The sequence below is a fragment of the Coleofasciculus sp. E1-EBD-02 genome (assembly GCF_040218245.1).
In the GTDB taxonomy this organism is placed as follows: domain Bacteria; phylum Cyanobacteriota; class Cyanobacteriia; order Cyanobacteriales; family Coleofasciculaceae; genus Coleofasciculus.
Genome location: NZ_JAVJQN010000007.1, coordinates 1 through 86,749 on the forward strand (window position 1 = coordinate 1; position 86,749 = coordinate 86,749).

Sequence of the window (86,749 nt, forward strand, 5' to 3'; positions counted from 1 at the left end):
GATAGGTGGTATCAGCCTGATGCTGGGGTTTTGAGCCTGGGCGCACTCGCCGATATGACTTAATTCCCTTTCCCAACTTACTTTTGCACGGCTCGTACACCCAGGCTGATTGATGAGCTAAACACAGACCTGAATTCTTACACTATATCCACTACAATCCGGTGAAACATAATTATGTTGAATCTCCCTATGATTGGGACACAAGTAGTGTTCACTGGTATTTGCAGGAAAGGGGGCGAGAGTGGTTGAGACAGTGTTGGGTTGGATTTCCTGTTCAAGATTATGGGAAAGAGTGGGATAAGTTTAGTTTGTAGTTTGTAGTAAGGGCTTTAGCCTATCAGCGCGTCAACGTAGGAACTAACAGTTGTATAATTTAACTGTGCAAGGTTAGAGTTGGTAGTAAGGGATGCGAGCCTATAAGCGCGTCCACGTAGGAACTAACCTCAACGTTATACCGGCGCTAAAGCGCAACTACAAGCGAAATGTAAACTTTATGTTAAAAAAGTAACGAAAACTACACGTTATTGGCAATTTAATCAAATCTCGTGAAATAATCGTAGTAAGGACAAATCGCACCGACTTTAATCTTTTCTAGAGCAAGGAGAGATTAAGCCGTTGTTTTGTTCATCGACAAGCGCGATCGCGCCTATATATAAGTTTTGCTTAATTTGAACCCAAAATTACTCAACTGGCGCTGGAGTCTGGACATTAGGGACTTGAATCGCCAAGCAAGCTGTGCTGGTGATTGGGTTTCCTGGTTCAATCCCAATCCCAGGGGGCGATTTGTCTTGCGATCAAATTCTCTCTAATTTTAGTTCAATCCCTTATCTTTATGAGGAACAATGGAATGTCTGATTCATTATTAGCTGATGCTGGCACCCGATTGCAAGCGGCGATGAAACATGTCTCGATTTCCGAAGATGCGATCGCACGCTTAAAGCATCCTAAAATGAGCCTGAGTGTGTCCATCCCGGTTCGCATGGATGATGGCTCATTAACCATGCTACAAGGATATCGAGTTCGATATGATGACACCAGGGGACCCGGAAAAGGCGGTGTACGCTATCATCCCAACGTTACTCTGGATGAAGTTCAATCCCTCGCCTTTTGGATGACATTTAAATGTGCGGTACTAAATTTACCGTTTGGTGGTGCGAAGGGGGGAGTCACGGTTAATCCCAAAGGCTTATCCAAACTGGAACTCGAACGCCTCAGTCGCGGCTACATTGACGCGATCGCCGATTTTATTGGACCGGATGTGGATATTCTCGCCCCTGATGTTTACACCAATGCCATGATTATGGGGTGGATGATGGATCAATATAGTATCATCCGGCGTCAAATTAGTCCCGCTGTCGTTACGGGTAAACCTATCACCATGGGTGGAAGCGTGGGGCGCGATGGCGCAACCGCTACGGGGGCTTACTTTGTGATTGAATCCATGGCACCTAAACTGGATTTGATTCCCCAATACACGACAATCGCGATTCAGGGATTTGGTAAAGCCGGGGCGGTATTGGCAGAATTGCTGGCGAAAGCGGGCTATAAAGTTGTTGCCATCAGTGATTCTCAAGGCGGAATTTATGCCAAAAAAGGCTTAGATATTCCCAGTATTCGCCAGTATAAAATGTCAAGTCAAAGTCTGCAAGCGGTTTACTGTCAAGACACGGTTTGTAATATTGTTGAACATGAACGGTTAACCAATGCCGAACTCTTAGCCTTAGATGTAGACATTCTGATTCCGGCGGCGTTGGAGAATCAAATTACCCATGAGAATGTTAACGATGTCCGCGCCCGCTATATTTTTGAAGTCGCCAATGGTCCGATTACTTCAGAGGCGGATAAGGTTTTAGACAGCAAAGGAATTCTTGTCTTTCCCGATATTCTGGTTAATGCCGGTGGGGTGACAGTGAGCTATTTTGAATGGGTACAAAACCGCAGTGGACTCTATTGGAAAATGGCAAAAGTGAATGAAAACCTGAAGCAGAAAATGGTGGAAGAAAGCCAATATATTTGGTCAATTGCCAAAGAGTTAGCGGTTTCCCTGCGAACCGCCGCTTATGTTCATGCGTTGAATCGCTTAGGGGAAGCCCTTAATGCTAAAGGAACCCGAGACTACTATGTCAATGGTCGCATTCCTGGCATGAATTCCCGGTAATTTATTCACGCGATCGCGAAGGCAGGGGTAGGGGCGGGTTTTACCAATAACGTTGTTAAACCTGAGGTACACAGACAGATACCCGACTTCTTGAAGAAGTCGGGTATCTTGCTTAGAGACTGTACCTCAGTTAATTTTGCATCAAGTTTAAGTTTTGCTCATCGTGGTCGTTTTGGTCTTTGCCAAGCTGCTGGGTTACTTCCTCCTCCAGATGAAGATGATGAAGAACCCGGATAATTTTCTTCTTGATCGTCCTTGATTACTTGTAAAGGCGTTGGTAACACTGGGCGCTCTTTATATTCATTTGTTCCCTTGCTATTGTTTCCTAACTTACCAATACAAGGTTGCTGCTTGCGCTCAATTTCCATATATCGACTTGAGTTTTCTGAAACACCAGTCCAGCGCAGCATTGCCAACAGAGTTTTAATTCGCGGTACATCCTGTAAACGCTCAAATTCTGGAGCGATGTGTTGACAAATGTAATGCTCAAAATTTCGCAAACATTGTTGTTTAGCCGCTTGAATATAATCAGCTTTGTAAGCGGCACTCGCCCATTTACCGTTGTGAAAAAGTTGATTATATTGCTTTTGATAGTTAGTTATTGAAAAGCAATTAATGTTAATTTTTATAGCTCCCATACCTAGAGGTTTACCCATACCTAATGACAGACGGTATTCATCATCATTGGCAAGATTGAGAAGCCAGAGTAAAGCGCCTAATTCAACGTCACTGAGATTTTCAAACCAAATAGTAAAGTCAAAAGATACATTTTCTTTAATCGGCTTAATATCAGTATACTGAGAAGGTGCTTTTTCAATTTCCTTTGTGTCCCCCTCTTCTATCTGGCTTTGTTTGACATTTCCTTGATGCCAATACAGCTTGTGACCGCGAATTGCAGTTTCGTTAGGTGAGCTGTCATAATGTTTTAGCTCTTCAGGTTTGTCACTAGTCTGTACTAAGTAGTGCTGAAACGTAGTAGGTTTTGGACTCGCTAAAATTTTTGGAGTAATTGCTTTGGTAGCATTAGTCGTTAGCCAGATATTTTGATCGGCAGTTTTTTTGCACTTGGCATCACTAACAAATGTTCGTCCGGCTTTAGTTTGTTCTTCTTTTTGTTTTTTGTCCTTAGCAAAGCCAAAGATGGCGTCAGTTATATCTAGCAAGGGTGAATTGTACGAGTAGTCAGACAAAGTTTTATACTCACAACTAGGAATAAATTCTTGAATTGACTTATGATAGGGTAAACGGAACATCATGGTATGTCCAAAAAATACTAATTTATCATCTTCCATCAAATAAAACACCGGATGCATATTTTTTAAAACACCCTCTTTATTTTCTAGAATTTCCTCTTTTTGTTTTTTAGTTATTTGCTCTTTGTAATCTTGAAGCATTGAGTCAGGAATTGGCATTGATTTTACCGAGTCATCAGGTAAGCCAATTACACACTCCATCTTTTTTTTAGGCATATCACCTGTTTTCACTAATACTCCCGATGACTTATCACGATGTCCCCAAGGTGGAGTTGCCTTGGCATAATACAGTTCTATAAAATCTCCTCTGTGAAGATGCCAGTTTATTGGATCAACATGAACAGTTACTTGACGCGCATTATGGATGTCATGCCAGCGTCGTTGTACTAACTGCTTAATTTGAGATTTTTCAATTCTTGCAAAAGATGCACCTTGTACCAGTTTTTTAGCTGGTTGAATAGCCCAGCCAGAACCCGCTGATACAATATAGCCAGCTTGCATTAAAAAAGAGTATCTTTTATCTCCTTCTTCTCGCAGGAGACGGTTGCGATAAGCTTCTTGTAATGAAGGATGAATAAAATCTCTGTAAATTAGTTTTTTATCGGCGACTTTATCAATTTTGCTGTAACTGATAATTTCAATTATTGTCCGAAGCATTCCTCGAATACTGCTACCGGGAATAGTCGGCAATAAATTTGCCGGATTTTCAAAGAACGAAGAAAGTCGATTACGCTTTTCTTCTTTTTCGGCATCCGTCAACTCATCGTCAGGTTTGCTGCCGAATTTAGCAAAATCAGTTGGTGTCATGCCACAGCGTATGTATAGTGGCGAAGATGTCGTGATTGTACAATCTATTTGACCCGTATGACGTTGAATTTTAATGGTATTTTCTTGACTAATTTTATGTTCCGAATAGTCGTGATAGCAATTTTTGTCAGGCAAAGGTTCTGCTGGAACGATTGTGTCAGGTAATTCCACAAAGTTATAAGGAGCAACAGCACGACGTTCATCTTGTACTTGGTCTATATGCTTAGGATTCATAGTTCAGTTTTCTTATGATTCAGTGAATTAACTTAATCTCTATTTATCCTCTAACTCTTGGTCAAAGCTAACACCTTCATACAGCAGGTCGATCGCACACTCAAACTCAATACTTTCTAAGGCGATCGCTTCCCCGGCTTCATCCTCATAATAAAGCCACATCTTACCTTCTCCTCTACGATAAACCTCAACTACTATTTCTTCTGAATCCACTAAGACGTATTCTTGCAAACTCTGAATCTGGCGATAATAATTGAGTTTTTTCGTGCGATCGTAATTGGCTGTACCTGGAGAAAGAACCTCAACAATAACTGTAGGCTGTTGAATAAAATCGCGAGATTTCAAATCATTAGGATCGCAACTGACAACTAAATCGGGATAGAAATAGCGACTATTTTTACGAGCCTGAACTTTCGCATCTGACACATTAACTCGACAGTCCCTCTGACGTATATGAGGATATAAAGTCCTGTAGAAGTTAAGGGCAATGTCATTATGAGGAAGAGTTCCCCCTGTCATAGCAAGAATTTCACCGTCAATATATTCATGGCGAAATTCTTGCTTGGCTTCCCATTCTAAGTATTCTTCAGCCGTCATTTTTTGATAGTGTTCACGAGTGGTAATCATGATTTGCTCCTTAATGCAATCTATTCTTATTTTAATGTGAGTTCAATGCCATTGAGACAAATACCCAAAATCTCAGTATTGCTATCAAACTATAAATCAACCAGACGACTCAGATAAATTCTTGCTACACCACTTTCGTCATAATCAATATAATGACGTACTTTTAAACGTAAGGGTCGAGAATCTTTACCTTTAAAACTCCCACTTAAAGGTACAGCGTGTTTTAAACCTTGAGAGCCATCTGACACTAAAGTAAATCCATTGGATTCCTTCTCGGCTTTAGTTCCCCAAAGAATTTGGTCTTCAGGTATATAGTCCTCTTCTGACAGATATTTATCCTCAATGGAACGTGCTTTCCAGTCGTATTGACCCACTTTCCAGAGCATCACTTCAGTATTTTTGCCAAAGATACGGCATTGTTGGAGGGTGCAAAGACGCAACTTAGTAAGCTGGGGAAACACGTCATCATCTCCAGATGTTACTAGCTGATAGTTTTGTTCCCTAAAGTGTCCCCAAATCACACCGTCTTCAGCATGAGCTAATAAGTATTGCAATTCATACTGCTTTGCCTTAGCTTGTAACCAATTGTACAAAGAGGGCGTATCGATAATATCTTGAGCATCCTCAATGAGTTTACAATCCGGTTTATTCATTAGCTTTCACCACCTCAGTTGGATAATTGACTAAATGTTGAACAAATTCTTCTAATCTGTCAGAGTCACTCACTTCAAGAGGTTGGTTTTCACCGACTTGAACAATTGTCCATTCCTCTTTCTGCTGTAATTTCTTTTCCTTATCCCATTTGTGCCAAGTCAATGTTGCGTCTTTTCCCTGTAATCTTCCTCGTCCAATACTACTTTCACCCCCAACAGGTAAATCACTTGTCCACAAATCTTTGAGTAATAGCAGAAGTAAGCCTATTTCATAATCTTTTGGGTTACGCAACTCTAGTTCAACAGTGACAATGGTTTTGTCACTACCAAATATTGGCTGTTCGCTGAACAAAGCACCGTGATAAGCACCACCTGTAAAACGGTCAATGGCAATGCGGTTTTGCACCAAGTCATCTTTATTTTCGATAACGCGTTCATGTACCACTAGGCGGCTGGCTTTTGCTTGTTTACTGTTTTCCTCGACAAAGCCGAATACATCATTGACAATTTTCTCAGACTTGTCCAAGGTATTAACAATACGCTCAGCACGATGGCGCAAAATGCCTGCTAGACTGGTTCCAGATAGCACAGGTTTGAGTTCACCGTCTCGATGCGATCGCAAATGCACCACATCAGGCGCACAACCCGTGGAGTCTTGACCTGAGCGAATTAGCAAGGGACTGGCGAGTTTAAAGGTAGCTTCGAGGAAGAAGCGATCACGCCTATCCGGTTGTGCGGGAGTGACTCCCAGTGCGGCTGCGATCGATTGGCTGGTGGTGGGTGGCTTGGCGTAAGGTTTTGACCAAGAACGATCAAGAGTCAACCAGGCGACGCGATCGCGATATTGTCTTAAATCAAATTCCCAAACTTGCCATTCGTCTACATGACAGCGACCAAAACCCCGCCGCTTTTTCATCCCGATGCTGATTTCATGATTTTCTAGACCTTGCAATGCCAAAGTAAAAGCATCAAGAAGGAGAAGTTTATTTGTATCTTGTTCAATTAGCAACTCAAAACACAGCGGAAATTCTGTTCCAGCAGCGAGAAATTCTAGATCGTATTTAGCTCCGTCATCGGCTGTACCCGTTTCACTTTTAATTTTGACTCCATCGCGCCGCTCAACCGTGGGAACTTCGTTACTAATTGAATCATAGACAATTAAAGGACTTTGATTGCCATTTTCATCTTGACGTTCCGCCCCAAATAAGTAACTTATTAAATTCGTTTGATTATTTGACAGTTCTTGTTTCTTTTCCTTGTATTCATCGCTGTTTGGGTATCCATATTGATACTCATGAATATAATTTCGCAATGCACCCGCAATCGATGCGCCAGTTAGGAGAGCTTTAGAGGTAATGCTATCTCGCAGGAGCATTAAGTCAGTCACTCCCTCAGTATCCCCATTCCCTAAACAAGTGGGTGTATCTAGCACCAGAGTCCCACGAACAATGATGCGTTCAATGAGATGGCGCTGATTCCGATTTAAACGCTCATTGCTCATTGGCTTTCTCCTTAATAGCATTTTTCGCGATCGCTATAATTAGTCGTAGAGTATATTCTATGGCTAGCCGCTGACTTAAACGTTTAGTCACTTCAGCAACATCGACTCGCAAATTGTGCGGACTACTCATCCATGATGTTGGTTTTCTTAACCATTCGTAAATTTTCTCGTCAAGGGGATCACCAGAGATTCTTGTTTGTTTGAACTTAGTTCGAGTGTTGGACGGTAGGTTACATAGTAACCTTAAAACAGGTAAGCGACTCCCTACCCTTAACCCTTCTATGGCTACAATTTCCAGTCTAGAAAGTTGGCTATTACTGATATCGCCTTTTGGAGTAAGAGGACTAACTTTTTTCTGAACTTGTTGCTCTAATTTTTGTCTTAATAGTCTCTCCGCCATGAGTGCCGCTATAGAACGGGAATCCTCCGACTTTAAGTAAAATTTAGTCGGTATTTGTTGAGCTGGTAAGTGAACGTTAAAAGATACCTCTTTATCCCAAGTAACAGTCCAATTAATAGCAATTCTCCCGAAACCATCGAGCCGTCGTTCTCCAATTCCTTGTTCCTCTAAACGTTGAATCTCACTAGCACTGATTTCGACATTTGCAAAAACAAAAACACTTCCAGCCGCTAAAGCAGGAACTTGAGGTAAGGGTAATCCCCATTTTCGGTTAAAGCCTCCAATTAAAGTGCTACTAGCATAAACTGGAATAGGGCAAGGTAGTTTTCTGGTGAGAATATGTTCAATTTCTTGCTTAACTAAATTGGCATCAGCGATAACTTGACCACATTTTTCATCTCTTAGAATTGTTTCACTCAGAAGTGTAATAATTAAATTATCTCCCTCACGTTTTTGAGATGAGGTGGCGATTTCATTCCAATCTGTAGGTACTTCATTAGCCAGAGTTTGGATATCGATAATCTTGGTGTGTCCGTATCCTGCACTCTGAGAACCTCCTAGCCATAAGTCTGGTTTTTCTTTCTCTTCAGCCTGTAACTTATCACTTCCTAGTAATTTCTCAAAAATTGCCCTATCCTTATCTTCCTGATACAGAATAACAGATTGAAAACGTTGTCCAGTATCTAATGCTTCATAACGAAATATCTCTCCTTCATCTGGAGTGCCTTTTCCTTTTTTACGGTTTCGCAGATTATGAACGTTAATCCGTCGCTTTTCTTTGTAAAGCGTTATCCTTCCATCTTCAGTTGTCCAAAAACAATCACCGACTGGTTGAGGACTCTCTGGAGAATTATCTTCATTTTTCCTAAGACTAAAGTCATAAACGGTAATTTTCCTGGTTTGATCATTAAGTTCATCATCTTTATTTTTAAACCAAGAACGAGGTACTGGTAGAGTTCGCTTACCGTCTTGACTTAACAGATAAGCATTCAAGTAGCGCGTACTAGCGTCATTAAAAAATAACCGCTTAACTTCAGAATTACTCAAATCAAGTTCTGAGAGGTGGTATTGCCTCATGTAACGACCTATTAATGCCCCCCGGATCATGCTTCCTGGAATATAGGAATAGGATACATCGCTGTTAGGATCACCTTGGAAAGAAGTTGCCAGAATGGGTTGTTGAGTTTTTAGGGTAATTTTCAGGGCTTTCATACCGCCTCCTTAGTTGTGCCGAAGTCACCTAAGTAACGTTCAGTAAGGTCATTTCCTTGAGCATCGCATAGAGTACATTGTATATAGCCTCGTCCTCGATTTCGACCACTTCCTAAGTGTCGAAGTGCCAGTGCGCCAACCGCTAAAAGTGATAACATCTCTTCTAACGGAATCAAAATTCCATCAACTTTTACTTGGTTAGTCTCAAAATATAACTTAGCCGTGAAATGTAGCTGACGTATGACCACTCGGAACGAACGTAAACTCCCTGGCTCAGGTGTTCCATTGGGATTCATTGCTGTCTGACGACGAATTGTAGTTAGAGACTCCAGCACTTCTGTTTTAGTTAGAATTCCATCCTGCACCTGATAAGCAACAGCTTCTCTAAGGTCATCTGGTAAGCAAGCATCTCCCAGATGAACTGCACCCATCGTTCCGAGGTGACTTCCAGGCGTTCCAAACACAGCACAAGCGACTTTTTGCCAATAGCACTGAGTATTATTATCACTTAAAACGGCGATCAAGTTGTCGCATTCTTCACTCAGTAACCCTTTGAGGGTACGCCCTCGCAAAAAAGGAAACCCATAGGCGTTGTGTTCTACTTCTTGGTCTACTAAACCCGCTACTCCATCTCCTCGTCCAAACGTTGTATCACTCAGTAATTGTATTTTCAGTTGATACCGATACATCTTTTTCTAATGACAAGTAAAATTCCATTGCTTCAATTGCATCGAAATAGCCACAAACTCGATTCAACCAACCCTCCCTTGCTAACCCACGACTTGGACGACTCGATTCTGGAAGGAAACGCGGCAACTGTGCGAGTCTGTAATTGATTATAAATTGCTTTGTCGCATCAATTCCTTCCCGTAAAACTTCCCGCAAGGCTAAAACTTTATTTTTGCTATCTTTCCAATCTTTGTCGCTGACAAAATCATTGATAACCTTAGTAAAACCTTCCCAGTTTTGCCATTCATCGCTGTATAGTTTTAGGCGAATAGGTCGCATACATAACTCACCATAAGCAACTTGATACTCCCGCTTGCGAATTTCCGAAACTGAACCACTTAAACCGCTACTTGCGATATGCCAGTCCAGAGCAGAAAATCCTTCGGGTTCGTATTGCTTCTGTGCTTTTACTAACCGCTTTGCTTCTCTGCATAAAGCTTCGCTGAGTTCATAAGCTCTAGCAAAAGGATAATGGGTTTTAACAATGCTAATTCCGGCACAGGCTTTAATAGACAGACCATCTGGCATTTGAGGTTTCTCTAACTCATTGAGATAAATAGATGCTAGTTCTAAACCCAAACGCCCATCGCAAACAAAGGTAACATCATCACCTCCATAGACTAGAGGGCGGAAGGGTAAATAGTTACCTTCAATTGCAAACTGACCTAGCTGACCTACTACTTTTTTAACGGTGTGGTTATTTTCAGTTAACTCTTGAATTGAATCAACTAATACCTCGATTACTTTGTTCAATGCTTGCTTACCTGCCTGATCGATACTTTCGGACAAGTGACCCATTGCTTCAACATAAGCACGATTAGCACGACTGGGATCTTCGGGATACTCTTCTGATTGCTTTTCCCCATATTTTCGGAATCGTTCTCCCATGCTATTACCATCTATATGAACTACAGCAGCATAGCTGTTTTCTTCTCTAGAACGTCCCATTTGGTCTGTTCTTAAGGGCAGTTCATATTTTTTAAATTTATCTAAACTATGACTTTCTTTATTCTCCAGCATTTTTTCAATCATTTCTTTTAGTTCATCATTGGCTCGATGAACAGCTTTGAGCTTTGCCGCAATTTCTGGTGAAATTAAATAAGGTTTGCTATCCTTCGGCATATCATAAATTGGATTGTCGCTAGTATCTACGGCTACTAACTGAGTTGAATGACAAACGGCTGTCACACCTAAACCCAGCAGTGGAGCAGAAGGAATACGTTTATATTTATGCTGTTCTAGCGCATTCTTCATCAAATCGTCAACGACTTCGTGGAGTTTATCTTTCTCCCAATTAAATCTTTGATGAGCAACGACTAGATTAATCCCTGGAGCCTCTTTCAAAACTCTCCTACTCAATTTTTTGGTAAACTCAATAGCATTATCATGGGATTTAAACAACACTATCATATTACCGCCACCCGCATAAACAATTTCAGCAATCCAGTTACTTTGTTCGATTGGATCTTGTTGATGCGCTTCGGGAACACCTAAATCTGGCTCTGCTAAAGTTTTTCTAACCCACTCATCAGTAGCTTGCTTGACTAGGTATGAAGCTCCTATATTTTCTCGAAGTTTGTTACTGCCAAAAATATAGGATTGAATTTTGGTTGTATTGAGTACAGTCACAGTATATTCTTTCATCGTGTCTCCCGATCTACTTGTTCAATCCATTTTTTAATTTGGGCTGAAATCCCTATAAGGTCTTCTCGTCCGAAAATTTCGATTTTATGGTCTTTTGTTGGGTCATCAGGTTTTGGATTTAAAACGTTGACAATCTCTGTCTTCAGTTTATTGACATGATTTTTATTAAGACAGCAAATTAAAGCAACTCTCGCTTCTGAACCTCCAAGTTGCTGCGCTCTGATGTACGCTTCAAAAAGCTTGGACTTGCACAATGTCAAAGTCCTATCTGTAGTGCAAGAGATGGCAAAAAGCTGATAACCTTTTATGAAGGCAACGTCAAATTGAAATTTTTGCTCCTTTGATTCATCAGGAGACATCCAAAAAGAAGTCGCGCTTTGCATTTTATCCTTATCCTTATCCTTATCCTTATCCTGACTTAACTTATCTGGAAGAATCTCCTGAACTTGCTGGAGTACGTAATGTTCTAACCATTCGCCATCTAGCCATTCACAAACGTGCTTTAGTTTTTTAAGTCCTTGTTCTTTAATTTTGTAAAGATTGAGTTGTCGTCCGGTTATTCCTAAATCGTTCAAAGCATTTTTTATTTGAGGACAAGAATCGAATCTTTCTAAACTTAAATTATAAACTTGTTTAAGGTCTTGCTCACCTTTCCAATTTTTTCCATCTTTTGTATCTGAGCGTAACACTTGATCACACCATTCTCGCCATTTAGCTGCTGCATCTTCTGACTGCTGATGAAATTCAGCAAATGCTTGAGCAGCTTTAGATAATTGGGGTTTATCAGTAGGAGAAGAAACCCATTTCCAACCATGTAACTCGAAAACTATTTTTAAATCAACTTGAAGTAACTCCGGTGTAACCTTGATGGCATCGCGTTCTCCTTCCTCATTATCAATACACATTTGTAGACGGCGTGCATCTAGATAACTAAACACAACATTTTTTCGCTTTGTATTTGTATATTGTTGTTGACTTTGATCACGCTGATCGTAAAATAAGGCTCTGTACGAGTGAACTGACATTGCCTTTGTCCCACCTGTATAGTTTAAACCTATACTGCCGTTAGAAATATAATCTAACTCTTCACGAATTTTCTCTTTAATCCTATAGGCGTCTGCTTCATCGTCGTTGATAGAGAGAAGTTGAATTTCTGAGTCACATAGATTAGGAGAGTCACTTTCAGATTGCAGAATATTTTTGAGACGTTTAGCTGCTTTTTCTGTCCAAGTTGTGTGAACGAGATATAAAGTTCTTTCATGATTTGAAGATTGTTTGTCGTTTAACAAGAGTCTGGCTGCTACATAATTAGGCAAGGGATTTTCTCCAATGAGCAAGAACAGATGATCGACTTTGTACTTATCCAACTCAGATGTGTTCATAGTGGCTAACCTGTGTATGACGTTGCTGCTGGGGTGAGATAAGCGATCGCTCTTCCTTAACACTCTAATCCAACTTATCTCCATGGGATTGAGAGGGGGAGGAGTCGAGGGCGCGATCGCCTCTGTACCCAAAATTATGCCATCCCTTCGGAAGCACCCCCTTCCGATACTTGATAGGCTATAAGCCACACTCGACAAAACCAAAACTGATGTCTGATCTATTCTTTCGCCATCCCCCCCAACCTCAACTCCTGCAACAGTTAGCCAAAGGACTTTTGCGACAAAATCACCATCTCACCCGGGCGGTGAGATTATGGGTTTGGCTGCGCTGGCTTTATGGGGATAAAGGATACGCAGCTTTACCCGACGGCTTTACCTACGCGGATTGGCGTCAAGCCTTCTTCAGCCCAACGCACCAGGATGAGAAACAAAACGATATTCTCCAGCACCATGAACCCAACTGCGCCTGCACGAAAACCACCAGAGAATGGCTCAAAGAACTGAATATAGCCATTGATGAATGGCAAGAATCCTTACAACAACACCTCTCAATTTCCGATTCTGACCTGAAAAAATTGCTCCAAGAACGGCTATTTGCTCAAGTTCGTAAATCCCTTCAGAGTGACTTAGACTTACTGGTTGATCTCAACTGGCTGCAACGAGTTCCTCACTCAACCGGGAGAAGCAAGAACTACCGCCGTGTCCAAGTCTTGCCCATTTCTCAGCAATCAGAAAACCGAATCTCCAACAGTAACCTGACACCTCAAGAGCAGATTTATTTGGCGGAAACCTTGGAAATGGTGAGTTTTCTCGACCCCACTATCCCGTTCTTAACCGAGCAAATCTCTCCCCATCCCCAGGAAGACACTCATCGCGTCTTTTTGTACGTTGATTACTTAGTCCCGGAATCCACCCAAAAACAAGACCAGGTGGATCAACTTCAGGGACAATTGCAGGAAATTTGGGACTCTGGACAAATCTCTCCCCTACTCATGACTTATCACAGCGCTCATTTGGGTTTAATCAAAGAATGCGTTGTCTATCCGGTTTGCATCTATTATATGGAACGGGCAAAATACTTATGTGCCTATGGCACCACTCCCAAAAGCGAAATCAATTGGCACAATTATCGCCTCGACCGAATTTGCTCAGAGCGGCTGATGCCATTGGATTGGACTGATCCCCGCGTCCCCCAGTTGTTGCAGGAGAAATATGAGAAGAACCAACTGCCAACACCCATAACGGTTCACACAAAACTCAAACAAGCGTGGGGGTTTGATTTCTATAAACCATCAGCCTTGATGGTACTACGGTTCAACCAAAAGTTTCACGATCACTATATCCGAGGTACGTTCCTGCATCACACCTTTGCTCCGATTAACTATCAGCAAGCCACCCGTTTCATCAAACAACATACGCCCAATCCCGAACACAGAACTACTCTGCTAGACATTCTTCAACATCGCTCTCCTGATGATGGCTACTACCAAGCCCAATACCGCGTTAATGATTATCACGTCATCCGCCGCTTACGGGCTTTGGGTGCAGAGGTAGAAATCCTACTACCTTGGGAATTGCGGGAACGAATCGCTCTCGATCTCCAAGAGACTGGGAACCACTATCGGCACAAAACTTTAACGCTGTAATCCTCAACTACCTCGTAAAATTACTGCTGGTTTTGCTGAAATCAGACGCCGGATGTTTCACCTCGTAAGCATTCAACTTATTATTCAGTTCTCGAATGCGGCGGGAGAGTAGGCGAATAATATTAATCGCAATTCCTGGCGTCTCATCAATAGCGTCATACAATTGCAGTTGAGTCAGCATCAGACATTCGCAGGTTTCCAGGGTTGTCACCGAAGCCGAACGCGGTTCAGCATCAAAAAGTGACATCTCGCCAAAACAAGCACCTTGCTTCAGATAAGCCAAATCGCGATCGCCAATGTGAACCCGCACGGAACCGGACACCACAATATACAGCGATCGCCCTTCTTCCCCTTGGGTAACAATCGTATGATCACTCGGAAATGATAGCTCATCCATAACCGAAGCAACGCGCACCAGAAAATCGTCCCGTAATTCCTGAAAAATAGGGACGCCCCTGACAAAAAGTAAACGCTCAACGCTGGTTAACATGGGGTTAGCGGGTAGCTGCTGGGGATTGGTGCTAAGTATAGCCGAACAAAGGTCTAGTTTACTTTATCCCACTTTGACTGATAATAGAGGAATTGGGGAACCATAAACACACCAATTTGCTTGATATCCCTGAAAATTAAGCCAATAAACCCTTTTCTGTCTGCTCCATCAGCTCACCAGACCAAATTCGTTACTCATCTGTTGAGCTACCGCCGCCACCAACCGATCGGAATCATGCTTGAGCATCGGTAGTAATTCGATACAAGAACGGGGCGATGCGGCTTTCAAATAGGTTAAAACCGCTTCTCGGACAAAACCCGTGGGATGACGCAGACAGACTAACGTTGCTGCTGGTGTCAAACTGATATGAGCCGCCCGTGCTAAATGGAAACAACAAGCCAGCGTCCAATCCGAGAGAAAATGACGAAACTCAATCAATCGTCGCAGGCGATCGCTGGGATTCATCGGTTGATAAGACACCAGTTCTTGCAAACATTCCAGCTTTTCGCCAAAGGAACGGCGATCAAACAGCGTTAAAAAGGCTTGCTTTTGGGGAATATCTATGGTATTGTCCAATATTTCCAGTCCCATCGCAATATTGGAGCGAGACTCAGATTCCAGATTAAAGGATGCCGCTTGAATTGCACCAACCGGATAAAGAAACTTCATCAGCAAAAAACAATTCTCCAGCAAATCCTTTTGCTGATCATTTAACGCCCGTCGCAGCAAATCTGCCTCCTGTCCACTGATCAGTTCTGGCTTCAAATCCACCAGAGCGGCATAAATCTGACCCAAAAACAGCAGTTCTTGCTCAATTAACGTCTCAATCCCACTCCGTCCCAACTGATCTAGCACCACATCGATTCCTTGCTCATTGGGAATTTTCAATAAGCTGCGGAGAATATTACGACGGCTGATCCCCCAACTCGTCATTAACTGTTGCACCAGATAGTTCAGGGTTTCGGGTGTGCCAATCTCCGCCAACGCCGTCCAAGCTTGTACCCGAACTAAATCCGGTTTATGGATATCTTCTGCCAACTCCAGCAGCAACGGAATGGCTTCATTCCCCAGACGCACCAACGCCATGCGAGCCGCTTCACGAGTCGATTTGTAATAAAGTCCTCGTACTAGCGATGGATAAGACTCTTCCAAATGAGTTGCCGCAATCACCTCTAATAAAGCGCAACGAACACGCAACGATTCATCTTTTAACAGATGAGGAATATAAACTCTCAAGGCTTGCAAATACTCTGCCTCTCCTAAGGCTCGTGTCCCCATAACTCGTTCTCGTTCCCGTTTTGAGTTCACCATTCGCCGCAGGATCTCTGTCGCTTCCGCCTTCTCTTGCGGGGTTCCCCGACGCAAGATAATCGCGGCGGCTGTGGCTCGCACCATCGGATCAACGGTTCCATGGAGATAAGGTTTAATCGTGTCAATGTCCAATTCCGGTTGAGTCAGCCAAACATAACGCAGCGCCAACGCCAACACTTCTGGCGGCGGTTTCTGCTCAATCAAGACTTGCACGTCCCGACAATAGGCGGGGTTGGGATACTCCAACATCGCCTCTAGACTCTGACACTGAAGCGCAATAGAAAGGCGAGGCAAAAGGGGAGCCAGTACCTCACCCACATTCGTGGGGTCAATCTGGGATAACAGTTGAATACAAGAGCGTTTATCCGCTTCCGTACCCGGTTGCTCTAAGGTTTCTATCACCGTTCGCTTGAACGCCTTTAAGTCAACATCAGAAAACCCTAAGCGCCCTTGTTCAGCGCTATCAACCAGCAAGGTAACGTAAGTCGAGCGCATCGACCAAGCACTCAGCAACCAGATTAGGGAGAAAAACACAATGGCAAGAATAAACATACCACTCTGCCATTGTTGAATTTGGGATTCCGGCTGTCCTGGAAATAGGTGATGCAACAGCCAAATCCCAGCGAGCATACTTATGCCCGTAACACCCGTGGTTATGGGTTCTGCAATTCCCTGTACTCGGGTTTGCAAGGCATTACGAATTCCTTCGGGTATCGGTTGAAACAAGAACGGTTCAATGCCAGCAATTAAGGTATAGCGCAGGAGTTCGTCAATAAACCGCAGAAAAATTAGACCGACGAATAATCCGGTCACGAATCCGGGAATGGTAATGACTGCACCCAATAGCTTAATCACCACATCCAGTAAACCACTCAATGTGATTAAGCCCATAATCGCTAAGGACGCAGGTAGCATCATCGCCGCGACAAAGACGCCCAGACGTTCCACAGCGCGACTGGATAGGAACCACTGAGAGGTGAGTTCAAATATGCCGACAATCCCACTGAATAACCCCAAAAACCCAGCAATATCTGAGGCTTCTAAATTTGCCTCTAATTGACCCAGATATTGGAACTCTACCAGCAGATACAGGGCTTCACCGAGAATAAAAAAGGCAAATAACGGCACAATATAGCGTTGTAGATGTCCGGTCGTGCGGCGAACCACAAATTTCTGGTCATCGTCTTCCCAATCCCTTGTGGGTAAGTTAGGAAAGGCTTGCTGGTAGCGTTGGGTTAAATAAAACAAAGTACCAGCGCCAACCATCATCATCAACGCCGCCACCACGAGAACGTTTTGAATTGTGCCGACAACCAACAGCAGCAGGGGTAAAGAAAAGCCGGAGATCACATCAGCCACTAAGAGTCCTGATGACACAATCGGATAGGTGCGCTTAATTTCCCGAATATTGAATAATTGATTCGCGGCAACTTGAGAGTTGAGATCATTGAGAACTTCGACCGCATCCATCCACAATCGCAACAGAAAAACGGTACCCAAGGCGATTAACCCGTTTAAATAGCTAAAGCCTAGGGTCAACCGTAAGATCAACAAGGGTACGCCCGTTAGGAAAGCGACTGTGACCAAGACACCCCTCATCGGTACCCGTTCTTGTAGCCAAGAGTATAAGACACCTAGTCCAGACACCATCAGGGAGCTGGCGATATAAATGACGGGTAACCACCTCGCACCATATTCGTCCAAGAACAGTGCTGTCGCACTATACTCAAACCAAAGCAGCCCAACTGAAGTAGCGGTGTAGAAGGCGAACATCAAAAAGGTGCGCTCGCCTTCTTCTGGACGAAGATTGACCCATTCTAGGATTCGCCGTACCCATTCATTTTGAATGCGAGTACGAGTTTGTAGTTTCATTTAGCAGTTTTTCCTTAGTCGTTAGTCCTGAGTCATTAGCTATAGTCCATAGCGGCTAACCCATGACTAATGACTAATGACCAATGAACCCAAGTCTTATTTTTTGGAAGAGAGTAGCATCATCATATTACGACCTTCCCGTTTGGGGGCTTGCTGCACTTCAGCAACGTCCTGTAAATCCGTTGCCATGCGCTTGAGCAAGTCTTCGGCTAAGTTGGCGTGCTGAATTTCTCGCCCCCGAAAGGTAATCGTGGCTTTAACTTTATCTCCTGATTTCAGAAAGCGCCTAGCGGCGTTGACACGCACCTGGTAGTCATGATCATCAATCTTATAGCGCATCTTGACTTCTTTAACGTCCGCCGTGTGTTGCTTCTTCCGGGCTTCGCGAGCTTTCTTCTCCTGTTCAAATTTGTATTTGCCGTAGTCCATGATGCGGCACACGGGCGGATCTGCCTTATCGCTAACCAAAACAAGATCCAATTCTTTTTCCTCAGCGATGCGTAAAGCCTCTTGAGGAGCAATGATTCCTAGCTGTGTGCCATCGGTATCAATCGCACGAATCTTAGGATAGCGGATTCTTTCGTTGATTTGGGGTAGATCGCGTTGGCGTCTTCTATCACTCACGGGTGTCTGCTTGAATTTCTAGTTGTTAAGGGTTGGATAAAAGTAAGCGGATTTTACTTGCCATTTTACTGACTCTGAGCCAGTTTCTGTCTATCTTTTTAAGGTAACTTCCAAATTGCCGGGGGATGGCAGAGAAACCCTCGCGAGAAAGGGAATATTTGAAGCGTTTGTTAGTCCTGATTTTTCCTGGGTTATCGGGCATCTGCTGTAGAGAGTACCCTGAAGAAACCACTACAATAATAGGTAAGGATTTGTAAACGTTTTTGAAGTTGAGGCATGGTGTGAATCCATCGGTATCGTGGCAGCAACGAGTCGGCAATCAACGAGACTGGGTTTGGCAAGGTTGGCAGACTCGTTATACTTATATTCGTCCACCGCAGTCTCACTCAACATTGACTCCTCCCGTTCTGCTGCTGCATGGATTTGGTACTTCTATCGGACATTGGCGTCATAACCTACCTGTACTGGGTCAGAACTACCCGGTTTATGCGCTAGATCTGTTGGGGTTTGGCAGTTCGCGTAAAGCTGGGACAACGTATACGATTGAGTTGTGGGTCAATCAAGTTTATGAATTCTGGCGAACCTTGATCCAACACCCCGTAGTCTTAGTGGGTAACTCAATCGGTTCACTGGTGGCTCTGAGCGCAGCCGCCACTCACCCGGAGATGGTTAAGGGACTTGCCTTGGTTAATTTGCCAGATTTTTCCCTGCGAGACGAGGCACTTCCGACTTGGCTGCGACCTGTGGTATCAACAGTTGAGGGTCTAGTCGCGTCTCCTGTGCTTCTCCAAAGTCTTTTTTATCTGCTGCGACGCCCATCAATTGTCCAGAAATGGGCAGGTCTAGCTTATGCTAACCCCAGGGCTATTGATGCAGAATTAGTAGATATTTTGACACAACCAGCTCGCGATCGCGGGGCGGCGGCTACATTTAGTGCGCTGTTTAAAGCGATGACCTCATCTAAATTTGGTCCTCCGGTCAAATCGGTTTTGCCAACATTGGATAGTCCTATACTGTTAATTTGGGGGCGTCAAGACCGGATGATTCCTTCCCAGTTAGCCCAGCAGTTTGCCGCTCTCAACCCGAATATCAAGTTGATCGAGTTGGATAATGCGGGTCATTGTCCTCATGATGAATGCCCAGAACAGTTTAATCAGATGTTACTCGATTGGTTAGCTGGGATTTAGTTAAGTAGATAGGCACAATAAAAGTTAATGGCTCTGATCGTCATTTGTCATTTGTCATTCGTCATTTGTTGATTGTTCATGGTTCATCGGTACTCCTCTTCCCCAGCTTCCCCAGCGCCCCCCGCTTCCCCAGCTCCCCCTGCTCCCTCTGCTCCCTCAGCTCCCCCAGCTCCCCCCGCTTCCCCAGCTCCCCCAGCTTCACCAGCTCCCCCAGCTCCCTCTGCTCCCCCCGCTCCCCCCGCTCCCCGCCTCCTGCACCTCTGGGTTAAGATCAAAGCGGAATGAGAAAAGTCTCCCGCTTGCATTGAACTATGAACAGCGCTAATTATACAGATACCTTAGACTGGACACCTGAAGCTAAGGCGAAACTCAAAAAAATACCGTATTTTGTGCGTACTCAAGCTCGACAACGGATTGAGCATTTAGCTCGTGAGGCTGATTTGGATGTCGTTACCGTAGATATTGTTGAGCAAGCTAGGATTGAGTTTGGTCAATAGGAACTAACGTTTACAAGCGGACGCAAGGAGAGCCGGTCATTCCCACAAGTTCATGACTTGTTGACAGGCGCGACACGTTAGAGTTGTCGCCGTAAAGGTTAGGACAGACTTATTACTTGTTAGAGTCCGCTAACTGTGGTTATTGCACCGATGCTCTAGAAAATCCCTAGATGTCTCAACTATTATATAGGCTTGTATTGCAGTTATTCTCATGCCATTGATAATCCTGGTTGTAGATGACAACCTAGGTACTCGTCTTTCTGTGAGCGATTACCTGGAAATGTCAGGCTATTCAGTTGTAACGGCAGAAGATGGTCAAGAGGCTCTGTCTCTGATTGACAAGTATCATCCTCACCTAATCGTCACCGATATCAATATGCCGAAATTGAATGGCTATGAACTTGTGCAACAAGTTCGGAAACGACCAGCTTTCCGCTTGTTACCTGTGGTTTTTTTAACGGAGCGCAGTAGTACTGAGGAGCGGATTAAGGGCTACCAGTTAGGATGTGACTTGTATTTGCCCAAACCCTTTGAAATGAAGGAATTGAGTGCTGTAATTCGGAATCTGCTGGAACGGTCTCAGATGATGCAAGCCGAATTGCGATTCTCTTCCACTGATACAGGACAATCACGCCCATCGCCGGAGACTCCGGATACTCTGCCAAAATCCGAATCAACTCCTCGTGCGATCGCCTCCCCCACCTCCCCATCCAATGTACTGCATCTGACTCAACGGGAACAACAGGTTTTAGACTTACTGACCACAGGGTTATCCAATAGCGAAATTGGGAACAAGCTACACCTGAGTCCTCGGACGATTGAAAAATACGTCAGCAGTCTCCTGAGAAAAACAGAAACCAGCAACCGTGCCGAAATTGTGCGTTTTGCCCTGGAAAATCATTTAGTGGATTGACTAATTTGCTTTGCTATGATATGTATTTTCGTTGGCTAATTCATGATGGAAATCGCAGTATGAGCGGAGTCGTTCATTTCTGTCAATCAGTTGACCGAAAAATAGGGGGAGGCAAGAGGGGGTGGAACGCAAGCCCCTATCATTTGAAAGCGGTTAAAAAGTACATCCAGGCTCAAAAAAACAAATAACAATGCTAGTCGCTTATACCTACAAGCTATCTCCTTCTCGCCAACAGGTGTTGGTCATGGACAATCACTTGGAGATGTTGCGACTCCAGTACAATTTCAGAATCAGAGAACGTACCGAGGCTTACGAGCAGGTATCTGCTCCAGTTCTGGGAAACTACTGCAATTTGAGAACCCAAGCAGAATGCTGTCCACTCACTTGCAGTGTCAGCAAGAATGCCTTGTATGGCGACCCTTGGACTCCTAAAGGGAAAAAGAGGGGTGCATTAGCTCAACAGGATGCAGACCTACCCAATCTGAAGCGGGAACGCCCTTGGTACAAGTCAATCCAGCACCACGTTCTCCAGCAGATGCTGAGGAGAGTTGAGAACGCTTTCCAGCGGTTCTTTAAGGGAGAAGGAGGATATCCAAAACCCAAGCGTAGAAGCAAGTATCGCTCATTCAGTTATCCACCGGGAGATGTGCGGTTTCAAGGGAATAAGGTGAGACTGCCAGGAATCGGCTGGTGCAGATTCTTTCAGTCTCGTTCGTTCCCAGATGGGTTTGCGACTCGGACGGTTACTCTCAGGAAGAAGGCGGACGGCTGGTACATCTGTGTCCAGCTAAGTGATCAAACAGTTCCTGAAACTCCAACACCTGATACTGCTCATACAGCAATCGGTGTGGATTTGGGGATTAAGAAACTCGCATCAGTTAGCACTGGAGACTTAATTGCCAATCCCCAGTTTGGGAAGAAGGGACAGCGCCGCCGTCAACTCCTATCTCGCAGGGCATCCCGGAAAAAGAAAGGTTCTGCCCGCCGTGGTAAAGCCTATTCAGCTCTAGCTCGACTAGAGCAACGAGTAGAACGACAACGAACAGACTACCACTGGAAGGTTGCCCACCAGTTAGTAGGTTCTGCCGACTGCATCATCTTTGAAGATCTCAATATCAAAGGAATGATGGCACGGTGCCAACCTAAACTAGACCCGGAAACCGGGAAGTACCTGAAAAACTTTCAGGCACAAAAGCGGGGATTAAACCGAGCTATAGCGGATGCAGCTTGGGGCGAATTGAAACAGAAGGTCAAAGTTGTGGCTGCCAAGTCAGGCGTTCTGGTTCATCAAATCAACCCCAAGCATACATCCCAGGAGTGTAGTTGCTGTGGTTATGTCAGTCCAGCCAATAGGGATAAGGAGAAATTCCTCTGCGAATCCTGTGGCTGGATAGCTGATGCGGACGTAGATGCAGCCGCTGTAATTAGACAACGAGGATTGTCGGAACTTGGAATCAATATTCCACTACCCGTAGTCCACGGGAAAGTTACGCTCAAGGAGCCTGTAAAAGACAGGGTACATCAGTTGGGTTGCTAACTGAGCCTGAGAACCCTCGAATGGAATGGGAACAACTCAGTCTATTTGAGTGGAGGGAGGAGTGAGTAATTACTCTTCAGAATCCCCCGCATTCCATGCGCGGGGAGTCTTCAACACATTGTCAACTGATCTAAGGCACAATAGTAGTAAGGGCTAGCTGGAGTTGCTAGGGATCAATTTGAAAGAATTGACAATTAGTAACTCTAACGCTAAAATACCGAATTCACACTGCTTTAGACCATGCTTCAAGACACTCGAACCATACGCTACTATCAGCAACTTACAGATGCTCTAGTTTTTATGTGGAACCGGGGATATCGCTTTGACGAACTGCGTTTGTACATTGATGGCTATCTTGATGCTCTTCGACATAGTAACGCTATAGAAGTTTATTTGATTCATCGCTTGGAGGAAGATGCTGTTCGTTATCTACGCGATCCCTCCAACTTTGAAGCCGTACCCTTACCAGAACCCGAAACTGACTACTATTAAACCTGGATGAGGTACTTCGGTGTGGGCGCTCTCCCTTCACCTGTGTCAACTTAAGCCACAATCCTTGCTAATCTCCGGTAGCTCCCAGACGCGCCGTGGCACGTCTCTACATTGTTCTTAGGGCTATATTAGCTTAAGTTTACGCTAATATACGGCTTGCGCTCCTACATTTGGACGTACACTCAACACGGAAAAACTACATAGATTGAAAAAGCCTGCTTAAGCAGGCTTTTTGGTTGATTTTGCGCTCTATAGCTTAGAACGGGAAAGATGTCAAGATGCCAATGCCACTTCGACCATCTCCTGTAATTCGCCGTTCTGATAAAGCTCGATCATCACATCTGAGCCACCAATGAACTCGCCATTCACGTAAACTTGGGGAATCGTGGGCCAATTGGAATATTCCTTAATGCCTTGACGCACTTCCGGATCATCGAGAACATTCACGGTTGCGTAGGAAACACCCAAGGTATTCAGGATTTGGGCGACATTGTTGGAAAAACCACATTGGGGCATCAGTTTGGTGCCTTTCATAAACACCACAATTTTGTCCTGGTTGATGAGCTGGTCAATCCGTTCTTTAACTGCTGGTGTCATAGCTTTGCTGAAATGTTTTGTGTAGTTTTGTATGGGTCTAGTGTAGCGAGAGTTTATACAGCCTGACGGGTAGCTTGCCAAGATTCAGGGGTATAGGTTTTCAGCGCTAGGGCGTGAATGGCTTCGCTCGCCATTGCTTGCTGGAGAGCGCCGTAGACAAGCTGGTGCTGTTTTACCAAGCTTTTGCCTTCAAACTGGGAGGACACAACGATCGCTTGCAGATGATCACCACCGCCGGTTAAGTCTTGCACCTGTACCTGAGCATCAGGAAGTTCTGCTTTGATCATTGTCTCAACTTGCTCTGGACTAATCATACCCACTCCATTTTTATTCAACGTTCTACATATTAATTTAACGTTCTGGAGTCACGGATGAAGTCGGTTCGCTATTGCCAGAGGGGGGGAAGGGAGAACCGACGAATCCCAATTCAAAAAGCTGCTGGTAAGCTTTTTTGCCCAAATCACGGGTGGGATTCTGAGAACGAATGATCTGAATCAGTAAGGGAACCGCTAATTCCGGTTGATCTTGGGCGCGATGTACCAACGCCAACTGATAGGTGGCTTCATCCCGCATTTCTGCTGTCTTGAGTGCGTTTTGCCGATGCTCATTGAAAATCCGGTTATCAATTCCCGAAAAACTTTCAGCCAACTGCTGATAGAAATTAGACAATTGGTTGAAAACTTGACGCGCCTGCTGAAGTTTTTGAGAGGCTAACGTATAGTCTTGAGCTTCAATGGCTTGATTTGCCTCTACCATTAACCGCTGTCCCCCCTGTAAACTCAGCAGGCTATCGTCCTGAGTTAAGGGGCGTAGCTCAGTAGAATCATCTGGCTCAGGCTGCATTTGGCTGACCTCTTCTGGAAGCGCAGCCGCTTGAGTTTGAGCGTGGGCGGGAGATAAGAGCGCCACACTCGTTGTGAAGGGAAAGGCAACAAGGCAGGTAAAGCCAAGGCTATGAATCGTTCCAGAAGAGATCATGTAAAAAATAGGGATAGTATTTTAACAAACACAGAAACCTTTGGGTATCTTACCATCGCCAGATGCGGCAAGGGGAGTCAGATGATTATCGCTAGACTTGGGGGCAAGGAATTTGCCGTCCATCACTAACCATCAGCGATGACCCGATTACCAGGCAGTGGGGCTGTCTAAACCAGCTAGACTGAAACAATACCCGGAAGGTTTCATAGAAATCCGGAGTAATAGGATCAAGAAAAATAGTCATCGAAACTCCTTTGGGTCCCAAACCCTGTCTTTATCAGACAGCTTTACAATTAAATGCTGGTTTTTAAATGGAGATAATCCCAGGAACCAGCTCGTCCTGTAATAAGTCCCTTCGCCTACCCAGTCCAAGATGTCTTGGCATTACCCAACGCCTAACCAATTAGGCTTAGAGATAGTCCGAACTAGGGAAGTATTCGGAAGTCTGTGCCAGAACTAGGCTCACTTAGGCTATTCACCGCTTACGTTGTCCAAACTGGCTTGATCAATCCTTGTCCCTTTTAGGGCAAGGTTGGTGAAAATTAATGATCTTGTACGATTGACGAGTAATCTATTCTAAACCATGATCCCGCATCCTGATTCTCTGCCAGACGATTCTCCTCAAACCACGCCGATTCCCGAAGAAAGCATCGGTCTGCTCCTGCAACGGGGCGGTGAAGAACTAGGATTACTCAAGGTGCGCGATCGCTTCACCCTTTGCTCCCCTGAAATCCCCGTCGAGCAGCTCGAACAAGCCCTGAGTATCCACCACCAGCGCCAAATTCCCCGCACTCAGCTAGCCGAATTTACGGTTGACGCCGAACACCGGGATGAGACAATGCAAACGGTACGCGATCGCGAAGATGTTGTCTTTGCTAGTCATGTTTACCAACTCAAGGACGATCCAGCGACCTTCATTTACCTGGGCGATCAACTGACGATTCAATTTCACCCCGACACCGATGACGCCACAATCTCCGCCATTGAGACCGAATTTGGCTTAAAATCCGTGCGATCGCTCATTGGTATTCCCAACACCTTTATCTTTCAACTCACCCCGAATTCCCCAGAGAATCCGCTAAAAATAGCCAATCGACTGATCACACGCCCCGAAGTCTTAACCGCAGAACCCCAGATCATTGTTCCCAAACAGCCGAGCTACCATCCCCAAGACCCCTTATACCCTCAACAGTGGTATCTAAATCACAATGGTGGTTCAAATTTAGCCCCACGTTCTCATATTGACGTAGAAAAAGCCTGGGATATTACCCGGGGAAATCGCTCCATTGTCGTGGCAGTAGCCGATGATGCCATTGATGTCAACCACCCCGATTTTCAAGGCACCGGAAAAATTGTTGCGCCCAAAGACTTTAAAGACAAAGACTTTATTCCGCTACCCAGTGGTTCTGGTGAAAGTCATGGCACCGCTTGTGCAGGGATTGCGGTGGCTGAAGAAAATGGTCAGGGTATTGTCGGTGTCGCACCCGGATGTGCGCTGATGCCCATTCGCACCAGTGGGTATCTGGATGACACGAGTATTGAAGAATTATTTGACTGGGCAATTGAAAATGACGCCAGCGTCGTTTCTTGTAGCTGGGGTGCGGCAACCGTTTACTTCCCCCTCTCCCTACGGCAACGGGCTGCCCTAACCCGTGCGGCGACTGAGGGGCGCGGCGGGAAAGGTTGTGTGATCGTCTTTGCCGCCGGAAATGCCAATCGCCCCATCCATGGCACCATCTTTGAGCGCGGTTGGACAAATGAGTTACTGCGTGGACCAACCAACTGGCTCAGTGGTTTCGCCGTACATCCAGATGTGATTGCAGTTTCGGCTTGCACCAGCCTGAGCAAAAAAGCGGCATACAGTAACTGGGGGACGAATGTCGCCGTTTGCGCCCCCAGCAACAATGCTCCGCCAGGAATGTGGTTTGAAAAAACAGGTTTTATTAGCACGGCTCCCCAAGTGAATGCCCCCACGCCGGGTAATGGTGTCTTTACCACCGACTTACTCGGCGTGGCTGGATATGAAGTCGGTGATTTTGTCAGAAGTTTTGGTGGCACATCGAGCGCCTGTCCCGTTGTCGCGGGTGTTGCGGCGCTGGTTCTCTCAGCGAATCCTGATCTGACGGCGGAACAAGTCAAACGCATCCTACAAGATACAGCCGACAAAATTGTAGACCGTGATGCGGATTCCCAGCTCGGTATGCGATTGGGCACTTATGATACGAATGGGTATTCCCAGTGGTTTGGTTATGGTAAGGTTAATGCTTTTAAAGCGGTACAAGCAGCCCAAAAGCAACGAGTTCAAACGGCTAAGGTTGCCCAAGTCTTAAAACGACGCAATGATCACAACCTAGCTATTCCTGATAATAATTCCCGTGGTGTGACTAGCACACTTCAAATTACTGAATCTGGTTTAGTGCAAGATATCCAGGTGACGGTGGACATTGAACATGACTTTTTGGGAGATTTAGAAGTGGAGTTGAGATCACCCAAGGATCAAACTGTACTGTTACAAAGTCGTACATTGGGTGTCAATACTCAACTCCAATACACCTATTCGGTAAACAATACCCCTGCGCTCAAGTCGTTGCTGAACCAGGATAGTTTTGGTCATTGGCAGTTGAGGGTCATCGATTCTGTGCCGACGGATACAGGGAGACTTAAAAGCTGGGAATTAGTTATCGGAATTTGAATTTGTCATTTGTCATTTGTCATTCGTCCTTTGTCATTTGTCATTCGTCCTTTGTCCTTTGTCCTTTGTCATTTATTAATCAGTAATCAGTTATCCAAGGAAAGATGATGTAGCTTGCACTACCGCATTTCCAGCAGTTTATGACATAAGATACAATAACTGAATCGATATATTGAGCTTCAGGGAATAGTAGGCATCTACGTGAATGGGGTTATTTTTGCTACGGTAATGTGGCTACTCAGCCGAATGGTTATCGCGATCGCTATGTTGGTGATTGCGCCCTTATTGCCTGCGCCACCTGGGGGCATTCAACCGACAGTTAGTTGGGATGTCTTTTTGGCGTGGGATAGTTATTTTTATGAGGCGATAACGATCTCAGGGTATGACTATGTTAATGATGGTCAGGGACATAATGTGGCGTTCTTTCCCTTGTTTCCCTTATTGGTTCGGGCGGTAATGAGTGGGGGATTGCCCTTTAACGTAGGGGGGACTGTTGTCAATAATCTGGCATTTTGGGGAGCGCTCATTGTTCTCTATGCTTGGGTGCAAGAGAGTCATGGACAGAAGGTTGCCCGCTGGACAACAGCGGTTTTAGCTTGGTGTCCTTTTTCTCTATTTGGCACGGTAATTTATACGGAGGGGTTATTTCTGTTGTTGAGTACAGCCGCTTTGCGATCCTTTGACCGGAAACACTACGGTTGGTCAGCGTTATGGGGAGGATTAGCCAGTGCGACACGATTACCAGGAATCGCTCTATCTCCAGCATTTTGGCTGGTGGCTTGGCGAGAGAAAAGACCTGCGATCGCGTATCTTCCTAGTTTAGCCACCGCCGGGGGAGTGGGACTCTATAGCCTCTACTGCGGGATTCGTTTTGGGGACATGCTTGCCTTTTTAAGAGTGCAACAGGCATGGCAACCTGAACAAGCGTTTTACGGACAGGGCTGGTTGAAGATGCTGGTGCAAATTTCCGCCGGGACAGCCAACTGGAATCGGGGTTGGCTTCATGATCCGTGGCATCCCTTGATTTTTGTCACGATTTGTGCATTAGGTTATTTATTATGGCGATCGCGTAGTCCTGGGGAGAATTCACAGAGTCGTGCCGAAGACTGTATTCCGCACTACACCCCACACCCGACACCCCCCATCCGACACCCTGTCTTACACACTCTTCAACCCTCCTGGCGATCGCACCTGAAACGGCTGTGTGTGGATAAAGGGTATGGCTTTTACCTTCTGGGAATTCTCCTGTGGCTTTTAGCCGGAGATCCGCTAATTAATATGATCATGGTTTGGGGGGGTGGCTATTTACTCGTGCGACAGCGAACAAAGCTTAGACCTGTTACCGTCATCTATGGCTTGTGCAGCTTAGCCGTGATTTTAAGCCCAGGTCGCACCATTTCGGCTGAACGCCATGCGTATGGTATTGTATCCATTGCGATCGCCTTAGGTCTGTTGCTGGCTCGTTATCCCCGATGGGGATGGGCAACACTCCTATTTTTCACTCTAGTATTGCTCAGCTTCGCCGTTCGATTTTCCCAGCACCTTTGGGTGGCTTAGATTTTAGATTGGAAGAATGTCAGCCGGGTCGTGTATAAATGGTGTTATTATAATCAGCGAGGTTTATATTCGGCTGTATCGTTTGTTTTTATTTACGGACAGGCATGTCTCCGAATCATAAGTCTCTACATTCATTGATTTTGGAGATACTCTATGTCGATTTACATTGGTAACCTGTCCTATGATGCTACGGAAGAAGACATCACCAGTATTTTTGCTGAATACGGGACAGTGAAGCGGGTTCAGTTACCCACGGATCGGGAAACAGGTCGGATGCGCGGCTTCGGTTTTGTGGAAATGGACTCAGAAGCTGAAGAATCTGCCGCTATTGATGCTCTAGACGGTGCTGAATGGATGGGTCGGGATTTGAAAGTGAATAAAGCTAAACCTCGTGAGCCTCGGGGTCAAGGAGGCGGTGGTCGTCGCGGCGGCGGCAACCGGGATGGATTCTCTCGACGTTACTAAACCAGAATAATGCGGGTGCAATCAGCTAATTCATGGTGGTGTTTCTCAATGTCTCCTAGATGCTGGACTATCGAGTCAACAACCCGTCGCTAAGTCTAAGGGTTGTAGCGAGGGCTTAGAAAAGTCTGTGTTGACCCGGCTAGGTTTTGCTAGCAGCCTTTATCGAGAAGTAGAGACGCGCCACGGCGCGTCTGTACGTACCTGGGAATGCGCTGGAATTGACCAGTTGAGAGGTAGTTCCAATCGGCGGAAACTGAACAGTTAAACTAAACAGGTAAAGAGCAGGTTAAGAAGAATGATATTGGGCAAGTAGCGCTCGATAACAACTTCAAGGCTCACTTTCACCGGAATAATTCGACTTTAAGTTTAGGCGCAAGCCAACCCATAAGCGTACAGGCTAAAAGCACGAGTCTGCAACTGCACCGATGAAAGGCGAAGACAATATGTCTTCCCGTCGTTAACAAGTCTAAGGCAGTAGGGATTTTCCAATTTTCTTTGGCTCAATAGAAGCAATCGGTTTTGTCTTGCGTTCCTCTTCTACGTTCATATTTTAAATTCTACGTTCATAGTCAATGACTGCCGCTTACGAGAGTTGAAGCGGCAGCTTGGAAGAATCAGATTCAAACTTGAAGATTGGAGGAGGAGTTTAGGCATTTCTGCTAGATGTTGTCAGGTATTGAGCAATTCACTCAAGCTAAGGAGGAAATAAAATGGCACAGGTGACTGTCGGTGAACATGAAGGGATCGAGTCAGCCCTCCGCCGATTTAAACAAGCTGTCTCCAAGGCGGGAATTTTTCCCGATATGAAGAAACATCGCCACTTTGAAACGCCGATTCAAAAACGTAAACGTAAAGCCATTGCTAGGCATAAGCAACTGCGGCGGCTTTCTCGTTATCGCAAAAAACGGTTTTAACATAAATTCGCGGAAATCTCCATCCGTCTATACGGTGGGTATGGATAGCGAGTAAAAATACGGGTTCGATACCCTCTATTTTGACATTTGTTATTAGTAGACACCTGTATTTTCTAGGTGTTATACTAATAGCAACTCTCCTAGGTTCACATGGTAAGGCATGGGAGTCAAGATGGTTGAGCCAGGTGTTATAGAGATGTAGTCCTTGCGCGTGAACTTTCCTCGACCACCGTTTGCTTTTATAGCATTCTCCAAAAGAATAGCGCAAGATGTCTAACGACATTATTCGGTTAGTACAGACGTAGCATGCTACGTCTCTACAACCATAAACCGCGAAAACCAAGCGGACTAACAAAATACTACTGCCTGTGGAAGACGGGCAGTTGCCTGTTGACGCTGAGTAAGACCATTACCAGATTGACCCTTCGACTACCCTCAGGGTCAACACCGAGCGTAGTCGAGGTGTTGAGTTCTGGACTTTCTACTTTTAGAAATTAGAAAGTACCCAACGTGGCATCGGCGGATGAAGCGGGAAATCCCAAAGACGAATAAGACCGTCCTTGTTTGCTAGTTGGAAGCCCCAAATAAGAGCGAAGCAAGTTGGGGTACTTCATGTGTTCACTCTTATGCAGTAATCATGACTCCAGAAGCTATACGCACAGTTTCTCAGCTAAGGCAAGAGTTCTACGATCGATTTGCCGCAAAGATGAACGTGCCAGTGAAGATTACAACCCGCAATTCATCAACGGGTAATCTGCCAATGGCATCTTGGATCGATGATCGGCAACGCATGAATTATTTGTGTATTTATGTTCACACAGCCCCTGATGAATTACTCCCGGAACGACCCTTTATTTTGCGTGTGTCTATTAATAAAGGAGCAGGTATCATTCAATCGAGGCTGTGGGGACGAGATTGCCGGGGAATTAATCAAAGCTGGCACTTTGACCTAACGCTATTACCTGAGGAAATTTTAGACTTTTGTACTTGGATCGTTAGGTTAATTAAATTTCATCGGCAAGGTGGTGTTCTGGATGTCCCTGAACCTCCTCATCCATTTGATTTTAAAATGTCTACTGGCAATTTGCTAGTTAATGAGGCTTGGACTCAGAAAGCGCGGCAGGAAATTAGAGTGGGTCATTAAAGGGAACGGGGAACGGGCAACAGGGAACAGTGCAAGTAGGGCTTTGGGTTTTAATTTGTGGATAAAAATAAGTTAAAAATAAAGTGATGCAGGAGAGGATAAGTTGGACAAGGAGCATCTATCCGCTGAAGCAAAGGCGATACGCGATCGCTTGTTTGGATGGGATAGTCCCACTCAAGCGCAACTCGAAGAAATTGCCACCGTTGAATACCTGTGGGGACGGCTGCTAGATACTATATTGGAAAGTTGTCCAGATAACCGAGAACGTGATCAGGTAATTGTCCACCTAGAGAGTGTGCGGGAATGGATGCGAAAGTCAATTATTCGGGGAGAGGACAGGAAGTAGATAAACTACCCAGACCTGCTAAGAGCTGAGGTCTGGGTTTTCAGTAGCCCTGAAGTCATTAAACAAGCTAAGCTGGACATACTCAACAGTTCGGCTTAACTTGCACGATAACCCCGTGCCTCCAGGCTGGTTTATAGACAGCCCCACAAGTGCAATATTATTAGCTCCATTAAAGTCAGCATCCCCATGCCAACCACAATGCCCACACTTAAAAGTCTTGCCACTACGGTAGGACTTTCCCTTTACTGGGTGAATGTGCAGACACTTGTTGCATATTTGAGAAGTATAGGCAGGGGGGACTGGGATAACTTGAACGCCAACAGAAGCTGCCTTATACTCAATAAACATTCGTAACTGATAAAATGCCCACGAGTTTGAACGTCTACGCTCTGTCTTGCTTCTGGGTTGCTCGTTGGTTCTTTCCCTTATGCCTGTTAAGTCTTCTATAGCAATTGAGGCACTTAACTCAACTGCCTGTTTGACCACTGACTTAGAAATATTATGGTTGAGCCATTGTTGGTAGCGTCTCTCCCTCCCCGACAGCCGTTTCAAAACAACTCGACACCTACGTCGAGTTGTTCTCGTACCTTTCGAGGCTTTTTTCTGGAGAGATGCTCTAACCCTGGAAAACTTATCTCGCACCGACTGAATCTGTTTGCCGTCCCACCTTTGAGCCTCTGATGTAACAGCAATGTCGCGACGCCCCAAATCGACACCAATCACCTGATCAGTATTTTTTGGGTCTGGAGGAGTGTCCTTAATCTGAACATGGAGATAGAACTGACCGTCGCGGTGTTTACATAGTTGAGCTGAAGTTGGCTTCCTCCCTTTGAGCTTTCCTCTCTGGTAGTTACCGGGCTTCAACTCAACTCGCTCTCTACCCTGAACAGTAGCAAGGCTTACCGTCCAGTCGTGTTCACGAAATCGAAACAAATCCTGATCACAATCCATACTGCTTGGCATAAAGCCTTTAACCGGCTTGCCTTTTTGCTTAGCTACCTTTCGGTTAGCCGCTACTCTTGCACAAGCTCTGACCGCCATATTCGCTACCAAATTGAATTGGCTTTTAATGGTTTGATAGGTCAAAGATTGGATGGCTATCTTGTTGGTCAGCTTTGGATCGGTATGTTCGTTCACGTAGTTGCAAGCATCCGCTTTCCGCCTGAAGGGTTGCCTCCAATTTGGCCACCTGTTCAGGTGAGGATTGAAGTTTTACAACTATCGTGAGAACTTGTTTCATGACTACTACCATACCACCGAGCGGTAAATATTGGAAATACTTCGGGTGTTTAACCCTCGTATTTCCCGCTCTCCCCCTATGGCTTACCTCCACTTCGTTCCGGTTGAAGCAAGATTCCCCTCGCGATTACGGTGGAGAAATTCAAGTTAATGGCGAGGAGCGTCATACTTAAGGGAGCTTGATCTGAGGGTATTCGAAGCGGTATTCATGGATGAAGCAACGCTGATAGGATAAAAAAGTTACCAAACTGCAACGATGTAGCCATTGGCGTTTATCGAGTCAACACACGTTATCTTCTATGCCAACAACGACTGACTTTCTCACCTATACCCAATGGATAGGCATTCTCACCCTAGTTTGCGGAGTTCTTAGCCTCTTAGGTTTTATCTTTAAATGGGGCATCCGATTTCGGCTGGTGGGAATTACGGGCTTTATGGGAGTGCTAACAGGCGGCTTATTTGCGCTAAGTATCGTCCCGTTTAGCCGTACAGTGATTCCTGGTGCAGCCCGCTTTACCTTAGTCTACGACAACGGAGGCAACCAAGCCGTTATCGCTTTGCCCACAACAATCAACGAATCTCAACTGGAAGCTAGTCTGCGCCAAGCCGCCAGCGACTTGTTTTCTTATGGGCGTTTGGGTGGAGCAAATAATCAACTGACGATTCGCGCCCGCACTGTGATCCACCCAGAACCCGGTGTATCTAAACCCCTAATTGTAGGTAAAATCAGCCGATCGCTGGCTGAACGTGATGATGAACAGATGACTATCAATATTTACAAAGAACGCTTGGCACAATTACCAGATACCTCCACCTGACTTTTCAGGGGAAGTCTTGAAACCAAGTGGGTAGGGGAGATAGGAGAGATAAGGTAAGATAAAAATTCAATTGGCTGAAACCTCTGCTAAAAACTGATGACTAACCTTGCTCCTCCCTCATTGCTGTCGCTCACAGTTGCCCCAGCGCAGGTGTTGCGCGGTGTCCAAGCATTAGCGCAATCTGGAGAGGCGATCGCGTCTTTGGGTCATCGTCCGTTAATTGTCGGCGGGAATCATACCTTGGCGACGTTATCACCGCAGCTAGAACCGATCTTGAAACAGTCGGTGTTAACTTGTGCTACGGCATCTTATAGTCCCGATTGCAGTGAAGTCTCCCTCGCATCCCTCAAAGAAGCAGCAACCTGCCATCAAGCCGACTTAATTATTGGTGTGGGAGGTGGCAAAGCCTTAGACACCGCTAAACTCCTAGCTCATCAATGTCACCTTCCGGTTGTGACAATTCCCACCTCTGCCGCTACCTGTGCCGCTTGGACAGCACTTTCTAATATTTACTCAAGTGAAGGGGCTTTCCTGTATGATGTGAGTCTGAATCGCTGCCCAGATTTACTCATCCTGGATTACAGCGTAATTGAAACAGCCCCCCAACGTACCTTAATCGCCGGAATTGGAGACGCCTTAGCGAAATGGTATGAGGCATCTGTGAGTAGTGGTGATTCGGCTCAAACCTTAATGATTGCGGCGGTGCAACAGGCGAGGGTGTTACGGGATATCCTGTTTCAACAGTCAGCAGACGCCCTAAAAACGCCAGGAAGTGAGGTTTGGCGAGAGGTAGTTGATGCTTCAGTCTTGTTAGCGGGTGTGATTGGCGGTTTAGGTGGGGCGCAGTGTCGTACTGTGGCGGCTCATGCGGTGCATAATGGTTTAACCCATCTTCCCGGTTCTCACAGCGCTTTACATGGGGAGAAAGTCGCTTATGGAATTCTGGTGCAATTGCGCTTAGAAGAAATGGTACAGGGGAATCAACTTGCCGCATCTGCACGACAACAGTTATTGAAGTTTTATCGCGAAATCGGTTTACCCCAAACTCTTGATGATTTGGGGTTAGGGAATATCACGTTGGCACAGTTGCGCCAGGGGGCAGATATTGCTTGTCAGCCGCAGTCGGATATCCACAGATTACCGTTTGATGTGACACCTGAACAGCTTATGGCGGCGATGGTTTCGACAACAACACCTGTGGAAAAAAATTGCAGTCCCGTTTTATCGGCGGCGATGAATGAAAAATACGACTAAATCGATCCAGTTTTTCAAGAACTGATCGGCTTAGGATTGCACAACATACAGGGTGACACTGTCTATAACTAAGTCTGTAGATGCTGTTATAGCTTTACAGTCAAGACGTATTGTTGAAGAAACATGGCTTACTATTGGGTATTTGTGGGAATTTTTCTGCTCATTGGGGTGGGTGGAGGTTATGCGATCGCGTGCCAGAGACTTGCTCAGGATGTGCGATTGCCAAAATTGCGCCCGATCATTCCCTTCTTTTTGATTGGGGTGGTAATCCCTGGGGCAAGTTCTTCTCTGATTCCTTTTTTAAGAACGTCCTATACTCTTTTAAGCCTCAGTATTCTCTTAGCTGTCTTTACTGCTATCTATCTACTAAGTTGGCGCTGGCGTAAAAAAAAGGCAGGTTGTCTGGTATTAGATTTAGGACAAACCTTAAGCAATAAGTTGTCCTTTGGTTTAGGTTTACTTGAAGTCCTAGGTGCTAGTTATTTTACATTCTCCTTGATCCGGCAAGTTTCACAAGAAAATTACCACTTAAGTACCGATGAAGTTTACGGATTAGGCGTCGCCATCTTTTTGTGGATGTTGGCAATTTTATTAATCTCCTGGGGAGTGAGCCGACTACAACTTCGGGAAAATGCTTTTTGCTATCAATATCAGATCCTGAATTGGCATAAAATTATTTCCTATGCTTGGAAAAAATCAAAACCCAATACGTTAACGATGCGCTTGAAATCAAAGGTTTCATTCTTGCCCAAAATTGTCAGCTTTCCTATTCCTCCAGATAAACGGAATCAGGTTGAGTACATCTTGGCTAACTATGTATCGGGGAAGACACCAGCCGGAATGAGTGTTGATAATTTGGACGTAAAAAGCATACCCTTGAGCGAAGGGAAGGGTCATTTGTAGGGGCGGGTTTAGCCGTTTAATTTGGATACTTAGGGCTAATCTATCAACAAAACCCGCCCTGATCCAATGCGAGAATGAATTTTTGGACAAATGACGTAGCTTGCTTCTCAAGGGAGCGAGTATGACAAATAACAAATGATGCTCCCCATCGCCCAACTTTAATTTTTCCCACCAACTTCAGCGATTTTTCTGGAATACCGATATAATTTTCTAGTTTAGGAACGCTGCATTTTTGAATGAACTTAGATTGGATTACCCCAGCAAAGCGCCTGAGTGCTTTACCCCCTTATGTGTTTGCTCGTTTGGATGAACTCAAAGCCCGTGCCCGTGAGCAAGGGTTAGATTTAATTGATTTAGGCATGGGGAATCCTGACGGTTCAGCACCTGCACCCGTGATTGAAGCCGCTATCACCGCCCTGAATCATCCGATTAACCACGGCTATCCCCCCTTTGAAGGAACGGCTAATTTTCGCCACGCCATTACCAGTTGGTATCACCGTCGCTATGAAGTTACTCTCGATCCCGATAGCGAAGCCCTACCCCTGTTGGGTTCTAAGGAAGGATTGACTCACCTTGCCTTAGCTTATGTCAATCCTGGGGATTTGGTCTTAGTACCGAGTCCGGCTTATCCTGCTCATTTCCGAGGTCCCTTGATTGCTGGGGCTGAAATTCACAGCATGATCCTTAAGCCGGAAAATGATTGGCTGATTGATTTAGCCGCTATTCCTGAGGATGTGGCGCAACGGGCAAAGATTCTCTACTTTAACTATCCGAATAATCCAACAACAGCGACGGCTCCCCGTGAGTTTTTTGAGGAAATTGTGGCTTTTGCCCGTCGTTACTCAATTCTGTTGGTACATGATTTATGTTACGCCGAACTCGCATTTGATGGCTATCAACCCACGAGTTTACTAGAAATTCCGGGCGCGAAGGAGATTGGCGTAGAATTTCATACCTTATCAAAAACCTATAATATGGCAGGTTGGCGGGTTGGATTTGTTGTCGGAAATCGCCATATTATTCAAGGATTGCGGACGTTAAAAACAAATTTAGATTACGGAATTTTTGCCGTATTACAAACCGCCGCAGAAACGGCATTAGACTTACCTGATAGTTATGTGCATCAGGTGCAAGAACGTTACTGTCGCCGCCGAGATTTTTTGATTCAAGGGTTAGCGGAATTGGGATGGGAGATTCCTAAATCAAAGGCGACAATGTATTTATGGGTTCCTTGTCCACCGGGTCAAAATTCAACGGATTTCGCCCTGGATATTCTACAGCAAACGGGTGTGGTGGTGACGCCCGGAAATGCCTTTGGTGTCGGCGGTGAAGGCTATGTGCGGGTAAGTTTGATTGCGGAGTGCGATCGCTTGGCTGAGGTGTTACGGCGTCTTAAGCAAGCGGGGATTCGCTATCAACCCGAAGCTGTAGCCTCTGGATCACAGAAAGATGGATGACATGAACGAGGAGTAGAAGTGCGGGGAGATGGGAGGTAAGGGATGAGGAGAGCAAATGACAAATGACAAATGACAAATAATCCAATCAGGTGATATCAATCCATCCTGTTGATGGATGCTGCCAATTGTTCTGCCCTGCCAGAATAAAGATAGGACATTCGTCAGGGGGAGGATTGCTACTCATGAAATTAACCCGCCTTTTCATCGCCACAACATTGGTATTTGGGATTGGGCTATGGCATCAACCGGAAAAAGCGGTAGCCGATCAAAAATCTTTAAATTCTGAGCAATTTTCCCAATTTATCCGCGCTTTAACCACTTATCCTGACTTTTTTCAAGAGGGACGAGAACAGTTTGAACGAGAAATTCAGCGGCTCTATCAACGGCAAAATGCTGAACATGAAATGCTGCTGAAAATTAATCTAGACCTAGAGGCACAACGAGAAAGCCTTCAGCAAATCCAGCCCAGCAATTTTCCTAGCCCTCCTCAAAATAATCATATCTAGGGGCTGCTGAATAAGTCTTGTGGTGGGGTAGGGAGCTGGGGGAGCTGGGGAAGCTGGGGAAGCTGGGGAAGCATCAAAGCCCTGATAGCTAAGGGTTTGGGAGTTGTGCAGCAAGCCTTATCGAAAAGCTTTGCTCATTTCAGCCTACATTGATGCATTAACCTTTTAGGACGTAAGGCTTGCGCCCTTTGGTATTGGTGTCAACTCAAGCTCAAAAAGAAAGCCATACTTTGAGAAAGACCCCTCCCTAACCCTCCCCTTGTCAAGGGGAGGGAACTGGAATGAATGACTTTGGTTTCTAACTCGAAGATTTTTTGGCGCGATAAAAGGGTTTTTTGACGATAACGGCGGGATAAGTCTTACCGCGAATTTCCACCTCTAACGGTTGACCTATCTTAGTTAAGGATGTGGGACAATAGGCAAGCGCGATCGCTTTTCCTAGTGTTGGTGAATAGGTACCACTCGTTACCTCTCCCACGACTTGTCCCTCAGATAGCACCGAGTAACCGTGACGGGCTATATGTCGCCCCTGCATTTCAATCCCCACTAACCGACGTTCCACACCATTGGCTTTTTGGGCTTCTAGTACAGAACGCCCGATAAAATCGCCTTTACGGTCTAAATGTACCAGCCAACTTAAACCAGCTTCTAGGGGAGTCGTCGTATCATCAATATCTTGTCCATAAAGTGCCAACCCTGCTTCTAGTCGCAACGTATCCCTTGCCCCCAAACCACAGGGAGTCACTCCCGCCTGGAACAGACGCCGCCACAGTTCTACCCCAATCTCCGGTTTAACCATCACCTCAAACCCATCTTCGCCAGTGTACCCGGTCCTGGCGATAAATCCGGCTTGATCTAGAATCGTGGCATTGAGATGTCCAAAGGATTTCAGCGCGGTTAAGTCTTCCTGGACAAACGGCTGTAAGTAAGTCTCGGCTTGATGTCCTTGTAGGGCTATCAAGATGTTTTCCTGGGAAAGGTCTTGTAACTTTACCCCCGTGTTGTCCAGTTGCGCTAACAACCACTCTTTATCCTTCTGACAGGTTGCCGCATTAACAATCATCATCGCCTGCGGTTCGCCTGTTTCATCCTCCCCTTGGTGGTAAACAATTACATCATCAATGATGCCCCCTTGAGGATTCAACAATACCGTGTATTGGGCTTGACCCGGTTGTAATCGACTCAAATCTGATGGGACTAATCGCTGTAACGCTTGCCATAGCTGCTTCCCGGTAAAGGCAAATTTTCCCATGTGGGAGATATCGAACATTCCCGCATCGGTGCGTACTGCTTCGTGTTCTTGTCCAATACTGCTGTATTGGACTGGCATTTCCCAACCCGAAAAGCCAGTGAAGCGGGCATTTTGTTCAACGGCGAGGTCAAACAGAGGAGTTCTTGCAAGAGAAGGTTTTGGCTTAGCCACAGATAGTCTTGAGTCACAATGTCTTTCATATTCTACCGAGTTGTCTGACATTAACCCCTGATCTGGTAAATTGCGATCGCGCCAAGGCATCGATAAGGAGTCAGACTTTGATTAAAATTGACGGTTAAGATTGGCGAACAGTAAGAATTTGATATCCGTACCCAAATTGGCAAGCCTGTGCTAGCTTAATCATTGAGAATGTGTTCGGTTTCAGTGTTTGTGTTTAGTACAGATTGGCTTTTTTCCTTTCGACTTGACAGACTTGTCTCCGATACCCTCATCTTTATACAACTTTGAGTTTGGAGACAATCATGTCAATTTACGTAGGCAACCTATCCTACGACGTTACTGCAGAAGACCTGAGTGCTGTCTTTGCAGACTATGGTGCTGTCAAGCGGGTGCAGTTACCCACTGATCGTGAAACCGGACGTCCTCGGGGTTTTGGTTTTGTCGAGATGGAAACAGATGATGAAGAAACAGCCGCTATTGAGGCACTCGATGGGGCTGAATGGATGGGGCGCAATATGAAGGTGAATAAAGCCAGACCACGCGAAAACAGAGGGGGTAACCGCAAAAACGGTAACTTTTCGCGTCGTTAATAATTCTAATTCACTCAATTAGAATTAGAAAAGAGCCGGGAAATAAATTTCCGGCTCAAAGCTTAAGTAAGCTAAAGCTTACTAAATTTATTCAATTTAACTTCGATGGCACTGAAATCAGCATTTTAGGATTGCCGAAACTTGATAGACCGTAGGGTGGGCATTGCCCACCGGGAGGATGTCAGTGAATCGCTGCGGCTGGTGGCAGGACGAGTTTGGGTGCAGGCTTGGCGCTAGAACCATTAGAAGGCTTTTCCCCTTGACTTTGAGTCTCCTGAAGTAAAACTTCCCGAATTAATCGTGCCATCACCCGTTGGGCTAAACCGCCAGCAATTTTTTGTCCCATTTGCTGAGTTTCTGGCTTCATCAAAAATTGAGGAACAAGGGGGGCAAGTTGGAAGGGATCGAAACCGGGCGTATCTTGCAGAATTTGCCAAATTCGTTTGATATGCTCTGCACTTTGCGGTAGTTCTACGGCTTTGCTAGTGGATTCTGTTTTTTGCTGTAATCCCACTCGTTGGCGCAGAGACTCAGTTACATTATCAAAGGTTTGACGTCCAAACATATCGACGGCTTTGACAATTTCCTCGATCAATTGGTCTCGAATCAAAACACCACGTTCTGAGAATAAAAATTCTAACGTTTGATTTAAAACCTTATTCAAATCGTAATCTTGAGAATTGGCGGCATTCCGCAATAAATTTTCCAGACGATTCCAGCGGAAATTGCCCTCTTTGACGAGTAAGTCTTTTAGAGAAGCGCGTAATTGGGGGGAAGAATCTGTTAACAAACGCTTTGCCACATAAGGATAAGCTTTACTGAGAACCTTGAAGTTCGGATCAACATTAATCGCAATCCCTTCCAATGTGACCAAGGAACGAATAATTAGGGCATAGTAGGCGGGAACTCGAAATGGATATTCATACATCACTTCCGAGAGTTGGTCAGTGATACTTTTGAAATTGAGTTCGGCAACACTAGCGCCTAAGGCATTGTTAAAAACATTAGCAAGCGCTGGAATAATTGGGGTTAAATCCGTATCTTCCGACAGAAACTCTAAGTTCACATAGTCATGAGCTAAACCCGCGAAGTCCCGGTTAACTAAATGAACAACCGCCTCAATCAACCCATAACGCTGATAGGGTTTCACTTCGCTCATCATCCCGAAATCCAGATAAGCCAGCTTGCCTTCCGGCGTGGCTAGTAAATTTCCGGGATGGGGATCAGCATGGAAAAATCCATGTTCCAATAGTTGACGTAGTGAACATTGCACGCCAACTTCGATTAAATACTTGGCGTCAATGTCTTGAGCTTTAATTGCTTCCAGATTAGTCAGTTTAGTACCACTGACCCATTCCATTGTCAAGACACGCCGTCCTGTATATTGCCAGTAAATTTTGGGTACATATATATCCTGAAGGTGACCGTAAAGGTTGGCAAAGCGTTCAGCATTACACCCTTCTTGGGTATAATCCATCTCTTCAAAGATGCGGGTGCCAAACTCATCCATAATGGCAACCAAGTCACTCCGCACCTGCTTAACATTGTTTTGTACCCACTGAGCGAGGCGGCGTAATATATAAACGTCTAAGGCAATGCGCCGTGCTAAACCTGGTCGCTGAACTTTGACGGCGACGGTTTCCCCTGTTTTAAGTTTCCCTTTGTACACTTGTCCCAGGGAGGCGGCGGCTACAGGTGATGAGGTCAGTTCGGCATAAATTTGTTCGGGGCGATCGCCTAGTTCTTCTTCGATGAATCGAAAAGCGACTTCATTGGGGAAGGGAGGGAGTTGATCTTGTAGCAACGCCAACTCTTCTAAGTACAGGGGTGGCACTAAGTCAGGTCGCGTCGAAAGTGCTTGCCCGACTTTAATGTACGCTGGTCCAAGTTGGGTTAAGAGTTCCCGCAACTGAATCGCTCGTCGCCGTTCTTTGATCTGTCGGCGACCCCGTATCCGATCCCACCATAGCCCTAAGGCAAAGGCAGCTGTGGGTAAAGTAATCCTGAGTAGCCGTCCTAAGACTTGTAGCGGTGCGCGTCCATATTGAGCTTCAATCGCTACTGGATCATAGCGCAGCGTTTCGGTTCGGTTTTCCGAACACTCCTGTGGTAGCGCTGATCCTGGGGACGGCGTCTGTTCATACTCAACCACAATTGACTCAGGGGGTAAGGGTTCCACGGAGGGATTGAGTTCGGCGATTGAATCTGGCTGGGGAGAGGCAGGAGAAATTGTTTTAAGATTCATATTTATTGCAGGATTCACCAACAGGAGCGGCTCTGTAAAGAATTGTAACAAAAAAATGATTGAGATACCACGCCATTCAGTTTATCCTGATCAGGACTCATGATTCAGCGACAAGGTTGGCTTGATCGGCACGGTAGTATCCACTTATAACTTATGACTTATTTCGTCTTTTAACCGCTTTCTCTAACTATTGGATGAAAATGTTATGTTGCTATCGTTACGGATTCAAAATTTTGCCTTAATTGACCAACTGGAATTGGAATTTGCGGCGGGTCTGAATGTTTTGACGGGCGAAACGGGTGCTGGCAAGTCAATCATTCTGGATGCCATTGATGTCGCGTTGGGAGGAAAAGTCACCCATCGCTTGATTCGCACCGGGGAAAAACGGGCGCTGGTTGAGGCGACGTTTCGCATCGATGGGACGTTGATGGCTTGGTTGAGTGAACAGGAAATTGATTTACTTGATGAAGCGGATTTGGTCTGTAGTCGAGAGATTACGGCTAAACAGAACTCCCTGCGATCGCGATCGCGAATTAATGGGATTTTGGTGAATCGTCGCTTGATGGAACAATTACGCGATCGCTTGGTGGAAATTACCGCCCAAGGTCAAACAGTACAGCTTTTTGCCTCAACTCGCCAGCGGCGACTCCTTGACTTTTACGGCGGTTTCCCGATCAAACAACACCTTGATCAAGTGACTACGGCTTATCTGGCATCTCAGGACGCTTGGCAAGCCCTGCAAAAACGGCGTCAGTCGGAACAGCAGCGCCTACAACGTCTCGATTGGCTAGAGTATCAAACTCAGGAACTGAGCGCCGCTGATCTTGCTGATCCTGATGAACTCACCGAACTCGAACAAGAGAGTCAACGGTTAACTCATGTCGTAGAACTTCAACAGCACAGTTATCAGGTTTATCAGTCACTTTACCAAAATGACAGCGGTGCATTTGCCTGCGCCGATTTATTAGGGGAAGCCGAAACCACGTTGAGTGATATGGCGCAATATGACACCCAGTTACAACCGATCCTAGAATTGGTCAGTGGTGCTTTAGCCCAGGTGGTAGAAGCCAGTCATCAAATTAATGCGTATGGGGATGGACTGGAAACTGATCCCGAACGTTTAGAAGAGGTGGAAGAACGCATCCGCGCCCTGAAACAAATTTGCCGGAAATATGGACCCACGTTAGCCGATGCGATCGCTCATTACGAAAAACTGACCTCAGAATTGGCTGAACTTCGGGGTAATGGTCAATCCTTGGATGAGTTGGAAAAAAGTTATCGTCAATGTCAGGAAATCTTAACAGAATATTGTAATCAGCTCACCCAGTTACGTCGAGTCGCAGCCGAGGAACTGGAACAGCGTCTGGTGGAGCAACTGAAGCCTCTAGCCATGGAAAAGGTACAATTTCAGGTGGCGATCACGCCCATCGCGCCGACAGTGACTGGTGCGGATCAAGTCACGTTTTATTTATCTCCCAACCCAGGGGAACCTTTACAACCGTTAGCAGCAACGGCATCGGGGGGGGAAATGAGCCGTTTTTTACTGGCATTGAAAGCCTGTTTGTCCAATAGTGGCGACCAAGGGGTGACCTTAATTTTTGATGAAATTGACGCTGGGGTATCGGGGCGGGTAGCCAGTGCGATCGCGGAACGACTTCATCACCTGAGCCAGCAAAATCAAGTGTTGTGTGTGACTCATCAACCTATCATCGCCGCCATGGCAGATCGGCATTTCCGCGTCGATAAACAGGTGATCGATCAAACCCTCTTACCCGAAACTAACCAGACAAACACGCTCGTTGATCAGGGAATTTCTGAGATTGACCTGCGTACCGTCATTCGCGTCAGTCGCCTCGATCATCATTCTCACCGCCAGGAAGAAATTGCCCAGCTAGCTGGTGGACAATCGGGTCAAGAAGCCATGACGTTTGCCAATTCACTCCTGACCCAAGCCCGTCATTGGCGTCAGAATTAATGGAGATGGTCATTTGTCATTTGTCATTTGTTGATTGGTAATCCTCTTCCCTAGCTCCCTCAGCTCCCCCAGCTTCCCTAGCTCCCTCAGCTTCCCCAGCTCCCTCATCTTGCCAATAAAATAAACCTGAGTGGTAAAACTTTAACTGATAGAGTAATCTTATTCGTATGCCAGGAATGTTCTCTGACCCTAACGAGAAATATGACAGCTGCATTTTCACCCAGGTCTGCGGATCACAATGGAGATACCGTTGATATAACGCCAATCTATACTGACGACCAAAGAGCGCATGAACATCAACCTGCCTCTGCTGGTGCCCTAGCGACCACTAATGGAACATTTACGGCGTTTCTTGCCCCCCTGACTCAAGACAGTTTCAAAGAAGTTGTTACGGGGGTGGAAAAGAAGCTCGAAGTTGTTCATCAAACCCTGTCCATGCTCCTCGACAGCCAAGGGTTTGAGACAATTCTGCAGGAGATGCTCAATGCCATCACCTTGAAGACAGCAGAGCTTTTGGGTGCAGACCGGACAACGATATTTTTACTGGATGACAATAAGAATGAATTATTTTCGATCGTCGCCGAGGGTGAGAATGAAAAAACTATAGAACTGCGGATTCCGGCTGATCAGGGCATTGCTGGGGAAGTGGCAACGTTTAAAAAAGTTGTCAATAATCCCTACGATTTCTTCGATGATCCGCGATCGGAAGGGTCTAAAAAGCTCTATAAGACAACCGGATACCGGACGTATACGATGTTGACGCTTCCCTTACTCAATGAGAAGGGAGACTTGGTGGCGGTGGTTCAACTACTGAATAAGCTGAAGCCGGATCATGAGCCTGAGGATGATTTACCCTTAGAAGAAAAAATAGATAAACAAGGGTTTAGCGAAACCGATCAGAAACTTTTTGAAGAATTTGCCCCCTCCATCCGCCTGATTCTGGAATCGTCCAAGTCATTTTACCTGGCAACTCAGCAACAGCGAGCGGCGAATGCTCTGATGAAGGCGACTGAATCCCTGAGTAAGAGCAGTTTGGACTTGGAAGAAACGCTCAAGCGGGTGATGGATGAAGCCAAGGAGTTGATGAATGCCGATCGCTCGACTTTGTGGTTGATTGATCACGAACGCAATGATTTGTGGACAAAGATTCCTCAGTCTGGGGGTTCGATGAAAGAACTGCGGGTTCCTGTGGGAGCGGGTTTTGCGGGTCGAGTCGGGCTGACGGGTGAAATTCTGAATATCCCATTTGACCTGTACAATCATCCCGATTCCGAGAAAGCCAGGGAAACCGATCGCAATACCGGCTATCGCACCTGTAGCTTGATGTGTATGCCAGTCTATAACGCCGATGGCGAGTTAATTGGCGTCACTCAATTAGTGAATAAGAAAAAGAAGGGAGAGTTTCCTCCTTACCAGCCCGATCCAGATAAAGAGGAACAAGATGCACCCGAATGCTGGAAGGCGAGTTTCGATCAAAGCGATGTCGCTTTTATGGAAGCCTTTAATATCCAAGCGGGTGTGGCGCTGCAAAATGCGAAGCTGTTTGCCACAGTTAAACAGCAGGAGCAAATGCAGCGGGATATCCTGCGGAGTCTAACCAATGGTGTAATTTCTACAGACAAAGCCGGTAAAGTTATCGCGGCAAATGAAAGTGCCAAGCAACTGTTGGGCTTTAGTAAGGGAGATACTATCGAAGGGCGATCAGTTTCCGAATTGATCAAAATTAAAGAGAAAGAGGGTAGCCTTGCTAGCTTTGCTCAATTACTACAGAATGGCTTAGACGCCAAAAGTGAGAAAGACCGCAATCAGTACTACCCGGATCAGACGTTGCTAACGCCGAGCAATGAAGAGCATAGCGTGCATTTGTCGATTAATTCCATTGCCGATACTAGCGATCTGACCAATGTGTATGGGGCGTTGGTGGTGATGGACGACATCAGTGATGAGAAGCGCCTCAAGAGTACAATGTATCGGTACATGACTCAGGAATTGGCAGAAGAACTGCTGAAACTGGGTGATGCCAAAATGGGAGGCGATCGCAAAGAAGTTTCAGTGCTGTTTTCCGATATTCGTAGCTACACCACTTTGACCGAAAAACTCCAAGCCGAAGAAGTGGTGGGAATGCTGAATGAGTATTTTGAATCGATGGTTGAGGCGATTTTCAAGCACAAAGGGACTCTCGATAAATATATCGGCGATGCAATTATGGCGGTATTTGGTTCGCCCTTACCCCTACCCGATCACGCCTGGAGAGCAGTACAAACGGCTGTGGACATGCGCCACCGATTGGCAGATTTTAATGCTAATCGTTTAGCCCAGAAAAAAGAAGAAATCCGAATTGGGATTGGGATTAACTCGGACAGCGTAATTAGTGGCAATATTGGTTCGAGTAAGCGGATGGAGTTCACCGCCATTGGCGATGGTGTCAACTTAGGCTCCCGCCTAGAAGGTGCCAGTAAGCAATATGGCTGTGACATTATCATTAGCGAATATACCTTTGCTCCCTGCCAGGATAGGATTTGGTATCGGGAACTCGATTGCATTCGTGTCAAAGGCAAGAATAAGCCCGTCAGAATTTACGAACTGGTGGGACTGCGTTCTGATCCCCTTTCTGCCGAAAAAGAGGAAATTATTGAACATTACCACAAAGGACGGGAGCATTATCTCAACCGGAAGTTTACCCGGGCGATGGGTGAATTTGGCATTATCATGGAAGAATTTGACAAAAATGATAAAGCCGCTGCATTACACCTGAAGCGGTGTCAACATTTTCTCCAAGAACCACCACCGGATGACTGGGATGGGGCTTACACGATGACTGAAAAGTAATTCAAGCAACTAGCCCCCCAAGCACGAGGACTTTTGCGTAGGGTGGGCAATGCCCACCTTATTTATATCTTGCGTAGGATGGGCATTGCTCACCCTACTTATTTATCGTTCTTAAGAGAATTATTATTCAACCGACCTTGAGTCATAATAGAGACCAGTGTCTACTGAATTCTATGTTGATGTTGGCTACAATTCAGGGAAATTCTTGCTAGCGTTAAGGTGTTAGTTGTGAGTAATCAGATACGTGAAGGAAACTAGTGGGGAGTTATCTCAAAACCAGGTTCCCTACGAGCGAAGCGAAGGGTCAAAGCTCTCTGCCTTGTGGTCGCGTCTTAAACGCATTGGTAGTTTGACCTGGAAAAATCAAGCCTTGCTAACCAGTTTGGCGGTTACAGGTGTGTTGCTGGGGACTCGCCAGTTAGCGCTTTTGGAGCCATTGGAGCTTTATGCTTATGATCGGTTGATGCAGTTGCGACCGAGTTTACCCCCTGACCCACGCCTGTTGGTGGTTGAGGTGACGGAGCAGGATATTGAATCCCTAGAGCAGTGGCCCATGACTGATGCGGTGATGACGCAGCTACTGCAAAAGCTACAGCAGCATCAACCGACGGTGGTTGGTTTGGATATGTATCGGGATATTCCCATACCTCCGGGTAACGCTGAATTAACCCAACTCTTTAACAACAGCGATAATCTCATCCCTATTTGTCGGCTAGGGAACGAAACCAAGCGAGGGACTCCCCCACCGAAAGCTGTGCCTCAGGAGCGGGTTGGCTTTGCGGATTTAGCCATTGATGAAGGGGGTGTTGTGCGTCGGGCGTTGTTGTTTCACAATGCCGAAATTCCTGAAGGTTGTAGCACCCGCCTTTCCTTTAGCTTTCAGTTAGCCCGGTACTACCTCGAACAAAAAGGAATTGAACCACAAACGATTACCCAAGACGAACAAGAGTATCTCAAATGGGGAGATGTGGTTTTCAAACCCCTAAAGCCCAAGTCAGGAGGGTATCAAAAGGCGGATGCGGGTGGCTATCAACTTTTATTGAATTACCGCTCTGAGGACAAACTCGCCGATAGTGTGACCCTGACAGACGTTCTCGAAGATCGTCTTGATCCGAGCTTAGTCAAAGACCGCATCGTCCTGATTGGGATTTCTGATCCGGCAGAAAATGATCTGTTCTACACACCCTACAGTTCCGAAGGGGAAGTTCTGCAAAAAATGCCGGGAGTAGTTGTTCATGGTCAAATTGTCAGTCAACTGCTCAGTACCGTTCTCAATGGACGCAAGCTGTTTTGGTTTATACCTGAGTGGGGAGAAGTGGTCTGGATCGGGGTTTGGTCATTGACGGGCGCTATCCTGATATCCATCACTCACAATATCCGGCAACTGCTGCTGGCTGAGACAGTAGCGCTTGGTCTTTTGGGCGGCGTATCCTTTATGGTGTTTCTGGAGGCAGGTTGGATACCCGTAATGATACCAGCCTTGGGACTGGTGATGTCATCTACAGGGGTCTTGGCTTATAGCGCCTACCAAAATCAGCAAGAACGCGCCCATTTTGCCCGTCTACTCCAAGAACAGGAAAATAATCTCATTGCCCTTCAGGGTTTATTACAAGATAGAACCAGCTTTGCTCCAACCACTCAGGAGGCTGAAGATGACGATCAGACTCTGATTGCAGAACAGCAAGAGGTAACCCTAAGCGAAGAAACGGCTATTGCCCCATCGCAGCAGGATGGGGATGGAGAAACGGCAATTTGGACACCTGATGCAGTTCAGAGCAAACCCGCGCCAACGGTTAAACCATCTGACAATCCCAACCTTTTAGCCGGACGCTATAAGATTAATCGGGTTCTCGGTTCTGGGGGGTTTGGTCTCACCTATTTAGCTGAAGATAGCCACAGACCGGGCAAACCCAAATGTGTGGTCAAGCATTTAAAACCCGCCCGTCGCGATGAACGATTTCTCGCCATTGCCAGACGCCTCTTCCAGACAGAAGCAGAAATCTTAGAAAAGTTGGGCAGACATTCTCACATTCCCCAGTTGCTGGCATATTTTGAAGAAAGTCGGGAATTCTATCTTGTCGAAGAATACATTAAAGGAGATTCACTCAGCGACGAGTTACCTGTAGATAAGCGAATGCCAGAAGAGCAAGTGGTCAAGCTAATCAAAGGTCTCTTAGAGATTCTGGTGTTTATCCATGAACATAATGTTATTCACCGGGATATCAAACCCAGTAACATTATTCGTCGCCAAACTGATAGTCAATTGGTGTTAATTGATTTTGGGGCAGTCAAACAGATTCAACCCCAACAAAAGCTTGATCAGGAACATGATACCCAGGAACATAATACGGTGGCTGTTGGTACTCGTGGTTATGCACCGTCAGAACAATACGCTGGACACCCGACTCTGAGCAGCGATATTTATGCTGTCGGGGTGATTGGTATTCAAGCTCTGACAGGCATTCCTCCTCACCAGTTAGTACTGGATTCAGAGACAGGGGAAATTAGCTGGCGTCATTTGGCAAACGTGAGTGACGAATTCGGTGAAATATTAGAAAAAATGGTGCGCTACTACTTTATGGATCGATATCAGTCTGTGACAAAAGTGTTAGAGGATTTAAGTACCTTGCCAACTCAATCTTAGAGCGAATGCCACTAACTGGTATGCTGGTGGGTTTCGACTTCGCAAGAGCCCACGATGGCGGCGTAGCACACCTTAATTGGTGGATTAGCATTGTAAAATTGTAGGGTGCGTTAGCGTAGCGTAACGCACCTGAAGGGGTGACAAGCAGCTCGTCGATTCTTTATCTGCTCGCCTCAGCCATTCCTGCCTCAATCTCAATCAATTGCAACAGGATTTAGCCACAGCCTTATCGATTTCCCACCACTACGAAACGAACTTAGGCTACCTACAAGAAAAAGCCACCACCATTGAAGTTAACGCCAAAAATTACCAGCATTGTGTACAAGCGATCGCGCAACTCGACCCCAACGGCGACCTCACCTTCCTAGAACGATTTGGCGAGTTTGCCACAGAGAGGTATCTCAGCCACGTACAAACCGACTACCAAGCCCTCAGCGCCGGATTAAAACCCCTAGTGCAGCTCTGCAAAAATACTTGAGCAGCTTCGTAGATACGATGAAGCAGGGGGAGCTGAGGGAGCTGGGGAAGCTGGGGGAGATATTAGCTGTTCAGTTATTTCTGCCTTCTTGCACTAGAAAATTTTATCAAAACTATCGCTGGAATCATCGAAATTGAGAAAACCAAGAACGAACGCACCCTCAACCAAACCGTCGCGATCGCGAGTGTGGGAATTAGCACTGCATCACTGGCTGCATCTGCCCTGACTGAACAAGCAGAAGGGATTGTCAAGAGTATTTTACCAGTACCTGCCAATCAACCGACACCCGCCCTAAACCATTGGACAAATTTCAGTTTAACCTTTGGCTTGAGCGTATTGATTGGCATCGTCAGTGCTGTAATTACTGGGATAGTTTTAGATATCGGAAGGAAGAGATAATTTTGTTGGGTTTTAACCTGAAGTTCTCCTCGTACAGCAACAGCAGAGAGAACTGGTTGACTTTTTACGGTATCTGACGCCTCTGTAGGGGCGGGTTTAACTACTATCTTTTCGGTTGCACCCATAAGTGACTAAACCCGCCCCGACCATCCATGTCAACTTAAGCCATAACCCTTACCCATTCTAATTTTCAGCTATTGGAGAAGGGCGGGTTTAGTCAAGTTATCAGTTGGGTGCAAAATGTTATCTGTAAAACCCGCCCCTACATCCCTACACCTGTCAGCCGACTCCCCCCATCTCCAATACTAAGAAGCCCAGAGAACTAAGCCGGGTTCATAGAGACTAGAAAGATGTTTGTGTTTGGGGAAAACCCGGAGAGACAAACCTTGTAAGCCACTGGCATCATAACTGATATCTGCCGTGTAGATACTGATATTGTGTTCGTCAGTTCCCTGGTAATCCATCACCACAGGTACGCCATTCACAATTTGCCCATCGGCATTAACTGAACCTTGGTAGAGTTCTACCTGTACATCATTATCCGTTAGTCCCGCTAGATTGATGCGGCTTTTCACGGCAACCGATTGATTGACCATGAGATCGCTGGGAGCAGCAATGTCAATGTCTTCAACTTTAATGCTGTACCACTGTTCAAATAAGTGTTGCTTCCACTGAGCGAGTGCTTTGACAGGTTGATAACCCTCGCTCGTCATCGCCTTGTACCGTTCGCTAGCGGGGAAATACCCACGCATCGCATAGTCTCGCAGCATACGAGCGGTATTAAAGGTAGGACAATTGAGCCGGATGGCATCTTTCATCTTGGCAATCCACCCACGCGGTAATCCTTCATCGTCGCGATCATAGAACAGGGGGACTATTTCCTGTTCTAGTAGGTCATAAAGGGCGTTGGCTTCTACCTCATCCTGGTACTCAGGATTATCATATTCTTCCCCATGACCGATGGGCCAACCGGTTCGCACGTAATCGGCTTCGCCCCACCATCCATCAAGGATACTGACATTCATCAGACCATTCATGGAACCTTTCATCCCAGAGGTTCCCGATGCCTCACGCGGACGACGGGGGGTGTTTAACCAGATATCACATCCTGATACCATCAGTCGGGCGATGTGAATGTCATAGTTGGGAACAAAGACGACAGAGTTATCCAATCCCGCTTCGCGAATCGTATGAATAATCTTGCGGATGAAATCTTTCCCTGGCATGTCTTTGGGATGGGCTTTACCCGAAATGACAAACTGAACTTTTCGTTTTCGTTCTTTATCACCTTGGATAATTTTTTTAATTCGATCCAGATCTCGGAGGAATAAGTTTGCCCGCTTATAAGTGGCAAACCGACGGGCAAAGCCAATGGTCAAAATGCTGGGATCTAAAACCTCACGCGCCCGATCAATTTCGGCAGGGGTAGCGCCGCGATCGCGTAAATGGTATTGTAAACGCTCCCGTACAGACATGACCATTTGAGACCGACAGGCTTGGTGATTGCGCCACAATTCCTCATCTGGAATAGAAGCCACCCGATCCCACAGCGGATCGTCTGCCTTGCGGCTAGACCAGTTTGGACCCAGGTAGCGATCATACAGTTCCTGGTTTGCCTTTGCCACGACGCTGCGAGCATGGACACCATTGGTAATCGAGGTAATCGGGACTTCATCGAGAGGTAGATCAGACCACAGTCCATGGAACATCTTCCGCGACACGTCCCCATGCAATCGACTGACACCATTAACAAAGCTAGAGGTTTTAATGGCTAACGCTGCCATGCTAAAGGGGGATTCCAAATTCCCGGTATCTTCGCGTCCCAACCCCAGAAATTCTTCCCGCGATAAACCGAAGATATTCGCATAATGACCCACATAGTACATTGCCTTATCGGGAGGAAATAGGTCAAATCCCGCCGAGACAGGCGTATGGGTGGTGAATAGTTGGGTTGACTGAGCCAATTGTTTGGCTTCAGTAAAGCTTAACCCTTCTTCCTCGATATATCGACGGATGCGTTCCAGAATTAAAAAGGCGGAGTGACCTTCGTTGAGGTGATAAACGTTGACCTTGTATCCCAAGGCTTTTAAGGCTCTAATCCCACCAATCCCTAACATCATCTCTTGGTGAATCCGCATATCCAGATCACCCCCATAAAGTCTGTCGGTGATATCTTGGTCGTAGGGATTATTTGGTTCAATGTTAGTATCGAGCAGATACAAGGAAACCGTTCCCACTTGCACGCGCCAGACGCGAGCATAAACAGTACGACCTGGATATTCGACGGCAATCTGCACTTCTGAACCATCAGCATTCCGCTCTAAGTGCAGCGGCATATTGTAAAAGTCATTAATGGGATAGCGCTCTTGTTGCCAACCATCTGCATTCAGGTATTGGGCGCAGTATCCTTCTTGATAAAGTAAACCGACTGCCACTAACGGCAAACCAAGGTCAGAGGCAGATTTAAGATGATCCCCTGCCAGAACACCCAAACCACCGGAATATATGGGCAGGCAATCGACTAACCCATACTCGGCACAGAAGTAGGCATAGCATTCCTTTTCATCGCTGTTGCCACGATGTTTACGATACCATGTCCGTTCCTTGAGGTAGTCATCTAACTGTCGAGATGCTCGTTCCATTTGTGCCAGAAACCCATCATCTTCCGCCACTTCTTCCAGACGGGCTTGGCTAATCATCCCCAATGTCAAAACGGGGTTATGGCGAGTGGATTCCCAGAGTTTACGGTCTAGGCGTCGGAACAAGTCTTTTGTTTCCACGTTCCAGTCCCAATGCAAGTTGTATGCCAGCTTGCGTAAGGGTTCCAGAACTTCTGGCAACGCGGGAGAAACGTTAAAAGTGCGAATAGGCTGCATAGAGCGACAAAATTCTAAGTCTTACACGGATAACATTGTGTACATACTTTTACACAAAGGATGAGACTTTTAATACTGTTTTCGTAACAGACTTGGGTTTATCGATGTCAGCTTCAGGCTAAAATCCCATCAGTAAGAGGTTCAGGCTCATTTTTGGGATGATTGAACAAAGGCAGATGGCAAAAGGAATTTATCATGGGTCTTAGGTCATGGAACTTACTCTTGACTAAAAAAGTCGGATGTGCATAAGGATGTAAGGATAATGATCCTAGGCTGATTTAGAGAAAGTGTCCTGAAAATACCGATCAAACATCCTGAGCGCCAGTAGACTTTGCCTATCAACAAGGGAACCACTATTGGGTATGATTAGAAAAGTTGTTGCAAAACGCAACATAATCGCCAATTCAATGATTCATACCTCTGGGAGATATTCAAGATGCTGACACTCAAGATTGTGGTCTATATCGTTGTTAGTATTTTCGTTGCCTTATTCGTGTTTGGCTTCCTGTCAAACGATCCGGCTCGTAACCCCAAGCGACGGGATTTGGAGTAAATTATACTTTGCTTCATCCCTGAGTTTTTCAAAGGGGCGAGGCGTATCTCGCCCCGCTGTGATTAGGCGCGGTAAGGCGGTACGCTTCGGATTTGTTCCTTCGACCGTTATTGTTGAAAAATGCCCCAACCCGTTCAGCCGCCTGAAACTCCTGCCATTATTCAATCGTTAACGACTGAGGACGCTGTTGCTCCCCTTTCGTCCTCACCTGTCAGTTCAGTACCGACTCGCCTTCCTCACCCAACTCCAAAGGGACTGGCGACACCAACCCCACCTGAAACGTTACCGCCAGAGTTTTCATCAGACATAACATCTTCACAGGCTGCTCTGCTAGGACGGTCGATTTCTGCCCGTTATTCGCCTACAGAGAACCAAGGAACCGAGGTGTCACAGAGCAGAGATGCCAAGACGAGTGTAGCGGGTCATGATTTGCCGTCAAACCGCACCGGAGACTCCCGCGATCGCACGCCGCCACCCCCGATATCCAGTCCGGTGGAATCCTTACCCTTGAGTGGAAACAATGCAGAAGTTCCCAGTCAAAGGCTTCACGGAAATGAGATAAAAGGACGTGAGGACTTTTTAGACGCACAGGATAAGATACCTGCTCACCGTTCAATGAATGCGGCTAATTCACCTCAGCAAAAGTTTGTAACCACCTGCGGACAAGCCGATGAGCAGAGGAGTAATGTAGAGACGTGCCATGGCACGTCTGGGAGCAAGCTAGCAGAAGAGATGGGAACAGCGGCAGATTTGCAGCCCTGTTGCACAAGTCAATCGGCAAATGCCCAGTCTGACCCGATCTCAACTACGCTAACAGACCAAAAAAAGGTAGAAGGGATTGATTCTGATGCTTTCAGCACGAACTTAACCTCTGAGACAACGAATGCGAGTTCGGTAGGTTTCTCCGCCGTAACCTTGGAACTCTCAAATGTCGAACGTATCATCACTCAAGAGCGGGGAGGTGAGATCAGAGAGTTTGAATTTACACCTCCCCCATCCGATCGCCTAGTATTACCGAACCCAGCGATAGTTCCTGCACCGGATCTTCATCAGCGACAGCCGCGATCGCAAACCTCCGAACCAACCCCTGAGCCGTCAACCTCAGAAGATACTGAACCTGCGGCTCCCGGTCCGATCACAGGGGTGCTGGAACTGACCGCTGATCAACAGGAATATGATCAACAACGACAGGTAATTACCGCCCAAGGCGATGTCCTATTGCGGTTTCGCGGCGCTTTGCTGGAAGCGGATCGCGTCCAAGTTAACCTACCGAATCGGATTTTGGTGGCTGAGGATAATGTGGTGTTGACGCGAGGGAATCAGGTATTACGAGGCGAACGCTTTGAGTATTCCTTTGTTCAGGATAGCGGCGTAATTTTTGATGCCAGTGGGGAATTGTATGTACCGACATCCGGTACTGATTTGACAATCTTACCCTCTCCTGCTGATCCAAATGCTCCCGAAGAACAACGACCAATTAGCGATCGCGTTCTCAGCAATCAACCTCTTCAAGACATAACCAATCCAGGCTTTTACTCCTTCTTTCTCGGCGGAAGCTTCGGCACAACCACTACGGGAAATTTCTCGAATGTCGTTTCGGGTGCGCCACAGGCTGCAGGAACAATCAACCGATTCCGCTATGAAGCCGATCGCATTGATTTTGAAGGATCAGAAGCGATCGCTCAAAATGTGCGGATCACCAATGACCCCTTTTCCCCACCCGAACTAGAATTACGAGCAGAAACGGCTCGATTTCGCCGGATTTCGCCCTTAGTAGATGAAATCGTTGCCACTCGCCCACGACTGGTATTCGATCAAGGGTTATCCGTACCCACATTTCGGAATCGGGTGGTCATTGATCGTCGGGAACGGGAACCGGGTTTACTTCAGTTTGGCTTCGATGATGATGATCGCGGCGGTTTATTTATTGAGCGATCGTTTAATATTGTCAGTACTCCAGGGGTACGATTTAAAGTCACCCCCCAATACTTTCTCCAGAGAGCCGTCCTTGGTGAACAAAACCCCAATACCCCAGACAAAGATGATAATGGTCTTTTAGACCCCTCCTCCTTCGGTCTCAAAGCTCAACTAGATGCCACCTTTACCCCCCGAACCACCCTAAGGGCTTCAGCCACCTTCACCAACCTTGATCCCGATGAATTGGACGAAGAACTCAGAGCCAGTGTGCGACTCCAACAGGTTATTGGTACAGGTTTACCCCATAACTTGAATCTGGAATATAGTTTTCGCGATCGCCTGTTTAATGGTTCCTTGGGCTTTCAAACCGTGCAGCAGAGTCTGGGAGCGGTAATCACATCCCCAGTAATTCGCTTAGGGGACACAGGGATCAATCTCACCTATCAAGCAGGGATTCAGGCAATTAACGCTAGGACAGATCGACAAGACTTGCTACCTCCCCCTCCACGAGAGAATAACCGCATCGACTTAACACGCTATCAAGCCAGTGCTACGTTGAGCCGAAGTTTCACACTCTGGCGAGGTGAGGCTTTGCCCTTAACCCCCACCGAAGGATTACGATATACACCTAGACCTGTGGTTCCTTTTTTGGCAGTGCGGGGAGTAGTCACCGGGGTTGCTAGCGCCTATAGTAGTGGCGATACCCAGGAATCTCTCAGTGGTACAGTTGGGCTTGTCGGTCAGCTCGGGCATTTTTCCCAACCCTATCTCGACTACACTCGATTTAACCTCAGCTACACTCAGGTTGCACGGGGTAACTTATCCCCATTTCGGTTTGACCGAGCGGCTGATAGAATTGTGCTTTCTGCTGGCATCACCCAACAAATCTACGGTCCATTTCTGGCTGGTTTTCAGACCTCTTTCAATTTAGACACGGGTGAGGAAATCAGTACGGATTTATTTTTGGAGTACAGCCGTCGCACATACAGTATTCTCCTACGCTACAATCCAGTTCAGGAGTTAGGTTCAATTAGCTTACGAATTAATGATTTTAATTGGAATGGCAACCCAGGACTGTTTGATGGTTCTGCCATTCGTCCAGTCGTACAGGGAGTAACTCGCTAAAGGTCATTGGTCATTCGTCATTGGTCATTGGTCATTCGTCATTGGTCATTTGTCATTTGTCATTGGTCAGGCAATAGGCAATAGGTAAGGTAGAGTTTTGAGTTATAGCAGTACGCTCTCGCGTCGTTACAGTACAAATGTTCTAATGCACTCCTGATAAAGCCTCCATTTCTAATGTGTAAATACACGCCTAGCGTAGCGCTATAACTTCCCCAGCTCCCCCAGCTTCCCCAGCTCCCCCAGCTTCCCCAGCTCCCCCAACTTCCCCAGCATCCCGACTCTTGGACGGGAAAGTATAATCTGAGTAGCAACCCCATTGCCCCAGAAGAAGGTTAAGCTAGGGAAAAAAGGCAATCTCAATAGCTGGCTCGGTGCAGAACCCAGGCTCTTGGTAAAATAAACGGCTGATTTATTCCCCTGAAAAAATAGATATGGTATGATGATAAATTTTATTAGCAAAAATAAATTCATCAATATGGGAATTTGCCATATACCAAAAGAAAAAAGGATAATTTTCAGCTATCCTCAGCTAGCTTTGAGGTCAAAAGACGAACAAAATTTAACCCCCTTCACTTATTGTTTCTAACTCAAGCAGAAACCGGAGTACACAGAATGAGTCAGGCAGATAAACTCAAATTATTGATAGTGGACGATGAGCCTGACAATTTAGATTTATTATATAGAACCTTCCGACGAGAGTTTCGGGTTTATAAAGCGGATGGGGCGATGAGCGCTCTGAGCGTTTTGGATGAACAGGGAGAAATGGCGATCATTATCTCTGATCAACGGATGCCCGTGATGAATGGTACAGAATTATTGGGGAAAACAGTTGATCGCTTCCCGGATACAATTCGGATTCTGTTAACGGGCTATACCGATGTTGAAGATTTAGTCGAAGCCATTAACTCCGGCAAAGTTTTTAAGTATATTACCAAACCCTGGAATCCGGAAAGTCTGAAAGTCATCGTTCAACAAGCAGCCGATACGTACCGAGTTCTCAAACAAAGAACCAATGAACTGAGTCGCGCTTTACGCCGCGAAGAACTCTTTAATGTCGTCACAACAGCCATTCGTGAGTCGCTAGACTATGGCAGTATGTTGCAAACCGTTGTCACCACAATTGGTCAAACCTTCGAGGCGACGAGTTGTATCCTGCAACCTGTCGATGGTAATCACCTGATTTCAGACTCATTTTCTTACCAAGCTAAGTCAACAAAAGATTCTGAATCGTTACCTGATGTTGAACCGATTGTGCAAAATGTGCTGGAAAACTGGAAAACCCAGCTTATTCAACAGCTCAGTGATGGTAATCATTCGGTGCATCTAGTTGTTCCTCTGATCTGGCAACAACAGCTATTGGGCGTGTTATCCCTTTATAAACAACAGTGTGATCAGCCTTGGATGTCAGAGGATATTAAACTCATTGAAGCTGTCGCTGAACAGGCAGCGTTAGCCATTTCTCAGGCAAAACTCTACCAACGCACCCAATTACAAGCCGAACAGATGCGGGCTGAATTGGAGGTAGCTCGCCAAATTCAAAATAACTTGTTGCGCCAAAGTTTACCTGAGGTGGAAGGGGTTAAAGTTCAAGCCCACTGTTATCCCGCACGAGAAGTTGGCGGTGATTTTTTTGAAGTCTACGTGCATCCTCAAGGCGATGTTTGGCTGGCGGTTGGTGATGTGTCAGGAAAGGGAGTGCCTGCGGCTTTATTTATGGCAAGTGCGATTTCTATCTTGCGCCGAGAATTGGCTCAAGAAATCTCTCCAGAACCGGAGGTAGTGATGCGAAACCTGAACAGTATTATGTCAGATGATCTGTTCAGTACGAACTGTTTTATCACGATGGTATTAGCGCGGTATACGCCAACCTCGCGACAGCTTGTCTATGCGAATGCAGGTCACATTTATCCGTTGGTTTGGGCGCATCATTTAGTTGCCCAACAGCAATCTGCACCGGAATCCTCTGTAACCGTAGAACCGGATTACCTACAAACTCGGGGGATTCCCCTGGGTATTCTTCCGGAGTGGAAAGCCAAAGCCGGAACGTTGACGTTACATTCGGGGGATGTTGTGCTGCTGATCAGTGATGGGATTACAGAAGCAACGGTTAAGGACGTAAAACACGACACCCATTCTCAAAACTCTAAAAATAGTAAATCCTTGACGAATTCAATGTTGGGGACATCGGGTCTTTGGCAACTTCTGCTTCATGAGCCAGCTCCCTTTAATTTACCCCATTTATTAGTTCGCATCCGCGAGGAGACGAATAATGTTCAGGAAGATGACCAAACAATTCTCTCGATGGAGGTTTTATAGTTGATGAAAACGGAGCTGCATGTACCAAGTGACTTGAAGTTTTTGACGATTGTTGAAAGCTGGTTACTGGGAAGTTTGGAAGTAGCGTTAGGAGATTCAGTGGATTGGCAACATCAATCGAGTCGGTTAAGACTGGCGTTAGTTGAAGCCTATTCCAATGTGGTGCGTCATGCTCATCGCGATCAACCCAATTTACCGATTTTGATTCGCTTGGAACTCAAAGAGCGGGACATTGCTTTGGAAATTTGGGATCACGGCAAAGGGTATGACATCACCAACTATAGTCAACCCTCTCCAGAGGCTAAACAGGAAAGCGGATATGGTTGGCTGATTATGCAAAAGCTGATGGATCGAGTCGAGTATCGCTTGCAGATCAATGGTCGTAATTGTCTGAAGATGGAGACGAGCTTACCTAAGGCTGACGAATGATTAGATAATTGTATCCCATTTCCGGAACGTCTGTAGTATAATATCTGAGATTGCGGAGATTGTTACGAGATATTACAAAAACAACCATAATCCTAATTAAATCTATAAGCTTTGTTAAATTTACTTGATATAGATGTCTGAATCTATAGGATTTTAAATTAAGTCAAGCCGAAAGAGCGACTTGACTGTCTGTCTGTTAAGGATGCCCTTGTTTCGAGGACTGGTGAGCCTCTGAAACCAAGAGTTAGCTGTTAAGTTTAGTGCAACCCATCATTCCTGTCAGGAACCCCATAGAAGACAGCTAGGGGCTTGATTCAAGCCCAAACCTGACCAGCCTAAGACCTACGCGGTCTACGTTATGCCTAAGCGTTAAAGCTCCTACCTTGGGGTGCGTGCCAGCCCCAAGCTCTAGAACTCCAGCATTAAACAAGCTTACAGGGTTAAACCAGTGTGTTGGAGATAGTACCGAGGCATAACTTAGGCGAGGCAAACTTCACCCTGGAAACAGGAGATAACCAACTCATGTTTGTATTCGTTGTAGACAAAAACAGAAATGCTCTTAATCCATGTCATCCTGCACGGGCTAGGAAGTTTCTCAAGTCTGGGAGGGCAGTTGTGCTGCGGCGCTATCCATTTACCATCATGCTCAAAGATGTTGGGGAAAAACCGAATAGTGATAAGCAAAAGTACCAACTTAAATTAGACCCTGGTAGCAAAACTAGCGGTATCGCCATCCTGAAAGAGGACAGAATAATTTGGGCAGCCGAGTTAAATCATCGCGGTCACTCAATTAAAAAATCCTTAGATTCTTGCCGTGCATTGAGGAGAGGAAGACGAAATCGGCATACTCGTTACCGTCAACCTCGATTCAACAATCGTAAACGTCCCGATGGTTGGTTGGCTCCTAGTCTCCAACATCGAGTAGATACTACGATTACCTGGGTCAATCGACTCATACGTTTTTGCCCAATTGGTTCTATCTCAATGGAGCTGGTTCGCTTTGACACCCAACTAATGCAAAGCCCGGAACTATCTGGCGTAGAGTATCAACAGGGTGAACTTGCTGGGTACGAGGTAAGGCAATATCTCCTGAACAAATGGGGGCGGCAATGTGTTTACTGCGGCAAAAAAGGTGTCCCCCTGGAGGTGGAACATATTCATCCCAAATCTAAGGGAGGTAGTAATCGAGTCAGCAACCTTACTCTGTCTTGTGTTAAATGTAATCAGAAAAAAGGAAATAAGCCTATTGAACAATTTCTATCTCGTAAACCCGACTTACTTAAAAGGATTTTGTCGGTTGCCAAGCGACCTTTAAAGGACGCGGCGGCTGTCAATTCAACCCGATGGTCGCTGTATCGGGCTTTATCTGAAACGGGTCTACCCGCAGAAACAGGAACTGGTGGTAGGACAAAGTTCAACCGAACCCGTCAAGGATTATCTAAAACTCATTGGCTAGATGCTGCCTGTGTTGGCAAATCAACTCCAGACAAATTACAGGTGTTGATAGATAAGCCGCTGATTATCAAGGCTACAGGTCATGGTACTCGGAAGGTGTGTCGCACTGATCGATACGGGTTCCCTGTCCGTTATGTTCCTAGGAACAAATTTGTAAAAAGCTTTCAGACTGGCGATATCGTCAAGGCGATTGTCACCAAAGGCAAAAAGATAGGGACTTACATAGGTCGCGTAGCTGTGCGAACTACAGGTAGTTTCAATATCTTGACAGCCAATGGTTTAGTCCAAGGTATTAACTACAAATATTGCAGTCACGTACACGGGAAAGATGGATACCAATATAGCTTCTAAAGAAGTCCTGTCGGACTGCTATTTATGTAAGGGGACGAATTCCTCCCCATACATAAATGACAGAGGTTTCCATTCGTCCCCTTACCAACCCTAATTTTCGATGAAACAGCCGTTTATCTTGTCTCCCCGCTACCGATTGGATGATGATTCTCCATGGTTAGAAGGAATTGATCCATCACGCCACTATTGGATTACCGTCAATGGTGATCCGGATATCCAGGTCGCAATTCCAGGATTAACGGTGTCATCACTCAAGGAATGGAAGCAAATATTATGGCGGTTCCGAAGTCTTCAAGCGGGCGATCGCATGGAACTGCGGCGAATTGCCAACACCTCAACCATTCAGTGTATCAGCGCCAATTGCTACGCGATCGCAACCACGATTGACGGCGCGGCTGTCTGGCATTTGTTTGACCAAGAAGCATTAGAGAGTTTGTTAATGACAGCTCATCCCGATTGGCTTTGTGCGCCTAGAGATATTGAGTTGGGGCGTCAAGTACTCGCTCGTTCCTGGGAGCAAGTGGCGGCTTAGTTGTCATTGGTCATTTGTCATTCGTCATTTGTCATTCGTCATTTGTCATTCGTCATACTCGCTCCCTTGAGAAGCAAGCTACGTCATTTGTCATCGTCTTAAGCTGAGGAGTTCTTGAGGCGACGCTAACAGCTTAATTCTGACGAAACTAATCTGTTGTTCGGGATTGAGAATAAATATCCAACCTACATTGACACTAAATAGTGGTGTTTGTACTCTGCCCTTGACTTGAATTTGAGTATCCTCGTTTTCATGAGGTTCAACGATTCCGGTTTTGGGCGATAGTTGCATGTCAATGGCTTCAGCCTTTAGGTAGGTTGCGATCGCCTCTTGCCCTTGGATGGGTTCCTCAAACGGTGGCTGCATCACACCGTTATCCGTAAACAATGCGGCGGTTGCGTCATAATCCCCAGCATTCATCGTTTCAAAGTAACGCAAAATCACGGACTGGGTAATGCCCTCTATAGTCATTTCAGGGTTGTTAGTAACGGTATTGCCTTCATACTTCCTTCATACATAATAGAGAAACTGGTCAAAGTATGTGCTAATGACCAAGGGCAAATGACAAATGACAAATGACAAATGACAAATGACCAAAGTAATCAAATTAAGCAAAAAGCGCGATCGCTAGGATTTCATCACTGTGGTATTGCAGCTATAGAAGGGAATGCTGACGAGGAAGCCGCTCAACATCTGAAAACGTGGTTGGCTCAGGGCTATCATGCTGACATGGATTGGATGCAGAATCCTCGCCGTCTAGATATCCATACCTGTATGCCAGGGGTTAAATCCGTTATTTCCGTTGCCCTCAACTACTACACCCCTCACCAACGTCCTCAGGGAGACGAGTACGCGAAGATATCTCGTTATGCTTGGGGACGAGATTATCATAAGGTGATGCACAAAAAACTCAAAGCCTTGACCCACTGGCTACAAGCCCAAGGAGAAGGAATCCAAGCTCGTTACTACGTAGATACCGGTCCAGTGCAGGATAAAGTGTGGGCAGAACGTGCTGGAATTGGTTGGATTGCAAAAAATGGTAATCTAATTACGCGAGAGTATGGCAGTTGGGTGTTTTTAGGGGAAATTTTAACCAACTTATCTCTGACACCCGATACTCCCCATACCCAGCATTGCGGAACCTGTACCCGTTGCCTGGAGGCTTGTCCGACCGGAGCAATTGTTAAACCCTTTGTCGTAGATGCCAATCGTTGTATTGCTTATCATACAATTGAAAACCGAGCCGAGGAACTACCCTCATCCATCACCCCCCATTTAGAGGGTTGGGTGGCGGGGTGTGATATCTGCCAGGATGTTTGTCCTTGGAACCAACGCTTTGCTCAACCAACAGATGTAGCCGACTTTGAACCCTATCCTGGGAATGTCGCTCCCACCTTAGCGGAACTGGCGACACTTTCAGATCACCAATGGCATCAACGATTTCCGGCATCCGCGTTGCGACGCATCAAACCCCAGATGTGGCGACGCAATGCCAAAGCCAATCAACAGAAGTAAACCCACAATATCGCCATTGGACTTAAACTTGTACAGAATTTTCATAAAAAAATGAGAATTTTTTCTCAGATCGGTAATTTGATTGCTAATCTAAGCGATAGGAAATGCTTTAGAGCATCTTAATATAGAGAATTCTATAGCCATCAGAGCGAGCCATTATGTCTCAGGATATCAATACTCACGACAAGGCAAACAAGCCATCAACCACCTCCACGGCGATCCAGTCTTGGTCAGCCGAAGCCGATGCAGATAAGTTAATGGATGATTTATTTGCAGATCTTGACCGCATCTTGGAAGGGAGTAGCAAATTACCAACTGAACCGACTAAGCCAGACTATGTATCTTTAAAGTCGATTGTAATTCCCCCCATCACCGCACCACCTGCTGTGATACCTGCTCAAGATTTGGTGGAACAGCCATCTGAGACGAACAAGGAATCCTCGGAAACCCAGTCTTCAGAAACGAAAGGAACAAAGAGTAGTGATTCCCATGCCAAAAAATCAGGTTGGTCTGTGGATAAATTTTTATGGGTAATGGCTCTAATTTCAGTGGGTCTAACCGCACTGTTGCTACTGCTTACTCAAAAACAACGGTTTGCACCCTGGTTACCCAACTTTATCGCCTCACCGTCTGCTGAAACCCAACCCCCCTCAGAAGCCGATTACGAGTTTGGAGAGTATGCGTTGGAGGCGCTAGAAGCCATTGACCGTAAAGCTGAAGCCAGACAACAAGCTGGAATGGCAGGTGGTGGAACAGGTAATCCTAATCTACCTCCAGGTGCAACCAACTCTTCCGGTGCTATCAATCGTGCCATGGGTGCTAATCCACCGGGTACAATTTTGGAACGAATCTACTATCCAGTTTATCCACCCCAGAGTTCCTGGATACCCCCTGTACCCCCGGCTAACTCCTCAGTCGCCCCGCCGCCAGCCCCAGCGCCTTCACCTGCTGCCAATCCACCTGCACCTACAGCACCCCCTCCTCAAGTCACGGCTCAAACACCACCAGCCTCACCCCCAACCGTTGCTCCGACTTCACCTACAGCATCAGCATCGCCAACGCCACCAGCACCGCCACCCCCGCCTCCTGTCAACCATACTCTGGTGGGAGTGCTAGAGTCAGACGAACTTTCTGCTGCCTTATTTGAAATTGATGGGATTACTCAGCGGATTAATATTGGTGAAGCCATTGGCACAAGTGGCTGGATGTTAGTTGAAGTGAACAACGGAGAAGCGATTATTCGACGGAATGGAGAAGTTCGCTCTGTTTACACAGGGCAGACATTCTAAATTAGACACTCGGCAAAAAAGTGCCAACGTTCAAGTGCCAAACCCTAAGCGAGTACCCACATGGCAGCTTATACAGTTGCCTAGAAAATGATGCCACAAAAACGCGATCGCGGCGGTTCCGGTACAGTGATTTGCCCCTAACAACTGAACCTCATAGTTCACAAAGGTTTCCACCGTTGCTTGCACGCGATCGCGACTCGCCCGGTTCAGGTGCATTCCCCCAATTACGGCGTAAAATTTATCGATACCTGTGATTTGGGCAATATAATCGAGGGTATTAATCACACCCGCATGAGCGCAGCCTAAAATCACCACCATTCCTGCGGGTGTATCCAGAAACAAGGCTTGGTCATCGACAATCAAATCTACTTGATTTTGCTGGGAATCCTGCCAAAAATCACCCCCTGTATCTTCCAGGGGATGACGCCGGGGAATTGAACCCGTCAGGTACATACCAGGGATAACTTCTGTAGGTTTATCTGTCCAAACTAACTGATCAATCCTCTGTTTGAGCCTATCTACATCTTGAATCGGAGATCCAATATTCCCTCTGGGACTAAACTTGGGTTGTAGCGCCGCCGGATGCAGAAAGAGTTTAGCAATATTACAGTCTTCTAAGATGCTCATTAAACCACCTGTATGATCATAATGACCATGACTAAGCGCAACTGCATCTAAATTTTGTAGTGAAATTCCCAACTGTTGAGCATTGTGGCGCAATGTTAACCCCTGTCCTGTATCAAATAAAATGCGCTGGGAATCGGTTTCGATCAGATAAGACAGCCCATGTTCTCCTAAAAGTCCCCGCCCATAAGCTGTATTCTCAACTAAAACGGTAAGCTGACAGGCGTTTTTTTGAATCTGCATAGGTTATTCTATAAATTAGGATTGTTTCTGCGATCGCGGAAGTTTCACCACAAACTCAGTGCCTTTTCCTGGTTGGGAACAATAGTCGAGAGTACCGCCATGTTTCTCCACAATTTTATAACTAATTGATAATCCTAATCCCGTTCCCTTGCCAACAGGTTTAGTGGTAAAAAACGGCTCAAACACTCGTGATTTGAGTTCTGCTGGTATACCAAAACCATTATCCCGAACCCGAATCGCCACCATTTCATCGTCTAATTGTTGAGTCAAAATCTCAATCCTTGGCTGCTTCACAAAAGCGGATTCTAAAGCATCAATCGCATTAATTAGCAGATTCATAAACACTTGATTGATTTCTCCAGCATAGCACTCGACTAAGGGCAAGTCACCATAGTCTTTAACTACCTGAATAGCCGGACGGTTGGGATTGGCTTGCCAGCGATTTTCGAGAATTAATAGAGTATTATCAATTCCTTCATGCAAATCAACCGTTTTCATCTCCGCTTCATCGAGTCGCGAAAAATTCCGCAATGATTGCACGATTTTGCGAATCCGATCGGCTCCGATTTTGATCGAGTCCAGTAATTTAGGAAAGTCTCGCTGAATAAACTCCCAATCCAGTTGCTGTAATTTGGCTTGAATCAGGGGAGTGGAATTGGGATAGGATTGCTGATAAAGCTGTACCAGTTCCAAAACATCATCGATATAATCTTTAGCCGGATTAATATTGCCGTAAATAAAGCTAACTGGGTTATTAATTTCATGAGCCACTCCCGCCACCAGTTGTCCCAAACTAGACATTTTTTCTTGTTGGATGAGTTGAGCTTGCGTCTGTCGCAATTGTTGCAAAGCCGCTGTCAGTTCTATAGCTTTCTGGGCTTCCGATTCAGCAATTGAGCGGGTTTGGGCGTAGAGTTCCGCTTGCGTAAGCGCGATCGCCAGTTTATCGGCTACCCGTTCTAACAAGTCTACTTCGCTATCACTCCAATGTCGCGTTTTCCCACTATGACTGCAACAGATAGCGCCAATTTTCCCCGATTGAGTGTGAACGGGGACAAAAACCACCGCACGATAGTTTAATGTCTCCAGAAAAAATTGGCGTTCGACGGGATCTTGCAACGTCAGGGTATCTTCAATACGAGTCACTTCTTTGCGGGTGATTTTGGCAATTAAGGGGGTAATGTCGGCTACGGGAACCCGACTTCCGTTTAAGGAAGGTAACTCAGGGTGTTTGACTTCAGCGATAACTTCTGCTACGGGAGGAATAGCGTCTGGTACATATAATCGGAAGACGCAGCGTTCCAATTCTAACAAGTGATAAAGTTTATCTACGGCTGTTTCTACCACTGTATTAAAATCAAGAGAAGCACGAATTTGACTAGCAATACAATTAAGCAGTGATTCTCGCTGCGCTAGTTGTCGATAGCGGGTTTCCGATTCTTGCAACGCTTGTTCAAATTGCTTACGTTGTGTGATATTGGTACAGGTTCCCACCAGTCGATAAATGCGCCCATTATCATCTTTGAGAGGGGTGAGTCCTGTCAGCCACCAAGTTGGTTCTCCGTCTAGAGTAACGAGTTTTTCGTAATGAATGGTTTTTCCCGCTTTAACGCATTCATCATAGAGTTCTATACAGGGCGAGGCAAATTCAGGTGGTAATACCTCGCTCAGTAAACGTCCACGCAGGTTATCTGAGGTTAACCCCAAATTTTTTTTAGCCACAGGATTAAAATCGGCGTAACGGTAATTTCCTTGAGCATCGATATCGATCACGAAAATGGGATGATCGACCTTTTCGTAGATACTGCGTAAGCCGAAGCAACTCTGTTGAGTGGAGAGAATAGACATGGCTGCAAGTTCCAGAACGATTTGAGCGAGCCAACTCTAAGCAATTGCGTAAGATGAGATAAGCTGTTCGGCATTTAAACCTTAATGTCAAGAATGGCTCTCATCCTTTTAGTGCGTTAAGCGAAGCCATGCCGCAGGCTTTGCATCTTGCTCGCTACTAATACCCAATTTAAATGCATGACAGCTTAGATTCCCCTGATGAACCGAAGCGGCTAGAGTAATTAATTAGATTGGCTCTTGGTCTATTCTACCACTGTTTAAAATTCATTCAGCCAGCGTCATGTCGGATTTTAGATTAAAACTTTCAACCGTGAGTGCGGCAAAAGCTAACATGAAACCTAAGTAATGGAGATAAGCTGTAATCGAACTCGCCCACATTGTTATCTGTCTTGATTTTTGCTGATTTGATTAATTAGGACTTACGCAAAGGCTCTATTTGTAGGGTGTGTTAGCGTAGCGTAACGCACATTTACCCCCATCCGTGGTGTGTCTGCGTAAGTCCTGTTAATAATTTGATGTTGGCTAGGTAAAAACAATCAGTATATCACTGGTTTCGGCGATCCCCAAAGGGGTCCAATTTTCAGTGCCATTCATCCTAAGTCTCACTGACAGTTTCACGTCCGTGACGGTGTTGATGACGGTGTTGATGCTCATGTTCATGTTCATGACATTCACTATCTTCTGTCACCAAAGAACCATTAAGATAGGCGTCAACCGCTTTATCTAGATCCGTTTCTTTAGTAATAATCGGTTCAATTCCCTTCTGTTCCAGACGGCTTACCAATTTCTTTCCCATTCCCCCAGCAATCAAAACCTGCACATCATCTAACGGGTGGGAGTTGTTGGGTTTGCTATTGTGAAACGACTGTTCGGGGGACAATTCCAAAAGCGTTTTAGCGGTGATTTCATTATCTTTAATGTCGTAAATCCAAAACCTCTGGCAATGTCCAGCGTGTTCGGTTAGGCTGGTTTTATTTTGACTAGCGACAGCAATTTTCATGGTTTTTCCTATTTTTAATGAATGGTTACTTGAACTGGCGTAAAAGCTACGCGCGTGGATGATCGTGAGGCTGGCGAGTGTTGATACCTAGCAAGCTATAAATGCCGCAAAAACCAATCGCCGCACTGAAAGCAAGCACAGCGGCGGCGATATCAAATCCAACCACTAAGCCAGTATCTTGATAAACACTCAACCCTGCATACAGCAAAATTTCTGCTAAGAGTAAGCGAACAATCTGATCGAAGCGTCCGACATTGTTGAACATGATACCTAATGTAAACGAACAGTAGATTTTTCGGCGTTCTAACACTCTGAACCGATTGCCTAATGGTTACGGCAATTCTGGGTTATTGGCTAAGAGTGTTTCCCGCCTTGCCTGGGAAACTTTCAGCTATTTGTTGAATATATCACTAGATAGTTGATTAAGCAAGCAGAAAGAAGCAAGGGAGTAGAGACGTTGGCGACAATACCTCTACATGAGCGCCAGGGAAGCCTTTCCACGCCTAGAGTGGGGGCAGGTATGTGGGGTAACAGAGGTGAGAGCGATCGCGTTATCATCCACATTTCGCACTTCAGATGAAGCATTAGATAGCGCTTGCACCTCCCAATTCACCCTAACCCTAATGTCTTTCGCACCTCCTCACTATTCACAACCTTACCTGCTTTTTGCTGTTGTCGCGATCGCTCAATAATGTCTAAAAACTGAGTGTTGCTACTTAAGGAAACCGTTTCAATATCTGCTGTAGCTACCAAAACAGCTACGGGTTTACCCTCAAATCCGGCGATCGCTGGTTCTCTTCCTAAACTACGAACATAATCGGCTAAAGATGCTACACAATCGGATTGTTGTCGCTGCAAAGACTTTTTGATTAATGTTAGTGAATCTAGATTTGCTTCTAGAGGTAAACTTTCTAAGTCCGCAATTGGTGTCAGCACAGCTACAGTAGTTTCCTGAATTGTAACAAGCAAAGGCTCTTTCCCTAAAGCTTGAATATATTTACTTAAGGATTGAGTTGCCTGTGCCAGTTCCACAGATTTCATAGTTCAATTTCCTCCTTACCGATCCGAACTCGATTGCGATTCTTAATTGCAACTGCTTGAATATAGACTATAGACACTGTGTTGTCTTCTACATCGTAGTATACCCGTAACTTTCCTATCCGCAATTCCCACGTTGCCAAACTGTTAGGTTGCATAGGCTTGCGATTTCTAGTTTCTACTAGGGGTTCATATGTGAGTTGCTCATCTACAGTATCTAACACGGTTCTTTGTTGACGCTTTGTTAATGTTTTTAGATGTTCAATAGCCGCATCAGTATATTCAATTTGATAAGTCACTTCTTCTCCCCCCACTACCAACATAAAAAATATATTTTCTCATTCCTGCGTTTGATAAAAATAAAATGCCGCCGTTGAGCCAATAGTTCAGGATGAGACAAAAAAAGCGATTGAATTCATGCCTCGATTCTATCACTCCTCCAAGGTTTCAGCCATAACCTCCCTCAAAACCATCATCTTACCCCTGCTTACTTACAAGCCATAATTGACATTGCGAAAGAGTGCCAAGCCGATGTTGGAGTAACGGAAGAGGACATCAAACAGATTTTATCCAGTCTGAACCTTCAGATTGCTCCCTTTAACGAGGAATTGCTTTATAATCGTGTTAATGAATCTATCTTCAGTCTATTTATACACCTGATGAACAAATTGATGGTAAAAATTGGGTTCGTCGCAAAGGATGTGATCCTAACTTGCTTGCATAGAACTGTAGGGGCGCACAGACGTGCACCCTTTCCCGATGTGCGCCTCAGAATCCCAATTTAGCCAAAACAGGTTTAGGTGAAACAACGTGCTTGTTAATCCCCAGTTTTCCCGGTTTAATCCCTAACGCCAAGCCAATAATTTCCGTGATATAAAGAATGGGCAGCTTATAGGAAACATTGTACGCCTTCTCGATATCCGGCTGTCTCAGTTCTAAATTATTAGCACACAACGGACAAGCCAACACCATACAATCTGCCCCCAAGGATTTTGCCTCATCTAACAGGCGCTTCGTCAGTTCAAACGCTACCTTTTCCTGGGGAACCAGAATCGGTCCACCACAACATTTCGTCTTTGATCGAAAATCAACCACCTCCGCCCCACAAATCTCAGATAATTTATCCATCGACATGGGGAAAACTGGAGAATCCCATCCCGTTAAATCCTGGGGTCGAGTCAAGAGACACCCATAATAACAGGCAACTTTTAAACCCCGCAACGGCTTTTTGATCCGCCTAGAAATATCCACATCATTCGCCAAGACATCGACAACATTCCTCACCTTAGTATTAGAGTCAGAAATCGACATCCCCATCTGGGACAGAATCGGCGTAATCTTATTGCGTTCCGTCTCGTTCTCTAATGCCTTAGCCGCCTTTGCTGACTTGTTGTAACAGCCTGAACAGGATGCCAAAAGATCGCGATTTTTTTGTTGCGCCAGCACCACATTTCTCGCCGCTAACGCCATCCCCACTTCATGAGATACCCCAGCCGCGATGGAACCCCCACAACAAGACCAATCTTCAAGTTCCTCCAACTCAATTCCCAGTTCTTGCATCACCACTCGGGTGGAGATATCAAACTCCTTGGCTGAGGAATGGAGGCTGCATCCTGGATAATAAGAATATGTCATTTTTTACTCGCCTGTTCTAATGCTTGATTAAATGTTTTTGGATCTTTCACTTTAGCCGGGAAGGGCGACAACTTACCCCGAAGCGCTAATTTGACGCCCAACTCGGCTTGTTCCAACATGGCTTCAATTCCGCCATATTGATGCATGAGTTCCGGTTCAAAAACAATCCCGCGTTTCTTGACTAACTCCACAAAGATTTGATTAAATCGGGTCGAGTCGTTCTGAATTCCTTCGCGGATGGCAAGGGCTTTAATTGTTTCAATGACATCCGCTGGTCGTACTCCACGCGGACATCGGGATGTACAGGTATAACAGGAGGTACATAACCAGAGGGTGTTACTTTTGAGAATCGTTTCCCATTCACCCCGTTGCAGCAACAGAATCAGCTTGCGGGGGGAAATATCCATGCGATCAATATTGGTACATCCACCACTACAAGTCCCACACTGCATACAACTCGCGATCGCGGCATTCTCACCCCCCTCAGCGATCACTTTATCCATCACCTTCTGACTGATTTGATCACCATCAACCTGGCGATCCGTTTTAATACCAAAGAAGCATTTCTTTTTGGCGACCATTGATTTAATCCTCACTGATGTACAACTTGTTTTTTACTGGCAAAATGCCCATTGGTCGCTGATTCAAATTGGCAGAGAGAACCAACCTTAGTGGCGAGAAAACCCGCAATTTCCGCCGCCGCCGATCGCCCATCTGTAATTGATTCAGCAATCGCTTTCGGACCCGTTGCTGTTCCCGCCAGAAAAACGCCTGTTCGCGCCGAATAATTGTTAGAATATTGAGTATGGGCGGTTTCATAGAACCGATCACAACCAACTTTTAGATCGGCAATTTCTGACAGTTCCGTATTGCCGCACATTCCCACCATTAACACCAACAAGTCCACAGTTAATCGCATCGGTCTTGCTGTTAATGTATCTTCTACCCGCAACAACAAACTACCATCATTTTTCTCATTCGCCTCAGAAAGCCGACCTCGGATGAACTGAACCCCATATTTTTCCTGAGACGTTCGGTATAGTTCCTCATAACCGCGACCAAACACCCGAATGTCCATATACAGACTGTAAATTTCACAATCAGGTATCTGTTCTTTAATTTCAATTGCCACCTTCACCGCATTGGTACAGCAAACTCGCGAACAGTAATTATTATTTACTTTCTCATCGCGAGACCCGACACAATGAACCATGGCTATTTTCCGTGGCGTTTTCCCCGATGCCGTTTTCACCTTTTGCTGTTTTAGCATGGCATCCAGTTCAACCGAGGTGATGGAATTATCGTAGATATCGTATCCATACTCCTCTTTAAAGGACGCATCAAAATGGTTGAATCCTGTAGACACCAGAATCGAAGCCGCCTTAATCTTTTCCCCGGTTGAAGTGGTTACGGTAAAGTTGGGGGCTGAACCCTCAATCTGATTCACCGTACAATTGTTTAACACCCGGGTTCCATGCAATCCGGCTTTGAGTTCAGCGATAATTTCTGAAGCATCGGTAAAATCAGGAAACACTTTATACCATTTCTTTAAATGTCCCCCCAATTCGGCTTCTTTCTCAATTAGCGTAACCTCTTGTCCTAACTCGCTAAGTTTCCCCGCCGCTGCCATTCCGGCTGGACCACCACCAATTACGACTACGTTTTTACCCATTGTTTTAATCCTTTTTCTATTTACAATTTTTGCATTTTTTCAAGCAAAACCATACGGAAAGAGTCGTTTAAGTAGGTTAATGGAAATAAATCGAACTTGGTTAACTTCTGTCAACCTTCCTCAAGCCTTGACAAATGACAAATGACGATTTTAATTGTCCCCACCGACTTAAAACGAATGCCACTGACTAGTATGCTGGTGGGCGATGCCCACCCTACGGTATATCAAAGGTTGGGATGATTTCCTAATGCTTATTTCAGTGTTATTAGACTTAAAACGGTCGTCTACGTTCTTCAGCCGTCTTAGATTTGTCATACGGAATCCCGATTTTATCCAGCAACGGTTCGATAGGAACCGCCTTGGCATTAAGTCCACAATCCTTAAAGGGGTCATAGCCTAACAACAACCCAGTAAGTTGGGCGTAGTCGAGGATAGATACGTTGAATTCTTCTTCCAGGACTTCCTTAATCGTGCCTTGTTCGGCATCCAGAAACACCGTACAACCCGGACAGTTGGTTAAGATTAAATTACAGTCTGGGTGCGCTTCTTTCAAGCTGGCTAATTTCTTATAAACACTCCCGGCGGTATAATCCCGGTTTTCAGGAAACGCACATTGGCGGAAGCCCATTCCACAACAATGTCGGCGTTCGGGATAATCAACAATTTCTGCACCAAAGGCTTCTAAAAGTCCCACTAAGACTTGGGGAAATTCCGCCCCACCCATGGCTTCACCGGGAAAAATCTTCCCATAGTGGCAACCGACGTGATCCGTGGCTTTGATTCCTTTGAGGCTATATTTGGCTTTTTCTGCTAGTTTATGACGATTGGCAAAAAAGACATCTGAGGCATGAACAACTGAAGGTCTACCACCAGATACGTGAGGAATCCAAAACTCTCGACCGGTTGTTTCTTTTAATGTCTTTTCGGTGTATTCCAGCAACTCCGGTTCTTCTTCCCAGAGTTTAATCACTTCCGTATAGTTGGCAAAGGAGGTGACACAGAAAGAGAAAAGATTATCGACACCTTGTTCATAATGGGCGATGGAAAAGTTTCGTGCTGCAATCACCATCTGTGTTTCTAGGTTGGTGACATCGCCGTGATATCCAATTGCCCCACAGGAGGTATGACCAGGGGCTTCCCGCAATTCGATGCCTAGGTCATTTTTTAAGATTTTATAGGCGACACCTTCAGTATAAGGGGCGGCACTTTGGAGGAAACAACTGCGGAAGCATCCCCATAAGTTTCCACCTGGTTCATCGACGCTGGGGACTTGTTTTTGGTGTCTGTCCCAGGCTTGGTTTTTTCCGGCTAGTTTCATGGTTGATTCTCCTGATTTATTTGATTTCGTAGTTGCGGCTATCTCCGGTTTCTAACCAGGTTTGCCAGTATTTTTCCACTTCCGCTTTGCTGCCGAGTTTCTTTTCCATGCCTTTTTCCACGGCATCCATTAAGGAGACGGCACCAGTTTTTTGGTAAATTGTCCGCACTTCTTCCATGTCTTGTTCCGGAATCATCCGGTGGGAACCGGGGCTATTTTCCAAGTCCATTGGCACACCCCACCATTCACGCATCTCTTGCATATGGTCGTAATAGTATTCCCAGTTCTCACCGAGTTCAGGGAAATGGGATGGGGAGATGTTTTTTGCCAGTAAGGTATAGCCACGTTTGAGCATGTTTTCCCCAAATACCCGCTTGGCAATTAATTGCTGTCGTCCTTTTTCCGACTCGGCAAAGTAACCGTAACGAATCGCAAGTCGGCGTAAGGCAAGAATGACTGAGGCGGGACTGTTGCCTCGGGGACACCGGGTTTTGCAGGAGAAACACTGTCCGCAATACCAAATCTTGTCGGATTTGAGCAAGTCTTCAATCAGTTCGTCATCTTCGGATTGGACGATGTTCATTACCTCTCTGGGAGAGTAATCGTTAAACTCGGCTGCCGGACAAACGGCAGTACATACACCGCAATTGAGGCAGGCATTCATGCCATGTTGATACAAAATGTCTTGTTTTAGCTCATTAAATAGTTTGCCCATCGGAAAACCTCTTTGACTGGCGCGACTGAGTGACGCCTCTCGTCGATGTTTTTATTATATGACTAATTAGTTATATAAAGTCAAGGGGTTAGCCAAAAAAATTTTTCGGGGTGACAAAAATTCCCCCTTCTTTCCCTTGCTCTTCACAGCATCCCCTATCTCCCCTATCTCTCCGATTTCGCTCATCTCGCTGATTTCCCCTTGCTCCCCCTACTCCCCTGCTCTCTCACCCTAATAGCGAAGACAATTTGTGTTATGTAATAATATGATTAATCAGTAAACAATACCGAACCGCAGAACATTACCCCTTATGCCTAATCGCACAGCGACCAAGACCAAGAAAGCCAATTCAGTATCCGATTGCGGCATCTCCCAACTGTCTCCTGTGGCGTTGACCTTGATGGCAGATTTTTTCAAAGTCCTCTCGGAAGTTAGTCGGCTACAGATTGTCTGCTGCTTGAAAGCCGGTGCAAAGAACGTCACGGAGATTATTGAAGAAACCGGACTCGGACAAGCTAACGTATCGAAGCACCTAAAAATACTCAACCAGGCGGGAATCGTGTCCCGTGAACAGCAAGGAGTTTGTGTCTACTATAAGATAGCTAATCCGTTTTTGTTTGAATTGTGCGATTTGGTCTGTGATACTCTCTCGATGCAAATGGAGCAGCAAAGCCAACAAATACAGCAGCTAGCCGCGCTACGCCAAAGTCGCAGATAATTGACCGCCGCGATCAGGGGTGCAGGGGCGGTATCACTATTTGTAGGGACACGGTATGATGTCGTGCCTCTATTCTAGTCTTTAGCATCTGCCTCTAGAAAGATGCTATTGTAGCCAAATACAGCGATAACTTGTTTGGTGTTACTTGGAATGTAATGTAGCAGTGGCACGAAACCAGAATCAGAAAAGCCGCGATCGCATGAGCTTCCCGAGGCGGGCATGGACAGCGACAAGCCTGTTGGGATGCTGGATTGGCGTTGTTTTAACTCAGCCTGCGATCGCGCAAATTACTCCTGATGCTACTTTGGGTAATGAAACGTCGGTATTGACACCGGGCGATAACTCGATAGACATTCTGATTCAAGGCGGCGCTCAACGGGATTCTCACCTATTCCACAGTTTTGAACAGTTCAATGTGGGAGATGGACAACGAGTTGATTTCGCTAATCCTGGCGGGATTGAAACCATTTTCACTCGCGTCACTGGTGAAAACAGTCCGACGAATATTCTGGGAACCTTAGGCGTCGATGGAGCCGCGAACCTGATTCTGCTGAATCCCAATGGTATCGTTTTTGGCGAAAATGCTCGATTAGATGTGTCCGGTGCATTTCGAGCCACGACAGCAGATAGCATTATTTTTGAGAATGGGCTAGAGTTCAGCGCCGCAAATCCTCAAACCCCGTCCCCTTTACTCACCGTTAACGTTCCCCTAGGCTTACAATTTGGAGCCAATCCCGGCACGATTGTCAATCAATCCGTCGCCCAGAGGGATGGAGAAGTCGTGGGTCTAGCAGTGCAACCTGGTCAAACTTTATCCTTAATTGGTGGAGATGTGGAGTTAGAAGGGGGTCATCTAACCGCACCTGGGGGAAAAATTGAACTGGGTTCTGTTTTTGATGGAGAGTGGAACCTCAATTCTCCCCAATCCTCATTCTCTGATGCTACAAGTTCGACATTAGGCACGATTCAATTGATAGAACAAGCCACCGTCAATGCAAGTGGTGCAGGCGGGGGCGAAATTCTGGTGCAAGGGCGACAAGTTTCCGTCCGGGATGGGTCACAAATTCAGTCAATTACTCTAGGATCTCAACCTGGAGCTAATTTAACCATAAACGCTTCTGAGTTAGTCGAAGTGGTTGGCGCTTCCCCCACTGGTTTTCCCATCAGTAGCATCAAAACCAATACAATTGGTACTGGATCAGGAGGAGATTTAACCCTAAACACCGCCCAATTGCGGGTTCAGGGTCAAGGATTAGTTTCTGCATCAACCTTTGGAGGTGGGACAGGGGGAGATCTGACGATTCGGGCTTCAGAATCTGTAGAACTGAGTGGCTCTGGATTTGAGGATTTGCAGCAAAACATTATCTTAAGGGCGTTAGCTACACCAGAGCAATTAGCTGCCTTAGGTGTACCCCCCTTCCAAGTTTCCGATATCGAATTTTTCGGCGGCGGACTTTTGGCGGCTACTCAAGGAAACAGTTCCGCCGCCGGTCGTTTAACCATTGACACGAATCGGTTAGTGATGCGGAATGGCGCGATCGCCTCTACACCAACAGGGGGTGCGGGGAGAGGGGGAGATGCTGTGATTAACGCTTCTGAGTCCGTGGAAATATCTGGTTCGGCGTTTGTCACTGGGGCGTTTCAAGGAACCACAGGTGATGCGGGAAATCTTAGGTTGAATACGCAACGCTTATCCCTTAAAAATGGTGGACTCCTGCAAACGATTACCTTTGGTCAAGGGGATGGTGGAAGTTTGCAAGTGAACGCCTCTGAGTCTGTACAAATGGACAGTACACCCATTGGCGCTCTTGCTCCCACAGGGATTTTTGCCAACAGTATCTTTAGTACAGGGACAGGCGGCGACATCACCGTAAATACACGCCAGATGATTATGCGCGACGGGGCGCAAGTGGGAAATCAGACGGGTGCATTGACGGGATTGGGGTTAATTCCAGTCGGGGGTCCCGCTGGAGATGTTGTCATAAATGCGACTGATTTTATCGAAATTGACGGCTTATCCCCGGATGCTCGCTTTATTAGTGGTCCGGGAACCACCAGTTTTAGTGGTGCGCCCGCAGGAGATGTAACAGTTTCCACTCAAAATATGATCATTCGCAATGGGGCAAATATTTCAACCACCACCCTGAGTGCGGGAGATGGAGGCACATTGACGGTTAATGTCTCCGATACATTGGAACTCATCGGTACGGGCATTTCTACCGGGGGAGGAGTCACCGTCGAAATTCCCAGTAGTTTAGTTTCTTCCTCCGGACGTGCTGACTTTCCTGCATTGCAAGCCACAGGGGATGCGGGTGTTTTAAAGGTAAATGCAGGTCAACTTATTATCCGGGATGGGGCAGAAGTTGCCGTGAATAGTCTTGGTTCAGGGGATGCGGGGACATTAGAGATTGTCGCCGATTTGATTCAGTTGGACAATCAGGGAACAATTAATGCGGCGACAGATTCGGGTCAAGGTGGTAACTTATCCCTGAAAACTCAAAACTTGCTGATGATTCAAGAGAGTCAGATTACCACAGATGCTGGGAATACAGATGGGGGTAATATTACCATCATGACCGATACCTTAGTCGCTCTAGAAAATAGCGATATTACCGCGAATGCTCAACAAGGTCGAGGGGGGCGAGTTATTATTATAGCTCAAGGTATTTTTGGCACGGAGTTTCGGAAGAAATTGACACCAGAAAGTGATATTACAGCTACCTCTGAATTGGGACCTGAGTTCAGTGGTATTGTAGATATCGTTATCCAAGGGATTGACCCCTCTCAAGGATTAGTTGATTTCCCCGAAAATTTCACGGATACTAGCACGCTTATTGCCATTGGTTGTGCCGCTGATGAAGGGAATTACTTTGCCCTAACTGGGCGCGGTGGCTTACCTGCCAACCCCACGCAACCCCTTGTCAGTGAGACGGTGTGGTCAGATGTACGCAATTTAGCGGTGGCGTCTTCTCCAGCGTCTACGGCTAAGACGGAGAACAATTTTCAATTTTCCCGACCGAATCCTCAACCTCAAATTATTGAAGCGCAAGGCTGGATTGTCAATGAAACAGGTCAAGTTGAATTGGTAGCTAATTTACCAGAAAGTTTCCCTCAAAGTCCTCGATATAAACCGAAAACTTGTTCACCTTAAAGGGTGTGGGTGAGCCGGAGTGTAGGGGCGGGTTTTACCGATAACGTTTTGCCACCAACCGATAACTTGAGTAAACCCGCCCTTCTAGTGCATGACTTGTAGAGACGTGCCATGGCACGTCTGGGAGCTGGGGAGATTTTAGCTGCTCAATGATTTCTGCCATGCTGCACTAGGGTATCAGAGAAGATAAGAGAGATGAGGGAGTTATATCGAATCCGGTTGTTTCTCCAATGCTATAAAATTGTCGTCCAAATACACTAACGTCCTCTGCTACCTGGAGCGTTAAAAAAACATAATTCCGGTACTAACGGATTAGTCAGGGCGGGTTTAGTTAAGTTAGAGGTTTCCTCCTGAAAGTTATCAGTAAAACCCGCCCCTACAGTGCCAAACTCCTTCTCAATACCATGAATGATCACAATCGGGTAAAACTATGAAGTGGGTTCGTCAATTTTTTAGGCTACAAGTTCGGTCTAGTTTGAGACGGTATGCTTCCTCTGTGATACTGTTTGGGCTAACCCTGTTTCTCGTCACCACTGTATTACCCGGAATTTCATATCCAGTTGAATCTTTACACGTTAGTGGAGACAAGGTAGAGGGTAGAGGGCAGAGGGCAGAAGGGCATATTGCCCAAACCGATAAAATCTTACACCTTGGGGATAACACCAGGCGCTTAAAACGCCAACCCGCAAACGCCAAAATTGCCAATTCCCCAACCCCTCTAGAACAAGGGATTGCTGCCTTTGAAGCAGGACGTTTTACTGATGCGGCACAACTGTGGCAACAAGCCGCCCAAGAGTATGAACAAAAGCGCGATCGCCTAAATCAAGCCCTAAGTTTAAGTTATCTCTCGTTAGCCTATCAAAATTTGGGACAAGTCCAGGACGCAGAACAAGCGATTAGCCAAAGTCTTGATCTGTTGCAACACCAAGACAATTGGGAATCAGGGGGTTTGGCGATTCTGGGTCAAGCCCTGAATACTCAGGGACGCCTGCAACTCACCAAAGGACAAGCTGAAGCCGCCTTAGATACCTGGAAACAAGCCACCGACGCTTACAGTCGTGCGGGTGATGAAACCGGAAAACTGGGAAGCCAAATTAACCAAGCCCAAGCCCTGCAAACCTTGGGACTCTATCGACGGGCGCAAACGCTCTTAGAACGGGCAAATCAACAACTTCAAGCCAACCCTGACTCCCGCGTCAAAGTTCAAGGATTGCAGAGTTTAGGAATTGCCCTGCAAGAATTGGGCGATCCCAAAACGTCCCAAACTCTTTTAACCCAAAGTTTAGCGATCGCCCAAAAACTCAACCCAACTCCTGATACAAGTCCGATTCTGTTGAGTTTAGGGAATGTGACTAGAGACTTACAAGAAGATGACAAAGCATTAGATTACTACCAGAAAGCCGCTAAAAATGCAACCGATTCGCTGATCCAAATCAAAGCTCAATTGAACCAACTGAGTCTGTTGATCAATACGGAACAAGAGGACGCCGCGATCGCACTATTACCGCAAATCCAAGTTAGTCTCGCCACCCTATCCCCCAGTCGGGCGGCGGTTTATGCTCAGGTAAATTTTGCAGATAGCCTGATGCGGATGAGCACAGGAGCAGGGGAGCAGGGGAGCGAAGAAGCCGGAGAGCAGGAGCGCCAATTTGTAGGGGCGGGTTTAACCGATAACCTTACCCCAAAAACCGATAACCTAACTAAACCCGCCCTGGTTAGCAATCCCGGAAGCGCTAAAGCGCTGACTACGAACGGCGCGATCGCACAATTGTTAGCCAAAGCCATTCAACAAGCCAGACAGATTCAAGACGCTAAAGCTGAATCATACGCCATTGGGCAGTTAGGCAAACTTTACGAACAAAAGCAGCAGTTAGCCGAGGCGCAAAAGCTGACGCAACAGGCGCTGAGTTTGATTCCGGGAATTAATGCTGGTGATATTGCCTATTTATGGGAATGGCAACTGGGTCGAATTCTGGAAAAGCAGGGCAATATAAAGGATGCCGTCGCCGCTTATACCGTCGCCGTGGAAACCTTGCGATCGCTCCGCAGTGATTTGATTGCCCTGCCAAATTTACAGTTTTACTTTCGAGAACGGGTTGAACCCGTCTATCGTCAACTGGTGGGCTTACTCCTAAAATCTGATCCGTCTCAAAAAAACCTGCAAAAAGCCCGTGAGGTGATTGAATCCCTCCAGCTTGCTGAATTAGATAACTTTTTTCGCAACACCTGTATCCAGGCGCAATCCCAACAAATTGATCAGGTTGATCCCACGGCGGCGGTGATTTATCCGATTATTCTGCCAGACCGTTTAGCTGTGATTCTATCATTGCCGGGACAACCCCTGCGCCATTATCAAACTCAATTACCGGAAGCAGAGGTGAACAACGCCTTTGTCCAACTCCGCAAATTCCTCAATCCTGTTCTGTCAAACAAACAACGATTACGCTATTCCCAAGACATTTATGACTGGCTGATTCGACCCATAGAAGCCGCGTTAGCCGACAATGAGATTAAAACCCTCGTCTTTATCCTGGATGGGGCGTTGCGAAATCTGCCCATGGCAGCCCTTTATGATGGAGAACAGTATCTAATTGAAAAATATAGTGTCGCGGTTAGTCCTGGATTGCAACTGTTAGAACCGCGTGCGCTGGATCGAGAACGGCTTCAGGCATTAATTGGTGGACTCAGTGAGGAACGTCAGGGATTTTCTGCTTTACCTGGAGTCGAGTTGGAACTGAAAAAAATCTCGGATCAAGTACCGTCTGAGATGCTTTTCAATCAGGAGTTTACTACAACCACACTTGAACAAGAAATTAGTGCCGTTCCTTTCCCCGTAGTTCACCTGGCTACTCATGGTCAGTTTAGTTCGGAGGTGGAAGATACGTTTATCCTGACCTGGGAAGGGCAAGTTAATGTCAATGATTTGGATCAATTACTGCAAGTTCGAGAACGAGAGGATAGCCAACCGATTGAATTACTGGTTCTCAGTGCTTGCCAAACCGCAACCGGGGATCAGCGAGCCGCCTTGGGATTAGCGGGTGTTGCAGTCCGTTCCGGCGCTCGCAGCACTCTAGCAACCCTGTGGTCAGTTCGCGATGAATCTACAGCTCAACTAATGGCTGAGTTTTATCAATCCCTGACTCAAGCTGAAAACAGCAAAGCGGAATCTCTGCGTCAAGCACAGCTTTCTATCTTGAACAATCCTAAATATGAGCATCCGTATTACTGGGCACCGTTTGTTTTGGTGGGTAATTGGCTATAGAGCGTCAGTTCTACAGCGCGATGGCGTGTAAGTGAGGTATCTGAGGGGGTGACAAGGGACTTGAAGGTACTACTGGCTGGGATAGAGTCTATTTGAGTTGTAAAACTTAGGTGAAACCGAAAAAACAAAGAGCATAACCTAAGAGTGATAAACCACAGACGTTTCGCCAATATTAAGTATTAGGAAAGAATGTTAATTGATCGTACAAATGATTTAGACGTGCGATATTTTTTTACTCTGATTGTCAAATAATGTAAATTAGTGTAAATTAGTGATCTCTATAAACCTTGCTGTATATTATGTCACTTAGTAACCGATTTAAACCTGTAATCAGTTTGGCTCGAAAAGAGGGGTTCAATTGTGTCCGACATCCCATACCCGACACCCGACACCCGACACTCTGCTTACACCTCAAGTAACTTGTCAACCTTCCGTTCCAGAGGATAAGCAACCCTGTCGCCCGATAGATATCTGACTGGAGGATTCCGGTTAAGATGCGCCTAATCCCTGACTGTAAACACGACAACGTGACCACTCCGGCAATTCCTGGCGAATGAGGAATTTCAGTGGGGTGCAAGTTCAACTGAGATTTGGCACTCTAGTGAGCAATTGGGATTATTGCGAAGATTACCCGGTAAAAACCCTGATTTTTCGTTGATGTACTCCTGTTTATTGAGAATCGTGGCAGATGGCAGCTCAGGTTGATCAAAAATCCCGGATGGGGATTATCCCAGAGCAAACCTAGATGTATTTTTGTGATCAACCCTACATAGAAAGACTTATTACAACATAAATCTTCTCAATTTTTATTCCTATGGGTTGAGTAAAATCAAGGGGTGAAGACTGGCTATTATAAACGAAATTGTTTAATATTAATAGTGTCATTCGCCAAGGCATTTACTGTTCAAGAGGATTATGCTCATGACTTGGCAACATTACTACACTTATATTAGCTTCTTTGTCATCAGTCTGGTGGGGAATATCCTGCCGATTGAGGGACTACCCGTGCAGGCGCAAGAGATTACGCCGGGTAGAACGTTAGCTAGTCGCTCGATGGTGACGGTAAGTTTCACACCGCCACCAACTGGTGATCCACCCTTACCCAACAATACGGAAGGGGGAGGGACTCGTGATGGCGGATGTCCTCAAGATGCGAAGGCACTTGAGCCAACGATTACGCCTGTAATGCCCGCGACTCGCCAAGGATTAACCGTGGCGGAACGCCCGACATTTTTTGTTTACGTCCCTAAAACCACGGCGAAGCAGGCACTCTTTGTGCTTAAGGACGAAAATGAGGATTATTATTACGAAACAACCTTGCCCATGCCCAAACAAGCAGGGATTATCAGCGTAAAGCTCCCTGATGAAGCATCCAAGCTAGAAATGGGTAAAACGTATCATTGGTCGTTTCTGATGATTTGTGGCGCACAAGTTACGCCCGATAGTCCCGGAGTCCAAGGCGTGATTAAACGGATTAAGCCGAATGGAACATTAAATCAGCTAGACGGAGAACCTTTGTTAGAACAGGCTCTCCAGTATGGGGCAAATGGTATTTGGTTTGATACTCTGACAACCCTGGCTGAACTTAGACAATCTAATCCACAGGATTCCTCGTTTCAGGTGGCTTGGGCAGACTTATTGAAATCGGTGGGACTTGATGCGATCGCGACTCAGCCCCTCGTTAATTGATATCAGTTTGTGGGGGAGCTCTTTAATGATTTAAATAATACAGTCCCCTTTCTGAGATTAACGATTGAGACTGGGGCGAGTCGAGACAGGTTAATTCTCACACCTCCACATTTATGCAGCGACTCGCCCCTACAACCCCTGCTTTCCAGACGCTTCTGGATCGCATCTCTACAGGCTTCCCCTGCTTTCCTGAGTCTCTACTCGGTTACCAAATCTGTACTCATGTCATTATCCCCCCAAGATAAATCCTTAAGACACCTAATTGCCGATACAATTGTGGCGACACCAAATCGGCGTATTTCATTTGCCGAATATATGGATTTAGTCCTCTATCATCCCCAACAGGGATATTATGCTACGGGTGCAGTTAATATTGGCTCTGAAGGAGACTTTTTTACCTCGTCCCATCTGGGTCATGATTTTGGTGAGTTACTGGCAGAACAGTTTGCCCAAATCTGGGAGATTCTGGAATACCCCGAACCCTTTACATTAGTGGAAATGGGGGCGGGTCAAGGATTGGTTGCGGCTGATGTTTTGAGTCATTTATATCGACAGTATCCAGACTGTTTTGCGGCGTTAGACTATATCATTGTCGAAAAAGCAGCGGGATTGATCACAAAACAGCAGCAAGTTTTAACCCAGTTGAATCTACCTGGTTTACCGTTACGCTGGTGTACCTTTGATGAAATATCGAACAATTCAATTATCGGGTGTTGTTTTTCTAACGAACTCGTGGATGCATTTCCGGTGCATCAAGTTGTGCTGGAAAAGGGAAAGCTTCGGGAAGTGTATGTGACAACGGTAACGACAGAAGTAGATGAGATTCATTTTGGCGAAGTTACCGATGATAGTTCTACACCTCAGTTAAACGAGTATTTTCAGTGGATGAAAATTGATTTATATTCAGGTGTGTATCCAGACGGCTATCGAACTGAAGTGAATTTGGCAGCGTTGGATTGGATGGAGATGATTGCTAATAAGCTGAAACAAGGGTTTTTGCTCACGATTGACTATGGGTATCCTGCCGATCGCTATTATTTACCCGTCCGACATCAGGGAACATTAAAATGCTATTATCGTCACCGCCATCATGATAATCCTTATGTAAATGTTGGGCAACAAGATATTACCGCTCATGTGAATTTTACGGCGTTAGAACAGCAAGGAGAATTGTCTGGATTACAAACCGTAGAATTGACCAAACAAGGGTTGTTTTTAATGGCATTAGGATTAGGCGATCGCATCTCAGCATTGTCAGGATTAGGAAGCCATCAGGGACAAGCGATCGCGGGGGCGCAGGATGTGATTAGAATTATGCAGCGTCGGGATGCCTTACATCAACTGATTGATCCTACGGGATTGGGAGGTTTTGCGGTGCTGTTGCAGTGTAAAGGGTTGAGTCGGGAAAAAGCGCGATCGCTCAAAGGATTAACGATTCCGCCAATTGTTTAATTTGTTGTATGTCATTGGTCAAAAGATGTAGGGGCGGGTTTAGGGAATCTGTAGGGGCGGGTTTAGGGAATCTGTAGGGGCGGGTTTAGGGAATCTGTAGGGGCGGGTTTAGGGAATTAATTTAGCTAGTCACCAATAACGGAACAACAAAACCCGCCCTCCCCACCAATAACGGAACAACAAAACCCGCCCTCCCCACCAATAACGGAACAACAAAACCCGCCCTCCCCACCAATAACGGAACAACAAAACTCACCCTAATCCCCACCTAAATTTATCAATTAACCTCAAACCCGACAACAAAATCCACCTGATTTTAAACCGCGATCGCACGCCAAAGATGTAGTGATAGGGTGGAGCAGGGCGGGTTTTGTAGAAAGGTTATGGGTTTGTCTGTTAATTTTGCCCCTAAACCCGCCCCTACATTAGATTCACTGCCCCGATATCAGAAGACAAATGATTATTAAGTCACAAAACCCCCTTAGAACTGGGAATCATTTCAGCGCGACGGGGATCGATTTCTGTTGCCATACGGACTGATCGCGCAAATGCTTTAAATGTGGCTTCAATAATATGATGAGAATTAATTCCATCCAGTTGGCGGATGTGCAACGTCATTTGGCTATGGTTTACCAATGCAACAAAGAATTCCCGCACCAGTTGCGTGTCGTAGGTGCCAACCCGTTGAGTGGGAATCTCTAAACCATAGCTTAAATGAGGACGCCCCGAAAAATCCAGTGCCACTTGGACTAATGCCTCATCCAAGGGGGCGATAAAATGACCAAAACGGACAATCCCTTTGCGATCGCCTAATGCCTGAGCAAACGCCTGTCCCAATGTAATGCCCACGTCTTCATTGGTATGGTGATCGTCAATTTCGATATCACCCGTAGCTTTCACGTCTAAATCAATTAACCCATGAGAGGATAGCTGATGCAACATGTGATCCAAAAACGGGATACCTGTGTCAGCACTACAGGTTCCTGTACCATCGAAATTCAGGCTAACCTGGACATCGGTTTCACCTGTAGTACGTTTCACGGTTGCTGTCCGGGCGGGGAATAGAGGATGTTGAGAGTGGGAATTGATAGCTGTGCGATCGCTGGTTTGCATAGTCGCTGCTGACATAGGAGAACACCGTCTATTATTCTCTCACAGGAAAGAGCGGCAGGGTGGAAGTCCCTCTCCCTCATCTTCCCTCTCCCAATCTCTTCCCTTAGTTACTAACCCAATTCACATGAGCGTGCTACAGTAACCGCTTCTAAAAACCTAGACAAACCTACCCATAAGTAATTCTGCCTTGGTATAAGTCCACGGTGTAACTTTTGGTCGATAACCGTTAACGCTGACGCTTGGCTGATACCCGGCATTGTTGCTCGACATCAGCCTTAACCA

Annotated in this window: 72 protein-coding genes and 2 pseudogenes; 39 read left to right on the forward strand and 35 right to left on the reverse strand. The window is 45.9% G+C overall.

The features are described from left to right. Nucleotides 1–137: 137 nt before the first annotated feature. Nucleotides 138–314, forward strand: a pseudogene (locus tag RIC07_RS00595) (transposase); the annotation flags it as partial. 533 nt (nt 315–847) lie between these two features. Beyond that, nucleotides 848–2,158: a Glu/Leu/Phe/Val family dehydrogenase gene (locus RIC07_RS00600; RefSeq protein ID WP_446392817.1), complete on the forward strand. Its 1,311-nt coding sequence runs from the start codon at nt 848–850 to the stop codon at nt 2,156–2,158. A 158-nt stretch (nt 2,159–2,316) separates the two neighbouring features. Here RIC07_RS00600 and RIC07_RS00605 read toward each other — a convergent pair whose 3' ends face one another. From RIC07_RS00605 to RIC07_RS00640, 8 genes are all read right to left on the reverse strand, one after another. Then, nucleotides 2,317–4,452 (reverse strand): TIGR03986 family type III CRISPR-associated RAMP protein, encoded by a 2,136-nt coding sequence (locus RIC07_RS00605; protein ID WP_446392818.1) that lies wholly within the window; start codon nt 4,450–4,452, stop codon nt 2,317–2,319. A gap of 39 nt (nt 4,453–4,491) precedes the next feature. Continuing rightward, nucleotides 4,492–5,079 (reverse strand): Uma2 family endonuclease, encoded by a 588-nt coding sequence (locus RIC07_RS00610; protein ID WP_446392819.1) that lies wholly within the window; start codon nt 5,077–5,079, stop codon nt 4,492–4,494. A gap of 89 nt (nt 5,080–5,168) precedes the next feature. Further along, nucleotides 5,169–5,732: a type III-D CRISPR-associated protein Csx19 gene (gene csx19, locus RIC07_RS00615; RefSeq protein WP_446392820.1), complete on the reverse strand. Its 564-nt coding sequence runs from the start codon at nt 5,730–5,732 to the stop codon at nt 5,169–5,171. After that, nucleotides 5,725–7,233 carry an RAMP superfamily CRISPR-associated protein gene (locus tag RIC07_RS00620; protein ID WP_446392821.1) on the reverse strand — a complete coding sequence of 503 codons (1,509 nt, stop codon included), beginning with the start codon at nt 7,231–7,233 and terminating at the stop codon, nt 5,725–5,727. Before RIC07_RS00620 ends, csx19 begins: the two co-directional genes overlap by 8 nt. Next, nucleotides 7,223–8,845: an RAMP superfamily CRISPR-associated protein gene (locus RIC07_RS00625; protein WP_446392822.1), complete on the reverse strand. Its 1,623-nt coding sequence runs from the start codon at nt 8,843–8,845 to the stop codon at nt 7,223–7,225. The genes RIC07_RS00620 and RIC07_RS00625 overlap by 11 nt, the downstream gene beginning before the upstream one ends. Then, nucleotides 8,842–9,534, reverse strand: a complete 693-nt coding sequence (locus RIC07_RS00630; protein ID WP_446392823.1) for an RAMP superfamily CRISPR-associated protein — start codon at nt 9,532–9,534, stop codon at nt 8,842–8,844. The genes RIC07_RS00625 and RIC07_RS00630 overlap by 4 nt, the downstream gene beginning before the upstream one ends. Further along, entirely contained in the window at nt 9,497–11,218 is a 1,722-nt protein-coding gene (locus RIC07_RS00635; protein ID WP_446392824.1) for a Cas10/Cmr2 second palm domain-containing protein, read from the reverse strand. The genes RIC07_RS00630 and RIC07_RS00635 overlap by 38 nt, the downstream gene beginning before the upstream one ends. Further along, nucleotides 11,215–12,600 (reverse strand): DUF1887 domain-containing protein, encoded by a 1,386-nt coding sequence (locus tag RIC07_RS00640; RefSeq protein ID WP_446392825.1) that lies wholly within the window; start codon nt 12,598–12,600, stop codon nt 11,215–11,217. The genes RIC07_RS00635 and RIC07_RS00640 overlap by 4 nt, the downstream gene beginning before the upstream one ends. 209 nt (nt 12,601–12,809) lie before the next feature. On the opposite strand from RIC07_RS00640, the gene RIC07_RS00645 reads away from it, so the two are divergent. Beyond that, the gene (locus RIC07_RS00645; RefSeq protein ID WP_446392826.1) at nt 12,810–14,246 is read left to right on the forward strand and encodes a TIGR03985 family CRISPR-associated protein; all 1,437 of its coding nucleotides are present in this window, start codon (nt 12,810–12,812) and stop codon (nt 14,244–14,246) included. Nucleotides 14,247–14,253: 7 nt separating this feature from the next. Here the strand turns inward: RIC07_RS00645 and RIC07_RS00650 are convergent, their stop codons facing one another. The 3 genes from RIC07_RS00650 to infC form a co-directional block, all read right to left on the reverse strand. Beyond that, on the reverse strand, nt 14,254–14,736 hold the full coding sequence (locus RIC07_RS00650) for a Crp/Fnr family transcriptional regulator (RefSeq protein WP_006098974.1): 483 nt from the start codon (nt 14,734–14,736) through the stop codon (nt 14,254–14,256). A gap of 168 nt (nt 14,737–14,904) precedes the next feature. Continuing rightward, nucleotides 14,905–17,919, reverse strand: a complete 3,015-nt coding sequence (locus RIC07_RS00655; RefSeq protein WP_446392827.1) for a HEAT repeat domain-containing protein — start codon at nt 17,917–17,919, stop codon at nt 14,905–14,907. A 96-nt stretch (nt 17,920–18,015) separates the two neighbouring features. Further along, nucleotides 18,016–18,543, reverse strand: a complete 528-nt coding sequence (gene infC / locus RIC07_RS00660; protein ID WP_006098862.1) for a translation initiation factor IF-3 — start codon at nt 18,541–18,543, stop codon at nt 18,016–18,018. 281 nt (nt 18,544–18,824) lie between these two features. Here infC and RIC07_RS00665 point away from each other — a divergent pair, with 281 nt between their 5' ends. Beyond that, a complete protein-coding gene (locus tag RIC07_RS00665) occupies nt 18,825–19,730 on the forward strand; it encodes an alpha/beta fold hydrolase (protein WP_446392828.1) in 906 nt (301 codons plus the stop codon). Between the two features lie 83 nt (nt 19,731–19,813). Here the strand turns inward: RIC07_RS00665 and RIC07_RS00670 are convergent, their stop codons facing one another. Then, a complete protein-coding gene (locus tag RIC07_RS00670) occupies nt 19,814–20,035 on the reverse strand; it encodes a hypothetical protein (RefSeq protein WP_446392829.1) in 222 nt (73 codons plus the stop codon). A 6-nt stretch (nt 20,036–20,041) separates the two neighbouring features. On the opposite strand from RIC07_RS00670, the gene RIC07_RS00675 reads away from it, so the two are divergent. The 4 genes from RIC07_RS00675 to RIC07_RS00690 all read left to right on the forward strand — a co-directional run bounded on the left by RIC07_RS00675 (nt 20,042) and on the right by RIC07_RS00690 (nt 23,169). After that, complete coding sequence (locus RIC07_RS00675; protein ID WP_006099000.1) at nt 20,042–20,227, forward strand: PCP reductase family protein; 186 nt, start codon at nt 20,042–20,044, stop codon at nt 20,225–20,227. Nucleotides 20,228–20,438: 211 nt separating this feature from the next. Beyond that, nucleotides 20,439–21,140, forward strand: coding sequence for a response regulator transcription factor (locus RIC07_RS00680; protein WP_446392830.1), 702 nt, complete (start codon nt 20,439–20,441; stop codon nt 21,138–21,140). A 190-nt stretch (nt 21,141–21,330) separates the two neighbouring features. Continuing rightward, a complete protein-coding gene (locus tag RIC07_RS00685; protein ID WP_446392831.1) occupies nt 21,331–22,677 on the forward strand; it encodes an RNA-guided endonuclease InsQ/TnpB family protein in 1,347 nt (448 codons plus the stop codon). A 240-nt stretch (nt 22,678–22,917) separates the two neighbouring features. After that, entirely contained in the window at nt 22,918–23,169 is a 252-nt protein-coding gene (locus RIC07_RS00690; RefSeq protein ID WP_446341458.1) for a DUF6761 family protein, read from the forward strand. Between the two features lie 273 nt (nt 23,170–23,442). Here the strand turns inward: RIC07_RS00690 and grxD are convergent, their stop codons facing one another. Genes grxD through RIC07_RS00705 form a run of 3 tightly spaced genes read right to left on the reverse strand, consistent with a single transcriptional unit; the run spans nt 23,443 to nt 24,744 of the window. Further along, nucleotides 23,443–23,766, reverse strand: a complete 324-nt coding sequence (grxD, locus tag RIC07_RS00695) for a Grx4 family monothiol glutaredoxin (protein WP_446383920.1) — start codon at nt 23,764–23,766, stop codon at nt 23,443–23,445. A gap of 53 nt (nt 23,767–23,819) precedes the next feature. Next, on the reverse strand, nt 23,820–24,080 hold the full coding sequence (locus tag RIC07_RS00700) for a BolA family protein (protein ID WP_446392872.1): 261 nt from the start codon (nt 24,078–24,080) through the stop codon (nt 23,820–23,822). Nucleotides 24,081–24,117: 37 nt separating this feature from the next. Further along, nucleotides 24,118–24,744, reverse strand: a complete 627-nt coding sequence (locus RIC07_RS00705) for a hypothetical protein (protein WP_006098801.1) — start codon at nt 24,742–24,744, stop codon at nt 24,118–24,120. Between the two features lie 583 nt (nt 24,745–25,327). On the opposite strand from RIC07_RS00705, the gene RIC07_RS00710 reads away from it, so the two are divergent. From RIC07_RS00710 to RIC07_RS00735, 6 genes are all read left to right on the forward strand, one after another. Then, nucleotides 25,328–27,436 carry a S8 family serine peptidase gene (locus RIC07_RS00710; RefSeq protein WP_446392832.1) on the forward strand — a complete coding sequence of 703 codons (2,109 nt, stop codon included), beginning with the start codon at nt 25,328–25,330 and terminating at the stop codon, nt 27,434–27,436. 201 nt (nt 27,437–27,637) lie between these two features. Next, a complete protein-coding gene (locus tag RIC07_RS00715; RefSeq protein ID WP_446392833.1) occupies nt 27,638–28,993 on the forward strand; it encodes a mannosyltransferase family protein in 1,356 nt (451 codons plus the stop codon). A gap of 153 nt (nt 28,994–29,146) precedes the next feature. Beyond that, nucleotides 29,147–29,458 carry an RNA recognition motif domain-containing protein gene (locus tag RIC07_RS00720; RefSeq protein WP_006098827.1) on the forward strand — a complete coding sequence of 104 codons (312 nt, stop codon included), beginning with the start codon at nt 29,147–29,149 and terminating at the stop codon, nt 29,456–29,458. A gap of 710 nt (nt 29,459–30,168) precedes the next feature. Further along, on the forward strand, nt 30,169–30,372 hold the full coding sequence (gene rpsU, locus RIC07_RS00725) for a 30S ribosomal protein S21 (RefSeq protein ID WP_006099092.1): 204 nt from the start codon (nt 30,169–30,171) through the stop codon (nt 30,370–30,372). A 637-nt stretch (nt 30,373–31,009) separates the two neighbouring features. Next, entirely contained in the window at nt 31,010–31,516 is a 507-nt protein-coding gene (locus RIC07_RS00730) for a hypothetical protein (RefSeq protein WP_006099034.1), read from the forward strand. A gap of 103 nt (nt 31,517–31,619) precedes the next feature. After that, nucleotides 31,620–31,862: a hypothetical protein gene (locus RIC07_RS00735; RefSeq protein WP_446383926.1), complete on the forward strand. Its 243-nt coding sequence runs from the start codon at nt 31,620–31,622 to the stop codon at nt 31,860–31,862. 18 nt (nt 31,863–31,880) lie between these two features. Here the strand turns inward: RIC07_RS00735 and RIC07_RS00740 are convergent. Continuing rightward, nucleotides 31,881–33,102 (reverse strand): annotated as a pseudogene (locus RIC07_RS00740) (RNA-guided endonuclease InsQ/TnpB family protein). Between RIC07_RS00740 and RIC07_RS00745 the strand changes: the two are divergent. From RIC07_RS00745 to RIC07_RS00770, 6 genes are all read left to right on the forward strand, one after another. Further along, nucleotides 33,101–33,274 carry a hypothetical protein gene (locus tag RIC07_RS00745; RefSeq protein ID WP_446392834.1) on the forward strand — a complete coding sequence of 58 codons (174 nt, stop codon included), beginning with the start codon at nt 33,101–33,103 and terminating at the stop codon, nt 33,272–33,274. The pseudogene RIC07_RS00740 and the gene RIC07_RS00745 overlap by 2 nt on opposite strands. Nucleotides 33,275–33,400: 126 nt before the next feature. Next, nucleotides 33,401–33,919, forward strand: a complete 519-nt coding sequence (locus tag RIC07_RS00750) for a DUF2518 family protein (RefSeq protein WP_446392835.1) — start codon at nt 33,401–33,403, stop codon at nt 33,917–33,919. 96 nt (nt 33,920–34,015) lie between these two features. After that, the gene (locus RIC07_RS00755) at nt 34,016–35,173 is read left to right on the forward strand and encodes an iron-containing alcohol dehydrogenase (protein WP_446392836.1); all 1,158 of its coding nucleotides are present in this window, start codon (nt 34,016–34,018) and stop codon (nt 35,171–35,173) included. Between the two features lie 123 nt (nt 35,174–35,296). Beyond that, nucleotides 35,297–36,076: a hypothetical protein gene (locus RIC07_RS00760; RefSeq protein WP_446392837.1), complete on the forward strand. Its 780-nt coding sequence runs from the start codon at nt 35,297–35,299 to the stop codon at nt 36,074–36,076. Nucleotides 36,077–36,312: 236 nt separating this feature from the next. Beyond that, nucleotides 36,313–37,533, forward strand: a complete 1,221-nt coding sequence (locus RIC07_RS00765; RefSeq protein ID WP_446392838.1) for an aspartate aminotransferase — start codon at nt 36,313–36,315, stop codon at nt 37,531–37,533. 182 nt (nt 37,534–37,715) lie between these two features. Beyond that, on the forward strand, nt 37,716–38,039 hold the full coding sequence (locus RIC07_RS00770) for a hypothetical protein (protein WP_446392839.1): 324 nt from the start codon (nt 37,716–37,718) through the stop codon (nt 38,037–38,039). A 298-nt stretch (nt 38,040–38,337) separates the two neighbouring features. Here RIC07_RS00770 and gcvT read toward each other — a convergent pair whose 3' ends face one another. Further along, a complete protein-coding gene (gene gcvT, locus RIC07_RS00775) occupies nt 38,338–39,462 on the reverse strand; it encodes a glycine cleavage system aminomethyltransferase GcvT (protein WP_446392873.1) in 1,125 nt (374 codons plus the stop codon). 311 nt (nt 39,463–39,773) lie between these two features. Between gcvT and RIC07_RS00780 the strand changes: the two genes are divergently transcribed. Next, nucleotides 39,774–40,061 carry an RNA recognition motif domain-containing protein gene (locus RIC07_RS00780; RefSeq protein WP_446344697.1) on the forward strand — a complete coding sequence of 96 codons (288 nt, stop codon included), beginning with the start codon at nt 39,774–39,776 and terminating at the stop codon, nt 40,059–40,061. Nucleotides 40,062–40,242: 181 nt separating this feature from the next. Here the strand turns inward: RIC07_RS00780 and RIC07_RS00785 are convergent, their stop codons facing one another. Next, on the reverse strand, nt 40,243–42,306 hold the full coding sequence (locus RIC07_RS00785; protein ID WP_446392840.1) for an ABC1 kinase family protein: 2,064 nt from the start codon (nt 42,304–42,306) through the stop codon (nt 40,243–40,245). A gap of 205 nt (nt 42,307–42,511) precedes the next feature. On the opposite strand from RIC07_RS00785, the gene recN reads away from it, so the two are divergent. Continuing rightward, nucleotides 42,512–44,281, forward strand: coding sequence for a DNA repair protein RecN (recN, locus tag RIC07_RS00790; RefSeq protein ID WP_446392841.1), 1,770 nt, complete (start codon nt 42,512–42,514; stop codon nt 44,279–44,281). Between the two features lie 16 nt (nt 44,282–44,297). Here the strand turns inward: recN and RIC07_RS00795 are convergent, their stop codons facing one another. Continuing rightward, nucleotides 44,298–44,495, reverse strand: coding sequence for a hypothetical protein (locus tag RIC07_RS00795; protein ID WP_446392842.1), 198 nt, complete (start codon nt 44,493–44,495; stop codon nt 44,298–44,300). Here RIC07_RS00795 and RIC07_RS00800 point away from each other — a divergent pair. From RIC07_RS00800 to RIC07_RS00815, 4 genes are all read left to right on the forward strand, one after another. Beyond that, a complete protein-coding gene (locus RIC07_RS00800; RefSeq protein WP_446392843.1) occupies nt 44,483–47,110 on the forward strand; it encodes a GAF domain-containing protein in 2,628 nt (875 codons plus the stop codon). The two genes, RIC07_RS00795 and RIC07_RS00800, sit on opposite strands and share 13 nt — an antisense overlap. A gap of 244 nt (nt 47,111–47,354) precedes the next feature. Continuing rightward, a complete protein-coding gene (locus RIC07_RS00805; RefSeq protein WP_446392844.1) occupies nt 47,355–49,754 on the forward strand; it encodes a CHASE2 domain-containing protein in 2,400 nt (799 codons plus the stop codon). Nucleotides 49,755–49,956: 202 nt separating this feature from the next. Further along, a complete protein-coding gene (locus RIC07_RS00810) occupies nt 49,957–50,232 on the forward strand; it encodes a hypothetical protein (protein ID WP_446392845.1) in 276 nt (91 codons plus the stop codon). Nucleotides 50,233–50,418: 186 nt separating this feature from the next. After that, nucleotides 50,419–50,631 carry a hypothetical protein gene (locus RIC07_RS00815; protein WP_446392846.1) on the forward strand — a complete coding sequence of 71 codons (213 nt, stop codon included), beginning with the start codon at nt 50,419–50,421 and terminating at the stop codon, nt 50,629–50,631. A 305-nt stretch (nt 50,632–50,936) separates the two neighbouring features. On the opposite strand, the gene glgP is transcribed toward RIC07_RS00815, so the two are convergent. Then, a complete protein-coding gene (gene glgP / locus RIC07_RS00820; RefSeq protein ID WP_446392847.1) occupies nt 50,937–53,507 on the reverse strand; it encodes an alpha-glucan family phosphorylase in 2,571 nt (856 codons plus the stop codon). Nucleotides 53,508–53,943: 436 nt separating this feature from the next. Here glgP and RIC07_RS00825 point away from each other — a divergent pair, with 436 nt between their 5' ends. The 6 genes from RIC07_RS00825 to RIC07_RS00850 all read left to right on the forward strand — a co-directional run bounded on the left by RIC07_RS00825 (nt 53,944) and on the right by RIC07_RS00850 (nt 62,185). Beyond that, nucleotides 53,944–54,060: a photosystem II reaction center protein I gene (locus tag RIC07_RS00825; protein WP_006099131.1), complete on the forward strand. Its 117-nt coding sequence runs from the start codon at nt 53,944–53,946 to the stop codon at nt 54,058–54,060. A 120-nt stretch (nt 54,061–54,180) separates the two neighbouring features. Then, nucleotides 54,181–57,102, forward strand: coding sequence for a DUF3769 domain-containing protein (locus tag RIC07_RS00830; RefSeq protein ID WP_446392848.1), 2,922 nt, complete (start codon nt 54,181–54,183; stop codon nt 57,100–57,102). A gap of 612 nt (nt 57,103–57,714) precedes the next feature. Further along, nucleotides 57,715–59,418, forward strand: a complete 1,704-nt coding sequence (locus RIC07_RS00835) for a SpoIIE family protein phosphatase (RefSeq protein WP_446392849.1) — start codon at nt 57,715–57,717, stop codon at nt 59,416–59,418. A gap of 3 nt (nt 59,419–59,421) precedes the next feature. Continuing rightward, entirely contained in the window at nt 59,422–59,847 is a 426-nt protein-coding gene (locus tag RIC07_RS00840) for an ATP-binding protein (RefSeq protein ID WP_446392850.1), read from the forward strand. Between the two features lie 522 nt (nt 59,848–60,369). Continuing rightward, a complete protein-coding gene (gene iscB / locus RIC07_RS00845; RefSeq protein ID WP_446392851.1) occupies nt 60,370–61,653 on the forward strand; it encodes an RNA-guided endonuclease IscB in 1,284 nt (427 codons plus the stop codon). 100 nt (nt 61,654–61,753) lie between these two features. Beyond that, entirely contained in the window at nt 61,754–62,185 is a 432-nt protein-coding gene (locus tag RIC07_RS00850; protein ID WP_446392852.1) for a hypothetical protein, read from the forward strand. Nucleotides 62,186–62,275: 90 nt separating this feature from the next. Here RIC07_RS00850 and RIC07_RS00855 read toward each other — a convergent pair whose 3' ends face one another. Continuing rightward, entirely contained in the window at nt 62,276–62,656 is a 381-nt protein-coding gene (locus RIC07_RS00855) for a YybH family protein (protein WP_446378422.1), read from the reverse strand. A 111-nt stretch (nt 62,657–62,767) separates the two neighbouring features. Here RIC07_RS00855 and queG point away from each other — a divergent pair, with 111 nt between their 5' ends. Together queG and RIC07_RS00865 are read left to right on the forward strand one after the other, a co-directional pair. After that, nucleotides 62,768–63,700, forward strand: a complete 933-nt coding sequence (gene queG, locus RIC07_RS00860) for a tRNA epoxyqueuosine(34) reductase QueG (protein WP_446392853.1) — start codon at nt 62,768–62,770, stop codon at nt 63,698–63,700. Nucleotides 63,701–63,858: 158 nt separating this feature from the next. Then, entirely contained in the window at nt 63,859–64,989 is a 1,131-nt protein-coding gene (locus RIC07_RS00865; RefSeq protein ID WP_446392854.1) for a hypothetical protein, read from the forward strand. A 30-nt stretch (nt 64,990–65,019) separates the two neighbouring features. Here RIC07_RS00865 and RIC07_RS00870 read toward each other — a convergent pair whose 3' ends face one another. The 11 genes from RIC07_RS00870 to RIC07_RS00920 form a co-directional block, all read right to left on the reverse strand. Beyond that, a complete protein-coding gene (locus RIC07_RS00870) occupies nt 65,020–65,856 on the reverse strand; it encodes an MBL fold metallo-hydrolase (protein ID WP_446392855.1) in 837 nt (278 codons plus the stop codon). A 15-nt stretch (nt 65,857–65,871) separates the two neighbouring features. After that, nucleotides 65,872–67,704: an ATP-binding protein gene (locus RIC07_RS00875; RefSeq protein WP_446392856.1), complete on the reverse strand. Its 1,833-nt coding sequence runs from the start codon at nt 67,702–67,704 to the stop codon at nt 65,872–65,874. A 595-nt stretch (nt 67,705–68,299) separates the two neighbouring features. Continuing rightward, nucleotides 68,300–68,704 (reverse strand): NifB/NifX family molybdenum-iron cluster-binding protein, encoded by a 405-nt coding sequence (locus RIC07_RS00880; protein ID WP_446392857.1) that lies wholly within the window; start codon nt 68,702–68,704, stop codon nt 68,300–68,302. Nucleotides 68,705–68,750: 46 nt separating this feature from the next. Next, on the reverse strand, nt 68,751–68,969 hold the full coding sequence (locus RIC07_RS00885; RefSeq protein ID WP_446392858.1) for a YgaP family membrane protein: 219 nt from the start codon (nt 68,967–68,969) through the stop codon (nt 68,751–68,753). Between the two features lie 344 nt (nt 68,970–69,313). Beyond that, on the reverse strand, nt 69,314–69,745 hold the full coding sequence (locus tag RIC07_RS00890; protein WP_446392859.1) for a hypothetical protein: 432 nt from the start codon (nt 69,743–69,745) through the stop codon (nt 69,314–69,316). After that, nucleotides 69,742–70,041, reverse strand: coding sequence for a type II toxin-antitoxin system RelE family toxin (locus RIC07_RS00895; RefSeq protein ID WP_446392860.1), 300 nt, complete (start codon nt 70,039–70,041; stop codon nt 69,742–69,744). The genes RIC07_RS00890 and RIC07_RS00895 overlap by 4 nt, the downstream gene beginning before the upstream one ends. Before the next feature lie 469 nt (nt 70,042–70,510). Then, the gene (locus tag RIC07_RS00900; protein ID WP_446392861.1) at nt 70,511–71,377 is read right to left on the reverse strand and encodes a CoB--CoM heterodisulfide reductase iron-sulfur subunit B family protein; all 867 of its coding nucleotides are present in this window, start codon (nt 71,375–71,377) and stop codon (nt 70,511–70,513) included. Then, entirely contained in the window at nt 71,374–71,958 is a 585-nt protein-coding gene (locus tag RIC07_RS00905) for a 4Fe-4S dicluster domain-containing protein (protein ID WP_446392862.1), read from the reverse strand. The genes RIC07_RS00900 and RIC07_RS00905 overlap by 4 nt, the downstream gene beginning before the upstream one ends. A gap of 11 nt (nt 71,959–71,969) precedes the next feature. After that, the gene (locus RIC07_RS00910; RefSeq protein WP_446392863.1) at nt 71,970–73,049 is read right to left on the reverse strand and encodes an FAD-dependent oxidoreductase; all 1,080 of its coding nucleotides are present in this window, start codon (nt 73,047–73,049) and stop codon (nt 71,970–71,972) included. A gap of 271 nt (nt 73,050–73,320) precedes the next feature. Then, nucleotides 73,321–74,367, reverse strand: coding sequence for a heterodisulfide reductase-related iron-sulfur binding cluster (locus RIC07_RS00915; protein ID WP_446392864.1), 1,047 nt, complete (start codon nt 74,365–74,367; stop codon nt 73,321–73,323). 16 nt (nt 74,368–74,383) lie between these two features. After that, nucleotides 74,384–75,082, reverse strand: a complete 699-nt coding sequence (locus RIC07_RS00920; RefSeq protein ID WP_446392865.1) for a 4Fe-4S dicluster domain-containing protein — start codon at nt 75,080–75,082, stop codon at nt 74,384–74,386. 310 nt (nt 75,083–75,392) lie between these two features. Between RIC07_RS00920 and RIC07_RS00925 the strand changes: the two genes are divergently transcribed. Next, nucleotides 75,393–75,800, forward strand: a complete 408-nt coding sequence (locus RIC07_RS00925; protein ID WP_446392866.1) for an ArsR/SmtB family transcription factor — start codon at nt 75,393–75,395, stop codon at nt 75,798–75,800. Between the two features lie 163 nt (nt 75,801–75,963). Then, the gene (locus tag RIC07_RS00930; protein ID WP_446392867.1) at nt 75,964–78,951 is read left to right on the forward strand and encodes a two-partner secretion domain-containing protein; all 2,988 of its coding nucleotides are present in this window, start codon (nt 75,964–75,966) and stop codon (nt 78,949–78,951) included. A 34-nt stretch (nt 78,952–78,985) separates the two neighbouring features. Here RIC07_RS00930 and RIC07_RS00935 read toward each other — a convergent pair whose 3' ends face one another. Continuing rightward, nucleotides 78,986–79,114 carry a hypothetical protein gene (locus RIC07_RS00935; protein WP_446392868.1) on the reverse strand — a complete coding sequence of 43 codons (129 nt, stop codon included), beginning with the start codon at nt 79,112–79,114 and terminating at the stop codon, nt 78,986–78,988. A 94-nt stretch (nt 79,115–79,208) separates the two neighbouring features. Further along, nucleotides 79,209–79,367, reverse strand: coding sequence for a hypothetical protein (locus RIC07_RS00940; protein WP_446392869.1), 159 nt, complete (start codon nt 79,365–79,367; stop codon nt 79,209–79,211). A 14-nt stretch (nt 79,368–79,381) separates the two neighbouring features. Between RIC07_RS00940 and RIC07_RS00945 the strand changes: the two genes are divergently transcribed. The 3 genes from RIC07_RS00945 (at nt 79,382) to RIC07_RS00955 (ending at nt 85,354) form a co-directional block, all read left to right on the forward strand. Next, on the forward strand, nt 79,382–82,213 hold the full coding sequence (locus RIC07_RS00945) for a CHAT domain-containing protein (RefSeq protein WP_446392870.1): 2,832 nt from the start codon (nt 79,382–79,384) through the stop codon (nt 82,211–82,213). A gap of 921 nt (nt 82,214–83,134) precedes the next feature. Then, nucleotides 83,135–83,902: a DUF928 domain-containing protein gene (locus RIC07_RS00950; protein WP_446392871.1), complete on the forward strand. Its 768-nt coding sequence runs from the start codon at nt 83,135–83,137 to the stop codon at nt 83,900–83,902. Nucleotides 83,903–84,124: 222 nt separating this feature from the next. Further along, nucleotides 84,125–85,354 (forward strand): class I SAM-dependent methyltransferase, encoded by a 1,230-nt coding sequence (locus tag RIC07_RS00955; RefSeq protein ID WP_446392874.1) that lies wholly within the window; start codon nt 84,125–84,127, stop codon nt 85,352–85,354. Nucleotides 85,355–85,822: 468 nt separating this feature from the next. Here RIC07_RS00955 and hisB read toward each other — a convergent pair whose 3' ends face one another. Continuing rightward, entirely contained in the window at nt 85,823–86,467 is a 645-nt protein-coding gene (hisB, locus tag RIC07_RS00960; RefSeq protein ID WP_446378138.1) for an imidazoleglycerol-phosphate dehydratase HisB, read from the reverse strand. Between the last annotated feature and the right edge of the window lie 282 nt (nt 86,468–86,749).

What these genes read in the sequence shown, in the direction of transcription:
- RIC07_RS00800 (WP_446392843.1), top strand. Translation starts at nt 44,483, where the DNA reads ATGACAGCTGCATTTTCACCCAGGTCTGCGGATCACAATGGAGATACC.
- iscB (WP_446392851.1), top strand. Translation starts at nt 60,370, where the DNA reads ATGTTTGTATTCGTTGTAGACAAAAACAGAAATGCTCTTAATCCATGT.
- RIC07_RS00685 (WP_446392831.1), top strand. Translation starts at nt 21,331, where the DNA reads ATGCTAGTCGCTTATACCTACAAGCTATCTCCTTCTCGCCAACAGGTG.
- RIC07_RS00875 (WP_446392856.1), bottom strand. Translation starts at nt 67,704, where the DNA reads ATGTCTATTCTCTCCACTCAACAGAGTTGCTTCGGCTTACGCAGTATC.
- RIC07_RS00770 (WP_446392839.1), top strand. Translation starts at nt 37,716, where the DNA reads ATGAAATTAACCCGCCTTTTCATCGCCACAACATTGGTATTTGGGATT.
- RIC07_RS00650 (WP_006098974.1), bottom strand. Translation starts at nt 14,736, where the DNA reads ATGTTAACCAGCGTTGAGCGTTTACTTTTTGTCAGGGGCGTCCCTATT.
- RIC07_RS00745 (WP_446392834.1), top strand. Translation starts at nt 33,101, where the DNA reads ATGACTACTACCATACCACCGAGCGGTAAATATTGGAAATACTTCGGG.
- RIC07_RS00850 (WP_446392852.1), top strand. Translation starts at nt 61,754, where the DNA reads ATGAAACAGCCGTTTATCTTGTCTCCCCGCTACCGATTGGATGATGAT.
- RIC07_RS00675 (WP_006099000.1), top strand. Translation starts at nt 20,042, where the DNA reads ATGAACAGCGCTAATTATACAGATACCTTAGACTGGACACCTGAAGCT.
- RIC07_RS00710 (WP_446392832.1), top strand. Translation starts at nt 25,328, where the DNA reads ATGATCCCGCATCCTGATTCTCTGCCAGACGATTCTCCTCAAACCACG.
- RIC07_RS00600 (WP_446392817.1), top strand. Translation starts at nt 848, where the DNA reads ATGTCTGATTCATTATTAGCTGATGCTGGCACCCGATTGCAAGCGGCG.
- recN (WP_446392841.1), top strand. Translation starts at nt 42,512, where the DNA reads ATGTTGCTATCGTTACGGATTCAAAATTTTGCCTTAATTGACCAACTG.
- RIC07_RS00920 (WP_446392865.1), bottom strand. Translation starts at nt 75,082, where the DNA reads ATGGGCAAACTATTTAATGAGCTAAAACAAGACATTTTGTATCAACAT.
- RIC07_RS00760 (WP_446392837.1), top strand. Translation starts at nt 35,297, where the DNA reads ATGGCTTACTATTGGGTATTTGTGGGAATTTTTCTGCTCATTGGGGTG.
- RIC07_RS00640 (WP_446392825.1), bottom strand. Translation starts at nt 12,600, where the DNA reads ATGAACACATCTGAGTTGGATAAGTACAAAGTCGATCATCTGTTCTTG.
- RIC07_RS00690 (WP_446341458.1), top strand. Translation starts at nt 22,918, where the DNA reads ATGCTTCAAGACACTCGAACCATACGCTACTATCAGCAACTTACAGAT.
- RIC07_RS00950 (WP_446392871.1), top strand. Translation starts at nt 83,135, where the DNA reads ATGACTTGGCAACATTACTACACTTATATTAGCTTCTTTGTCATCAGT.
- RIC07_RS00785 (WP_446392840.1), bottom strand. Translation starts at nt 42,306, where the DNA reads ATGAATCTTAAAACAATTTCTCCTGCCTCTCCCCAGCCAGATTCAATC.
- RIC07_RS00705 (WP_006098801.1), bottom strand. Translation starts at nt 24,744, where the DNA reads ATGATCTCTTCTGGAACGATTCATAGCCTTGGCTTTACCTGCCTTGTT.
- rpsU (WP_006099092.1), top strand. Translation starts at nt 30,169, where the DNA reads ATGGCACAGGTGACTGTCGGTGAACATGAAGGGATCGAGTCAGCCCTC.
- RIC07_RS00630 (WP_446392823.1), bottom strand. Translation starts at nt 9,534, where the DNA reads ATGTATCGGTATCAACTGAAAATACAATTACTGAGTGATACAACGTTT.
- RIC07_RS00780 (WP_446344697.1), top strand. Translation starts at nt 39,774, where the DNA reads ATGTCAATTTACGTAGGCAACCTATCCTACGACGTTACTGCAGAAGAC.
- RIC07_RS00830 (WP_446392848.1), top strand. Translation starts at nt 54,181, where the DNA reads ATGCCCCAACCCGTTCAGCCGCCTGAAACTCCTGCCATTATTCAATCG.
- hisB (WP_446378138.1), bottom strand. Translation starts at nt 86,467, where the DNA reads ATGCAAACCAGCGATCGCACAGCTATCAATTCCCACTCTCAACATCCT.
- RIC07_RS00750 (WP_446392835.1), top strand. Translation starts at nt 33,401, where the DNA reads ATGCCAACAACGACTGACTTTCTCACCTATACCCAATGGATAGGCATT.
- RIC07_RS00880 (WP_446392857.1), bottom strand. Translation starts at nt 68,704, where the DNA reads ATGAAAATTGCTGTCGCTAGTCAAAATAAAACCAGCCTAACCGAACAC.
- grxD (WP_446383920.1), bottom strand. Translation starts at nt 23,766, where the DNA reads ATGACACCAGCAGTTAAAGAACGGATTGACCAGCTCATCAACCAGGAC.
- RIC07_RS00925 (WP_446392866.1), top strand. Translation starts at nt 75,393, where the DNA reads ATGCCTAATCGCACAGCGACCAAGACCAAGAAAGCCAATTCAGTATCC.
- RIC07_RS00865 (WP_446392854.1), top strand. Translation starts at nt 63,859, where the DNA reads ATGTCTCAGGATATCAATACTCACGACAAGGCAAACAAGCCATCAACC.
- RIC07_RS00645 (WP_446392826.1), top strand. Translation starts at nt 12,810, where the DNA reads ATGTCTGATCTATTCTTTCGCCATCCCCCCCAACCTCAACTCCTGCAA.
- RIC07_RS00720 (WP_006098827.1), top strand. Translation starts at nt 29,147, where the DNA reads ATGTCGATTTACATTGGTAACCTGTCCTATGATGCTACGGAAGAAGAC.
- RIC07_RS00935 (WP_446392868.1), bottom strand. Translation starts at nt 79,114, where the DNA reads ATGGCAGAAATCATTGAGCAGCTAAAATCTCCCCAGCTCCCAGACGTG.
- RIC07_RS00855 (WP_446378422.1), bottom strand. Translation starts at nt 62,656, where the DNA reads ATGACTATAGAGGGCATTACCCAGTCCGTGATTTTGCGTTACTTTGAA.
- RIC07_RS00945 (WP_446392870.1), top strand. Translation starts at nt 79,382, where the DNA reads ATGAAGTGGGTTCGTCAATTTTTTAGGCTACAAGTTCGGTCTAGTTTG.
- RIC07_RS00910 (WP_446392863.1), bottom strand. Translation starts at nt 73,049, where the DNA reads ATGGGTAAAAACGTAGTCGTAATTGGTGGTGGTCCAGCCGGAATGGCA.
- RIC07_RS00955 (WP_446392874.1), top strand. Translation starts at nt 84,125, where the DNA reads ATGTCATTATCCCCCCAAGATAAATCCTTAAGACACCTAATTGCCGAT.
- RIC07_RS00680 (WP_446392830.1), top strand. Translation starts at nt 20,439, where the DNA reads ATGCCATTGATAATCCTGGTTGTAGATGACAACCTAGGTACTCGTCTT.
- RIC07_RS00655 (WP_446392827.1), bottom strand. Translation starts at nt 17,919, where the DNA reads ATGAAACTACAAACTCGTACTCGCATTCAAAATGAATGGGTACGGCGA.
- RIC07_RS00835 (WP_446392849.1), top strand. Translation starts at nt 57,715, where the DNA reads ATGAGTCAGGCAGATAAACTCAAATTATTGATAGTGGACGATGAGCCT.
- RIC07_RS00765 (WP_446392838.1), top strand. Translation starts at nt 36,313, where the DNA reads ATGAACTTAGATTGGATTACCCCAGCAAAGCGCCTGAGTGCTTTACCC.
- RIC07_RS00755 (WP_446392836.1), top strand. Translation starts at nt 34,016, where the DNA reads ATGACTAACCTTGCTCCTCCCTCATTGCTGTCGCTCACAGTTGCCCCA.
- RIC07_RS00625 (WP_446392822.1), bottom strand. Translation starts at nt 8,845, where the DNA reads ATGAAAGCCCTGAAAATTACCCTAAAAACTCAACAACCCATTCTGGCA.
- glgP (WP_446392847.1), bottom strand. Translation starts at nt 53,507, where the DNA reads ATGCAGCCTATTCGCACTTTTAACGTTTCTCCCGCGTTGCCAGAAGTT.
- RIC07_RS00825 (WP_006099131.1), top strand. Translation starts at nt 53,944, where the DNA reads ATGCTGACACTCAAGATTGTGGTCTATATCGTTGTTAGTATTTTCGTT.
- RIC07_RS00900 (WP_446392861.1), bottom strand. Translation starts at nt 71,377, where the DNA reads ATGACATATTCTTATTATCCAGGATGCAGCCTCCATTCCTCAGCCAAG.
- RIC07_RS00730 (WP_006099034.1), top strand. Translation starts at nt 31,010, where the DNA reads ATGACTCCAGAAGCTATACGCACAGTTTCTCAGCTAAGGCAAGAGTTC.
- RIC07_RS00795 (WP_446392842.1), bottom strand. Translation starts at nt 44,495, where the DNA reads ATGCAGCTGTCATATTTCTCGTTAGGGTCAGAGAACATTCCTGGCATA.
- RIC07_RS00620 (WP_446392821.1), bottom strand. Translation starts at nt 7,233, where the DNA reads ATGAGCAATGAGCGTTTAAATCGGAATCAGCGCCATCTCATTGAACGC.
- RIC07_RS00890 (WP_446392859.1), bottom strand. Translation starts at nt 69,745, where the DNA reads ATGAAATCTGTGGAACTGGCACAGGCAACTCAATCCTTAAGTAAATAT.
- RIC07_RS00610 (WP_446392819.1), bottom strand. Translation starts at nt 5,079, where the DNA reads ATGATTACCACTCGTGAACACTATCAAAAAATGACGGCTGAAGAATAC.
- queG (WP_446392853.1), top strand. Translation starts at nt 62,768, where the DNA reads ATGACAAATGACCAAAGTAATCAAATTAAGCAAAAAGCGCGATCGCTA.
- RIC07_RS00885 (WP_446392858.1), bottom strand. Translation starts at nt 68,969, where the DNA reads ATGTTCAACAATGTCGGACGCTTCGATCAGATTGTTCGCTTACTCTTA.
- RIC07_RS00670 (WP_446392829.1), bottom strand. Translation starts at nt 20,035, where the DNA reads ATGCAAGCGGGAGACTTTTCTCATTCCGCTTTGATCTTAACCCAGAGG.
- RIC07_RS00605 (WP_446392818.1), bottom strand. Translation starts at nt 4,452, where the DNA reads ATGAATCCTAAGCATATAGACCAAGTACAAGATGAACGTCGTGCTGTT.
- RIC07_RS00635 (WP_446392824.1), bottom strand. Translation starts at nt 11,218, where the DNA reads ATGAAAGAATATACTGTGACTGTACTCAATACAACCAAAATTCAATCC.
- RIC07_RS00840 (WP_446392850.1), top strand. Translation starts at nt 59,422, where the DNA reads ATGAAAACGGAGCTGCATGTACCAAGTGACTTGAAGTTTTTGACGATT.
- RIC07_RS00915 (WP_446392864.1), bottom strand. Translation starts at nt 74,367, where the DNA reads ATGAAACTAGCCGGAAAAAACCAAGCCTGGGACAGACACCAAAAACAA.
- csx19 (WP_446392820.1), bottom strand. Translation starts at nt 5,732, where the DNA reads ATGAATAAACCGGATTGTAAACTCATTGAGGATGCTCAAGATATTATC.
- RIC07_RS00870 (WP_446392855.1), bottom strand. Translation starts at nt 65,856, where the DNA reads ATGCAGATTCAAAAAAACGCCTGTCAGCTTACCGTTTTAGTTGAGAAT.
- RIC07_RS00700 (WP_446392872.1), bottom strand. Translation starts at nt 24,080, where the DNA reads ATGATTAGTCCAGAGCAAGTTGAGACAATGATCAAAGCAGAACTTCCT.
- RIC07_RS00905 (WP_446392862.1), bottom strand. Translation starts at nt 71,958, where the DNA reads ATGGTCGCCAAAAAGAAATGCTTCTTTGGTATTAAAACGGATCGCCAG.